The sequence below is a fragment of the Dickeya sp. Secpp 1600 genome, assembly GCF_003049805.1.
In the GTDB taxonomy this organism is placed as follows: domain Bacteria; phylum Pseudomonadota; class Gammaproteobacteria; order Enterobacterales; family Enterobacteriaceae; genus Dickeya; species Dickeya fangzhongdai.
In genome coordinates this window covers 5013645-5108113 of record NZ_CP023484.1, presented here as the reverse complement: position 1 = coordinate 5108113, position 94469 = coordinate 5013645, and the positions used below count along the sequence as shown (strand labels likewise).

General features: G+C 55.0%; 84 protein-coding genes, 1 tRNA gene and 3 rRNA genes (1 of these 88 only partly in view). 37 read left to right on the top strand and 51 right to left on the bottom strand.

Translation table 11 applies throughout. The annotated features are described in order from the left end of the window. Nucleotides 1-575: 575 nt before the first annotated feature. The 5 genes from rpmH (at nt 576) to mnmE (ending at nt 4429) form a co-directional block, all read left to right on the top strand. A complete protein-coding gene (rpmH, locus tag CPA59_RS22780; protein WP_004093983.1) occupies nt 576-716 on the top strand; it encodes a 50S ribosomal protein L34 in 141 nt (46 codons plus the stop codon). A gap of 18 nt (nt 717-734) precedes the next feature. After that, the gene (rnpA, locus tag CPA59_RS22775; protein ID WP_013320101.1) at nt 735-1094 is read left to right on the top strand and encodes a ribonuclease P protein component; all 360 of its coding nucleotides are present in this window, start codon (nt 735-737) and stop codon (nt 1092-1094) included. Next, a complete protein-coding gene (yidD, locus tag CPA59_RS22770; RefSeq protein WP_013320102.1) occupies nt 1058-1315 on the top strand; it encodes a membrane protein insertion efficiency factor YidD in 258 nt (85 codons plus the stop codon). Before rnpA ends, yidD begins: the two co-directional genes overlap by 37 nt. A gap of 2 nt (nt 1316-1317) precedes the next feature. Continuing rightward, nucleotides 1318-2949 carry a membrane protein insertase YidC gene (yidC, locus tag CPA59_RS22765; protein ID WP_038920702.1) on the top strand — a complete coding sequence of 544 codons (1632 nt, stop codon included), beginning with the start codon at nt 1318-1320 and terminating at the stop codon, nt 2947-2949. A 115-nt stretch (nt 2950-3064) separates the two neighbouring features. Further along, entirely contained in the window at nt 3065-4429 is a 1365-nt protein-coding gene (gene mnmE, locus CPA59_RS22760) for a tRNA uridine-5-carboxymethylaminomethyl(34) synthesis GTPase MnmE (RefSeq protein ID WP_039691971.1), read from the top strand. A gap of 56 nt (nt 4430-4485) precedes the next feature. Here the strand turns inward: mnmE and CPA59_RS22755 are convergent, their stop codons facing one another. The 3 genes from CPA59_RS22755 to CPA59_RS22745 all read right to left on the bottom strand — a co-directional run bounded on the left by CPA59_RS22755 (nt 4486) and on the right by CPA59_RS22745 (nt 6971). Continuing rightward, nucleotides 4486-4917: a T3SS effector HopA1 family protein gene (locus tag CPA59_RS22755; protein WP_107760744.1), complete on the bottom strand. Its 432-nt coding sequence runs from the start codon at nt 4915-4917 to the stop codon at nt 4486-4488. Nucleotides 4918-5179: 262 nt separating this feature from the next. After that, a complete protein-coding gene (locus CPA59_RS22750; RefSeq protein WP_107760937.1) occupies nt 5180-6154 on the bottom strand; it encodes a GlxA family transcriptional regulator in 975 nt (324 codons plus the stop codon). Nucleotides 6155-6197: 43 nt separating this feature from the next. Then, the gene (locus CPA59_RS22745) at nt 6198-6971 is read right to left on the bottom strand and encodes an MBL fold metallo-hydrolase (RefSeq protein WP_107760743.1); all 774 of its coding nucleotides are present in this window, start codon (nt 6969-6971) and stop codon (nt 6198-6200) included. 315 nt (nt 6972-7286) lie between these two features. Between CPA59_RS22745 and hppD the strand changes: the two genes are divergently transcribed. Next, nucleotides 7287-8372: a 4-hydroxyphenylpyruvate dioxygenase gene (gene hppD, locus CPA59_RS22740; RefSeq protein ID WP_107760742.1), complete on the top strand. Its 1086-nt coding sequence runs from the start codon at nt 7287-7289 to the stop codon at nt 8370-8372. A gap of 104 nt (nt 8373-8476) precedes the next feature. On the opposite strand, the gene CPA59_RS22735 is transcribed toward hppD, so the two are convergent. Further along, the gene (locus CPA59_RS22735) at nt 8477-8857 is read right to left on the bottom strand and encodes a helix-turn-helix domain-containing protein (RefSeq protein ID WP_107760741.1); all 381 of its coding nucleotides are present in this window, start codon (nt 8855-8857) and stop codon (nt 8477-8479) included. 141 nt (nt 8858-8998) lie between these two features. Here CPA59_RS22735 and CPA59_RS22730 point away from each other — a divergent pair, with 141 nt between their 5' ends. Then, complete coding sequence (locus CPA59_RS22730; protein WP_038920708.1) at nt 8999-9610, top strand: NAD(P)-dependent oxidoreductase; 612 nt, start codon at nt 8999-9001, stop codon at nt 9608-9610. 148 nt (nt 9611-9758) lie between these two features. On the opposite strand, the gene CPA59_RS22725 is transcribed toward CPA59_RS22730, so the two are convergent. Then, complete coding sequence (locus CPA59_RS22725) at nt 9759-10238, bottom strand: GNAT family N-acetyltransferase (RefSeq protein WP_100850370.1); 480 nt, start codon at nt 10236-10238, stop codon at nt 9759-9761. Nucleotides 10239-10319: 81 nt separating this feature from the next. Between CPA59_RS22725 and CPA59_RS22720 the strand changes: the two genes are divergently transcribed. Continuing rightward, nucleotides 10320-11270 (top strand): LysR family transcriptional regulator, encoded by a 951-nt coding sequence (locus tag CPA59_RS22720; protein ID WP_174213782.1) that lies wholly within the window; start codon nt 10320-10322, stop codon nt 11268-11270. 42 nt (nt 11271-11312) lie between these two features. On the opposite strand, the gene arnF is transcribed toward CPA59_RS22720, so the two are convergent. From arnF to CPA59_RS22670, 10 genes are all read right to left on the bottom strand, one after another. Next, entirely contained in the window at nt 11313-11711 is a 399-nt protein-coding gene (gene arnF / locus CPA59_RS22715) for a 4-amino-4-deoxy-L-arabinose-phosphoundecaprenol flippase subunit ArnF (RefSeq protein WP_038663947.1), read from the bottom strand. Further along, complete coding sequence (arnE, locus tag CPA59_RS22710) at nt 11708-12049, bottom strand: 4-amino-4-deoxy-L-arabinose-phosphoundecaprenol flippase subunit ArnE (RefSeq protein WP_038663951.1); 342 nt, start codon at nt 12047-12049, stop codon at nt 11708-11710. The genes arnF and arnE overlap by 4 nt, the downstream gene beginning before the upstream one ends. Then, nucleotides 12046-13704, bottom strand: a complete 1659-nt coding sequence (gene arnT / locus CPA59_RS22705) for a lipid IV(A) 4-amino-4-deoxy-L-arabinosyltransferase (protein ID WP_107760739.1) — start codon at nt 13702-13704, stop codon at nt 12046-12048. Before arnT ends, arnE begins: the two co-directional genes overlap by 4 nt. Beyond that, complete coding sequence (gene arnD / locus CPA59_RS22700; protein ID WP_038920714.1) at nt 13704-14603, bottom strand: 4-deoxy-4-formamido-L-arabinose-phosphoundecaprenol deformylase; 900 nt, start codon at nt 14601-14603, stop codon at nt 13704-13706. The genes arnT and arnD overlap by 1 nt, the downstream gene beginning before the upstream one ends. Next, the gene (arnA, locus tag CPA59_RS22695) at nt 14600-16591 is read right to left on the bottom strand and encodes a bifunctional UDP-4-amino-4-deoxy-L-arabinose formyltransferase/UDP-glucuronic acid oxidase ArnA (protein WP_107760738.1); all 1992 of its coding nucleotides are present in this window, start codon (nt 16589-16591) and stop codon (nt 14600-14602) included. The genes arnD and arnA overlap by 4 nt, the downstream gene beginning before the upstream one ends. Then, the gene (arnC, locus tag CPA59_RS22690) at nt 16588-17571 is read right to left on the bottom strand and encodes an undecaprenyl-phosphate 4-deoxy-4-formamido-L-arabinose transferase (protein WP_033568171.1); all 984 of its coding nucleotides are present in this window, start codon (nt 17569-17571) and stop codon (nt 16588-16590) included. The genes arnA and arnC overlap by 4 nt, the downstream gene beginning before the upstream one ends. Further along, nucleotides 17571-18713 carry a UDP-4-amino-4-deoxy-L-arabinose aminotransferase gene (gene arnB / locus CPA59_RS22685; RefSeq protein ID WP_038663965.1) on the bottom strand — a complete coding sequence of 381 codons (1143 nt, stop codon included), beginning with the start codon at nt 18711-18713 and terminating at the stop codon, nt 17571-17573. Before arnB ends, arnC begins: the two co-directional genes overlap by 1 nt. Nucleotides 18714-19662: 949 nt before the next feature. Then, nucleotides 19663-20322, bottom strand: coding sequence for a DUF799 domain-containing protein (locus tag CPA59_RS22680; protein ID WP_038920716.1), 660 nt, complete (start codon nt 20320-20322; stop codon nt 19663-19665). A gap of 3 nt (nt 20323-20325) precedes the next feature. Then, nucleotides 20326-20679, bottom strand: a complete 354-nt coding sequence (locus CPA59_RS22675; protein WP_038920717.1) for a DUF4810 domain-containing protein — start codon at nt 20677-20679, stop codon at nt 20326-20328. 18 nt (nt 20680-20697) lie between these two features. Next, nucleotides 20698-21369, bottom strand: coding sequence for a CsgG/HfaB family protein (locus CPA59_RS22670; RefSeq protein WP_038920719.1), 672 nt, complete (start codon nt 21367-21369; stop codon nt 20698-20700). Between the two features lie 606 nt (nt 21370-21975). On the opposite strand from CPA59_RS22670, the gene aegA reads away from it, so the two are divergent. Together aegA and CPA59_RS22660 are read left to right on the top strand one after the other, a co-directional pair. Next, nucleotides 21976-23979, top strand: a complete 2004-nt coding sequence (aegA, locus tag CPA59_RS22665; RefSeq protein ID WP_107760737.1) for a formate-dependent uric acid utilization protein AegA — start codon at nt 21976-21978, stop codon at nt 23977-23979. Next, nucleotides 23976-24509: a 4Fe-4S dicluster domain-containing protein gene (locus CPA59_RS22660; RefSeq protein ID WP_038920722.1), complete on the top strand. Its 534-nt coding sequence runs from the start codon at nt 23976-23978 to the stop codon at nt 24507-24509. The genes aegA and CPA59_RS22660 overlap by 4 nt, the downstream gene beginning before the upstream one ends. Nucleotides 24510-24539: 30 nt before the next feature. Here the strand turns inward: CPA59_RS22660 and CPA59_RS22960 are convergent, their stop codons facing one another. Continuing rightward, entirely contained in the window at nt 24540-24752 is a 213-nt protein-coding gene (locus CPA59_RS22960; protein ID WP_127350766.1) for a hypothetical protein, read from the bottom strand. A gap of 58 nt (nt 24753-24810) precedes the next feature. On the opposite strand from CPA59_RS22960, the gene CPA59_RS22655 reads away from it, so the two are divergent. Continuing rightward, a complete protein-coding gene (locus CPA59_RS22655) occupies nt 24811-25551 on the top strand; it encodes a 4'-phosphopantetheinyl transferase superfamily protein (protein ID WP_038663974.1) in 741 nt (246 codons plus the stop codon). Nucleotides 25552-25613: 62 nt separating this feature from the next. On the opposite strand, the gene CPA59_RS22650 is transcribed toward CPA59_RS22655, so the two are convergent. Beyond that, nucleotides 25614-26951 (bottom strand): NCS2 family permease, encoded by a 1338-nt coding sequence (locus CPA59_RS22650; protein ID WP_042861745.1) that lies wholly within the window; start codon nt 26949-26951, stop codon nt 25614-25616. A gap of 273 nt (nt 26952-27224) precedes the next feature. On the opposite strand from CPA59_RS22650, the gene yieH reads away from it, so the two are divergent. After that, the gene (gene yieH, locus CPA59_RS22645) at nt 27225-27893 is read left to right on the top strand and encodes a 6-phosphogluconate phosphatase (RefSeq protein WP_038663981.1); all 669 of its coding nucleotides are present in this window, start codon (nt 27225-27227) and stop codon (nt 27891-27893) included. 4 nt (nt 27894-27897) lie between these two features. On the opposite strand, the gene CPA59_RS22640 is transcribed toward yieH, so the two are convergent. The 8 genes from CPA59_RS22640 to pstS all read right to left on the bottom strand — a co-directional run bounded on the left by CPA59_RS22640 (nt 27898) and on the right by pstS (nt 35236). Beyond that, the gene (locus tag CPA59_RS22640) at nt 27898-28656 is read right to left on the bottom strand and encodes an amino acid ABC transporter permease (RefSeq protein ID WP_038663985.1); all 759 of its coding nucleotides are present in this window, start codon (nt 28654-28656) and stop codon (nt 27898-27900) included. Nucleotide 28657: 1 nt separating this feature from the next. After that, a complete protein-coding gene (locus tag CPA59_RS22635) occupies nt 28658-29401 on the bottom strand; it encodes an amino acid ABC transporter permease (protein ID WP_369831440.1) in 744 nt (247 codons plus the stop codon). 103 nt (nt 29402-29504) lie between these two features. Next, the gene (locus CPA59_RS22630; protein WP_038663987.1) at nt 29505-30341 is read right to left on the bottom strand and encodes an ABC transporter substrate-binding protein; all 837 of its coding nucleotides are present in this window, start codon (nt 30339-30341) and stop codon (nt 29505-29507) included. A 239-nt stretch (nt 30342-30580) separates the two neighbouring features. Further along, nucleotides 30581-31312 carry a phosphate signaling complex protein PhoU gene (phoU, locus tag CPA59_RS22625; RefSeq protein WP_033568181.1) on the bottom strand — a complete coding sequence of 244 codons (732 nt, stop codon included), beginning with the start codon at nt 31310-31312 and terminating at the stop codon, nt 30581-30583. 13 nt (nt 31313-31325) lie between these two features. Beyond that, nucleotides 31326-32102: a phosphate ABC transporter ATP-binding protein PstB gene (pstB, locus tag CPA59_RS22620; protein WP_038920726.1), complete on the bottom strand. Its 777-nt coding sequence runs from the start codon at nt 32100-32102 to the stop codon at nt 31326-31328. A gap of 94 nt (nt 32103-32196) precedes the next feature. Further along, nucleotides 32197-33084 (bottom strand): phosphate ABC transporter permease PstA, encoded by an 888-nt coding sequence (gene pstA / locus CPA59_RS22615; RefSeq protein ID WP_038663989.1) that lies wholly within the window; start codon nt 33082-33084, stop codon nt 32197-32199. Continuing rightward, complete coding sequence (pstC, locus tag CPA59_RS22610) at nt 33084-34043, bottom strand: phosphate ABC transporter permease PstC (protein ID WP_038663992.1); 960 nt, start codon at nt 34041-34043, stop codon at nt 33084-33086. Before pstC ends, pstA begins: the two co-directional genes overlap by 1 nt. 152 nt (nt 34044-34195) lie before the next feature. Further along, nucleotides 34196-35236, bottom strand: a complete 1041-nt coding sequence (gene pstS / locus CPA59_RS22605; protein ID WP_038920728.1) for a phosphate ABC transporter substrate-binding protein PstS — start codon at nt 35234-35236, stop codon at nt 34196-34198. A 506-nt stretch (nt 35237-35742) separates the two neighbouring features. Here pstS and CPA59_RS22600 point away from each other — a divergent pair. Continuing rightward, on the top strand, nt 35743-38058 hold the full coding sequence (locus CPA59_RS22600; RefSeq protein WP_038920729.1) for a diguanylate cyclase: 2316 nt from the start codon (nt 35743-35745) through the stop codon (nt 38056-38058). A gap of 134 nt (nt 38059-38192) precedes the next feature. Then, entirely contained in the window at nt 38193-38414 is a 222-nt protein-coding gene (locus tag CPA59_RS23005; protein ID WP_179948977.1) for a hypothetical protein, read from the top strand. A gap of 137 nt (nt 38415-38551) precedes the next feature. Here the strand turns inward: CPA59_RS23005 and glmS are convergent, their stop codons facing one another. Both glmS and glmU read right to left on the bottom strand, forming a co-directional pair. Further along, nucleotides 38552-40387: a glutamine--fructose-6-phosphate transaminase (isomerizing) gene (gene glmS / locus CPA59_RS22590; protein ID WP_107760735.1), complete on the bottom strand. Its 1836-nt coding sequence runs from the start codon at nt 40385-40387 to the stop codon at nt 38552-38554. Between the two features lie 233 nt (nt 40388-40620). Continuing rightward, entirely contained in the window at nt 40621-41991 is a 1371-nt protein-coding gene (gene glmU / locus CPA59_RS22585; RefSeq protein ID WP_107760734.1) for a bifunctional UDP-N-acetylglucosamine diphosphorylase/glucosamine-1-phosphate N-acetyltransferase GlmU, read from the bottom strand. 396 nt (nt 41992-42387) lie between these two features. On the opposite strand from glmU, the gene pelX reads away from it, so the two are divergent. Further along, nucleotides 42388-44592, top strand: a complete 2205-nt coding sequence (gene pelX, locus CPA59_RS22580; protein ID WP_107760733.1) for a pectate disaccharide-lyase PelX — start codon at nt 42388-42390, stop codon at nt 44590-44592. Between the two features lie 128 nt (nt 44593-44720). Here the strand turns inward: pelX and CPA59_RS22575 are convergent, their stop codons facing one another. The 15 genes from CPA59_RS22575 to ravA form a co-directional block, all read right to left on the bottom strand. Next, the gene (locus tag CPA59_RS22575) at nt 44721-45134 is read right to left on the bottom strand and encodes a F0F1 ATP synthase subunit epsilon (protein ID WP_026357867.1); all 414 of its coding nucleotides are present in this window, start codon (nt 45132-45134) and stop codon (nt 44721-44723) included. Between the two features lie 29 nt (nt 45135-45163). After that, nucleotides 45164-46546, bottom strand: coding sequence for a F0F1 ATP synthase subunit beta (gene atpD / locus CPA59_RS22570; RefSeq protein ID WP_038920735.1), 1383 nt, complete (start codon nt 46544-46546; stop codon nt 45164-45166). A 48-nt stretch (nt 46547-46594) separates the two neighbouring features. After that, nucleotides 46595-47458 (bottom strand): F0F1 ATP synthase subunit gamma, encoded by an 864-nt coding sequence (gene atpG, locus CPA59_RS22565; protein WP_038920736.1) that lies wholly within the window; start codon nt 47456-47458, stop codon nt 46595-46597. 53 nt (nt 47459-47511) lie between these two features. After that, nucleotides 47512-49053 (bottom strand): F0F1 ATP synthase subunit alpha, encoded by a 1542-nt coding sequence (atpA, locus tag CPA59_RS22560; RefSeq protein ID WP_038664078.1) that lies wholly within the window; start codon nt 49051-49053, stop codon nt 47512-47514. Between the two features lie 12 nt (nt 49054-49065). Further along, nucleotides 49066-49599 (bottom strand): F0F1 ATP synthase subunit delta, encoded by a 534-nt coding sequence (gene atpH / locus CPA59_RS22555; protein ID WP_077245537.1) that lies wholly within the window; start codon nt 49597-49599, stop codon nt 49066-49068. Between the two features lie 14 nt (nt 49600-49613). Then, nucleotides 49614-50084: a F0F1 ATP synthase subunit B gene (gene atpF, locus CPA59_RS22550; protein ID WP_013320159.1), complete on the bottom strand. Its 471-nt coding sequence runs from the start codon at nt 50082-50084 to the stop codon at nt 49614-49616. A 65-nt stretch (nt 50085-50149) separates the two neighbouring features. After that, nucleotides 50150-50389 (bottom strand): F0F1 ATP synthase subunit C, encoded by a 240-nt coding sequence (atpE, locus tag CPA59_RS22545; protein ID WP_004093904.1) that lies wholly within the window; start codon nt 50387-50389, stop codon nt 50150-50152. A gap of 48 nt (nt 50390-50437) precedes the next feature. Continuing rightward, nucleotides 50438-51229 (bottom strand): F0F1 ATP synthase subunit A, encoded by a 792-nt coding sequence (gene atpB / locus CPA59_RS22540; protein ID WP_038664082.1) that lies wholly within the window; start codon nt 51227-51229, stop codon nt 50438-50440. 22 nt (nt 51230-51251) lie between these two features. Then, nucleotides 51252-51635, bottom strand: a complete 384-nt coding sequence (gene atpI, locus CPA59_RS22535) for a F0F1 ATP synthase subunit I (RefSeq protein WP_038920737.1) — start codon at nt 51633-51635, stop codon at nt 51252-51254. A 620-nt stretch (nt 51636-52255) separates the two neighbouring features. Further along, the gene (rsmG, locus tag CPA59_RS22530) at nt 52256-52876 is read right to left on the bottom strand and encodes a 16S rRNA (guanine(527)-N(7))-methyltransferase RsmG (RefSeq protein WP_107760936.1); all 621 of its coding nucleotides are present in this window, start codon (nt 52874-52876) and stop codon (nt 52256-52258) included. A gap of 76 nt (nt 52877-52952) precedes the next feature. Beyond that, the gene (gene mnmG / locus CPA59_RS22525; RefSeq protein ID WP_107760732.1) at nt 52953-54842 is read right to left on the bottom strand and encodes a tRNA uridine-5-carboxymethylaminomethyl(34) synthesis enzyme MnmG; all 1890 of its coding nucleotides are present in this window, start codon (nt 54840-54842) and stop codon (nt 52953-52955) included. A 379-nt stretch (nt 54843-55221) separates the two neighbouring features. Then, nucleotides 55222-55665, bottom strand: a complete 444-nt coding sequence (mioC, locus tag CPA59_RS22520; protein ID WP_107760731.1) for an FMN-binding protein MioC — start codon at nt 55663-55665, stop codon at nt 55222-55224. A 91-nt stretch (nt 55666-55756) separates the two neighbouring features. Further along, the gene (asnC, locus tag CPA59_RS22515; protein ID WP_013315714.1) at nt 55757-56221 is read right to left on the bottom strand and encodes a transcriptional regulator AsnC; all 465 of its coding nucleotides are present in this window, start codon (nt 56219-56221) and stop codon (nt 55757-55759) included. 134 nt (nt 56222-56355) lie between these two features. After that, nucleotides 56356-57831 (bottom strand): ATPase RavA stimulator ViaA, encoded by a 1476-nt coding sequence (gene viaA, locus CPA59_RS22510; RefSeq protein ID WP_107760730.1) that lies wholly within the window; start codon nt 57829-57831, stop codon nt 56356-56358. 5 nt (nt 57832-57836) lie between these two features. Next, nucleotides 57837-59333: an ATPase RavA gene (ravA, locus tag CPA59_RS22505; RefSeq protein ID WP_038917330.1), complete on the bottom strand. Its 1497-nt coding sequence runs from the start codon at nt 59331-59333 to the stop codon at nt 57837-57839. 273 nt (nt 59334-59606) lie between these two features. Here ravA and kup point away from each other — a divergent pair, with 273 nt between their 5' ends. Then, nucleotides 59607-61475 (top strand): low affinity potassium transporter Kup, encoded by a 1869-nt coding sequence (kup, locus tag CPA59_RS22500; RefSeq protein WP_038664101.1) that lies wholly within the window; start codon nt 59607-59609, stop codon nt 61473-61475. Nucleotides 61476-61597: 122 nt separating this feature from the next. Here the strand turns inward: kup and qseC are convergent, their stop codons facing one another. Together qseC and qseB are read right to left on the bottom strand one after the other, a co-directional pair. Beyond that, complete coding sequence (gene qseC, locus CPA59_RS22495) at nt 61598-62968, bottom strand: quorum sensing histidine kinase QseC (RefSeq protein WP_107760729.1); 1371 nt, start codon at nt 62966-62968, stop codon at nt 61598-61600. Next, entirely contained in the window at nt 62955-63626 is a 672-nt protein-coding gene (qseB, locus tag CPA59_RS22490; protein WP_049855500.1) for a quorum sensing response regulator transcription factor QseB, read from the bottom strand. Before qseB ends, qseC begins: the two co-directional genes overlap by 14 nt. 203 nt (nt 63627-63829) lie before the next feature. Between qseB and CPA59_RS22485 the strand changes: the two genes are divergently transcribed. From CPA59_RS22485 to rrf, 11 genes are all read left to right on the top strand, one after another. Next, nucleotides 63830-64237, top strand: a complete 408-nt coding sequence (locus CPA59_RS22485) for a YgiW/YdeI family stress tolerance OB fold protein (RefSeq protein WP_038917334.1) — start codon at nt 63830-63832, stop codon at nt 64235-64237. A 205-nt stretch (nt 64238-64442) separates the two neighbouring features. Then, entirely contained in the window at nt 64443-64862 is a 420-nt protein-coding gene (gene rbsD / locus CPA59_RS22480) for a D-ribose pyranase (protein ID WP_013315718.1), read from the top strand. A 7-nt stretch (nt 64863-64869) separates the two neighbouring features. Continuing rightward, nucleotides 64870-66375: a ribose ABC transporter ATP-binding protein RbsA gene (gene rbsA, locus CPA59_RS22475; protein WP_049855436.1), complete on the top strand. Its 1506-nt coding sequence runs from the start codon at nt 64870-64872 to the stop codon at nt 66373-66375. 7 nt (nt 66376-66382) lie between these two features. Next, nucleotides 66383-67351: a ribose ABC transporter permease gene (gene rbsC, locus CPA59_RS22470; protein WP_038664119.1), complete on the top strand. Its 969-nt coding sequence runs from the start codon at nt 66383-66385 to the stop codon at nt 67349-67351. Nucleotides 67352-67377: 26 nt separating this feature from the next. Continuing rightward, the gene (rbsB, locus tag CPA59_RS22465) at nt 67378-68268 is read left to right on the top strand and encodes a ribose ABC transporter substrate-binding protein RbsB (protein ID WP_107760728.1); all 891 of its coding nucleotides are present in this window, start codon (nt 67378-67380) and stop codon (nt 68266-68268) included. A gap of 82 nt (nt 68269-68350) precedes the next feature. Next, entirely contained in the window at nt 68351-69277 is a 927-nt protein-coding gene (gene rbsK / locus CPA59_RS22460) for a ribokinase (protein ID WP_049855435.1), read from the top strand. A 3-nt stretch (nt 69278-69280) separates the two neighbouring features. Next, nucleotides 69281-70285: a ribose operon transcriptional repressor RbsR gene (gene rbsR, locus CPA59_RS22455; protein WP_195826148.1), complete on the top strand. Its 1005-nt coding sequence runs from the start codon at nt 69281-69283 to the stop codon at nt 70283-70285. A 437-nt stretch (nt 70286-70722) separates the two neighbouring features. Then, a 16S ribosomal RNA gene (locus CPA59_RS22445) occupies nt 70723-72264 on the top strand. Between the two features lie 86 nt (nt 72265-72350). Further along, nucleotides 72351-72426 (top strand) — tRNA-Glu (locus CPA59_RS22440). A 193-nt stretch (nt 72427-72619) separates the two neighbouring features. After that, nucleotides 72620-75525 (top strand): 23S ribosomal RNA (locus CPA59_RS22435). A gap of 120 nt (nt 75526-75645) precedes the next feature. Next, nucleotides 75646-75761 (top strand): 5S ribosomal RNA (gene rrf, locus CPA59_RS22430). The 16S, 23S and 5S rRNA genes sit together here with 1 tRNA gene alongside, the layout of an rRNA operon. Nucleotides 75762-75941: 180 nt before the next feature. Here rrf and mobB read toward each other — a convergent pair. Further along, nucleotides 75942-76469 carry a molybdopterin-guanine dinucleotide biosynthesis protein MobB gene (gene mobB / locus CPA59_RS22425; protein WP_038917338.1) on the bottom strand — a complete coding sequence of 176 codons (528 nt, stop codon included), beginning with the start codon at nt 76467-76469 and terminating at the stop codon, nt 75942-75944. After that, on the bottom strand, nt 76462-77037 hold the full coding sequence (mobA, locus tag CPA59_RS22420; RefSeq protein WP_038664134.1) for a molybdenum cofactor guanylyltransferase MobA: 576 nt from the start codon (nt 77035-77037) through the stop codon (nt 76462-76464). Before mobA ends, mobB begins: the two co-directional genes overlap by 8 nt. Before the next feature lie 110 nt (nt 77038-77147). Between mobA and CPA59_RS22415 the strand changes: the two genes are divergently transcribed. The 4 genes from CPA59_RS22415 to polA all read left to right on the top strand — a co-directional run bounded on the left by CPA59_RS22415 (nt 77148) and on the right by polA (nt 82479). Then, on the top strand, nt 77148-77417 hold the full coding sequence (locus CPA59_RS22415) for a YihD family protein (RefSeq protein WP_016942702.1): 270 nt from the start codon (nt 77148-77150) through the stop codon (nt 77415-77417). A 41-nt stretch (nt 77418-77458) separates the two neighbouring features. Continuing rightward, nucleotides 77459-78445: a serine/threonine protein kinase gene (locus tag CPA59_RS22410; RefSeq protein WP_049854804.1), complete on the top strand. Its 987-nt coding sequence runs from the start codon at nt 77459-77461 to the stop codon at nt 78443-78445. A 22-nt stretch (nt 78446-78467) separates the two neighbouring features. Then, nucleotides 78468-79091 (top strand): thiol:disulfide interchange protein DsbA, encoded by a 624-nt coding sequence (gene dsbA / locus CPA59_RS22405; RefSeq protein ID WP_038664140.1) that lies wholly within the window; start codon nt 78468-78470, stop codon nt 79089-79091. A gap of 382 nt (nt 79092-79473) precedes the next feature. Beyond that, entirely contained in the window at nt 79474-82479 is a 3006-nt protein-coding gene (polA, locus tag CPA59_RS22400) for a DNA polymerase I (RefSeq protein ID WP_107760727.1), read from the top strand. Between the two features lie 464 nt (nt 82480-82943). On the opposite strand, the gene yihA is transcribed toward polA, so the two are convergent. Continuing rightward, nucleotides 82944-83588: a ribosome biogenesis GTP-binding protein YihA/YsxC gene (yihA, locus tag CPA59_RS22395; protein ID WP_038917342.1), complete on the bottom strand. Its 645-nt coding sequence runs from the start codon at nt 83586-83588 to the stop codon at nt 82944-82946. Between the two features lie 224 nt (nt 83589-83812). On the opposite strand from yihA, the gene yihI reads away from it, so the two are divergent. Together yihI and hemN are read left to right on the top strand one after the other, a co-directional pair. Further along, the gene (yihI, locus tag CPA59_RS22390) at nt 83813-84346 is read left to right on the top strand and encodes a Der GTPase-activating protein YihI (protein ID WP_049854806.1); all 534 of its coding nucleotides are present in this window, start codon (nt 83813-83815) and stop codon (nt 84344-84346) included. Nucleotides 84347-84527: 181 nt separating this feature from the next. Then, nucleotides 84528-85901: an oxygen-independent coproporphyrinogen III oxidase gene (gene hemN / locus CPA59_RS22385; RefSeq protein WP_107760726.1), complete on the top strand. Its 1374-nt coding sequence runs from the start codon at nt 84528-84530 to the stop codon at nt 85899-85901. A 74-nt stretch (nt 85902-85975) separates the two neighbouring features. Here hemN and CPA59_RS22955 read toward each other — a convergent pair whose 3' ends face one another. The 4 genes from CPA59_RS22955 to glnA form a co-directional block, all read right to left on the bottom strand. Next, entirely contained in the window at nt 85976-86098 is a 123-nt protein-coding gene (locus CPA59_RS22955) for a YshB family small membrane protein (protein WP_022635449.1), read from the bottom strand. Nucleotides 86099-86369: 271 nt separating this feature from the next. Then, complete coding sequence (gene glnG, locus CPA59_RS22380; protein ID WP_013315733.1) at nt 86370-87782, bottom strand: nitrogen regulation protein NR(I); 1413 nt, start codon at nt 87780-87782, stop codon at nt 86370-86372. Between the two features lie 8 nt (nt 87783-87790). Continuing rightward, the gene (glnL, locus tag CPA59_RS22375; RefSeq protein WP_033568900.1) at nt 87791-88840 is read right to left on the bottom strand and encodes a nitrogen regulation protein NR(II); all 1050 of its coding nucleotides are present in this window, start codon (nt 88838-88840) and stop codon (nt 87791-87793) included. Between the two features lie 204 nt (nt 88841-89044). Beyond that, nucleotides 89045-90454 (bottom strand): glutamate--ammonia ligase, encoded by a 1410-nt coding sequence (glnA, locus tag CPA59_RS22370; protein ID WP_038917344.1) that lies wholly within the window; start codon nt 90452-90454, stop codon nt 89045-89047. A gap of 375 nt (nt 90455-90829) precedes the next feature. On the opposite strand from glnA, the gene typA reads away from it, so the two are divergent. From typA to fabY, 4 genes are all read left to right on the top strand, one after another. Beyond that, nucleotides 90830-92653, top strand: coding sequence for a ribosome-dependent GTPase TypA (typA, locus tag CPA59_RS22365; protein WP_038664160.1), 1824 nt, complete (start codon nt 90830-90832; stop codon nt 92651-92653). A gap of 342 nt (nt 92654-92995) precedes the next feature. Further along, the gene (yihX, locus tag CPA59_RS22360) at nt 92996-93607 is read left to right on the top strand and encodes a glucose-1-phosphatase (protein ID WP_038917345.1); all 612 of its coding nucleotides are present in this window, start codon (nt 92996-92998) and stop codon (nt 93605-93607) included. Between the two features lie 7 nt (nt 93608-93614). Further along, nucleotides 93615-94052, top strand: coding sequence for a D-aminoacyl-tRNA deacylase (dtd, locus tag CPA59_RS22355; protein WP_100850350.1), 438 nt, complete (start codon nt 93615-93617; stop codon nt 94050-94052). 33 nt (nt 94053-94085) lie between these two features. Beyond that, nucleotides 94086-94469, top strand: partial view of a fatty acid biosynthesis protein FabY gene (gene fabY, locus CPA59_RS22350; RefSeq protein WP_038917348.1) — the 5' portion only. The gene runs 558 nt beyond the window's last position; the window shows 384 of its 942 coding nt (coding positions 1-384); the start codon lies at nt 94086-94088; its stop codon lies off the right edge, out of view.

Below are 94469 nucleotides of genomic sequence, written 5' to 3'. Positions count from 1 at the left end.
CGCCGGGGTGCGCCACGCGGAAAGCGGCTTTACCGTGACGATCCCGATCCTGGGATCGCTAGCGGGACGGCGGATCATAACCTAAACCACGCCAGAGATCTCCCCTTTCCACACAGTTTTGATCCTTTTTATCCACAGGCTCTTCTTATAGTATGCGCCAACTCCGGCTTTCCATACGGGCCGTCCGTGCGGTTACCCACAACCCGCCTGTAGATCCCAAAAAGGTCTTAAGCATAAACGTAATCGGGACGATCAGCGGTGATGCGGATCATGATCCCGCCGACAGGATCGCAGGCGGATCCTTGCGCTTTGTCGCAGAGTCCGTATAATTCCCGGCCTGCGCGTAGCGCCTGTTTTCTGTGCTGAGCGGACAGTTTTTGTGCTTAGCAGACGAAAAGTCCGGGACAACCGGAAAGTTTCAGGCGGGTAAAACGCGGATGTTAATTGACTCGGGACTGTACAATTATTACAATCCCGCCTCTTTATTATGCGATAGAGGCGTCGGTCACTTTTCACGCCGAGTAGCCAAACGCGTTTACTGTGAAGTCTTAAATCAAGTTTAGGTAGAAATCGCCATGAAACGCACTTTCCAACCGTCCGTATTGAAGCGTAACCGTAGCCACGGTTTCCGTGCTCGTATGGCCACTAAAAATGGTCGTCAGGTTCTGGCCCGCCGTCGTGCGAAAGGCCGTACTCGTCTGACTGTTTCCAAGTAATAAAAGCTAACCCTTCGAGTGGTTACGCTCGCTTTTCCCAGGGAGTTACGTCTGTTAACTCCCAGCCATTTCTCTTTCGTCTTCCAGCAGCCACAACGGGCCGGTACGCCGCAGATCACCATCCTCGGTCGCCCAAATACGCTGGGGCACCCTCGTATTGGTCTTACCGTCGCAAAAAAGCACGTCAGACGGGCTCACGAACGCAACCGCATCAAGCGCCTGACGCGTGAAAGTTTTCGTTTGCACCAGCACGAACTGCCCGCGATGGACTTTGTCGTCATCGCCAAAAAAGGGGTGTCTGAACTGGATAACCGTACGCTAACGGAAGCGTTGGAAAAATTATGGCGCCGTCACTGTCGTTTGGCTCACGCCTGCTGATTGGCCTGATACGCGGGTATCAACGCTTTATCAGTCCGCTACTTGGACCGCACTGCCGCTTTCAGCCGTCGTGCTCCCAATATGGCATTGAAGCAATACGCCGGTTCGGCATGATAAAAGGCAGTTGGTTGACGCTTAAACGCGTATTAAAATGCCACCCTTTGAACCCTGGTGGTGATGATCCCGTACCGCCAAAACCCGACAATAACAGAGAACACTAACGATGGATTCGCAACGCAATCTTCTTCTCATCGCTCTGCTATTCGTAACGTTCATGATCTGGCAGCAGTGGGAAACGGACAAAAATCCACCCGCGGCGACCCAGACCACGCAACAGGCGAATGGCGCTGTAGGCGATGCAGCCAACCAGGGCGTACCTGCCAGCGGTACGGGTAAACTGATCACCGTTAAAACCGACGTGTTGTCGCTGAACATCAACACTCGCGGCGGCGACATTGAAGAAGCCGACCTGCTGGCCTACCCGGCAGAGCTGGGTTCCAACCAGCCGTTCAAACTGCTGGAAACCACCCCGGCCTTTACTTATCAGGCGCAGAGCGGCCTGACCGGCAAAAACGGCCCGGACAACCCGGCCAACGGTTCACGCCCGCTGTACACCGCGCCGGCGGATCGCTTTGAACTGGCCGACGGCCAGAATGAACTGCGGATTCCGTTGACCTACACCGACGCCAACGGCGTTAGCTTCACCAAAACTTTCGTGCTGAAACGCGGCGAATACGCGCTGAACGTGGAATACGGCGTCAATAACGCCAGCGCCCAGCCGCTGGAGCTGACCCTGTTCGGCCAGTTGAAACAGTCTATTGATTTGCCGTCGCACCGCGACACCGGCAGCAATAACTTCGCCCTTCACACCTACCGCGGCGCGGCGTTCTCTTCCAGCGACGACAAATATCGCAAATACAGTTTCAGCGATATGAAAGAGAACCTGAATATCAACACGCAGGGCGGTTGGGTCGCCATGCTGCAGCAGTACTTCGCTACCGCCTGGGTACCGGCGGCTGCGGGTAATAACACGTTCTACAGCGCCAACCTGGGCAATGGCTTAGCCGCCATCGGCTTTAAGGCCACGCCGGTTATCGTACAGCCGGGCAGCCAGCAGAGCCTGAACGCCACCCTGTGGGTCGGCCCGGAAATTCAGGATAAGATGGCGACGGTCGCGCCGCATCTGGACCTGACCGTGGATTACGGCTGGCTGTGGTTCATCTCCCAGCCGCTGTTCAAACTGCTGAAGTTCCTGCACGGCTTTATCGGCAACTGGGGCTTCTCGATCATCGCCATCACCTTTATCGTGCGCGGCATCATGTACCCGCTGACCAAAGCGCAGTACACCTCGATGGCGAAAATGCGCATGCTGCAGCCGAAACTGCAGGCGATGCGCGAGCGTATCGGCGACGATAAACAGCGCATGAGTCAGGAAATGATGGCGCTGTACAAGGCTGAGAAAGTGAATCCGCTGGGCGGCTGCTTCCCGCTGCTGATCCAGATGCCGATCTTCCTGGCGTTGTACTACATGCTGATGGGCTCGGTGGAGCTGCGTCACGCGCCGTTCGCGCTGTGGATTCATGACCTGTCGGCGCAGGACCCGTACTACGTGCTGCCGATCCTGATGGGTCTGACCATGTTCTTCATTCAGAAGATGTCGCCGACTACCGTTACCGACCCGATGCAGCAGAAGATCATGACCTACATGCCGGTGATCTTCACCGTGTTCTTCCTGTGGTTCCCGTCGGGCCTGGTGCTGTACTATATCGTCAGCAACCTGGTGACCATCGCCCAGCAGCAGCTGATTTATCGCGGGCTGGAAAAACGCGGCCTGCATAGCCGCGAGAAGAAATAACCGGTTGATTGCCCAATCAATCTCACTATAAGGCGGTCACTGACCGCCTTATTTTTTATATAAATACGATCCCATAACAGCGCCTGAAAGCAGGCGAGAATGTAGAGAGAACACCATGAGCCATACCGACACCATCGTTGCCCAAGCCACCCCGCCGGGACGCGGCGGCGTAGGTATTCTGCGCATCTCCGGCCGGCAAGCCTCGGCAGTCGCACAGGCGGTACTGGGCAAGCTGCCCAAACCGCGTTACGCCGATTATCTGCCTTTCCATGACGCCGACGGTAGCGTGCTCGACCAGGGGATTGCCCTGTGGTTTCCCGGTCCGAACTCCTTTACCGGCGAAGACGTGCTGGAGCTGCAGGGGCACGGCGGCCCGGTGATTCTCGATCTGCTGCTCAGACGAGTAGTGGCGCTGCCTGACGTGCGCATCGCCCGTCCCGGCGAATTCTCCGAACGGGCGTTTCTGAACGACAAGCTGGACTTGGCGCAGGCCGAGGCGATTGCCGACCTGATCGACGCCAGTTCCGAGCAGGCGGCCCGCTCCGCCGTCAACTCGCTGCAGGGCGTGTTTTCTACCCGTATCCACCAATTAGTGGAAGCACTCACTCACCTGCGAATCTATGTGGAAGCCGCAATTGATTTTCCCGATGAAGAAATCGACTTCCTCTCCGACGGCAAAATCGAAGCCATGCTCAACGACGTGATCGGCGATCTGGGGGCGGTACGCGCCGAAGCGCGTCAGGGCAGCCTGCTGCGCGAAGGCATGAAAGTGGTGATAGCCGGCCGGCCGAATGCCGGTAAATCCAGCCTGTTGAATGCACTGGCCGGGCGCGACGCCGCCATCGTCACCGATATCGCCGGCACCACCCGCGATGTGCTGCGCGAACATATTCACATCGACGGCATGCCGCTGCATATCATCGACACCGCCGGGCTGCGCGACGCCAGCGATGAGGTGGAACGCATCGGCATTGAGCGCGCCTGGCAGGAAATCGAACAGGCGGACCGGGTGTTGTTCATGGTGGACGGCACCACCACCGACGCGGTGGAACCGGCGGCTATCTGGCCGGAATTTATGGCGAGATTACCGAAAACATTGCCCATTACCGTGGTGCGCAACAAAGCGGATGTCACCGGCGAACCATTGGGCATTGAAGATGTGAATACTTACTCACTTATCCGCCTCTCCGCCCGCACCGGCAATGGCGTAGACCTGTTGCGCGACCATCTTAAGCAAAGCATGGGTTTTACCAGCAACACCGAAGGGGGCTTTCTGGCCCGCCGCCGCCACTTACAGGCACTGGAGCAAGCGGCGCAGCACCTGCAACAAGGGCACGAACAACTGGTCGGCGCCTACGCCGGCGAACTACTGGCCGAAGAACTGCGGCTGGCCCAGCAGGCGTTGAGCGAAATCACCGGCGAATTCACCTCCGATGACCTGCTGGGACGGATTTTTTCCAGTTTTTGTATTGGGAAATAACGCTGAGTCTGTACACGCTCCAAACCGGCGGCACCCATCGGATGCTTGCCGGTGAATCAGGCCTGACTCTGCGCTGAATTGATCATCGCCTCACCAAGATGACCATTCAGATAAAGAATGACGCTGTCGGTATCCTGTCCAAAAAAGGAGGGATGCGCGATTTTTGCCGTATGTAAGTAGTCTTTATCCCTGATCAGCGCGTGCAATATCTCCGGTAGTTTCGCCGCATTTTTCTGATGAACGCTAAGCGTGATCCTGCTGCTGGAGGGCTCCGCGTCACTGGTGTCGTTCCGCCTGAACATAATAAAATCATGCGCCGCCTGGGGGTTATTCTGTAAATACCCTTTCATCAGGTCTTTACCTATCGGCCCGGTGTGCTGTGGAAAAACACCGACGCCGCCGGTGCCGTCCAGCCTAGCTTTACTTTCGCCGGAAGACCCCATCATATTTTCTACCGCGCTGAAGAAGCCCTTGGCTTTAGTGGCCAATTCAACGTTGATTTTGGCGCCCTACGCCGCGCTAATACGGTATGTCTTACCATTCACTTCCAGAGAACCGTGATCCAGTAGCTTTCTGACATCGACCGATGACGACTGCAACTGCTGCGTACTTAAAAAAGCGTGCTCATTTTTCACCTGCACCGTTGGTTCATCTAGCCGATGAGTAGCGAAGGCTGAAAAAGAGTTCCTTTGCAGGAAGGCATATGGTGACGTTTTAGGACAACCGGAAAACGCGTTATCGTTGCTGTCGCTACGGTGAAGAGGGCGTACGGGTGTCCTGAAACGCCTTGCGCCACTCGCCGGGCGTCACGTTGAACTGGCGGCGGAAGTGCTGGCGCAAGGATGTGGCGGTACCGAAGCCGACCTGCTCCGCAATGGCGTCGATCGACAGCGTAGTGGACTCCAGCAGCGTCTGGCTTTGTTGCAGGCGCTCCGCCATCAGCCACTCGCCGACTGACATGCCGGTGGCCTTGTGAAACTGTCGGGTGAACGTGCGGCGGCTCATTAGCGTCCGACGCGCCAGTTCATCAAGGTGATGGGGCTGGTCGAGGCGGCTTCTCAGGTAGTCCAGCAGCGCGTTGATTCTGGCATCCTGCGTGGATACCGGCACCGGCCGCTCGATGAACTGCGCCTGGCCGCCTTCCCGATGCGGGGGGATCACTATTCTTCTGGCGACTTTGTTGGCGATCGCGCTGCCGTGGTACTTCCTGACCAGATGCAGGCAACAATCCAGCCCGGCTGCCGTGCCCGCCGAGGTAATCAGCCGCTCGTCCTCCACGTACAACGCATGAGTATCCAGATGGACATCGGGAAAACGCTGCTGAAAATCCTGCGCGAACTCCCAGTGCGTCGCCGCCTTGCGCTGCGTAAGCAGCCCGGCCCACGCCAGCACATAGGTGCCCAGGCACAATCCGACCAGCAGGCTGCCGCGCGCATAGGCCGCCGCCAACGCCGCCAGCAGTGCCGGGTTCGGCATCTCCTGCGGGTTACGCCAGTAGGGCACCACGACGATATCGGCCTCCGCCAGCGCGTCCAGCCCGAACGGGGTATCAACCTGCAACCCCTGTGCGGAACGCAGCACGCCCTCTTCGCCGGCGCAAATTCGCAGCCTGAACAGCGGCTGCCCCGGCAGCACATCGCCGAAAATCATGCAGGGCACCGATAAATGAAACGGGCTGAACTGATTGCAGGCCACCACCGCGACCGACGGAATACGCATGCTCACGTCTCGTTCCTCCCGCTTCGTCATCACCCGTTCCAGATACCCGTTACAGCATACAGGACTCACCATCCGCCGGGATCAACACCTGAGGCGCCACGCCGTTTTGCTGCAGAAAATCACGCAGGGCCGCACGGCTTAGCGCCGAATGATTAACCGCTTCCATGTGGCTGGCGATGAGAGTCGCATTAGGCGCGTGTTGCGCCACAGCCAGCACATCCTGCTGGTTCATGATGATCGACCCCAACCCGACGATTTGCGCATCGCCGCAATTGAGAACAATGACCTCCGGCGCATAACGACGCAGGTTTTCAGCCACATCCGCATTCCAGACCGTATCGCCTGCCAGATACAGCGTTTTTTCCTGCGGGTGACGGAACACCACGCCGCACACGTCACCCAGCCTGTCGTGCAACGCGTCCATAATCGCGTCGCTGCCATGCTGGCCCGGCGTTTTGCTCAGCGTGATATCGCCAAATGCGCTCTGTTCGGTCAACAGGCGAACATCGCCGAACCCGGCGGCCCGGATCATTTCCCGGTCTTGCGCGTGCTGGACAAATATCGGTAATGATTTGGGCAGGTGGATTTTAGCCGCATCATCCCAGTGATCGAGATGGGTGTGGGTGACAATCACCGCATCCACACCGGCAAACAGGTTCTCCAGCGTGACCGGCAGGTCCACCAACGGGTTACGCAAGTGGCTGTTCAGCGTGCCTTCGAAACCGGGATAGGCGCCTTTTTCGGCCAGCATCGGGTCGATGAGAAAAATTTTACCGGCAAAGCTGATTTTCAGCGTGGCGTTTCTGATCTGGGTAATATTCATGATGATGTTCCCTGGTCTTAAGCATATTGCGGATGGCCGTCATTGTGCTCGGAAAACCATACGCCCGGCAGCGGCCCGAAGGTCATTTATCGATACATTCGGGCCAAATTGCGCCTTCAACGAACCGCAGTTCGCCGGCGACCAGCCAATATCGCCATCAATAAATATTAATAAACGGAATTACTTTATATTTATCTATTAAATTTATAATAAGAAAAACTTGTTATCCTAAAATGAACGATCACGCTATATTCATTATTGGAAACCCGCCATCGGTTTATTTTATTCATCTCCTTTAAGGACAAAGGAACTAATATGAATGAGTTATTAACCAACCCGCTAGAATTGAATGGATTCGCTTTTATCGAATTTGTTACCGACGCTCCGGAAACACTCTCGGCGTTATTTATTTCTTTAGGATTTACACGTGTCGCGCACCATCGCCACCGCGATATTTCACTCTTTCGACAGAACGACATCAATTTTCTTCTTAATAATACCGCTACCGGTTTTCCGCAAACTTTTCTGCAGGAACACGGCGCAGGCGCCTGCGGTATCGGGTTTTACGTCAGGGATGCCGCTCAGGCTTATGAGCAGGCAATCCTGTCCGGCGCCAGACCGGCAGACTTGCCCGCCAGTCCGGGGGAAATCATGGTGCCGGCGATCGAAGGTATTGGCGGTTCGAAAATCTACTTCATCGAGAAATATCACACGGACATAGATATTTTCGATATCGATTTTACGTTTATTCACGGCGTGGAAAGAAAGCCGAAAGGATTCGGGCTGCATACCCTTGATCACCTAACCAATAATGTCTATCAGGGCAGAATGAATTACTGGTCTGAATTCTATAGCCGAATATTTAATTTTCAGCAAATTCGTTATTTTGACATTGCCGGCGAATATACCGGATTGCACTCCAAAGCCATGATGGCGCCGGACGGTAAAATCCGTATTCCGCTGAACGAAGAGGCGGAAGGCAGCAACGGACAGATTCAGGAATTCCTGCGCCGCTTTAATGGCGAAGGGATCCAGCATATTGCGATGCAAACCGACGATATTCTGACCACGCTCGATCGGTTGCGTCAGGCGGGTTTACCGCTGATGACCGCACCGTCCGATACCTACTACCAGATGGTGGAAGAGCGCCTGCCCGGCCACGGCCGTGATATCGCCGCCCTGCAAACGCGCGGCATTCTGATCGACGGCAATACCCGTAACGGGCAGAAAAAACTGCTGCTGCAAATTTTCTCGGAAACCCTGATCGGTCCGCTGTTTTTTGAATTTATCGAACGAGATGGCGACGACGGTTTTGGCGAAGGCAACTTCAAGGCGCTGTTTGAATCCATGGAGCGCGATCAGCTGGCGCGCGGGGAAATCAAGGCCACAGGGGCTGCATAGCGCTTATCGGCACGGCCTTGTGTGGGATAACAAGGCCGTTTCATCGATTGAATACAGGCGACATTACCGAGGCTGACACCTAGTCATGAGTTAACTTCAGGTGATTACCCATTTTTTTGCTCATAGGTTTTGCGCGCCTCGCAAATGGTACGGTGATGCGCATCCGCCCACAGCACCAGCGTCTTCATCGGCTGCAGAAAAGAGCGCCCAAGCTCGGTGAGCTGGTATTCCACCCGCGGCGGCACCTCGGCATAAAGCGTACGCCGGACAAATCCGTCCTGCTCCAGTAATTTCAATGTTTTGGAGAGCATTTGCTTGGAAATATCGCCAATACGACGCATCAGTTCATTAAAACGCAACGTGCCATCACTCAGGGTTTCCAGCACCAACAGGCTCCACTGATCGCCAATGCGATCCAGCACATCGCGTATCGGACAAGCCTGTTCAAAAACAAAAACATCTTTTTCAGCAACGGTTTTCGGCATCGCACACTCCACAATGGTCAGCTTGCAGTGACCAGATAACAAACGGGTGACTTCTTGCGCGGCGATCGGGCTTTGCGCATAATCCTTCCAATGGTCTACATATTAGACCTTTCCCTTAATGAAGACTATAAGGAATGGAACATGGCTCATATTGCACTTATCGGCGCGTCCGGCAACGCGGGTTCACAGATTCTAAAAGAGCTGTCTGAACGCGGTCATCAGATAACCGCGATTGCCCGTCATCCGGAAAAAATCGCCGCGCTGCCCGGCGTCACCGCCAGACAAGGGGATGTGTTTGATGCGTCAGGACTGACGGCGCTGCTGGCAGGCCACGATGCGGTCATCAGCTCCGTTCATTTTACCAGCAGCGATCCGCAGATTCTGATCGACGCCGTGCGCGCCGCGGGTGTGAAACGCTATCTGGTGGTCGGCGGGGCGGGCAGCCTGTTAGTCGCGCCGGGCCAGCGTCTGGTGGATCAGCCGGGCTTCCCGGAGGCTTACAAGGCAGAAGCCACCAAGGGCGCCGATTTTCTCGACCTGCTGAAAACCGTCACCGATCTGGACTGGACCTTCCTGTCGCCGTCCATGATGTTCGTTCCCGGTGAACGTACCGGCACATTCCGCCTCGGCCAAGACGATCTGCTGACCAATGAGCAAGGCAGCAGTATCTCGTTTGCGGATTACGCCATTGCGCTGGTGGATGAAGTAGAAAAACCGCAGCACATTCGCCAGCGTTTCACCGTTGGCTACTGAGTCACACCCGATGTGACGGGGATTGGTTTCCTGTGTCCAGGTTCTATCCCTTTTCCCTCTGCAGGCTGCGGGTTTTCCGCAGCCTGTCTTTTATCGCAACGTGTTCTTTTACCGCCACCTGTTTTTCTACCGCCACAAATAACCCGGTCTATTCCTGCGCCGCCTGTCGCAGGCTATCGCCTTCCAGTCGGTAACGGATCCACTCGTTTTGAGGCGCGGCGCCCAGGCTGTCGTAGAAATCGATAGCAGGCTGGTTCCAGTCCAGCACGCTCCACTCCAGCCTTCCGCAACCGCGTTCAACCGCCAGACGAGCGATGTATTTCAGCAGCGCCTTACCGGCGCCCTGACCGCGATAATGCGGCGATACGTACAGATCTTCCAGATAAATGCCGTCGCGTCCCAGCCAGGTGGAGTAGCTGGTGAAGAACACCGCAAACCCGATCGGCTCGCCGTTCCATTCGCAAATCAGCGCTTCGGTGGATGCGCCTTCGCCGAAAAGCGTTTGCTCGATTTCCTGCTGGTTGGTCTTCACCTCGTGCAACGCTTTCTCGTACTCAGCCAGTTCACGAATAAAATTCAGGATGGTGGCGGAATCCTGCCGCGTCGCCCAACGGATATGTAAGGTCATAAGAAGATCTCTGTGATTGATTCGTCAGGCTGCCAGCTTAATCGCCAGGTTATAATGCATGAAGTGCAATATTATCAATTCATGGTGAATATTATGCATCCTCAGTTACGGCGCCTCGACCTCAATCTGTTGCTGGTTTTTGACGCCATCTTCCGGCATCAGTCGGTCACCCGCGCCGCCGCTGAGCTCGCCATGAGCAACTCGGCGTTAAGCCATGCACTGAGCCGGCTACGCAAGACGCTGAATGACGAACTGTTTTACCGTTCCGGTCAGGAAATGCGGCCGACGGTCTTCGCGCAAAAGCTGGCCGCCACCATTGGCGACGGGCTGCGTTTGCTGGAACAGGGATTCAGCCTGCGCCCCGGTTTTGACCCTGCCAGCAGCCATGAATCCTTTACTTTTTCGGTCACCGACTTTACGGCGTTTTGCGTTTTTCCAGCATTAACCGCCGCGCTCCAGTCGCTGGCGCCCCACCTGCAATTTCAATTGATTCACAGCGATCAGAAAGTCGCCTTTGAGGAACTGCTGGCCGGCCGCGTCGATTTCGCCCTCGGTTTTACCGAATTCGCTGACCACATGCATGAAGACATTCATGACATTGACTGGATGGAGGATGATTACGTGGCGATCACGGCAACCCGGTTTAGAGACAATCTGACGCCGCTATCGCTGGAAGAGTACCTGAACGCCCGTCATCTGGTGATTACGCCCTGGAATGAAATGCGCGGCGCCATCGACTACGAACTGGATAAACTGGGCAAACAGCGCACCATCGCGCTGCGGATGCCGTCGTTGCTGGCTGCGCCTGCTATTATCGGGCAAAGCAATCTGCTGATGACGCTGCCGCGCTTTGCCGCCGGCCACCTTGCCGCGCTCACCGACTGCGCGCTCCATGAACTACCGTTCCCGGTGCCGCCTTACCGCGTCAAAATCTATTACCACCAGCGCCATCAGCGGCGAGCGGCCGATCGCTGGCTGGCGGCGCAGATTCAGCAGTTGGCGCCGCTTTCCCGGCCAGCCGCGTCGGCGTAATTTGCAGGTAACGTGCGCGCCACAAGAAGGGCGACGCGAATATCAGGACTCTTCGTCCAGATGCGAAGCCTGTCGGCTGCACACCAGCCATACGCCGGCAATAATCAGCGCGATCGCCAGCAGTTTGCCGGTGCTGAAGGTATCGGGAAAAATCGGCAGCGCCACCGCCAACCCCCACACCAGCACGTAACTGAGGCTCAGTAGTGGGTAAGCCCGGCTTAACGGCAAAAAACGCAGGGCGTTAAACCAGCTCAGCATTGAGAAAGCATACGCCGCCAGCCCCACCAGTACCGCGGCGGCGGCGACCGGCAACACCAGCATGGCGAACATAAACGGCAGCGGTTCCGTCAGCGAGGGCAGTTGGGACATCCCCCATTTCATCGACAATTGTGCTGCGCTGACCAGCAACACACTCAGCAGCGCCCATCCATAGCCTTTCACGCGATCCCTCCCATCAAGATTACACCGACAACAATCAGCACAATACCCACCGACTGACGCAGACTAATGGCCTCCCGCCACAGCCAGCGCGCCGCCAGCGCCACCAGAATAAAATTCAGGCTCAGCATCGGATACGCCACGCTCACCGCCACCCGCTGCAACACCGCCAGCCATAGCACCATCGCCAGCCCCAGCAACAACAGGCTTATTCCCATCCACAACAGAATATGGGCGCGATGTGAACGGCCGCCGCTCTGCCAGCTGGCGGCCTGTTTCTGACTAAGCTGACCGGCGCAGGTCAACAAACTGACCAGCAGAATCAGCAGATAATTGGTCATTGCTGACGATACCACAATAAGGCGACTCGCCCTCGCCGGTCAGTGTAATCCGCCGGCGGTACGCCGGTGATCGGATCAGTCGCCGAAGAGAATATCAGCACCAGCGAGACATTGCCTTCACGGCGATGCGCCGCCAGCCAGTCGGCAAACTCGCTGGCAGGTACTATGCGATTGACGCTGTCCGGGTACGACAAGCCGTACTCCAGCTCACCCTGATTATCGTACATCAGAATATCGCCGCGTTTTTGTTCCCAGGCAACCGCAGAAGCTACGCCAACGCTGTTCGCCAGAATGTAACGGCTCTGCGACAGGTGGGATTCAACCTCGGTCGTGCGCAGGAACCACTGCGGATGCTTGCTCTCCATCACCCGTTGCGGAATCGCCATGCCAATCAACAGGGCGATGCCCAGCGGACAGACCGCCGCCCAGTGCCAGCGAGCCGCCGAATGACGCAACGTCCACCATCCGACCAGTCCCCAGAACAGGAACGCCACGACGCCCAGCGCCACTTTGACGGTTTCCTGCGGCTGATAGAGCGGACGATGCGACAGCCCCCACGGCGCCAGCACCAACACCACGATCAGCGCGCACAGCAGGCCAAACGCCAGGTTGATCCAGCCGTTGACGGTTAGCAGACGCGGACTCAGCAAGGTAGTGGCGCGTCTGGCCATCAGGATCGCCAACGGCGCGAAACAGGGCAGAATGTAAGTCGGCAACTTGCCTTTGGCGATGCTGAAAAACAGGAACGGCATCACCACCCAGCCCAGCAGGTAGAACGCGCCGTTCTCCTGACGTCGCTCACGCCAGCTCTGTAGCAGTGACGACGGCAGCAGCGCCAGCCACGGCAGCACCCCGGCGATCAGCACCGGCAGGTAGTACCAGAACGGCGCTTTGTGCTGAGCATTCGCGGAATCGGCGAAGCGTTGAATATGTTCGACCCAGAAGAAATAGTGCCAGAAATCCGGCTCCTGACGCGCCACCGCCAGCGCCCACGGCAGCGACACCGCCACCGCGCTGACAATCGCCAGCAGGCCGTACAGCAGCACCTCTTTCCAGCGCCGCTCCAGCGTGACCCACGGCAGCACCGCAATCACCGGCACCGCCAGCGCCAGAAAGCCCTTGGTCATGAAGCCCATGCCGCACACCACGCCCAGCAGCAAATAACCACCGATTTTACTGCTGCGGGTGGTGGCCTGCGCCGCTCCCCAGAAGCTGCACATCGCCGCCGCCAGCCACAGGGTGACGATAGGATCGAGCACCGCATAGGTGCCGATACCGTACACCAGCAGGCAACTCAGATAGATGGCCGCCGCCAGCAGCGAAGTACGCCGTTGTTGCCACAACCGCTGCGTCAGCCAGTAAATCAGCGCCGCCGTCAGCAAAATGGAGAACACCGAGCCGGCGCGCACGCCGGCGTTGTTGTCGCCCAGCAGCCACTGGCCGATGTTATTCACCCAGTAACCGGCGATCGGCTTTTCAAAATAGCGAATCCCCAGAAAATGCGGGGTAATCCAGTTGCCGCCCGCCAGCATTTCCCGGCTGATTTCCGCGTAGCGGGTTTCGTCCGGTTGCCATAACAGGCGACCATTGAGGGGAATAAAATAGTAGAGTAGCAACAACACCAGCCACAGCGTTGTCTGACGTGCGTATTTCATCAGGCCGCCTCCACGGTCTGCTGACATCCCAACCAGCCATCGCGTCCGGCGAGGGAACCCCGCACCACGCGCCCGACCGGCAATGTATCCGGATCGTCCGGCAGCAATTCGCTCAGCGGACAAAAGCGAATGCCTTCCTGCTCCGCCAGCGCCAGTAGTTCGCCGAACTGATCGCTCATCACAATGCCTTCCACTTCGGCATGAATGGTATAGACCGGCGTACCCTGATCCTGACGGATTTTATCCAAAATATAGCGATTGAAATCGGCGGCGCTGGTTTCCCGGCCGACCGCTTCATCCCAGGTGGGCAGCGTGACCGGGATCTGTACTGTACCGGTGCTGCCGTCGTTGAGCAGCGGGCGGAACGGCGCGGTGCCGCGGCAGTCGCTGTTATAGCGAAAGCCAAACTGCTGTTTGGCTTCCACCGCGGTTTGATCCGCGCGCCAGCCCGCTACCGCCGAACACGCTACCGGCTCGCCGGTAATCGACTGCAACGCCTCGTAGGCCAGCCGGATCTGCTGTTCCATTTTGGCCTGATCCCACACCCCGGCCCAGGTTTGCCAGGCGAAGTGATCCCAGGCGTGCAGCCCGACTTCGTGCTGCCGGGACGCCGCGCGGATCGGCTCCGGCAAGCCGCGGCCGATCACCCGGCCCGGCCAGGCGGTGCCCGCCAGCAGGATGTCCCAGCCATACAGCGATGCTGCGCGCGAGCGCAGCATCTTCCACAAAAACACCGGTCGAATCAGGCGCCACAAATGGCGCCCCATGTTGTCGGGCCCGACGCTGAAGAAAAAGCTGGCCCGGACGCCATAGACGTCCAGCAACTCCAGCAGGCGGGGCACCCCCACCCGCGTGCCGCGCCAGGTATCAACGTCGATCCGTAACCCTACTTTTCTCATTCGCTGTCCTGACTGAATCGGCCGGTTTCAACGGTCTGGAGGAAGAAGTCCAGCGTTTCCGCCACGGTTTTTTCCATCTCGATGGTCGGCTGCCAGTGCAACAGGCGTTTGGCGTTGCGGATGCTGGGCTTGCGGTGCTCCACATCCTGATAGCCTTTGCCGTAGTAGCTGCTGCTTTCCACTTCGCGGAAACCGGCGAACGGCGGGAACTGATTACGCAGCGGATGCTTCTCAAAGCTCTCCAGCAGCTGTTCCGCCAGTTGACGAATGCTGGCTTCGTTGTCCGGGTTGCCGATGTTGATGATCTGGCCGTCGCACACGCCGTCTTTATTCTCGATGATGCGGAACAGCGCTTCGATACCGTCTTTGATGTCGGTAAAGCAACGTTTCTGACGACCGCCGTCAACCAGCTTGATCGGCGAGCCTTCCACCAGGTTCAGAATCAGCTGGGTGATGGCGCGGGAGCTGCCGATACGCGCGGCGTTCAGGTTATCCAGACGCGGCCCCATCCAGTTGAACGGACGGAACAGGGTGAAACGCAGCCCTTCTTTTTCGCCGTAAGCCCAGATCACGCGGTCCAGCAGCTGTTTGGATACCGAGTAAATCCAGCGCTGTTTGTTTATCGGCCCAACGATCAGGTTGGAGTTGTCTTCGTCGAACACCGGGTCGGTACACATGCCGTACACCTCGGAGGTGGACGGGAAAATGATGCGTTTTTTGTACTTCACGCAGTCGCGGATGGTTTTCAGGTTTTCTTCGAAATCCAGCTCGAATACGCGCAGCGGGTTACGGGTGTACTCGATCGGGGTGGCGATCGCCACCAGCGGCAGCACCACGTCGCATTTCTTGATGTGGTACTCGATCCACTCGGAATGAATACTGATGTCCCCTTCCACGAAGTGGAAACGCGGGTTGCCGAGGAAACGTTCGATAGCATCGGAACTGATGTCCAGACCGAACACTTCGTAGTTGTCTTCCTGCAGCAGGCGCTCAGTCAGGTGGTTACCGATAAAACCGTTCACCCCGAGGATCAGCACGCGGGTGCGGCGTTTGACGTTCACCACCGGCGAGTTGTTGAGGATGGCGCCGGTCACCAAGCCAAGGCTTTGAGCCAGTTGCGCACCCTGCAGATAAATACCGTTGTCGCCCTGACCGGTGACGATTTCCAGCGCGTCGCTGCCGCAGGCAACCACCAGCGGCGAGGTGCTCAGCACGGTGCCCGGTCTGGCGGCGGCGAAATCAGTACGCACCTTCGCCTGCCAGATAATGAACTTCGTCGTGCCGACGAAGCTGAACGCGCCCGGCCACGGCTCGGTCACCGCACGCACCAGGTTATACAGGGTACGCGCCGGCTTCTGCCATTCGATACGCCCGTCTTCCGGGGTACGACGACCCACGTAAGTGGCCTGGCTCTCATCCTGCGGAATATCATTCGCTTTACCGGCAGCGATGGCGGGCAGGTTGTCTTTCAGCAACAGCTCGGCGATATCACGCAGCTTGCGGTGCAGACTCAGCGCGGTATCGCTCTCGTCGATCGCCACACGCTGCTGCGCCACGATGTTGCCGGCATCGGCGCGCGCCACCATGCGGTGCAGGGTCACGCCGGTTTCGGTTTCGCCGTTGACCAGCGCCCAGTTCAGCGGCGCCCGGCCGCGATAGCGCGGCAGCAGCGAACCATGCAGGTTGTAGGCGCCGTGCGCCGCGCTCTGCAGAATGGCGTCGCTCAGCAGGTGACGGTAGTAGAAGGAGAAAATGACGTCCGGCGACATAGCGGCGATGCGTTCCACCCACAGCGGGTGGTTAACGTCTTCCGGCGCGAATACCGGGATGCCCAGCTCCGCCGCGGTGCGGGCTACCGATCCAAAGAACTGATTTTCCGCCGGGTTATCCGCGTGGGTAAACACCGCTTCCACGGTATAGCCCGCTGCCACCAACGCGCGGAGTCCCACGCAACCGAAATCATGATAGGCAAAAACAACAGCTTTCATTCTTCATTGTCCTGTTCAGAAAATCGTGGATCATTGCCAACAATACGTTGAATAAAATAACGGGGACGGGCGCGGACATCGTTGTAGATTCGTCCGATATATTCCCCCAATAGCCCCATACCGACGAACTGGGCGCCGATAAAAGAGAACAACACGGCGAACAGCGTAAACACCCCGTCCGCCGCCCAGGCCGCGCCGAAAAACAGACGCAGCAGGATCAGCAACAGCGCCAGCGTGAAACCGGAGAGCGCAATCACGCTGCCCACCACGCTCAGCAAACGCAGCGGCGTAGTGGTCAGGCAGGTCACCAGGTCGTACATCAGGTTAATAAGCTTCATGAAGCTGTATTTGGAATCGCCAAATTCGCGCTCGGAGTGGCGCACCATAATTTCGGTGGTGCGGCGGGCAAACGTATTGGCGAGGATCGGGATAAAAGTGCTGCGCTCGTGGCAGTGCAGCATGGCGTCGATGATATGGCGGCGATAGGCGCGCAGCATACAGCCGTAATCGTTCATAGCCTTGCCGGTGGTGCGCTGAATCAGGTGGTTGATCATGCGCGAAGCGGTTTTACGAAACACACTGTCCTGACGATTTTCGCGGATGGTGCCCACCACGTCATACCCTTGATCCGCCGTGTCCACCAGCCGGGGAATTTCTTCCGGCGGGTTTTGCAGGTCGGCATCCAGCGTGATGATCAGATCGCCGGACACATGGCTGAACCCGGCCATGATCGCCGAATGCTGCCCGTAGTTGCGGTTAAGAATCACCGCTACCACATGGCTGCCCGGCGCCTGCGCCGCCTCGGTCAGCAACGCGGCCGAGTTGTCGCTGCTGCCGTCGTCCACCAGCAGAATTTCATAATCACGGTTCATTTGATCACAGGCGGCGGTGGTACGACGAATCAGCTCCGGCAGGCTCTCCTGCTCGTTGAAAACCGGAATCACCACCGAGACTTTATTGATTGCTTCCATGTCCGACATCAGCGTTTCCCCGCCAGCTCAGTTAACGCATCCACCACTCTGTCCACATCCTCGTCGCGCATATCCGGGAACAACGGCAGAGAGCAGATTCGGGCCGAGTTCCAGTCGGTATTCGGCAGGTGCAGGTTGGTGAAACGTTCACGATAGTATTTCTGGGTATGGGCGGCGCGGAAATGCAGACCGGTGCCGATGTTGCGTTCTTTTAACGCCTGCATCAGACCGTCGCGATCGATGCCGCAACGCGCTTCATCCACCCGGATGATAAACAGGTGCCAGGCGTGCTGGTGCGGCCATGACGGCAGCGTCAGCGGCTGGAACGGCAAAGCGGCCAGTTTTTGCAGATAACGCTGCGCCAGCGCTTCGCGGCGCGCATTGTTGGCGGCCAGTTTTTCCAGTTGCACCAGCGCAATGGCGGCGCTAATGTCCGGCAGGTTGTACTTGAAGCCCGGCGAAACCACTTCCGCCTGCGGCGCGCGCCCCTGCACCATGCGGTCGAACGCGTCTACCGCCAGACCGTGGAATTTCAGACTGCGAATGCGGTTGGCCAGCTCGTCGTCGTCCGTCACCACCAGACCGCCTTCAGCGCAGGTCATGTTTTTGATGGCGTGGAAGGAGAAAATCGCCGTGCCCTCGCCGCCGACGTGGCGACCGCGGTAGTAGGTGCCAGCGGCGTGAGCGGCATCCTCAATCACTGGAATGCCGTGACGGCGGCCGATGTCACGAATAGCGTCGATATCTGCCGGCGCGCCGGCGTAGTGAACCGGAATAATGGCTTTGGTACGGGGAGTAATGGCCGCTTCAATCGCTTCCGGCGTCACCATCAGATTATCGCGGTCCACATCCACCATCACGGGCTCGGCGCCCAGCAGCACAATCATATTCAGGGTGGAAACCCAGGTGAGCGACGGCGTGATCACTTCATCGCCTGCGCCAATTCCCAGCGCCATCAGGGTGACGTGCATACCACCGGTCGCAGAGCTGACCGCAATGGCGTGCTTCGCGCCCGTCAGCACGGCAAACTGTTGCTCCAGTTCATGATTTTTGGGGCCAGTGGTAATCCATCCGGAACGAAGAACCTGCCCGACCGCGGCAAGTTCTTCCTCACCTAACGCGGGGCGTGAGAAAGGTAGAAAATCAGCCATGTAAAAATTCACTCTCAGGTTAAATCGATGATTATTGGTGTGGCGAGATAAATCTTCATACCCGTCATCCTTCAAGTCGCAGGTGCGTTGGCTTCATTACGCAGCCCATCATGGGCCTCGCCCAGCGGAGCCGCGGTAAACCGCGCTCAACTCTGCTCCCGGCAGCGTTGCCACTCGCACCAGTCACTTACTCATGTAAGCTCCTGAAGATTCATCCGGTTGCCGCCTCGCTGCAACTCGAATTATTTTGGGTATATACACTCTGGTAACATCGCCGTCCCGCCATCGGAATCGGATCTGGGGATAAGTACGTCAGGGAAAACCGCTCCTTAGTCCTTGCGAAGGATAAGTAGAAAAGCAATTAATGACAGTAATATGACCATCAATAATGTTGTTCATCCGACCATTGGCAGACGAGCATAACGAAGATTTCTTAGCTGAATATTAAGACGCTTCTTTTTAGCTGATGTTCAATCCGCGAGAAGAGTAGCAAGCTATGTTTAAACCCATCATCAATAAAATGGTGTTCAACTGCAAACATTCATCCATCCTCAACCGTATATAAACACACGAAAAATAAGATATTTTTCGTGACGAGAATCACACTGACATCAAAACAACAAAAGAATTACGATTTCTTGCAATGTTATTAAAAATTATCAATGCGGAAATAAATCTTATTCATAAAAACTACTTATCTTGCTATGAAATAGTGCGCGGATATAACAGCGCTTTTTCGTCCACCGCTGGCTCGCCGTCCATCCCACTTTTCTCTCATATTCTTTAATTATCATCAACAAAGCATAGTAAGGTTTTCTGATATGGCAACAGGGTTGCCGGCCATTTAGGGGTACAATTAAGAGAGGAAACGTTATGCATAAAAAGTAAAAAAACCGCCCATGCTGCCATGGACGGTTTTCTCAGTTATCAGTTCGGGAAAATAATATAATTACTTAGCTTCTTTCCCGTACATCGGTGAACGCGGGCCATATAGCAGGGAAGAAGGACCACCGGCCGTCAACAGACGTACACTGGTGATACCCGCAATATCATGGCCTTTATCGGTAATGGTATTGGCAATCTGTGCAACGGCAGCCTGAACCAGCAGACCGACAATGCCGTTGTTAGAATTCGACTGCTGTTCACTGGTGGAGGCGGTCGCACTGCCTTTCCATAGCTCCTTACCATTGCGCAAATCCACCAAGCGCGCACTAGCTGTAACACGGGTTTCACTATTTATGACCATGTATTTTGAGCCATAGTCAGTAATATCAAGATACAGAGCCGCATCTGCTCCGAAAATCTGGTGCAGCTTCGCTACGCTAACTGCATGAATATCCTGAGCAGTTGTCAGACCATTCTGTTTAAAGGTTTCGTCAGTCACGGCAACAGGCAACACGTAGTACCCTGATTCTGCTAACGGGTACGTCACCTGGCTAAGAAAGCTGGTCCCAGCTTTCACATCCGGAGAGTGGTTCAGCGGCGGCAATACCAGAATAGTTCTCGGTTTGCTTTGCTTGAAAGCAGTATAATCATAAGGTTGCGGCTTGGCACAGCCAGTAAGAACCAGCACACCCATCAGACTGATTAATGCTAAAAAACGGTTCATTGCTTATTTTCCTTTGTTCTTGCTCAACAGAAAGTCCATGAAAGGGGCGGATTCGGGGAATAATGATTTTTCCGTCTCGAACTGCTGACGGGCATCCACACCGCGGCCTGTTTTGGCATACAGCAGACCTAATTGAGCATGCAATCCTGGGGGCACCGGTTTGTTTTGTGATTTAGCAACTTCTACTGACTTCTGCAAAGAAGCAATCTGCTCTTCAGGGCTGTTTTTATCCTGCTGATAATATTGATAAAGTGTAGTCTGATAATTATCCCAGCTATAGATGGTCTTAGGTGCTGAAGCACACCCTGCCAGTAAAGTTGCGGCCAACAACAGTGCTGTCTTTTTATTGAATAACATTATTATTTTCCCATTCCTTTAATTCGATGGACGCCATGCGCCGCTTTCAATGCCTGCAACCAGGTTGTTAACCGCTTCACGAATCGCCAAATCCAGTACTTTGCCATTCAGCGTCGAATCATAACTGGCGGTGCCACCGAACCCGACAATCTCACGATTTGATAGCGCATATTCACCGGCACCCTGAACGGAATACACCACCTCGGATGTCTGAACATTCACGATATTCAGTGTGGTCTTGGCATAGGCGATCTGTGATTTGCCTCTACCCAGAATGCCCCACAGTTGCTGATCGCCGACTTCCTTGCGACCAAACTCAGTTACATCCCCTGTCACAACGTAATTGGCGCCTTTTAATGTCTGCGCCTGGCCTTTAATACCAGCTTCCGTTTTCAGCTCGTCCATGTTGGTGCGATCCAACACATTAAAGCGGCCGGTTTGTTGTAAATGGCTGACAAGAATGGTTTTAGCCTGATTCCCCAGACGGTCTACGCCATCGGAGAAAATGCCGTTCATATAGTTGGAGCGGTTTTCAAATTTCCCAACCGAAATAGGGCTGCGGACGCCTTGATAAGGCGTGCTGTAGGACACAACTTTAGGAGTTTCCACGGTACGTGAAGATTCTGTGGCACATCCGCCCAGCAGGGTGGCGGTAATGACCATAGAACAAAAAACGACCTTTTTATTCATAGACCAATCCCTTATTCAATTTATTGTTATACCGGTCAGCGTTTCCCATGAATGAGGTAGATGCCTGATAACGCCAGCATCCAGCCAACGGCGGGAACCATTATGCTTAACGTTAAGATAAGTAACCACATATTTCACATCCAAAACTAAATTAAATATCCTGAAAAAACATAAAGATTCTCACGATCCTTTTTCGATTAATAAAATTTTCACCATGTATTGCTATATCTGGCTGCATTTTTATCTTTTTTGATAACTGCATGAAAAATTTTGGTTATTTTTACCCCACATTATCTGTTCTATATCAAGATTCATGCCGACCCGAGTCGCTAGGATAAACCCCAATAACTGAGGGGATCGTTATTTTTTCTCCTGACGAGACAGGTACCAGGCCCCTTCCAGAATCACTTTCTAAGTGACCCGCTCAGGCTGGTTTCGTCACCTTTCGCCTGCCCGGCCGGCAGCTCCGGCGTAACGCAGCCTGTAATCGCAACAGACATCCCGCATTGATTAAGTGAGCACACACTTACTTAATTTGATGAAGGCATGCCTGAAAATGACCGGCGGGTCATACGCACACCCATGCTGTACATGTCGGGAGAGGATATGAATCAGTTTGTTATCGCAAATGCGAAGGATTGTATCGGCTGTAATGCCTGCGAGATTGCCTGCGTGATTTCCCATAATCACGGGCGTTATCCGGAAAACAGGGACGATTTTCACCCCCGGATCAGGGTGTTTCATCAGGGAGAACAACATACCGCGGTGACCTGCCGCCATTGTGAAGATTCTCCTTGCGCGAAAGTGTGCCCCACGCAGGCGCTGATCAGAAAGCAGGATGGCATTCAACTGGTTGCCGAAAAGTGCATCGGTTGTAAAACCTGCGTGCTGGCGTGCCCGTTCGGCGCCATTACTGTCGAAAGCCAGCCACAGGGTGCTACCGCCCATAAATGCGACCTTTGCATTGGGCGTCCGCAAGGACAGGCCTGTGTGGAAGCCTGCCCCACTCAGGCGCTTCACCTGGTAAGTGAACGCTCACTAGAAGAACAGCGCCGCACGAAGCAACTGCGGATGGCGCAAACCGCCATTCCCGGCACGCCGCGCGCGGTTCCTACCTTTACCGAGATAGCGTGTAGCCCGCTGGACAAGCGTAAAAACTGGCCGCGCCGGGATGCGGTAAAAAAACCGCTGGAAGAACGGGTAAGCACGTTTAACGAGATTTATCACGGCTTCAACGCCGAACAAACCCTCGATCAGGCCAGCCGTTGCCTGCACTGCGGCCAGCACGCCGTCTGCGAATGGACCTGCCCGCTGCACAATAATATTCCCGAGCTGCTGCAACTGGTGCAGAAAGGGCGCATTCTCGACGCCGTCGAACTGTCGCACCGCACCAGCAGCCTGCCGGAAATTTGCGGCCGGGTCTGCCCACAGGATCGGTTATGCGAAGGCGCCTGCACGCTGGGTAGAGGTTACGGCGCCGTAACCGTGGGCAACATTGAGCGCTATATCACCGATACCGCGATGAGCATGGGCTGGCAGCCCGACCTGAGCCGGGTCAAACCCACCGGCAAGCGGTCGGCCATCATCGGCGCCGGACCGGCCGGGCTGGCCTGCGCCGATGTGCTGGCGCGGCACGGCGTACAGGCGGTGGTGTTTGACAGGCATCCTGAAATCGGCGGGCTGCTGACATTCGGCATTCCGGCCTTCAAGCTGGACAAGTCAGTGCTGACCCGGCGTCGGGAAATATTCAGCGCCATGGGGATCGAGTTTCGGCTTAATACCGAAGTGGGAACCGATATCAGCATGACGCAGTTGCTGGCGGAGTTTGACACCGTATTCCTCGGCGTCGGCACCTACCGTTCAATGAAAGCCGGGCTGGAAAATGAAGACGCTCCCGGCGTGTACGACGCGCTGCCGTTCCTGATCGCCAATACCAAGCGGGTAATGGGATTACCTGAACTGCCCGACGAACCTTACGTGTCGATGCAGGGTAAGCGGGTGCTGGTGCTGGGCGGCGGCGATACCGCCATGGACTGCCTGCGTACCTCGATTCGTCAGGGCGCCGCGTCGGTCACCTGCGCCTATCGTCGTGATGAAGCCAACATGCCGGGCTCGCGTAAGGAAGTGAAAAACTCCCGTGAAGAAGGCGTGGAATTTCTGTTCAACGTTCAGCCGCTCAAGATCTGTCTGAATGATGACGGGGAAGTGTGCGGGATCAGCCTGATACGTACCGAAATGGGTGAACCGGACGCCAGCGGCCGCCGCCGGCCGAAACCGGTGCCCGGCTCCGAGTTCGTTCAGCCGGCGGACGCAGTGATCACCGCGTTCGGTTTCCAGACGCACAGCATGCCGTGGCTGCAGGACGCCCATATCGAGCAGGATCGCTGGGGCCACATTACGACCACGCAATCCGGTAACCGACACCCCTGCCAGACCAACCATCCTCAGGTATTCGCCGGTGGGGATGTGGTGCGCGGCGCCGATCTGGTGGTCACCGCCATCGCCGATGGCCGCAAGGCCGCACAAGGCATGCTGCGGGTGATGGGGCTGGAGAGTCAGAACATGTCGCTACCGGTCGACACGGTAGTTCAGCAGGAGAATCGGCCATGAATCAGTTTGTGATTGCGGACGCCGCCAAATGCATTGGTTGCCGCACCTGTGAAATCGCCTGTGCCGTCGCCCACGCGGGCGGGAACCAACAAAAATTGCATAAATCGCATTTTTTTCCGCGCCTTAAAGTAATTAAAAATGCTAACGTGAGCACGCCCGTGCTGTGCCATCAGTGTGAAAACGCACCGTGCGCCAGCGTCTGCCCGCACGATGCGCTGGTGCAGCATCAAGACAGCATTCAGGTCATCTCGTCGCGGTGTATTGGCTGCAAAAGTTGCGTCATCGCCTGCCCGTTCGGCGCCATCAATGTGGTGTCGCGATCAGCCGATGACGAGACGCCTGCCCCATCGCTATCAGGCAGTGAAGTCCATAAATGCGATCTTTGCATCGGCGTCGCCGACAGCCCGTCCTGTGTGCGCGTGTGCCCAACGTCGGCGCTGACGCTGGTAACGACGCAGGCGCTGGCCGAACGGGTTCTTGAAAAACAGCAACGTTCCGCCTGGCATCACGCGGATATCCATTTGCGCTGATGCCTTTTTGCCCGTGATGCCAGGATGCGTTCACGGGCAAGCGGCGCAGGCCGTGTCGCCGCGCCCTATTGACATGATGTGATGTAAGCCCGATTTTGGTTTCAAATAAAATAAAATCAGTTTTAATAAAATGTGCTTTTTGACGTATTCTGCTCGGACATAGATAATTATCGCCGATTTATCCGCCAGTTTCTCTTTGGCACAGATATTTGTCTGACCATTTGCGTCGGAAATGAACTTCACAGAGCAGTCATTCTACTAAAAATTATCAGGTTTTTTTCGTTGGCATCATGGAGTGAATATGACCTGTCATTTCGTCAGGTGGGCAAGCACGGAAGCGTTACCCGATCTGCAGCGGTTATCGGATGACCTGATTTCATCCACGCACAGCTTTTCAGTGAAGCGCCGCGAGCGCTATCTGAAAAGCCGCGCGCTGCTGGCAGAGATGATGTTTTATTTCTTCGGTTATCCGGTTCTTCCGCCACTAATGGTTTCGCCGAATGGCAGACCTTGTTTTGTTGATCCGCATCTGCCTGATTTCAGCCTCGGCTACGCAGGAAACACCATCGCAATCCTGCTCAGCGAGGAAGGGAAAGTGGGCATGGACGTGGAAATTGTCCGCGTCTGGAGTCGTGAAACGCCGTCGCATCTGCAAACGCAGACCCACGCGGAAAAAGCCTGGATCGACGCCCAGCTTGATCCGCTGGAAGCCGCCACCCAGTTATGCACTATTCGTCAGTCGGTACTGAAAATTCCCGGTTTCAATACCGGCGGTCCGGAATCGCTGAAATTGCATCCGGCCTCAGGTCGCCTGCGGTCGCGGCATATTCCGGATGTGGAAGTGATCAGTGATATTGATGACTATCTGGCCTGGGCCTGCGCCCATACGCCTCGCCTCGACCGGTTGGTGATGTGGAACTACACCTCGGCCTACGGCATGCGGAAATCCGGCGAAATCGTCCAGCAGCAGCGTCAGTCGCGGCGCTATATCAAACTGAGCAGCCACGCGACGGAAAACGCCCCGCCGCAGTACGCGATGTAGCCGGCAGGAGAACGGAAAAGGACGCCAACAAGCGAGCCGGGGTAATCCCGGCTCGCCAGTGATTAATGGGCGTCGATAAACACGATTTTCAGCAGGAACAGCACCGCCACGGCGATGACGCACGGGCTGATGTCGCGCCAGCGGCCGGTCGCGGCTTTCATTACCGCATAGGAAATGAAGCCCAACGCGATGCCTTCGGTAATAGAGAAGGTGAACGGCATCATCACGGCGGTCACGAACGCCGGTACGGATTCGGTCAGGTCATCCCAGTTAACGCGCGCCAGGCTGGCGGTCATCAGCACGCCGACATAAATCAGCGCACCCGCCGCCGCATACGCCGGCACCATGCCCGCCAGCGGAGACAGAAACATCACCAGCAGGAACAGAATCCCCACGACCACCGCCGTCAAACCGGTACGACCGCCGATGGATACGCCGGAAGAGCTTTCGATATAGGCGGTCACGGACGACGTGCCGATGAACGAGCCAGCCACCGAGCTGATGCTGTCCACATACAGCGCCTGCTTCATCTGCGGGAATTTGCCGCGGGCATCCACCAGACCGGCCTTGTCGGTCACGCCAATCAGGGTGCCGGAGGAATCAAACAGGTTCACCAGCATGAAAGAGAAAATCACCCCGGACAGGCCCAGATTCAGCGACCCGGCCAGATCCACCTGACCGACCACATTGCTGACGCTCGGCGGCATGGAGAACACGCCGGAGAATTTCACATCGCCCAGCAGGGCGCCCAGCAGCGTGGTCACCGCGATGGAAATCAGCACCGCCGCATGGATGTTGCGGGACGCCAGCACCACGATAATGAAAAAGCCCAGCGCGCCCAGCAGCACGCTATGCGAGGTCAGCTTGCCGACCGACACCAGCGTTTCCGGATTCGGCACGATAATCCCGGCGTTTTTCAGCCCGATCATGGCAATAAACAGGCCGATGCCGCTGGCGATGCCCAACCGCAAACTGAGCGGAATATTGGCGATCATCCAGTAGCGAACCTGAAATATCGTCAACAGCAGGAAACCCACCGAGCCCCAGAAGATAGCGCCCATCGCGACCTGCCACGGCAGACCCATCGTGCCGACCACGACAAAGGCGAAAAAGGCGTTCAGGCCCATCGCCGGCGCCAGAGCCACCGGCAGGTTAGCCAGCAGACCCATGAAAATACTACCAAAGGCGGCGATCAGACAGGTGGTGACAAACACCGCTTTGGTGTCCATCCCGGCGGCACCCAGAATCTGCGGGTTGACGAAAACGATATACACCATCGTCAGGAAGGTGGTGAACCCGGCAATGGTCTCGGTACGAGCGGTGGTGCCGTGCTGCTTCAGTTTGAACACGCGATCCAGCAGCCCCTGCTCAGCAGCGGAACCAGACTGAGATTTATCCATGATAAATGACCCAAAGAGAAGAAAGGAAAGATAATCGCCCGGTATCCTATACCAAAATGCGGAGCAGTTAACGCGCCGGCGGGCTTTTTTTTCCCGACGATAACAATTTTCTATATCTCCAGCCTGTTCGCAGCGGTTTCGCCTCACTTCCCGACGGGAAAACGTTTGTCCGCTACAGAGATAAGCGTCAGCAAGTCCCGTATTTCCACAAACATCGCATTATCCTGTCAGTCAGGTAAAGTGGGGATTTTCGTCCTTCAACAAGGAATGCCCATGTCCCGGATTGAATGCGTATTTTTCGACTGCGACGGCACACTGGTGGACAGCGAAGTCATTTGCTGCCAGGCCTACATCAATATCTTTATTCCTTACGGCGTGCAGTTGCCGCTGGATGAAGTGATCAAAACCTTCAAAGGCATGAAGCTCTACGACATTATCGATCGCATCAGCGAGCGTTTCGGCCTGACGGTTTCAACCGAGCAGATGGAACGCCATTTCCGCCAGGAAGTCGCGCGACTGTTCGATCTCTCGCTGCAGCCGATTGCGGGAGTGCGGGACGTACTGGCGGCGCTGCAAACGCCCACCGCGGTGGTGTCCAACGGCCCGGTCAGCAAAATGCAGCATTCGCTGGGGCTGACCGGCCTGCTGCCGTTCTTTGGCGAGCATCTGTACAGCGGCTACGACATCGGCAAATGGAAACCGGACCCGGCGTTGCTGCATCACGCCGCGCAGCAGATGGGGGTGACGGTGGAAAACTGCATTCTGGTGGAAGATTCGGTCTCCGGCACGCAGGCCGGCATTGCCGCCGGCATACCGGTGTTCTACTACTGCGCCGACGAACATAACGCGCCGATCCATCACCCATTGGTGACGATGTTCCACGACATGGCGCAGTTACCGGCGCTGTGGCAGGCACGCGGCTGGACGCTGACCGCCGCCTGACGGCTCAGGCGGATTCGTGCAACAGCGATTCCGGCGTGCTTGCCGGTTTGCGTCCGCCGAATAGCCGGCGCCGGGCGGGTTTCGGCCCGGCGCGAAAACGCCTGCTGACGCCCTGCGCCAGCAGGTCCAGCAACAGGCAAAAGATAAAATAGACCAACGCGATAAACAGGAACACTTCGGTCGGGTAGACCATACTGCGGTTGTTGACCTGAGTCGCCAGAAAAGTCAGCTCGCCAACGCCGACAATGTAAGCCAGCGAGGTGTCTTTAATCAGGGAGATCCACTGGTTGATGAACGACGGCACCATCATGCGCAGCGCTTGCGGCAACACGATGTGCCACAGCGTCTGCCAACGTCCCAGCCCCAGCGACATCCCCGCCTGCCACTGGCCGCGCCCTATCGCTACGATGCCGGCTTTCACGCCGTGCGCCAGGTAGGCGGAAGCGATTAACGCCAGCGCACACACCACGGTGGTGATTTCGGGGATATCGACGCCAAACAGGATCGGCAGCAGGAAGTAGGTCCAGAAAATCAGCATGATTACCGGAATCGCGCGGAAAAAGCCCAGTACCATCGCCAGCAGCCCGCCAGCCCAGCCGCGACACATCGCCAGCGCCACCCCCAGCCCCGTGCCCAACACCGCCGATGCGATCCCGGCCATCAAACTGAGCGCCAGCGTCAGCGCCGCGCCGCCCAGCGGACCGTCCGGAAAGGTGCCCCACATCAGGTAGCTAAAATTGTCGCGGATGATCGCAAAATCCATCTCAGTGCCCCTTTAGCGGTTGCCGGTGCTGACGCCACTGTCCCCAGCCTTCCAGCAGGGCGATCACCGCGATATAAAAGACCGTCGCCACCCCGAACGCCTGAAACGTACGCAGGGTTTCGGTTTCCACCTGGCGGGAAGCATAAGACAGCTCCGCCACACCGATCGCCATCGTCAGCGATGAGTTTTTAATTACGTTCATGTACTGGCCGAGCAACGGCGGCAGCGCGATGCGCAGCGCCTGCGGCAATACGACATAGCGCATCGCCTGCCAGCCGGTCAGCCCCAGCGCGCAGGCGGCGTATTTCTGGCCGTGCGCCACGCCGGCGATGCCGGCGCGAATCTCTTCAGCGATAAAGGCGGCGGAATAGAGCGTCAGGCCAAACAACCCGGCCAGAAACTCAAACGACGGCCCGTTTAGCCCGAGTAGCGGAATCACGTGCGGGTTGTTGAGCCACTGCATCAGCCCGGCAGGCAGCAACTGCGCCGCGCCGAAGTACCAGAAGAACAACTGCACCAGCAGCGGGGTGTTGCGAAACAGGGAGCAATAGGCGATCGCCAGCCAGCGCAGCAGCGGCGTACGGCTATCACGGCCGGCCGCCAGCACCAGCCCCAGCGCGGTCGCCAACACCACGGTGGCGGCGGCTATACCGAGCGTGACCTGAAAGCCTTGCCATAGCCATTGCAGATACTGCGGCGCCAGCAGCCAGTCGGTCAGCCATTGTCGGGTAGATTCATCAGTCATCATAAACAAGAAGGCCCCCGGGATGGATCCGGGGGCAAATCACAACCATCAAGTAAGAAACTACGGTAACAACTATCGGATGGAGAATGCTATAGCAACGTACTCAAGCCTTGGGTTGCTGATCCAGCGGCGCGATTTTGAAATCGCCGCGCGGCTGGGCAGACGGCGTTTCCGGCCCAAACCAGCGGTTATAAATCTTCACCGCCTCACCCTGTTTTTCCAGATTCAGCAGGATGTCATTCACTTTCTGCGTCAGGCGATCTTCACCCTTCGGAATACCGATGCCCTGATACTCTTTGGTGATGCTGAACGGAGAAATTTCAAAGTCGGCTTTCTGCGCCGCCGGCAGGTTGCCCAGCAGCCCGACCAGCTTGGCGTCGTCCTGCGTGATGGCCTGCACGTTGCCGTTACGCAGCGCGGTGAACGCCAGCGGGGTATCGTCGTAGGAAATCACTTTGGCGGTCGGGTAGTGTTCCCGCAGGGTGATTTCCTGCACGGTGCCCTTGTCGGCGCCGATACGCAGATTTTTGATATCGTCCGGCGTTTTCAGCACGCCTTTGCGGGCGATGAACTTCTGGCCGGTGGCGAAATAGGGCACGCTGAAATTGACCTGTTTGGCGCGCTCGTCGGTAATGGTGAAGTTGGCTGAAATCAGATCCACTTTTTTCGAGCTCAGCAGCGGAATGCGGTTGGCCGGGTTGGTGGCGCGCAGTTCTACTTTGACGCCCAGCGCCTTGCCGATGGCTTCAGCTACATCCACATCGTAGCCCACCAACTTTTTGCTTTGCGGATCGACATAACCAAACGGCGGATTGCTGTCGAACACCGCCACTTTCACCACGCCCGCTTTCTGGATGTCATCCAGCTTGTCGGCCTGCGCGTTGCCAGAGAGAGAAACCAGTCCTGCCAGGAGAGAAAATGCCAAAAGAGATTTTTTCATCTTATTATCCGCCTATAAGCCGCTGTTCATAAACGATTGTTAACTCAATGAATGCAGGCTAACAGCGGCTCTGACGCACCGGAAATAACATAAACACCCATAATATGAACTTATGTTATATCCGGTTGGTGGCAACCACGGGTGACAGGGCGACGATGCAGTGATACAGATGCGACGTTACCAATGACAACGCCCCGCACTGGCGGGGCGTTGAGAGCATCATCGGCAGCAAGCCAGACTTATTCCGGTTTTTCGGCGTCTTTCTGCGCCAACATTTTCTCCAGCGCGTCGCCGCCCAGATGACGGAAGTCCTGGCCTTTGACGAAGTAGAAAATAAACTCGCAGATGTTCTGGCAACGGTCACCGATACGTTCGATGGAACGGGCGCAGAACAGCGCGGTCAGCACGCTGGGAATGGTGCGGGAGTCTTCCATCATGTGGGTCATCAACTGACGCACAATGCCTTCGTACTCTTTATCCACCTTCTTGTCTTCCATGTAGATGCGCTTGGCTTCGTCCAGGTCCATACGGGCGAACGCGTCCAGCACATCGTGCAGCATCTGTACGGTGTGGTTGCCCAGCGACTCCAGGCTAACCAGCAACGGCTGATGCTGATGGGAGAATTTCTCCAGCGCGGTGCGGCAGATTTTGTCCGCCACATCGCCGATACGCTCCAGCTCGGAAATGGTCTTGATGATCGCCATCACCAGACGCAGGTCGCTGGCGGTAGGCTGGCGCTTGGCGATGATGCGCACGCACGCCTCGTCAATGCTCACTTCCATCATGTTTACTTTAGCGTCGCCTTCGATCACGCGCTGCGCCAGTTCCGCGTCCTGGTTATGCATGGCGGTGATGGCGTCGGTCAGTTGCTGTTCCACCAGCCCGCCCATGGTCATCACCTGGGTGCGGATGCTTTCCAGCTCGGCATTAAACTGACCGGAAATATGTTTGTTCAGATTGAGATTTTCCATGATACTCCCGTAATCAACCGTAACGACCGGTGATGTAATCTTCGGTCTGTTTCTGCCGTGGCGCGGTAAACAGGGTATCGGTATCGCTGAACTCAATCAGCTCGCCCAGATACATAAACGCCGTATGGTCGGAACAACGCGCCGCCTGTTGCATGTTATGCGTCACGATCACCACGGTATAGTCTTTCTTCAGTTCGGAAATCAGCTCTTCGATACGGCCGGTGGAAATCGGGTCCAGCGCCGAGCAGGGTTCGTCCAGCAGCAGCACGTCCGGACGAATGGCGATACCGCGGGCAATGCACAAACGCTGCTGCTGACCGCCGGACAGGCTGTAACCGCTCTGGTGCAGCTTGTCCTTGGTTTCCTGCCACAGCGCCGCCTTGGTCAGCGCCCACTGTACGCGCTCGTCCATCTCCGCACGCGACAGTTTCTCGAACAGGCGCACGCCGAAAGCGATGTTGTCGTAAATCGACATCGGAAACGGCGTCGGCTTCTGGAACACCATGCCCACTTTGGCGCGCAGCAGCGCGATATCCTGGTTATCGGTCAGGATATTGTTGCCATCCAGCAGGATATCGCCTTCGGCGCGTTGCTCCGGATAGAGCTGATACATTTTATTCAGGGTGCGCAGCAAGGTGGACTTGCCGCACCCTGACGGACCGATAAACGCCGTCACCTGGTTTTGGGCGATATCCAGCGTGATGTTTTTCAGCGCATGAAATTTTCCGTAATAGAAGTTCAGGTTGCGCACCTGGATTTTGCTGGCGGATGTCTCTGTGACCATACTCATCAAGACTTCTCTCTTCTGGCGAATCTGGCGAACGCCGCCTGCGCGACGCCCGGATATTCATTAATGTTGCTGGTAATTTTTTTAATGTTGCTGACTAATGCGTCTTCTTGGCAAACAGCACGCGCGCCACAATGTTCAGCAGCAGCACGCATAGGGTGATCAGCAGTACCCCTGCCCACGCCAGCCCCTGCCACTCTTTGAACGGACTCATGGCAAACTTGAAGATGGTGACCGGCAGGTTGGCGATCGGATGCATCAGGTCCGTGCTCCAGAACTGGTTCGACAGCGAGGTAAAAAGCAGCGGCGCCGTCTCCCCGGCGATACGCGCCACCGCCAGCAACACCCCGGTGATGATGCCGGAAACCGACGCCTTCAGGGTGATGGCCGAAATCATCTTCCATTTCGGCGTCCCCAGCGCGTAGGCCGCTTCACGCAGGCTGTCCGGCACCAGTTTCAGCATGTTCTCGGTGGTGCGAATTACGATCGGCACCTGCAACAGCGCCAGCGCAATCACCCCCGCCCAGCCGGAAAAGTGCTCCATTTTAGCCACCACCAGCGTGTAAACGAACAGCCCCACCACAATCGACGGCGCCGACAGCAGAATGTCGTTAATAAAGCGAATCACTTCGGCGATCAGCGACTTACGGCCGTATTCCGCCAGATAGACGCCGGCCAGGATCCCCAGCGGCGTGCCAAACAGCGTCGCCCACAGGATCAGCAGGCCGCTGCCGACGATGGCGTTGGCCAGACCGCCGCCAGCGGTATTGGGCGGCGGCGTCATTTCGGTAAACAGCGACAGCGACATGCCGTCGATGCCCTTGGTCACGGTGGACATCAGAATCCATACCAGCCAGAACAGACCGAACGCCATCGTCAGCATCGACATACACAGCGCGATGCGGTTTTTCTGACGGCGCCAGGCCTGCATCTTGCGACGGGTTTCCAGCGAGTCAGAACGGTTTTCAATGCCAATGCTCGCCATCAGCGCGCTCCTTCGTTTTTAGCCAGACGCATGATCATCAGCTTCGAACAGGCCAGCACGATAAAGGTAATCACAAACAGGATCAGGCCCAGCTCCATCAGCGCGGCGGTATGCAGCCCGGTGTCGGCTTCGGCGAATTCGTTAGCCAGCGCGGAGGTGATGCTGTTGCCCGGCATATAGAGCGAGACGCTATCGAGCTGGTAGGTGTTGCCGATGATAAACGTCACCGCCATCGTCTCGCCCAGCGCACGTCCCAGCCCCAGCATAACGCCGCCAATCACGCCGTTTTTGGTGAACGGCAGCACGATGTGCCAGATAACTTCCCAGGTGGTGCAGCCGATACCGTAGGCCGATTCTTTCATCATCACCGGCGTCTGTTCGAACACATCGCGCATTACCGCGGCGATGTAGGGGATGATCATGATGGCCAGAATCACGCCGGCCGCCAGAATACCGATGCCGAACGCCGGCCCGGAGAACAGGGTGCCGACCAATGGGATGCTGGAAAGCACGTTGCCTACCGGTTGTTGGAAATACTTGGCGAACAACGGGGCGAACACAAACAGCCCCCACATGCCATAGACGATACTCGGGATCGCGGCCAGCAGCTCAATCGCCACGCCCAGCGGACGTTTCAGCCAGCTCGGCGCCAGTTCCGTCAGGAACAGCGCGATACCGAAACTAATCGGAATGGCGATGATCAGCGCGATCAGCGAGGTCACGATGGTGCCGTAAATCGGTACCAGCGCGCCGAATTGCCCGGCGGGCGCATCCCATTCTTTGGTCCACAGGAAGGAGAAACCAAACGTTTTGATACTCGGCCAGGAGGCGAAAATCAGGGAAACGATAATTCCGCCCAGCAACAGCAACGTCAATAGGGCCGCCAGTCTGACCAGCGCCCCGAAGAGAATGTCGCCCTGTTTTCCCGGAGGTGTAATGGTTGGCTTGTGTTCAGCCATACGTCTCTCTTCTTTCAGATAACTGCGTTTTTCAGATAACTGCGTCTTTAATCAGGTCATTGGAGGAAACCCCAATGAATGTCAGAGGTGGATACCCCGTTTCCGGTTTATCCACCTCTCGGTACTCACACAACCGATCCTGCTAACCGCAATCAATACAGCGCTTTACCGCTGCTGTCTTTGATCTGGGTTTTCCATGCTGCGCGTACCTGAGCAATCACTTCTTTCGGCAGGGTAGAATAATCCAGCGCTTTGGCCTGATCGCCGCCTTTGGTGTAAGCCCAGTCAAAGAACTTCAGCACTTCTTTGCCCTGCTCAGGCTTGCTCTGTTCTTTGTGAATCAGAATGAAAGTGGTAGAGGTGATCGGCCATACATCGGCGCCTTTCTGGTTGGTCAGGTCCTGTGCGAAGGACTTGCTCCAGTCAACGCCTTTGGCGGCATTGCTGAAAGACCCTTCCGTCGGGCTGACTGCTTTGCCGTCGGCAGAAATCAGCTTGGTGTAAACCAGGTTATTCTGCTTGGCGTACGCGTATTCAACGTAACCGATCGACCCCGGCAGACGCTGCACGAACGCCGCGATGCCGTCGTTGCCTTTACCGCCCAGACCGGTCGGCCAGTTTACGGTGTTGCCCGCGCCAATCTTCTCTTTCCACTCGCTGTTCACTTTAGCCAGGTAGCTGGTGAACACGTAGGAGGTGCCGGAACCGTCGGCACGACGCACCACAGCGATGTCCTGATCCGGCAGTTTCACGCCCGGGTTCAGTTTGGCGATGGCTTCGTCGTTCCATTTCTTGATTTTGCCCAAGTAGATATCACCCAGCGTTTTGCCGTCCAGCGTCAGCTCGCCGGCTTTCACGCCCGGCACGTTGACAGCCAGCACGATACCGCCGATCACGGTCGGGAACTGGAACAGACCATCCTGAGCCAGTTTGTCATCCGCCAGCGGCGCATCAGACGCACCAAAATCTACGGTCTTGGCGGTAATCTGTTTCACGCCGCCCGAAGAACCGATGCCCTGATAGTTAACTTTGTTGCCGGTTTCTTTTTCGTAAGAATCAGCCCACTTTGCATAAACCGGAGCGGGGAACGTCGCACCTGCGCCAGTGAGGTTTGCCGCGGCAAAAGCAGAAACCGCCGTCAGAGAAAAACTTGCAGCAACGATACTGGCAACAGTGGTACGCATGAGTTTCATAATCCCTCCTGTGGGATACTTAGACGTGTAGACCCGGAGCTATTGTTTAATCAGAGTGTAGTTTGCTGGTGGAGAAAATAGGTCAATTCGGTGACAGTAAAATGTACGCAATATGACAGTTGTGTGACAGTCGAGTCAGATTCGCTCGTTCGTCATAGTCTGACTACTGCCAGATACCGGCCCGTATCACGTGAAAAAATAGCAATAATGCCCAAAGCGGCATGTGCTTAACGAGCCAGAACGCCACGCCCGCCATCCCTTTTTAACGCCGCGATTTAATATGTCTTTTATTTTTACCGCTGTTCACTCCCCTTGCCGCCCAGCGATAAAAAAACCTGTTCTATACTCAGATATGTCGCTGAAAAAACAGCGCTCTCACGTCAGGACCCAACTCCCCTACAGGATGTTTCCACTTTTTATAACCGAGCCTAGCAGACGCATTTTTCTGTTTTGTTACCAGGAGCGCAATACACTGATTTTATTTGTTTTTTAAGGGAAAAATGACAATGAAAAAACATAATACCGATGAGCAGCGCGTCGCAAAAATCAATGAATATCATTTGCTCGACTTACACTTACAGCAATCCTTTCAAAACCAGGTCAGATTATTTGCACGGATACTGAATTTTCCGGCGGCGTTTATCTCGATTATCGATCTGGACAAGCAATGGCTGATTTTCAGCGAAGGTATCGATATTGAATGTACTACCCGGGAACTGGCATTTTGCAATTCGGTGATTGCCACCGAGACGACCTTATCGATTCCCGATACGCTGACAGACAGTCAGTTTTGCGAGCACCCGCTGGTTACCGGCGCTCCGCATATCCGTAGTTACTTTGGCATACCTTTGGTGCTCGACAAGATCGTGGTCGGCACCCTGGCCGCCATCGACTATCAACCGCGGGCACTGGATGACACGACGCGAGAAACCGCCGCCTTCGTCGCCAGCACTACCGAAGCCCTGTTCAAATTGCACAGTGACCAGTTGCATCGGGAACAGGAAATCCGGCTGCTGAATAACTCCTCCGTGGTGCTGATCAACTGGCAGCAAGACAACATGCTGCACATTTCCTACATGTCCCCTAATGCGCATCATGTTCTGGGCATTACCGAAGAAGACATCAGACATAACACTGCGGCGATAGAAAACTATATCCATCCGGACGACTACGAGAACCTGCTGTTTGCACTGGATAACCATAAAAAAGGCGTGGCGAATCTGGAATGCGAATACCGCTTTTTGTCGCCCAGAGGAAAAACGCTGTGGATTCGCCAGCTTTCCATCGCCAATTACCATCACAACGGCAGACTCAGCCACGTGCAGGCGCTGCTGATCGATAACTCCCACCAGAAATACCTGCAAAAACTGCTGGTGGATACCAACAACCAAATGCGGCTGGTACTGGAGTCGTCCAGTCTCGGCACCTGGGACTGGGATCTGGGGCGGCATAACATTCGCGTCAATAAACAGTGGTGCGAAATGATGGGCGTCACGCAGGACCAATTCGACTCCTCAATGGATTACTGGCAACAGCTGATGCACCCGCTGGATCGGGAAAGAATGGTGCAGGCGGCGGAATCCTGCATCACCGGTCAGGCAACCTTGATCAACGAGCAATACCGGATGCGCCACAATAAAGGCCACTGGGTGTGGATTGAAACCTACGGCAAGGTGGTGGAATACAACGAAAAAGGCAAACCCATTCGGGTCGCCGGCACCCATCGGGATATTACCGAGAAGAAAAACAAGGAATTACAGGAAGAAGCGGATAAACGCCTGCTGGAGCTGATTAACCGGGCCCAAAAGATCTTTCTGGAAAAAACCGACATCCAGGAAGCCTGCATGTCCATCTTTGACGACCTGCTTTCCATCTCTGAATCGGAGTTCGGTTTTATCGGTCAGGTCAGAGAACACGATGGGAAGAAAGTGCTGCACATCGTCGCCATTTCCAACGTCAGCTGGAACGGCGACAGCAAGAACTCTTACGATACTTTTCTGCAAAACAAACTGCAGTTCACCAGCCTGGACAACCTGTTCGGGCATGTGGTGATCACCGGCAAACCGGTCATCACCAACTCGCCGCGTTCCCACTCCGCCTCGCGCGGCGTGCCGTCAGGCCACCCAATCCTGCGACAATTCATGGGGTTGCCCATCTATTTCCGTAACGAGGTGGTGGGGATGATCGGACTCGGTAACCGCTTCGACGGCTACAACGAGCGGCAGTTGCGCTTTCTCAACCCGTTCGTCGACACGTTAGGCTCGCTGTTCTACGCGCTGGAAACCCAGCGAGCCCGAGAAGAGCTGGAAGAAAAACTGCTGGAAATGGCCAATACCGACGCCCTGACCGGCATCCATAACCGGCGCGCCTATATTCTGGAAACGGAAAAGTGCTACCGCAACCATGAGAAAAACACCGCACTGGCGATCATCGATATCGACTTCTTCAAAAAGGTTAACGACCAGTACGGCCATCACGTCGGCGACGTGGCGATTTGTCGTCTGGCGGAGATCATTACCGGCAAACTGCGTACCGACGACTTCGTCGCCCGCCTGGGCGGCGAAGAGTTCGGTTTGATCGTCCACAACGCCAATCTCGATAATGTCGATGCCATCATGAACGGGATTCGCACCGAAGTGGAAAACACCCTGTTCACGGTTGACGGCTATTCCTTCCATTTTACCGTCAGCATCGGCGCAACGTTTATCAAACACCGTAATGTTCAGAATCTGAAAGACAGCTTCGAGAGCGATATGAAGCGGGCCGACGACGCGCTGTACGAAGCCAAAAACGCCGGCCGTAATCGGGTGGTATGGAAGTAACAATAGAGACAGATTTCTCTGATTAGCTAAGTGTTAATTACAGGTATAAAGTGAAACAGAGCTAATACCCAAAGGAGTTACATGCATGCAGCAAAAAAATACTCATAGTCGATCTGTTTTTATCCACATCGTTTATGGTCAGTGCTATTGATCTTGAAACTTCAGATAGAGACTATCAATACATAGTGGTGACTGATACGTTCGGTAGGGATATTTATCGCTCAGAAATTCAAATCCGTGATTTCAATGAATTACAGAAAAAAATAGAAAAGCTGGAAGATCAGAATGAGAAATTGACCAGAGAAGTCGAAGATATAAAAAAGAAACTCAATGAACTGTCGAATAAAATAAAATGATATTTATTACCTAATCGTCCTGTCATTCTTAGATAGGGTGACCAAAAAGCCCTGAGATAAACCCCAGGGCTTTTATTACTCGTTTTTCAGGTTGATATTGAAAAATATCGATTTCGTCGTTTAGACGGAAAACCTTCTTACTCCACCGTCACCGATTTCGCCAGGTTACGCGGCTGGTCCACGTCGGTGCCTTTGATCAGCGCCACATGGTAAGACAGCAGTTGCAACGGCACGGTGTAGAAGATTGGCGCAATCACCTCTTCCACGTGCGGCAACTGAATGATCTTCATCATGTCGCTGTCGGAGGTGAAACCGGCCTGTTCGTCGGCAAACACGTAGAGTTCGCCGCCGCGGGCGCGGACTTCTTCGATGTTGGATTTCAGTTTTTCCAGCAGGTCGTTGTTAGGTGCGACCACCACCACCGGCATATCCGCGTCGATCAGCGCCAGCGGGCCGTGCTTCAGTTCACCCGCCGCATAGGCTTCCGCATGGATATAGGAGATCTCCTTGAGTTTGAGCGCCCCTTCCATCGCAATCGGGTACTGGTCGCCGCGCCCCAGGAACAAGGCGTGATGCTTGTCGGAGAAACCTTCCGCCAGCGATTCGATCAGCTTGTCCTGCGACAACATCTGTTCGATACGCGCCGGCAACGCCTGCAGAGCATGCACGATATCGTGTTCGATACGGGCATCCATACCGCGCAGACGACCGATACGCGCCACCAGCATCAGCAACACCGTCAACTGAGTAGTGAACGCCTTGGTGGACGCTACGCCGATTTCAGTGCCGGCACGGGTCATCAACGCCAGATCCGACTCGCGCACCAGCGATGAACCCGCTACGTTGCAAATCGCCAACGAGCCCAGATATCCCAGCTCTTTCGACAAACGTAATGCCGCCAGCGTGTCGGCGGTTTCGCCGGACTGGGACAGGGTAATCATCAGGCTGTTGGCGCGCACCGCCGGTTTGCGGTAACGGAATTCAGACGCGATTTCCACGTCGCACGGAATCCCCGCCAGCGACTCGAACCAGTAGCGCGACACCATGCCGGAGTTGTAAGACGTGCCGCAGGCGATAATCTGGATATGCTGGACTTGTGCCAGCAGCGCATCGGCTTGCGGGCCAAGCTCGGACAGGTTGATTTCGCCGTGGCTAAAACGCCCTTCCAGGGTGTTTTTGATCGCCATCGGCTGTTCGTAGATCTCTTTCTGCATGTAGTGACGGTACGCGCCTTTGTCGCCAGCGTCGTACTGTACTTTTGATTCAATCTCTTCGCGATTAACGTCCTGCCCCTGACGGTTAACGATACGTACCGTACGACGAGTGACTTCAGCGATATCGCCTTCTTCCAGAAAGATGAAACGGCGGGTTACCGGCAGCAGCGCCAGCTGGTCGGAGGCAATGAAGTTTTCGCCCACGCCGCGGCCAATCACCAGCGGGCTACCGGAGCGCGCGGCAACCAGCACGTTGGGGTCGCGGCTATCCAGCAGCACCATGCCGTACGCGCCGCGCAGCTGCGGGATAACGCGCTGCACGATGTCCAGCAGCGAACCGCCGCTCTGCTGCTGTTCCCAGTGCACCAGATGCGCCACTACTTCGGTATCGGTTTCGGAGACAAAACGATAACCACGGGATACCAGCAGCTCGCGCAGCGGCTCATGGTTTTCGATAATCCCGTTGTGCACCACGATAATGTGCTCCGACACATGCGGGTGAGCATTTTGTTCGGACGGCTCGCCGTGAGTCGCCCAGCGGGTGTGAGCGATACCGGTTCCGCCGACCAGCGGCTGCTCTTCCGCCGCCTGCGCCAGCACCTGCACCTTACCCAGACGGCGCAGGCGGGACACCTGTCCTTCGCCATTCACCACCGCCAGACCGGCAGAGTCATAACCACGGTACTCGAGGCGGCGTAGCCCCTCCAGCAGGATCTCAGCAATATCTCGTTGCGCAACAGCGCCTACAATTCCACACATCGGTTGTATTCCTGTAAAAGTGACATATTGTGTCACCACGATGTCTTTAGACCTGATTGTTCCGGTTTATTCCGGGTTCCCCGAGCCTTGTAGAGAATGGGGAATTATTATGTTTTGGCCTGCGCTCGCCAGCGCAACGCAGGCCAAAACCGTCTTATCTCAAGACGCATTCCGCCCTCGGATCCTTTTTCTTCCACGCGTCAGCGGGGATCGCAGCATCCGAGGGGGTAAGACTATTTTTTCTTCACCGGACGTTTCCAGCCCGTGATATGGGTCTGTTTGACGCGGCTGATGACCAGTTCATTTTCACCCACATTACGGGTTACCGTAGTGCCCGCAGCGATGGTTGCGCCGTTGGCCACCTTGACCGGCGCGATCAACTGGCTATCCGAACCGACGAACACGTCGTCGCCGATAACCGTCTGGTGCTTGTTGGCGCCATCGTAGTTACAGGTAATGACGCCCGCGCCGATGTTCACGCCCGCGCCGATATCAGCGTCGCCGAGGTAGGTCAGATGACCGGCCTTCGACCCTTTGCCGAGACGCGCTTTCTTCAATTCGACGAAGTTACCTACGTGCGCGTCCTCTTCCAGCACCGCGCCGGGGCGCAGGCGGGCGAACGGGCCGATAGTACAACGCGCTTCCAGCACCGCGTTTTCCACCACGGTGTAAGGGCTGAGTTCGCAATCGTCGCCGATCACGCTATTTTTGATCACGCAGCCCGCGCCGATTTTAACCCGATTACCCAACGTCACCCGGCCTTCCAGAATGACATTGGCATCGATCATCACATCACGCCCGTGCTCCAGTTCGCCACGCAGATCAAAACGGGCCGGATCCAGCAGCATGACGCCCGCCAGCAATAACTGCTCGGCTTGCTCGCGCTGATAAGTGCGCTCCAGCGTCGCCAGTTGCAGCCGGTTGTTGATGCCTTCCACTTCGCTCAACCGCGATGGCTGCACCGCCACCACGCGCTGGCCTTCCTGCGCCGCCATGGCGATGATATCGGTGAGATAATATTCGCCCTGCACATTGTGATTATTGAGCTGGCTTAACCAACGCTTCAAATCACGGCCGCCCGCCACCAGAATGCCGGTATTGATTTCATTGATCGCACGCTGCTGCTCGGTGGCGTCTTTGTGCTCAACGATCCCCACCACTTCGCCGTTGTCCCGCACAATGCGGCCGTAACCGCTGGGGTCGGCCAGATTAACGGTCAGCAGGCCAATCCCGCCTTGCGGTTTGGCAGCCACCAGACGTTGCAGCGTTTCAGGGGAGATAAGCGGCACATCGCCGTACAGAATCAGGATGTCTTCGTTATCGTCAAAACCGTCGGCCGCCTGCTGCACCGCATGACCGGTTCCCAGTTGCTCGGCCTGCAATACCCAGTTCAGCGACGTTTCCGTCAGCGTTTCCCGGATCAGATCCGCGCCATGCCCGTAAACCAGGTGAATGCGCCGGGCGCCAACGTCCATCGCGGCATCAATTACATGCTGAACAATGGGTTTACCCGCCAGAGGGTGGAGGACTTTGGGAAGATCGGAATACATGCGGGTTCCCTTGCCGGCGGCGAGGATAACCACACTCATTGCACTGTTTGACATAGGCATCCTGACTAAAAACTGAATGGTGTCCCGCTGAAGGCGGACGAACGAAAGTAAACCCGTTATCGCGCCGGATTACTACATATTTTTCAGCGAAAAATACGTCTCAGAGCCAATCCGGGGCTGAAAAAATACAGTCATCAGAGTTTACCCAACCCAGCAGGATTTGGGTAATGCGAAACGCGCTCGCCGCCGGTTTTCTCCGACCGTGCTCAGACATAAAACACGCGAGGAATACAAACCGCTGTTTCATAAAATCGAGACCGGGATAACAAAATGAAACTAATTGTTTCATCAGGTGAATTCTGCCGTTCAGTTTGTGAAGCAGCCAAAAGAAACAGTGTTTCATTTTTTGACATAATGCGCCGATCAATAACAAATAATGATGGGGAAAACATGAAATACGCTGCTTCGGGGCTTCTCTCTGTCGCCCTAAATTCTTTTTTGCTTCTGGGTTCCAATACCGCCTTTGCCGCCACTCAGGATACCGCGCCAGTCTGGCATAGCATCGCGTTCGGCCAGTCCACGGATGTGAATTTCGCGACCAACGTCCTGCCGGACAAAGTGGGCGTCAACGACGTCACCATCAACGGCAAAAAGCTGACAGTAAATGACAAGGTCGACCTCTCCGCGCCGATCACTATCGAAAGCCGGGGAGGAAAAATCGCCAATACGCATGACGGCTTGACCTTCTTCTACACGCAGTTGCCCGCCAACGTGAATTTCACGCTGCAATCCGATGTGACGGTCGATCAGTTCGGCCCGGAAAGCGACGCCAAACCCAACGCTCAGGAAGGCGCCGGCCTGCTGGTGCGCGATATTCTCGGCGTACCGCGTCAGGAGCCGTTGAAAGAGGGATACGAAGAGTTTCCTGCGGCATCGAACATGGTGATGAACGCCATCATGACGCAGGATAAAAAATCGAAAACCGAAGTGAAGATGCAGCTCATCAGCCGCGATGGCGTTACGCAGCCCTGGGGTAATACCAACGCGCAAATCACCCGTGCCAGCTATCAGGAAAAAATCAATCTGGAACAAACGCCAACGTTCCGCCTGAAACTGGAACGCACGGATGACGGCTTTATCACCTCTTATGCGCCCAAGGGCAGCGACCAGTGGGTCAGCAAGACGGTAAAAGGCGCGGATTTAGTCACTCATCAGGACAAGAATCACTACTATGTGGGGTTCTTCGCCTCCCGTAACGCGAAGATCACCATCAGCAATGCCAGTCTGACCACCAGCCCGGCCAACACCAAACCTTCCGCCCCATTCAAAGCAGAAGTCAATGCGCCGTTGTTGCAGGTTGCATCTTCCCCGCTCTCCGCCAGCGAGACCTACCCGGTACAGGCGCGGGTCAATTACAACGGCACTATTGAAGTGTTCCAGAACGGCAAATCGCTCGGCAAACCGCAAAAAATTCGCGCCGGCGATTATTTCTCTCTTACCGCGAAGCTGACGCAGCCTAAATCCGATTTCAAACTGGTTTACCTGCCGGGTGAAGGCGAAGACAAAACGGCGAAAGAAACCTCGTTCAGCGTGGAAAAAATCAAGCTGGCCGATGCCAAAAATCTGTATGTTTCTCCGGAAGGCAAAGCCGACAACAACGGCAGCAAGAACGCGCCGCTGGATATCAAAACGGCCATTAACGCCCTGCAGGCCGGCGGCACGCTGTGGTTGATGGACGGCGATTACAGCGCCACCGTGATTCCGGTCAGCGCCAGCGGCAACGCCAACGGAATTAAAACGTTGATGCCGGCCGGCAAAAAAGCGGTATTCCACGGGCTACAGCTCAACGCCAGCTACTGGAAAGTCAAAGGCGTTGAAATCACGGAAAAAAGCTTCCGTATTGAGGGCAGCTACAACCAGATTGAACGCGTGCTGGCGCACCACTGCGACAACACCGGTATTCAGGTTTCCTCCAGCGACAGCGTGGGTCGTCCGCTGTGGGCCAGCCATAACCTGATTCTGAACTCGGAATCGCACAGCAATCAGGATCCCAGCAAAAAAGATGCGGACGGCTTCGCCGTGAAAATGCGCGTCGGCGAGGGTAACGTGATTCGCGGCGCATTCTCCCATGACAATGTTGATGACGGCTTCGACCTGTTCAACAAAATTGAAGACGGCCCGAACGGGGTTGTGGTGATCGAGAATTCCATTTCGGTCAACAACACCAGCAACGGCTTTAAACTGGGGGGCGAAGGCCAGCCAGTGGCTCATCAGGTGAAAAATAGCATCGCTATCGGCAACCACATGGACGGGTTCAGCGACAACTTCAACCCAGGCGCGCTGCAAGTCACCAACAACATCGCGCTGGATAACGTTCGCTTCAACTTTATCTTCCGCCCAAGCCCTTACTATGGCCCGGAAAAACAAGGTATTTTCAAAAACAACGTTTCGCTGCGTACTCAACCCGGTAAGTATGACGATGCGGTGGTGGGCCGAGTGGATGCCAGCAACTATTTCATCAAGAATAACCGTGCGCTCAACAGTCAGGGCAAGGAGATCACCACGGCGAATTACAAATCCGTCGCGGTGCCGGCGGTCTTCAGTCGCGATGAAAAAGGCAATCTGCAATTGGGTGATTTTCTGAAGAAGAAATAACCGGCATAAATCTGAGGGCGCCAAAAGCGGTGCCCGTCAACACCAGCCCGACGGCGCGTCGGGCATAAAAAAAGCCAGCTGATTCAGCTGGCTTTTTTACATCTGCATGATGGTTACATCTGCATCTGTTACATCGCTTTTTTGGTCAGCTCAATGACGCGCAGTTTGGCAATGGCTTTTGCCAGATCGGCAGAAGCCTGAGCATAATCCACATCACCGTGTGAATTGCGGATATGCTCTTCCGCTCTGCGTTTCGCTTCCAGCGCACGCGCTTCATCAAGATCCTGCCCACGAATGGCGGTATCGGACAGCACGGTCACCATGTTCGGCTGTACCTCAAGGATACCGCCGGACAGGTAGATATACTCTTCTTCGCCGTGCTGTTTAACAATGCGCACCATACCAGGCTTAATGGCCGTGAGCAGGGGGGCGTGGCCAGGATAGATTCCCAGTTCGCCTTCGCTACCGGTCACCTGGATCTTCTGCACCAGACCGGAAAACATTGCCTGTTCCGCACTAACGACATCCAGATGGTAAGTCATAGCAGCCATATCACCCTCCTATCAAGGCGTTACAGTTTCTTGGCTTTTTCCACTACTTCGTCAATGGAACCAACCATGTAGAACGCCTGTTCCGGCAGGTGGTCGTATTCGCCTTCCATAATGCCTTTGAAACCACGGATGGTGTCTTTCAGCGTCACGTATTTACCCGGAGAACCGGTGAAGACTTCAGCTACGAAGAACGGCTGGGACAGGAAGCGCTGGATCTTACGCGCACGGGATACCACCAGCTTGTCTTCTTCAGACAGCTCGTCCATACCCAGAATCGCGATGATGTCCTTCAGTTCCTGGTAACGCTGCAGAATGGACTGCACGCCACGCGCCACATCGTAGTGCTCCTGACCCACAACCAGCGGATCCAGCTGACGGCTGGTGGAATCCAGCGGGTCAACGGCCGGGTAGATACCCAGAGATGCGATCTGACGGCTCAGCGTTACAGTTGAGTCCAGATGCGCAAAGGTAGTTGCCGGAGACGGGTCAGTCAGGTCGTCCGCAGGCACGTAAACGGCCTGGATGGAGGTGATTGAACCTGTCTTGGTGGAGGTAATACGCTCCTGCAGCACACCCATCTCTTCCGCCAGCGTCGGCTGATAGCCTACTGCAGACGGCATACGACCCAGCAGCGCGGATACTTCGGTCCCCGCCAGGGTGTAACGGTAGATGTTGTCGACGAACAACAGAACGTCACGGCCTTCGTCACGGAATTTCTCCGCCATAGTCAGACCGGTCAGCGCCACGCGCAGACGGCTTCCAGGCGGCTCGTTCATCTGGCCATACACCAGCGATACTTTGTCGATAACGTTGGAGTCGGTCATTTCGTGGTAGAAGTCGTTACCTTCACGGGTACGCTCGCCCACGCCTGCAAACACGGAGTAACCGGAGTGCTCGATCGCGATGTTACGGATCAGCTCCATCATGTTTACGGTTTTACCTACACCCGCACCACCGAACAGACCGACTTTACCGCCCTTCGCAAACGGACAGATCAGGTCGATAACCTTGATGCCGGTTTCCAGCAGTTCCTGAGAGTTGGACAGTTCTTCATACGTCGGTGCCGCGCGGTGAATCGCCCAGCGCTCTTCTTCGCCAATCGGCCCTTTCATGTCGACCGGTTCACCCAGTACGTTCATGATACGACCCAGCGTAGCCTTACCAACCGGTACTTCGATCGGATGCGCCAGGTTGGTGACTTTCAGACCACGACGCAGACCGTCCGAAGAACCCATTGCAATACAACGAACCAGACCGCCGCCCAGCTGCTGCTGCACTTCCAGCACCAGCTTCTCAGCCTCTTTCTCTACCTCAAGGGCGTCGTACACATTCGGTACGGCATCCTGAGGGAACTCGACGTCCACCACGGCGCCGATTACCTGGATAATCTTTCCAGTAGCCATCTTGAATCCTCTACGTAATTCGACAATACGTAATTCGTAAAACCTGATTTAAACCGCGGAGGCTCCCGATACGATTTCGGTGAGTTCCTGAGTGATGCTTGCCTGACGAGCCTTGTTGTAAACCAACTGCAGCTCTTTGATCAGGTTGCCGCCGTTATCCGTTGCGGCCTTCATCGCTACCATTCGCGCGGCCTGTTCACTGGCCAGGTTTTCTACGACGCCCTGATAAACCTGAGACTCCACATAGCGGCGCAACAGGGTATCCAGTAGCGACTTAGGATCGGGTTCATACAGGTAATCCCAGGATTTTTTCGTCAGCTCGCCCTCTTCCGCCGGAGGCAGCGGCAGCAGCTGAACAACTTGTGGAACCTGAGACATGGTATTGATGAACTTGTTGCTCACCACGTACAGTTTGTCCAGACGACCTTCGTCGTAGGCCTGCAGCATGACTTTCACCGGCCCGATCAATTCGGACAGCGAAGGGTTATCCCCCATGCCGGTAACCTGAGCAACAATGTTTGCGCCTACTGAACCGAAGAAAGAGACGCCTTTGGAACCAATCATCGCCAAATCGATCTCGGCGCCTTTTTCATTCCAGGCTTTCATTTCGCCCAGCAGCTTCTTGAACAGGTTGATGTTCAGGCCGCCACACAGGCCACGGTCGGTAGACACCACCAGATACCCGACGCGCTTGACGTCACGCTCTTCCAGGTACGGGTGTTTATATTCCAGATTCCCTAACGCAAGGTGACCAATCACTTTGCGTATGGTTTCCGCATAAGGACGGCTGGCCGCCATACGATCCTGCGATTTACGCATTTTGGAAGCGGCGACCATTTCCATCGCTTTGGTGATCTTCTGCGTGTTCTGGACGCTTCCGATCTTACTACGTATCTCTTTTGCGCCGGCCATCTTAGCTTCTCCTCAATGCCTAGCGGCCTGCCGTTAAGGCAGGCCACGGGGCGTTACCAGGACTGGGTTGCCTTAAAGGTATCGAGGATGCTTTTGAATTTACCCTCGATCTCATCGTTATAAGCGCCAGTCTGGTCGATCTGCTGCAGAAGCTCGCCGTGCTCACGGCTGGCATAGGCCAGCAGCGCGGCTTCGAAACTGCCGACTTTCGCCAGTTCAACGTCTTCCAGATAACCGCGTTCAGCTGCGAACAGCACCAGAGACTGCTGCGCAACGGACATCGGCGCATACTGTTTCTGTTTCAGCAACTCGGTCACTTTCTGACCGTGGCTCAGCTGTTTACGGGTCGCGTCGTCCAGATCGGAAGCAAACTGGGAGAAAGCCGCCAGTTCGCGGTACTGCGCCAGCGCGGTACGAATACCACCGGACAGTTTCTTCATGATCTTGGTCTGCGCGGCGCCGCCCACACGGGATACGGAGATCCCGGGGTTAACCGCCGGACGGATACCGGAGTTGAACAGGTTGGATTCCAGGAAGATCTGACCGTCGGTAATCGAGATAACGTTGGTCGGAACGAACGCGGAAACGTCGCCAGCCTGCGTTTCGATGATCGGCAGCGCGGTCAGAGAACCGGTTTTCCCTTTCACTTCCCCTTTGGTAAAGGCTTCCACGTACTCGGCGTTAACACGCGCGGCACGCTCCAGCAGACGGGAGTGCAGGTAGAAAACGTCGCCCGGATAAGCTTCACGACCCGGCGGACGACGCAGCAGCAGGGAAATCTGACGATAAGCGACAGCCTGCTTGGACAGATCATCATAAATGATCAGCGCGTCTTCACCGCGATCGCGGAAGTATTCGCCCATAGCGCAACCGGCATACGGCGCCAGGTATTGCAGCGCAGCAGACTCGGAGGCTGTTGCCACCACCACGATGGTGTTGGACAGCGCGCCGTGCTCTTCCAGTTTACGCACCACGTTGGAAATCGTGGAGGCTTTCTGGCCGATAGCGACGTAAATACATTTAATGCCGGAATCGCGCTGGTTGATGATGGCGTCAATCGCCAGTGCGGTTTTACCGGTCTGACGGTCGCCGATGACCAGTTCACGCTGACCACGGCCGATCGGAATCATGGCGTCAACGGACTTGTAACCGGTTTGAACCGGCTGATCAACGGACTGACGGTCGATAACGCCCGGCGCGATGGTTTCTACAGGAGAAAATCCGTCGTGTTCCAGCGGACCTTTACCGTCGATCGGCGCACCCAGCGTGTTCACTACGCGACCCAGCAGGCCACGGCCAACCGGCACTTCCAGAATACGGCCGGTGCATTTTACTTTCATGCCTTCGGCCAGATCCGCGTACGGACCCATAACTACCGCACCGACGGAGTCGCGCTCCAGGTTCAGTGCGATCGCGTAACGGTTGCCCGGCAGGGAAATCATTTCACCCTGCATAACATCGGCCAGGCCGTGTACGCGAATGATCCCGTCACTGACGGAAACAATCGTACCTTCGTTGTGAGCTTCGCTCACGACGTTGAACTGAGCAATCCGCTGCTTGATCAGTTCACTGATTTCGGTGGAATTCAGTTGCATGCTCCAGTCCCCTTAAGACTGCAAGACGTCTGCCAGACGTTCCAGACGACCGCGAATACTGCCGTCTATCACCATATCGCCCGCGCGGATCACCACGCCGGCCATAACAGACTTATCAATTTTGCAATTCAGCTTCACTTTACGTGACAGACGTTGTTCCATCGCAGCGGTTATCCCGGATAACTGCTGCTCGCTCAACGTGGCGGCGGAAATCACCTCGACATCCACGGTCGATTCCAGCTCCGCGCGCAATTGAACAAACTGTTCCAGCACTTCAGGCAGCACCGGCAAACGTCCGTTTTCAGCCATAACCCGGATCAGGTTCTGGCCCGCTTCATCCAGTTGATCACCACACACGGTAATGAACGTTTGCGCCATGGTCTGGGGAGCGATGGCCCCGGCAAGCATCCCGGCAATATGTTCATTACGCGCAACCTCGGCGGCAAATGCCAGCATCTGCTGCCAGCGATCAAGCGACTGGTTCTCAACGGCAAAGTCAAAAGCTGCTTTGGCGTAGGGGCGAGCTACCGTGACAAATTCAGACATCGGCCCCTCCCTCCTTACAGTTCAGCGACCAGTTTATCAACGATGTCGCTGTTGGCAGCTTCATCCACGGAACGTTCAATAATTTTCTCGGCACCGGCAATCGCCAGAATGGCAACCTGCTTACGCAACTCTTCACGGGCACGTTTGCGTTCGGCTTCGATTTCAGCCTGCGCCTGCGCCACGATTTTGTTGCGTTCCGCTTCCGCTTCCGCTTTGGCTTCGTCCAGAATCTGAGCACGCTGTTTGCTTGCCTGCTCGATGATCACCTGAGCTTCCGCTTTGGCTTTCTTCAGTTGGTCGGTCGCATTGGCCTGCGCTAAGTTCAGATCTTTTTTGGCACGTTCGGCAGAAGCAAGACCGTCAGCAATTTCTTTCTGACGCTTTTCAATGGCAGCCATAATCGGCGGCCATACATACTTCATGCAGAACCAGACAAACAGGACGAACGCAATGGCCTGGCCGAGGATTGTTGCGTTAAGATTCACAGCACAATGCCTCTTTCATGAGTTAAATGAGTCGATGTCTTTTTACCTGGTAAGCTCACGCTTACTTAGGCCACTGCGAACATCACGTACAGACCCAGACCTACCGCGATCATCGGGATAGCATCCACCAGACCCATAACGATAAAGAACTGTGTACGCAGCAGCGGGATCAGGTCAGGCTGGCGGGCAGCACCTTCCAAAAATTTACCACCCAGAATGCCGATACCGATTGCAGCACCGATTGCCGCCAGACCCATCATCACAGCGGCAGCCATGTACAGCAGATCCATACTCAGGTTTTCCATGACAGTCTCCAGTTTGTTTCAGTTAAAACGTTGTAGTGTTGTGAAAAATCAATGCTCTTCAGATGCCATCGAAAGATAAACAACTGTCAGAACCATGAAGATAAAAGCCTGCAGCGTAATAATCAGAATGTGGAAAATGGCCCAAGGCACATTCAGAATCCACTGTGACCACCACGGCAACAGACCGGCAATCAGGATGAAGATCAACTCACCCGCATACATGTTGCCAAACAGTCGCAAGCCGAGAGAAACCGGTTTGGACAGCAGGCTGACCCCTTCAAGAATCAAGTTGATGGGAATAAAAACAGGATGATTGAACGGTTGCATGGTCAGTTCTTTGACGAACCCGCCCACGCCTTTCATCTTTATGCTGTAGAACAGAATCAGGATGAATACGCCCAGCGCCATAGACAGCGTGACGTTCACGTCGGCGGAAGGCACCACACGCAGGTAAGCATGCGCAGGATCATGACCAAGAGCGCTATAGATATGCGCCCAGATTTGCGGCAGCAAGTCGATAGGCAACAGATCCATCAGGTTCATCATGAAAACCCAGACGAAAACGGTCAGCGCCAGCGGTGCGATCAGCTTGCTTTTTCCATGGAACATGTCGCGCACGCTGCCATCGACAAATCCCACCACCAGTTCGACCGCCGTTTGCAGTTTACCCGGAACGCCGCTGGTCGCGGTCTTGGCAACCTTGCGGAAGATCGCCAGAAAGAGTACGCCGAGCACCACGGAGAAAAACATCGAGTCGACGTTAATCGCCCAAAATCCCGTGCCCACCTGCAAATGGGTCAGGTGGTGACCGATATACTCTTGCGGAGTAGATGCAGACATGATGTCTCTTACCCTTTTGTTGTTAACTACGGTAACGGTTAATTACAGCCGGTGCCACGATCTGCGTGATCAGCACCACTAAGTACGTCAGGCCAAGCGGAAAAAATGCCGCATGAAACACACCCAACGCCACCACCAACAGCACGATGGTGAAGAGCATTTTCAGCGCTTCCCCAACGGCAAACGACCAGGCTACCCGACCTTCCGGTGGCTTGTCCGTCTGATGCCGCACGGCAAACAGTATGAACACCATGTTTGGCAGCCAGGCTGCCAACCCCCCAGCCAGTGCGGAAACGCCCGCCTTAACGCCGCCAACGCAAAACGCCGCGCTGACAACGAGAATCACCGTTAGCTGCAACAACAGTGACAATCGGGCGATTTTCCCACTGTAAAGGGATACAGACATGACGATTCTCCGTACCTTTTCAGAGGTATGCTGAATGACCGTATAAAACTGCCTTTGCAGTACCGAGTCAAGCAGCGAAAAACGAGCAAATTATACGGGTCATCCATGCGAATTCAATCGATAAGTAGCAAAAAGGTGAACGATTATTTAAATTTATTTCCGAAGCCTTATTTTCACCAACTATCCCCGAAGTCCATTTTGGAGACCCGGCGCATCCAACGCCGACAATATGTGATATTTCTCACATAAAATTGAACTAGTGCTTTTATATCTGAATTGATTTTTTTTTGTCTTTAGCAAAAAAAGCCATTTATCTTTTTTAATTTCAATAATTTAAAAAAGAACATTCACAAAACAGCACGAATACAGCCTCAAAACCATCTATTGACAAGCAGGATATTTTTTTCTCATGTTTTTAACACAGTTTTGCCATTAAATCCCTTTAGAAACATGAAAGCATTCTGCCGCCAGATCGATTTTCTTTCCCCGCGATAGAAGGTTATACAGCAGAGTTGTAAAATTTCAGTGAATGCGGAAGATTACTCAGGTCATTATTTCATTTTTAGCTATCAGCCTGAGAATCTTACAACTATTCATGATTTTTTTGATAAATGACAAAATCAGTTGGGCTTAAGCACCACCAGATGCCGTTCCCCTTCCAGTTCGGGAACCGACAGAGGAAACACGTTCTCGACCGTCACGCCCTGCGGCAGCAATCCCATCTCTTCATGCGGAACAATGCCTTTCAGAGCATAAAAACGCCCCTGCGGGCGCGACAGCAAATGATGACACCAATTCACCATATCCTGCAGCGACGCGAAGGCCCGGCTAATAACGCCGTCAAACGGCGGTTCTGCCGGAAAATCCTCCACCCGGCTCTGCACGGGCTCGATATTGCCCAGATTCAGCTCATGCTGAACCTGACGCAGGAAACGAACCCGTTTTCCCAGGCTATCCAGCAGGACAAAATGCGCATCCGGGCGGGCGATAGCCAGCGGCACGCCGGGCAGGCCGGGGCCGGTGCCGACATCAATGAAACGGTTTCCGACCAGATGCGGCTCAACCACCAGGCTGTCCATGATATGGCGGATCAGCATCTGCTCCGGTTCACGTACCGATGTCAGGTTATAGGCCTTGTTCCATTTGTGGAGTAACGCCACATACTGAAGCAACTGATCTTTCTGCCGATCGGTCAGCGCCATTCCGGCGCGCTGCAGCAGGCTGTTGAGTGTATCGAGCACGAATGAATCCTGATTGTCGGTTAATGCAACATGGCCGCGAAAAGCGGCCATGCGTCAACGTAAGCGGTAGCGTTTCTCAGGCGCTGCGGCGCAGCATACCCTGTTTTTTCAGCCAGACCAGCAGAATCGAGATGGCGGCGGGCGTGACGCCGGAAATACGCGATGCCTGACCAATCGATCCCGGTTTGTGATCGTTAAGTTTGGCGATCACCTCGTTTGACAAGCCGGTCACCTGACGATAATCCAGATCTGCCGGCAGCAAGGTGTTTTCGTTGCGCAGCTGCTTTTCGATCTCATCCTGCTGGCGGGCGATATAGCCTTCGTATTTGACCTGAATCTCCACCTGCTCGGCCGCCTCGGCATCACACAACGCCGGCGCGAACATCGGTAACCCGGTCAGTTGCGCGTAATCCATTTCCGGGCGTCTTAACAGCTCTTCGCCATTGGCCTCGCGCGATAACGGCGATTTCAGCAGGCTGTTGATCTGCTCTACGCCTTCAGACTGCGGGTGGACCAGCACATCGCGCAGACGCTGGCGTTCTTTCTCGATATTTTCCAGCTTCTCATTGAAACGCGCCCAGCGTTCGTCATCCACCATGCCCAGCTCGCGGCCCATCGCGGTCAGGCGCAGATCGGCATTATCTTCGCGCAGCATCAGGCGGTACTCGGCGCGGGAGGTAAACATGCGATAAGGCTCTTTCGTCCCCAGTGTACAGAGATCATCCACCAGTACACCGATGTAGGCCTGATCGCGGCGCGGCGTCCAGCCTTCCTGATCAAACGCCAGGCGAGCGGCGTTCAACCCCGCCAGCATCCCCTGCGCCGCGGCTTCTTCGTAGCCGGTAGTGCCGTTGATCTGCCCGGCGAAAAACAGATTGTGGATAAATTTGCTTTCCAGCGTCGGTTTCAGGTCACGCGGGTCAAAATAATCATACTCAATGGCGTAACCCGGTCGAACGATACGCGCGTTCTTCATGCCGTCCATAGAACGAACGATTTGCCACTGCACATCGAACGGCAGGCTGGTGGAGATGCCGTTCGGGTAAATTTCATTACTGGTCAGCCCTTCCGGCTCCAGGAAAATCTGGTGCGCGTTACGATCGGCAAACCGCATTACCTTGTCTTCGATCGACGGGCAATAGCGAGGGCCGATCCCTTCGATCACCCCGGCATACATCGGACTGCGATCCAGATTGCTGCGGATCACGTCGTGGGTGCGTTCATTGGTGTGGGTGATGTAGCACGGCATCTGCGCCGGATGTTCGCTGGCTTTGCCCAGGAAGGAGAAGACCGGCATCGGATCGTCGCCATGCTGCGGCGTCAGAACGCTGAAATCGATGGTACGGGCGTCGATACGCGGCGGCGTACCGGTTTTCAAACGGCCGACGCGTAACGGCAACTCGCGCAGACGGTGCGACAGAGAAATGGAAGGCGGATCGCCGGCGCGCCCGCCGCTGTAGTTGTCCAGGCCAATATGGATCTTGCCGTCCAGGAAGGTGCCAACCGTCAGCACCACGGCTTTGGCGCGGAATTTAAGCCCCATTTGGGTAACCGCGCCGACGACACGATCGTTTTCCACAATCAGATCTTCCACCGCCTGCTGGAAGAGCGTCAGGTTAGGTTGGTTCTCCAGCGCGGTGCGTACCGCCTGACGGTACAATACCCGGTCTGCCTGAGCGCGGGTGGCGCGTACCGCCGGGCCTTTGCTGGAGTTTAGTATCCTAAACTGAATACCGGCGCGATCGATCGCGCGCGCCATTAGGCCGCCCATGGCATCGATCTCTTTTACCAGATGGCCTTTCCCGATACCGCCGATCGCCGGGTTGCAGGACATCTGGCCCAGCGTATCTATGTTGTGCGTCAGTAAAAGGGTTTGACGTCCCATTCGGGCTGAGGCCATAGCGGCTTCAGTGCCCGCATGACCGCCACCGATCACGATGACGTCAAAAGGATCCGGATAAAACATGGTGCTACACCTCGCGTGGTTGCGAACGATCGTTACTTGCCCTGGGGTGGGGGATTCTACTTAAGTTTGTGCCGTCGACCAAGTGTGTTGGATCGTCGGGTAGTTAAAGAAAGATCTTTTTTATTTAAAGATGTCTTTATTAGATCTCTTATTAGGATCCCGGTTGGTTGTGGATAAGGCGGGATCCAAAAAGAAGATCAATGGGTTATTGCCGATCACTAGCTGTGAATGATCGGTGATCCCAGTCTGTATTAGCTGGGATCTGAAAGGGTAATTATGCACAGCTCAAAAAAGCATCTGACGTTGTTATCTGGATAACTACGGGTTTTCCCCGGCATTTAAAGTTATTTATCCACAGATGCAGATCTAAAAAATAAGATTATTTGAGTAAATTTACCCATGATCTCAGCCAGGCTTCCGCGGGATCTTCCGGAATGTCGTGTTGGGTAATGTCGATCTTCAGCATTTCGCCGATCCGACGAGCGCCCAGCTCCTGCAGCAATTGATCCACTTTGACGATCGCGCCGCAGAAAGTGTCGTACTCGCTGCTGCCGATCCCGATCGCGCCATAGCGGACCGCGGACAAATCGGGGCGTTTCGTTTGCAGATCGTCATAAAACGGCTGCAGGTTGTCCGGCAGATCGCCTGCGCCGTGAGTGGATGTCACCACCAGCCACAGATTTTCAGGCGTGACCTCATCCAGTTCCGGACCATGCAGCAGCGTGGTTGTGAAATCGTTTTGTTGCAGCAGCGATTCCAGGTGCTCGGAAACGTACTCGGCGCTGCCGAGGGTGCTGCCGCTGATGAGGGTAATGTCTGCCATACTCGATCCCGCCTGATTGAACGACGGCACATTGTACGCTGTGATCTTGGTGGGATCTACCTGTGGATAATAGGGGGATAGTAAAAAAGCCTTAAGGCACGATGGTACGCATGATCGGGTTTTGCAGGGAGATCAGGGTTTCAGTGGACTGAATTTCATCAATTGTCTGAATCTTGTTGATAAGTACATGTTGCAGCGCATCAATGGAACGGCACATCACCTTGATGAAGATGCTGTAATGCCCGGTGGTGTAATACGCCTCCACCACTTCTTCCAGATTACTGAGCTTCTCCACCGCGGACGGATAGTCCTTGGCGCTTTTCAGAATGATGCCGATGAAGCAACAGACGTCATATCCCAGCTGTTTGGGATTCACGTCCAGCCGCGTTCCCACGATGATGCCGGCCTGTTTCATCTTTTCCACCCGGACATGGATGGTGCCTGGGCTGACGGAGAACTGTTTGGCCAGTTCGGCGTAAGGCGTGCGGGCATTCTCCATCAGCGCATTGAGGATGCCGCGATCGAGTTCGTCCATTGTGTAGGTGTCTGCTGCCATGGTGCTGCTCCGTGAAGAACTATCTGAAGCGTTTTACTGATTATTGCCGAATGAATCAACGACCAAACCGGCGGGGTATTCGGGAAAGCTATATATAAAAAGCGCTATATAAGAAGAATAGATGGTTTGGGTTATCAGACTTTTTCGTGTTGAAAGCGACGCAGCAGACGGCTTTTCAGCCCGGTGTCAAAGCGCCAGATATGATCGAAGATGCGCAGAATGCCGGGCTTGCCGTGCGCTGACATGGCGACCGCATGGAAACGGTGTTGCAGCCGATGCTGGCGGCGTTTGACTTCATTGACCAGATCGTCCGGCAGACGCTGGGCGATAAAGTCCGAAATAATCACGGCATCGGCATCCTGCCAGGACTGACTGTCCATTTTTTCCAGCAATGCTGACAGGCAACTGGCCAGGTCAGTGCCGCCCCGAAAGGTCTGACTGAGAAAACGAATCGCTTCCTCCAGCCCGCCTTCCGACGTCAGGTCGTAACTGACGATGCCGGTGGAAAACAGCATGATGTAACAGCGGCGGTTGTCCGCCAGCGCAATTCGCATCAGCGCCAGGCAAAAGGCTTTGGCGCAGCGTTCGTTAAACCCGCCCATCGAGCCGGAGGTATCCACACAAACGATAAACGGCCCGCGCGGCTGCTGCTCGTTATGCTGATGGACGACCGGCCGCTCCAGCGTTTTTTCCCGCCAGTTCTCCCCCTGCAATCGGTAAGTCAGTAACCGATGTTCCGACAGACGACGGTAGAACTCGAACTCCAGCTCACTGATGCCGAGGGTGGAAAGCTCGGTAGGCAGCAGGCGCAGAATATCGTCGCTCTGGTGGATGCCGCTGACCTGCTCCGGCGCAAAAGCCGGTTCACGCACCATGATCTGAAAGGCTTCTTTTGGGGCATCCTGGCTGAGGACCGATTTAGTCTCCCGACTACGGCCGAGACGTTCCGCCAGACGTTGCAGTTCCGGCTGTTGCCGCAGAAAGGCGCCAACTTCCAGCAACGCATTAAATGGCTGCTTCATACGTTTGCTGGCGCTGAGATCCCACAGTCTCCCGGCGGCGGTATCGTTGTCGGCCAGAACGGGCTCAAGCGCGCCGCTGATGGTCAGACGTTTTTGGATCTCGTCCAGCAATTGATCCCGTTCCTGCTCCATGATTTGCTGGTGCAGATTCAGGGTCTGCAGCGTCAGGCTGATGCGCCAGCGCTGCATAAACAGGCTGTGCTGGCTGCTGCTGATTCGGAGTTCCGACGCATGCGACGCGGAATTAACCAGCTTTTCTGCCTGACTCAGGAAGGGGGAATCAACATGATGCAAGGTGGACATGATGTCCGGTAGGCTGGACTGAAAGGTGTTATCGCTGACCAGTTGGGTCTGTTGATAGCAGGTGAACTCTTTCTCCAGTTCGGGCGGCGCCTGGGTATTACGCAGCCGTTGCCGGAGATTTTCTTTCCACTCCGGCAAATCACGCATGACGGCGTTTTTCAGACGCGGGTATTTGTCGAAGAACATCACCAGCTGAGGCGTTGCCATCAGGGTGATAATCACGTCATCCAGCAGATCGTTTTCATCGATGGACAACAGCATCTCCAGGGATTCCAGCGTCAGCATGATCGTTACTCCCGTTGTGACTGCTCTATTTGTTCATCGACCTGCTGCAGGCTTTCTTCAATCCTGGCAAGCCATTCTTTAGGCACAAACAGACAAGGCTGATGACGTTCAAACAATCGGCGTTGCTCACGTAACTGAATTTTCAGCGTTTCATATTCCTGAAGCATCTCTTCCGGCAGTTCGCCTTTTATTACGCCCGGCAAAGACAATGCGGCGCTTTGCAAACTGATATCGCGGATGATCAGATGCTGGCGCTCATCCACTTCCATATCCAGACGCTGGCTAAAACCAACGCCGTTGAGCTTGCCGCGTATTTCGCCGCCTTTTTGCAGCCAGCCCGCCAGCGCTTCCCGGTCGATCACCACGTGGGTTACGGTGTAATCGTTGAGCAGCAGCGGTTTTTGCAGCATCAGCGTCAGTTCGGCGGATGTCAGGCTTTCCGGCAGTGTGTGATGCGGTTTGCGGCCGAAAAAGTTGACCTGACGTTCAACCCGGAAGGCTTGCTGCTCACTCTGCTGTTGCTGGTATTGCTGACGTTTCACATTCAGTTGCTGCAACCGGTACAGCAATGTCCGTTGCTGATAGGCCTGCTCGCTCATCAACTGCTGTAATTGCTGCTCCACCAGATCGTGGGTGCCAAGGTCATGCCACAGGCAATCCTTGAGCAGGATCAGGTCAACCGGGGTAATGGTTTCCCGCCCGCTGAAGAAAGCGCAGGCCTGCAACAGGCGGATGGCTTTTTTCCAGCGGCGGTCGGAAACGTATGGCGAACCGTCCTGCGAGTCCAGACGCTGGCGCAACTGATAAATCAGTTCGAAGCAATTTTCCGGCAACGGTATATGATCGATATGAGACTGCCACTGTTGGTATTCTTCGTCGCTGACGCTCAACGCCGGGCTGACCAGATTGTCCTGTTCGCCGGGCGAGGCGGTGAGCATGGCGCGAAAATTGTGTTTGTCCTGCACCCGGTCCAGCCAGATGCGGATCAGCATACGGTCGTATAAGGCTTCCAGACTGCTGTCGGCTTCCGGCAGTTCGTTGGACGCGGTGACCAGCAGCCGCATCGGGATCGGTTCTTCACTGTTGCCGTTGCGAAAACGTCGCTCGTTAATGGCGGTCAACAGGGTGTTGAGGATGGCGGGGCCGGCTTTCCAGATTTCATCCAGAAATACGATTTCTGCTTCCGGCAGGTAGCCGGTCGTCAGGCGCTGATAACGCCCTTCGTCTTTCAGCGCCTGAATGGATAACGGACCGAATACTTCTTCCGGCGTTGAAAAGCGCGTCATCAGGTATTCAAAGGCGCGTGCATGTCGGAAGGCGTATTTCAGGCGACGGGCAATCAGGCTTTTGGCTATCCCCGGCGGACCAAGCAGAAAGACGCTCTCACCGCTAAGCGCCGCCAGCAGGCAGAGTCGGATGGCGTGTTGCCGTTCGTAAAGACCGTGTTCGAGAGCATGGCTCAGACGAGAGATACGGTCGGCCAGCGCAGTGGGTTGTATCATAATAGATCCGTCATTGCTGTGAATCGCCGTCGGGAAGCGTGAAAAAACAGTTATCCAGGAACGTTGGGAAGATTACGTTTTCTTCATTAGCCATACATTAATTATTGTCACCATTACCGGTGTTAATCAACCAAGGCACCTGTCCTGAATCAGAACGAAGGTAATATTAAAAATGGGCTTTTAACGTGATTTGTGCATACTGTGCGTTTTCGGGCTAGTCCAACCAGAATAAGGCCCGATTTGTTAATGAATTGATAACAGAAGACAGGGTTTATGAATTCAGAACATAAACGTTCACTTCCGGCGATCACGCTGGCTGCCATCGGGGTGGTGTATGGCGATATCGGCACCAGCCCGCTTTATACGCTCAGGGAGTGTCTTTCCGGACAGTTTGGTTTTGGGGTTGAGCCCGATTCCGTTTTTGGCTTTCTCTCCCTGATATTCTGGCTGCTGGTGCTGGTGGTATCCCTTAAGTATCTGAGCTACGTTATGCGCGCCGATAACGCCGGCGAAGGCGGCATTCTGACGCTGATGTCGCTGGCCGGGCGCAACACCTCCGATAAGGTGACCGCCATGGTGGTGATCATGGGGCTCATCGGCGGCAGCTTTTTCTATGGCGAGGTGGTGATCACCCCGGCGATCTCGGTGATGTCGGCGATTGAAGGGCTGGATATCGTCGCGCCGTCGCTGGATACCTACATCGTCCCGATTTCGATTGTGGTGCTGACGCTGCTGTTCATGATTCAGAAGCACGGCACCGGCCGGGTGGGCAGCCTGTTTGCACCGATCATGATGCTGTGGTTTCTGTCGCTCGGGGTGCTGGGCGCGCGCAGTATCATCGCCAATCCTGAGGTGCTGCAGGCGCTGAATCCCAAATGGGCCATCAACTTCTTTATTCAGTACAAAGCGGTATCCTTCTTTGCGCTGGGGGCGGTGGTGCTGGCGATCACCGGGGTGGAAGCGCTGTACGCCGACATGGGGCATTTCGGCAAACTGCCTATTCGTATCGCCTGGTTTTCCGCGGTGTTACCGTCGCTGGTGCTCAACTACTTCGGTCAGGGCGCGCTGCTGCTGAAAAATCCGGAGGCGATTAAAAACCCGTTCTTTCTGCTGGCGCCTGACTGGGCGCTGATTCCGCTGCTGGTGCTGGCGACGCTGGCTACCATCATCGCCTCTCAGGCGGTGATTTCCGGCGTGTTTTCACTGACCCGACAGGCAGTGCGTCTGGGGTATCTGCCGCCGATGCGCATCGTGCATACGTCGGATATGGAATCCGGGCAGATTTATATTCCGTTTATCAACTGGCTGCTGTACGTGGCGGTCGTGATCGTTATTGTCAGCTTTGAACACTCCAGCAATCTGGCCGCCGCCTACGGTATTGCGGTGACCGGCACCATGGTGCTGACCAGTATCCTGTCCTGTACGGTGGCGCTGAAAAACTGGCACTGGTATCGCTATCTGGTCTGGTTACTGCTGGTGGCGCTGCTGGCTATCGACCTGCCGATGTTCCTGGCTAACGTGGTGAAGATTATTTCCGGCGGCTGGTTGCCGCTGGCGCTGGGGATGGTGATGTTTATCATCATGACCACCTGGAAAAGCGAACGCTTCCGGCTGCTGCGCCGTATCCACGAGCATGGCAATTCGCTGGATGCGATGATTGCTTCGCTGGAAAAGAACCCGCCGGTGCGAGTGACCGGTACTGCGGTTTATCTTTCGCGCGCCACCCACGTGATTCCGTTTGCGCTGCTGCACAATCTCAAGCACAACAAGGTATTGCATGAGCGCGTGGTGCTGCTGACCATGAGAACGGAAGACGCGCCTTATGTGCATAATGCCCGGCGTGTTTCGGTGGAACAGCTTTCCCCGACCTTCTGGCGCGTTGTCGCCAGCTATGGCTGGCGTGAAACCCCCAATGTGGAAGAGGTTTTCCACCGTTGCTGGCAGGATGGCTTAACCTGTCAGATGATGGAGACTACCTTCTTCCTGTCGAACGAATCGCTGATGATGGGGAATCGACCCTGGTATCTGCGAGTTCGCGGCAAACTGTTCATGATGTTGAGTCGCAATGCGCTGCGTGCGGCGGACCAGTTCGAAATCCCACCGAACCGGCTGATCGAACTCGGCATTCAGGTAGAAATCTGACGCCTGACTTCGCGGCAGGTTAAGCGGGTGAGATTCGGTAAGAACTCACCCGCTTTCGCGTTCGTCACCGCAGTCTCGTCGTCTGCACCAGTCTCTGTTTCCCTTTCACCGGATGAGTTTCTTCACCAGGTCAGCGTCGCAACAAAACCGCCTCCCGGCCGGTTGGCAAAGCGGGTGCGCATGCCATGTAAACGGGCGATATTATTGACTATCGACAAGCCCAGCCCGCTGCCGGACTTTTCCTGGCCGGGAGGACGGAAAAATCGCTCGCCAAGGCGTTCCCGTATCGTTTCATCCACGCCCGGCCCATCGTCGGCGATCTGAAGGCCGGAGGCGGTTAGCGTCAGCGTGATGGCGCTGCCTGTCTGACTGTAGCGAATGGCGTTATCCAGTAAATTGCGCACCAGCAGGGTCAGCAGCAATGGATTACCCAGACTGATGACCGGGGAATCCGGCGCTTCCAGCCGAATCTCCACCTGAGCGGCTTGGGCGGCGGGGTAGTGTTCGATTACCAGTTGCTGCAGCAATGGCTGCCAGTGCACGGGAGGCGGTTCGCCGGCGGCGGAGGCAGCGTCCAGACGTGAGAGGGTCAGCAATTGATCCACCAGACGGGAGGCGCGATCGATGCCGGCGCCCAGATTTGTCAGCGCGTGCTGGCGTACCGCGACATCGTCTTGCGCCAGCTGTGCCACTTCAGCCTGCACTTTCAGCGCCGCCAGCGGACTGCGTAATTCGTGGGCGGCGTCCGAGGTGAAGCGACGTTCGCGCAATAGGGTGTCCTGATGACGAACGAACAGCTGGTTGAGCGCGCTAACCAGCGGCTGAACTTCCGGCGGCACCTGGGCTATGTCGAGCGGCGTTCCGTCATCCGGATTACGCTGATGCAACCGGGCGGCGATTCGCTTCAGTGGCGCCAGTTCATAACTGAGTAACCAGAACAGCAACACCAACATAATCGGAAGCACCGCCAGCCAGGGAATCAGGTTGGTCTTCACGATATCCAGCGTCATATCCTGACGGTAATCCCACTCTTGACCCACGACCACCACATAGCGGTTATCCTTGGTAGCCAGCCACATCAGTCGCCATTTGTCGTCATCATCCCGCAAACGGGAATCGGTAAAACCATTCTGTTGATAGTGAAAGACAAAGTCTCTGCCGTTTTCGCCATCGTTCAAAACCATTTGCCCGTCCCGGGTAAAAATGGCGAACGCCAGCGCGTCGTCGTCCAGTTCGCCGCGCTGGTGGCGCCCCAGTTTGGGCGATTTGGGCAAGGGCTGGGGGCTTTGCCGCCAGTTTTGCGGATCGATACGCCAATTTTGCGGATCGATAGTAGCCAGCCGTCTGGCAAACAGCATTTGCTGGGTATCAAACAGCTCATTGATGTTATGACGGGTTTGCGTCCATGACAGTATGGCGGCAGCCCCACCGACCAGCAGCATCAGCAGCGTAAAGCCCAGCAACAGGCGTAGCCGCAGGTTAAGCGTCAGCATCGGCGGCTCCCAGTACGTACCCTACGCCATGCACGGTACGGATGAAATGGCTGCCGAGTTTCCGGCGCAGATGATGGATGTGCACTTCTACCGCGTTGCTTGAGACCTCGTCGTCCCAACTATAGAGTTTTTCTTCCAGTTGGTTACGGGTCAGGATGTGGCCGGGGTTCATCAGAAACAGTTCCAGCAGCGCCAGCTCACGGGATTTCAGCGTAAGCGGCTCCCCATTGAGCGTCACGTGGCGGGAACCGGGGTCCAGCGTGACGGCGCCATGCGCCAGCACCGGCTGTAACTGCCCATAACGCCTGCGGATCAATGCCTGCAGACGAGCGGCAACCTCGGTCAGTTCAAAGGGTTTGCAAAGGTAATCGTCCGCTCCCTGCTGTAGCCCCTGAACGCGTTGTTCAATCGCATCGCGCGCGGTCAGTATCAGCACGGGTACGTCGTGTCCACGCTGGCGCCATTGCCGCAGTATTTCCAGCCCGTCGATTTTCGGCAGGCTGAGGTCCAGTACCACCGCATCGTAAGGTGCGGCGGGTAGCGCAGCCAGTCCATCGTCTCCCTGGGTGAACCAGTCCACGTTAAAACCGAGCTTGATAAGCCCGGCCTTGATGCCGTCGCCAATCAAACGATCGTCCTCGATTAACAGTATACGCATCGTCCCTCCTGCTTTTTCCGTGTGTTTATACGTTATTTCCTTTGCTACAGAATAGGATGACAGCGCCACGACGCGAGGCGGCCCGCAATCCGGATAAATACCGCTGCAACGCCGTGGGCTTTAAGATCCTGTTAAGAACTTTTTGGTTTAGTAGCCGCAGTTAGTCATTCGGCTTAATCCATCAAGATCTCAGGAGAGAATTCATGAAGAAACGCATTGTACTGGTTGCTGTTGCGGCGTTGTGTTCCGCCTCGTTATCCGCCGCTCAAACCGGAGGATTTCTCGGCCCCAGCGAATCGGCGCCGACGCCGCCTTCTTCTGCGACTGGCGGTTTTTCCGGTCCGGATGGCAGCCTGACCACGGTGGCGCAGGCTAAAGACATGCGTGACGACAGCTGGGTAAGATTGCAGGGCAATATCATTCAGCGTGTTGGCAAAGATGACTATCAGTTTCGCGACGCCACCGGCACCATCCTGGTGGACATTGATGACAGACGGTGGGAAGGCCAGACCATTACCCCGGAAGATCGGGTCGAGTTGAAAGGCGAATTGGACAAAGACTTTAGTTCGGTTCAACTGGATGTGAAACAGATACGGAAAATCCAGAAATAGCCTGCCTTGTCAGGCGGGCTGCGGTCCGCCTGTTGCTCCCGGCAGGGCATTTTTATTGGTTTTAATAACGTAAAATCTTCCTTTTATTACGCCAACGAAACGTTTCGATAACGATCACATTTTCATAAGATAATCGTTGCCTTCTCCTGTTCTTTTTCTACACTTGTCATACAAGCGAAACGTTTCGCTATCAGGGTAAATAAAAATGAAGAAAGGTGCGTTACTTAATTCCGATATTTCATCGGTGATTTCCCGGCTGGGGCATACCGACCAAATTGTCATAGCAGATGCCGGTTTGCCGATTCCGGAGACCACAACCCGTATCGATTTGGCCTTGACCCATAATGTGCCCGGTTTTTTGCAGGTGCTGAATGTGGTAACGGCGGAAATGCAGGTTGAAGCCGCGATTCTGGCGCAGGAAATCATCGAGAAGAATACGCAACTCCATGACGCATTATTGAAACAGTTAGCACAACTTGAACAACACCAGGGAAATACTATTTCACTGCATTACGTCAGCCATGAGGATTTCAAAAAGCAAAGTGGCCAAAGCCGGGCCATTATTCGCACTGGAGAATGTTCTCCGTATGCGAATGTGATCCTTTGTGCCGGCGTCACCTTCTGAGGTACCGATGCAACCTTTACTGCAATTGCAAGGCATCACCAAAACCTTTCCCGGCGTTAAGGCGCTTTCCGGCGCGGCATTGAATGTCTATCCGGGGAAGGTCATGGCGCTGGTGGGTGAGAACGGTGCCGGCAAATCCACCATGATGAAGGTACTGACGGGGATTTATCGCAAAGATGCCGGCAGTATCCATTTTCTGGGTAAGGACGTGGCTTTCAGCGGCCCCAAAGCCTCTCAGGAAGCAGGGATCGGTATTATCCATCAGGAACTGAACCTGATTCCTCAACTGACCATTGCGGAAAATATTTTCCTTGGCCGCGAATTTACCAACCGCTTGGGGCGTATCGACTGGAAACGGATGTACGCCGAGGCGGACAAACTGCTTAAGCGTTTGAATCTGCGTTATGACAGTCGTCGTTTGGTGGGCGAATTGTCGATTGGCGACCAGCAGATGGTCGAAATCGCCAAGGTGCTCAGCTTTGAATCCCGGGTCATCATCATGGATGAACCCACCGATGCGTTGACCGATACCGAAACCGCGTCGCTGTTCAGCGTGATTAAAGAACTGCAGTCTCATGGCTGCGGCATCGTCTATATCTCCCATCGACTGAAAGAAATCTTTGAAATCTGTGATGACGTGACGGTCTTTCGCGACGGTCAGTTCATCGGCGAGCGCCCGGTGAGTGAATTGCAGGAAGACTCGCTGATTGAAATGATGGTGGGGCGTAAGCTGGAAGATCAGTATCCCCGCCTGAATCAGGCGCCCGGCGAGGTGCGTTTGCAGGTCAGCGAATTGTCCGGGCCGGGGGTGGAAAACGTGAGTTTCACGCTGCGCAAGGGTGAGATTCTTGGTGTCGCCGGGTTAATGGGCGCCGGTCGTACCGAATTGATGAAAGTGCTTTACGGCGCGCTGCCGCGTACCCACGGCAACGTTCATCTGGACGGTAAGGATGTGGTGACCCGCAGTCCGCAGGACGGGCTTGCCAGCGGCATCGTCTATATTTCCGAAGACCGCAAGCACGACGGGCTGGTGCTCGGCATGTCGGTGAAGGAAAACATGTCCCTGACCGCGCTGCGCTATTTCAGCAATGCCGCGGGGTCGCTGCGGCACGGCGATGAACAGCAGGCGGTGAGCGATTTCATCCGCATGTTCAATATCCGCACGCCGTCCATGTCCCAGACGATTGGGCTGCTGTCTGGCGGCAATCAGCAGAAAGTGGCCATTGCTCGCGGCTTGATGACTCGTCCCAAAGTGTTGATTTTGGATGAGCCGACCCGCGGTGTGGATGTGGGTGCAAAAAAAGAAATCTATCAGTTAATCAACCAGTTCAAGCAGGAAGGGTTAAGCATCATTCTGGTGTCGTCGGAAATGCCTGAAGTGCTTGGGATGAGCGATCGCATCATCGTGATGCACGAAGGGCGTCTGAGCGGCGAGTTCCCGATTGAACAGGCGACACAGGAAACGCTGATGGCTGCGGCCGTTGGTAAGCAATACGGCGTAAAGCAGGAGTAAGTCAGACATGAGTTCCCAAACTATCACAGCAAAGCGCTGGCTCAGCAAAGAGTGGCTGATGGAGCAAAAATCATTGATCGCCCTGCTGATTTTGATCGCTGTGGTGTCTTCAATGAGCCCCAACTTTTTTACCCTGAACAACCTGTTCAACATCCTGCAGCAGACCTCGGTGAACGCCATCATGGCGGTGGGAATGACGCTGGTGATCCTCACGTCCGGCATTGATTTATCCGTGGGGTCGCTGCTGGCGCTGACCGGCGCGGTAGCGGCTTCCATCGTCGGGCTTGAGATCAATGCGCTGGTGGCGGTGTTCGCCGCGCTGGCGCTGGGCGCGGTCATCGGCGCCGGCACCGGCATCGTGATTGCCAAGGGGCGGGTGCAGGCCTTTATCGCCACGCTGGTGATGATGCTGCTGCTGCGCGGCGTGACCATGGTGTATACCAACGGCAGCCCGATCAATACCGGTTTTTCCGATGCGGCGGATGCGCTAGGCTGGTTCGGCATCGGACGTCCTCTGGGCATACCCACGCCAATCTGGATTATGGCGGTGGTATTCCTGGCAACCTGGTACATGCTGCACCATACCCGCATCGGCCGCTATATCTATGCGCTGGGCGGAAATGAAGCGGCAACCCGCCTTTCCGGGATCAGCGTTGATAGAGTGAAAGTGGTCGTTTATTCGTTGTGTGGTTTGCTGTCGGCGCTGGCGGGCATTATCGAAGTAGCTCGCCTGTCATCGGCGCAACCAACGGCAGGGACGGGTTATGAATTGGATGCCATTGCGGCGGTGGTGCTGGGTGGCACAAGTCTGTCAGGTGGTAAAGGACGCGTGGTGGGAACGTTAATCGGCGCTCTGATTCTGGGGTTCCTGAATAACGGACTTAACCTGTTAGGTGTTTCTTCTTACTACCAGATGATCGTCAAGGCGGTGGTTATTTTGCTGGCGGTTTTGGTAGATAACAAAGGCAGTAAATAACTTTTCATTCACACAGGAATTGAAATATGAATTTGAAGAAGATTGCTACTCTGGTTTCCGCTGTCGCGCTGAGTGCCACCGTCAGTGCCAATGCGCTGGCGAAGGATACCATTGCTCTTGTTGTTTCCACGCTCAATAACCCGTTCTTCGTGTCTCTGAAAGATGGCGCGCAGAAAGAAGCTGACAAACTTGGCTACAATCTGGTGATTCTGGATTCTCAGAACAACCCGGCCAAAGAACTTTCCAATGTGCAGGATCTGACCGTTCGCGGCGCCAAGCTGCTGCTGATCAACCCGACCGATTCTAACGCGGTAGGTAATGCGGTGAAGCTGGCTAACCAGGCCAAAATCCCGGTCATCACGCTGGACCGTGTTGCAGCCAGCGGCGAAGTGGTTAGCCATGTGGCTTCCGACAACGCCTTCGGCGGTAAAGTCGCCGGTGATTTCATCGCCAAAAAGCTGGGTGAAGGCGCCAAGGTGATTCAACTGGAAGGTCTGGCGGGAACGTCTGCTGCCCGTGAACGCGGCGCCGGCTTCATGAAATCTGCCGAGAAAAACAAATTCACCATGCTGGCGAGCCAGCCTGCTGACTTTGATCGCACCAAGGGTCTGAACGTCATGCAGAACCTGCTGACCGCTCATCCGGACGTTAAAGCTGTGTTCGCCCAGAACGACGAAATGGCGCTGGGCGCCCTGCGTGCTTTGCAGACGGCAGGTCGTGACGATGTGCTGGTCGTCGGTTTTGACGGCACCGCCGATGGCGTGAAAGCCGTAGAAGGCGGCAAACTGGCGGCTACCGTGGCGCAGCGTCCTGAGCAAATCGGCATCATCGGCGTGGAAACCGCCGACAAGGTTCTGAAAGGCGAAAAAGTACAGCCGATCATTCCTGTTGACCTGAAACTGGTTACCAAACAATAACAGAATCAAAGCGTAATACCGCACGTGCAGTACTGCGCCACCCCTGACGGGTGGCGCGTAATCAACATCGGGGTTCATGGTAATGAAATCAGGCAAGCTGGTAGTCTTGGGAAGTATCAATGCGGACCATATTTTGAATCTGGCGCAGTTTCCCCGCCCGGGCGAAACGGTGATCGGTAAACAGTATGGCGTGGCATTTGGCGGCAAAGGCGCCAACCAGGCGGTGGCTGCCGGGCGCAGCGGCGCTGATATCGAATTTATTGCCTGTGTCGGGGCGGACGATATCGGTGAGCGTATTCGCCAGCAACTGATCAACGACCGAGTCGATGTCTCCGCCGTTGAGGCGATTTCCGGCCAGACTACCGGGGTGGCGCTGATTTTCGTCAATGGCGAAGCTGAAAACATGATCGGTATTCATGCGGGAGCCAACGCGGCGGTAACGCCTGATTACCTGAATCGCTATCAGCAGAAAATTATTGATGCCTCCGCGCTGTTGATGCAGTTGGAATCACCGCTGGAAACGGTGACGGCCGCCGCTCGTCTGGCCCATGACAATGGCACCAAAGTGATCCTCAATCCGGCGCCGGCCTGCTCGTTGCCTGATGAATTGCTGTCGCTGGTGGACATGATTACGCCGAATGAAACCGAAGCGCAGATCCTGACCGGCGTCACGGTCGAAACGGAAGACGACGCGCAACGTGCCGCACAGGTATTGCATGATAAAGGCATTGCGACCGTACTGATTACGTTGGGGAGCCGCGGCGTCTGGTTAAGTGAACAGGGTAAAGGGCAACGTATTCCCGGTTTTCGCGTAACAGCGGTCGATACCATCGCTGCCGGCGATACGTTCAATGGCGCGCTGGTGACGGCTCTGCTGGAGTCACGCCCGATGGACGCTGCGGTTAAATTCGCTCATGCGGCGGCGGCTATCGCGGTTACTCGTTATGGCGCCCAGCCTTCGGTTCCCTGGCGTGAAGAGATTGATGCTTTCCTGAATGCACAGGAGTGATCCTTGGCAACGATGAAAGACGTGGCCCGTCTGGCCGGGGTATCCACATCAACGGTTTCTCATGTTATCAACAATAACCGCTATGTCAGCGATATCATTCGCGACCGGGTGATGAAAGCGGTTGAGCAATTGAATTATGCGCCGTCAGCGCTGGCGCGTAGCCTCAAAATCAATCAGACCCGAACCATCGGCATGCTGCTGACTGCCAGCAGCAACCCGTTCTACGCAGAAGTGGTGCGAGGTGTGGAACGTTGTTGCTACGAACGGGGTTACAGCCTGATTCTGTGCAATACGGAAGGCGATCACCATCGTCTGAGCCGCAGTCTGGAAACACTATTGCAGAAACGGGTCGATGGGTTGTTGCTGATGTGTACTGAAAGCCACATGCCGTCACCCGATATTATTCGCCGTTATCCTTCTATTCCTGTCGTGATGATGGATTGGGCGCCTTTTGAAGGCAGCAGCGATGTCATCAAGGACAACTCGCTGCAAGGCGGCGAAATGGCTACCCATTACCTGATTTCTCAGGGATATCGCCACATCGCCTGTATTGCTGGTCCGCAGGATAAAACCACCGCGCATAATCGCCTGGAAGGCTATCGTAAAGCGATGCATCAGGCGGGGTTGTCGATCCTTCCCGGTTATGAGGTGGTTGGGGACTTCGAATTCGAAACCGGCTTTCGCGCCATGCAACAATTGCTGGCATTGCCGCAGCGGCCCGAAGCCGTCTTTACCAGTAATGATGCTATGGCGGTGGGAGTCTATCGTGCTTTGCACGACGCTGGTTTGTCTATCCCGGACGATATGGCCGTTGTTGGTTATGACGATATCGAACTGGCGCGCTATCTGTCTCCACCGTTGACGACGATTCATCAACCTAAAGATGAACTGGGCGAACTGGCGATTGATACGCTGCTTCACCGGCTGGAACACCCGGATGAGGAACACAATGTACTGGTGTTGACGCCGGAGCTGATCATTCGGGATTCGGTCGGCAAAAGAAGTTAGTGGCTGATTGTTTTCCTTAATTCTGACGTTTTATACCGCTGAAAAGCGGCATATTGATGTATTCCTGCCCGTTTTGCCTGAAAACCATCCAGTTGATGATTTTTTTGCATTTATCGCTTGTCAGGCCAGAAGAACTCCCTATAATGCGCCTCCACTGACACGGCAACGGCGATAAGCCGGCGCGGTGTGAGGCGGAGAAAACGAGAAAAAAGTCGTTGACTCTGAATGAGGAAAGCGTAGTATACGCCACCTCGCGACAGCAGGCTGTAAGCCGGTCGCACTGCTCTTTAACAATCAATCAGACAATCTGTGTGGGCACTCGCAGGACGCTTCACTAAAATATTTGTGAAAAGTCTTGAAGAGTGACAACAGTTAATTCATACGAACTAACAGTAAATTCTTTGAGCACGTTTTCTTCGGAAAACACATCAAACTTTAAATTGAAGAGTTTGATCATGGCTCAGATTGAACGCTGGCGGCAGGCCTAACACATGCAAGTCGAGCGGCAGCGGGGGGAAGCTTGCTTCCCCGCCGGCGAGCGGCGGACGGGTGAGTAATGTCTGGGGATCTGCCTGATGGAGGGGGATAACTACTGGAAACGGTAGCTAATACCGCATAACGTCGCAAGACCAAAGTGGGGGACCTTCGGGCCTCACGCCATCGGATGAACCCAGATGGGATTAGCTAGTAGGTGGGGTAACGGCTCACCTAGGCGACGATCCCTAGCTGGTCTGAGAGGATGACCAGCCACACTGGAACTGAGACACGGTCCAGACTCCTACGGGAGGCAGCAGTGGGGAATATTGCACAATGGGGGAAACCCTGATGCAGCCATGCCGCGTGTGTGAAGAAGGCCTTCGGGTTGTAAAGCACTTTCAGCGGGGAGGAAGGCGACAAGGTTAATAACCTTGTCGATTGACGTTACCCGCAGAAGAAGCACCGGCTAACTCCGTGCCAGCAGCCGCGGTAATACGGAGGGTGCAAGCGTTAATCGGAATGACTGGGCGTAAAGCGCACGCAGGCGGTCTGTTAAGTTGGATGTGAAATCCCCGGGCTTAACCTGGGAACTGCATTCAAAACTGACAGGCTAGAGTCTCGTAGAGGGGGGTAGAATTCCAGGTGTAGCGGTGAAATGCGTAGAGATCTGGAGGAATACCGGTGGCGAAGGCGGCCCCCTGGACGAAGACTGACGCTCAGGTGCGAAAGCGTGGGGAGCAAACAGGATTAGATACCCTGGTAGTCCACGCTGTAAACGATGTCGATTTGGAGGTTGTGCCCTTGAGGCGTGGCTTCCGGAGCTAACGCGTTAAATCGACCGCCTGGGGAGTACGGCCGCAAGGTTAAAACTCAAATGAATTGACGGGGGCCCGCACAAGCGGTGGAGCATGTGGTTTAATTCGATGCAACGCGAAGAACCTTACCTACTCTTGACATCCAGCGAAGACTGCAGAGATGCGGTCGTGCCTTCGGGAACGCTGAGACAGGTGCTGCATGGCTGTCGTCAGCTCGTGTTGTGAAATGTTGGGTTAAGTCCCGCAACGAGCGCAACCCTTATCCTCTGTTGCCAGCACTACGGGTGGGAACTCAGGGGAGACTGCCGGTGATAAACCGGAGGAAGGTGGGGATGACGTCAAGTCATCATGGCCCTTACGAGTAGGGCTACACACGTGCTACAATGGCGTATACAAAGAGAAGCGACCTCGCGAGAGCAAGCGGACCTCATAAAGTACGTCGTAGTCCGGATTGGAGTCTGCAACTCGACTCCATGAAGTCGGAATCGCTAGTAATCGTAGATCAGAATGCTACGGTGAATACGTTCCCGGGCCTTGTACACACCGCCCGTCACACCATGGGAGTGGGTTGCAAAAGAAGTAGGTAGCTTAACCTTCGGGAGGGCGCTTACCACTTTGTGATTCATGACTGGGGTGAAGTCGTAACAAGGTAACCGTAGGGGAACCTGCGGTTGGATCACCTCCTTACCGAGCTGAAGTGCCTGCGTGGTGTCCACACAGATTGTCTGATGATAAGAAAGAGTCAAAAGCGTCTTGCGAAGCTGACAAGTGATGTCCCCTTCGTCTAGAGGCCCAGGACACCGCCCTTTCACGGCGGTAACAGGGGTTCGAATCCCCTAGGGGACGCCAATATGACTGACAGTGGGTGAAAGGCACGGTCAACGCTAACCTAAAACTGATTAGTGATAGTCAGGTTTATGTTATCTGCTCTTTAACAATCCGGAACAAGCTGAAAATTTGAAACGACGGCATATGAGTGTGAATTCATGTGTTGTTCGAGTCTCTCAATATACCCGCATCCCGAGACACTTTCGGGTTGTGAGGTTAAGCGACTAAGCGTACACGGTGGATGCCTAGGCAGTCAGAGGCGATGAAGGGCGTGCTAATCTGCGAAAAGCGTCGGCAAGGTGATATGAACCGTTATACCCGACGATACCCGAATGGGGAAACCCAGTGTGACTCGTCACACTATCATTAACTGAATCCATAGGTTAATGAGGCGAACCGGGGGAACTGAAACATCTCAGTACCCCGAGGAAAAGAAATCAACCGAGATTCCCCCAGTAGCGGCGAGCGAACGGGGAGCAGCCCAGAACCTGAATCGGCTTGTGTGTCAGTGGAAGCGTCTGGAAAGTCGCACGATACAGGGTGAAAGTCCCGTACACGAAGATGCACAGGCCGTGAGTTCGATGAGTAGGGCGGGACACGTGGTATCCTGTCTGAACATGGGGGGACCATCCTCCAAGGCTAAATACTCCTGACTGACCGATAGTGAACCAGTACCGTGAGGGAAAGGCGAAAAGAACCCCGGCGAGGGGAGTGAAATAGAACCTGAAACCGTGTACGTACAAGCAGTGGGAGCACCTTTTGGGTGTGACTGCGTACCTTTTGTATAATGGGTCAGCGACTTATATTCTGTAGCAAGGTTAACCGTATAGGGGAGCCGCAGGGAAACCGAGTCTTAACTGGGCGTTAAGTTGCAGGGTATAGACCCGAAACCCGGTGATCTAGCCATGGGCAGGTTGAAGGTTGGGTAACACTAACTGGAGGACCGAACCGACTAATGTTGAAAAATTAGCGGATGACTTGTGGCTGGGGGTGAAAGGCCAATCAAACCGGGAGATAGCTGGTTCTCCCCGAAAGCTATTTAGGTAGCGCCTCGTGAATTCATCTCCGGGGGTAGAGCACTGTTTCGGCTAGGGGGCCATCCCGGCTTACCAACCCGATGCAAACTGCGAATACCGGAGAATGTTATCACGGGAGACACACGGCGGGTGCTAACGTCCGTCGTGAAGAGGGAAACAACCCAGACCGCCAGCTAAGGTCCCAAAGTCATGGTTAAGTGGGAAACGATGTGGGAAGGCCCAGACAGCCAGGATGTTGGCTTAGAAGCAGCCATCATTTAAAGAAAGCGTAATAGCTCACTGGTCGAGTCGGCCTGCGCGGAAGATGTAACGGGGCTAAAACCATGCACCGAAGCTGCGGCAGCGACGCTTAGGCGTTGTTGGGTAGGGGAGCGTTCTGTAAGCCGTTGAAGGTGGACTGTGAGGTCTGCTGGAGGTATCAGAAGTGCGAATGCTGACATAAGTAACGATAATGCGGGTGAAAAACCCGCACGCCGGAAGACCAAGGGTTCCTGTCCAACGTTAATCGGGGCAGGGTGAGTCGACCCCTAAGGCGAGGCTGAAAAGCGTAGTCGATGGGAAACAGGTTAATATTCCTGTACTTGGTGTTACTGCGAAGGGGGGACGGAGAAGGCTATGTCATCCGGGCGACGGTTGTCCCGGTTTAAGCGTGCAGGTGGGTGGACCAGGCAAATCCGGTCTGCCGTAACACTGAGGCGTGATGACGAGGTACTACGGTACTGAAGTGACAGATGCCCTGCTTCCAGGAAAAGCCTCTAAGCATCAGGTAACATTGAATCGTACCCCAAACCGACACAGGTGGTCAGGTAGAGAATACTCAGGCGCTTGAGAGAACTCGGGTGAAGGAACTAGGCAAAATGGTGCCGTAACTTCGGGAGAAGGCACGCTGGGCATGGTGAAGTCCCTTGCGGATGGAGCTGAGCCCAGTCGCAGATACCAGCTGGCTGCAACTGTTTAATAAAAACACAGCACTGTGCAAACACGAAAGTGGACGTATACGGTGTGACGCCTGCCCGGTGCCGGAAGGTTAATTGATGGGGTTATCCGTAAGGAGAAGCTCTTGATCGAAGCCCCGGTAAACGGCGGCCGTAACTATAACGGTCCTAAGGTAGCGAAATTCCTTGTCGGGTAAGTTCCGACCTGCACGAATGGCGTAATGATGGCCAGGCTGTCTCCACCCGAGACTCAGTGAAATTGAACTCGCTGTGAAGATGCAGTGTACCCGCGGCAAGACGGAAAGACCCCGTGAACCTTTACTATAGCTTGACACTGAACCTTGAGCCTTGATGTGTAGGATAGGTGGGAGGCTTTGAAGTGTGGACGCCAGTCTGCATGGAGCCAACCTTGAAATACCACCCTTTAATGTTTGATGTTCTAACGTGGACCCGTGAACCGGGTTGCGGACAGTGTCTGGTGGGTAGTTTGACTGGGGCGGTCTCCTCCCAAAGAGTAACGGAGGAGCACGAAGGTTAGCTAATCCTGGTCGGACATCAGGAGGTTAGTGCAAAGGCATAAGCTAGCTTGACTGCGAGAGTGACGGCTCGAGCAGGTGCGAAAGCAGGTCTTAGTGATCCGGTGGTTCTGAATGGAAGGGCCATCGCTCAACGGATAAAAGGTACTCCGGGGATAACAGGCTGATACCGCCCAAGAGTTCATATCGACGGCGGTGTTTGGCACCTCGATGTCGGCTCATCACATCCTGGGGCTGAAGTAGGTCCCAAGGGTATGGCTGTTCGCCATTTAAAGTGGTACGCGAGCTGGGTTTAGAACGTCGTGAGACAGTTCGGTCCCTATCTGCCGTGGGCGCTGGAAGATTGAGGGGGGTTGCTCCTAGTACGAGAGGACCGGAGTGAACGCACCACTGGTGTTCGGGTTGTGATGCCAATTGCATTGCCCGGTAGCTAAGTGCGGAAGAGATAACCGCTGAAAGCATCTAAGCGGGAAACTTGCCCCGAGATGAGTCTTCCCTGGGAACTTGATTCCCCTGAAGGGACGTTCGAGACGAGGACGTTGATAGGCTGGGTGTGTAAGCGTAGCGATACGTTGAGCTAACCAGTACTAATGACCCGGGAGGCTTAACCTTACAACACCGAAGGTGTTTTGGTGAGAGAGACGAGAAAGAATTTGGCTTGTTCGACGGATGGATTCTGATGGTTGTGCGGCGCGGTAGCGTGGGCATGACGGTTGGAATGAAAAGAATTTGCCTGGCGGCGAGAGCGCGGTGGTCCCACCTGACCCCATGCCGAACTCAGAAGTGAAACGCCGTAGCGCCGATGGTAGTGTGGGGTCTCCCCATGCGAGAGTAGGGAACTGCCAGGCATCACATAAGGAACCCCGGTTATGCCGGGGGTTTTTTGCTTTGGGGGGTGCGGTGGCAGAACCGAGTGCCAGGGCGGAGATGACCGGCGGCCCGGTCTCCCGGCGTTACGCGATGCTTCCTCGGTGTACCCTGTCCCTTTTTGTGCCTGCCGGCGGATAAAATACTTCCTCAACACGTACTCAGTCTCCGGTTGTCCCGATTCGCCTTCGCAGCCAGTCACGGATAAACGCGGCGATCTGTACCGGCTGGTTGAGATCCAGACACGGCAGGGCAAGCGTTAATGCGGAATCACTGGCCACGGCCAGCGTGTCGGCATCGATCAGCGTGGCGATATCACGCCCAGATTCGTGACGGTAAAGCAGGATCTTATCGATCGGTTCGTGTTTGAAGCCTTCTACCAGAATCAAATCCAGCTTTGAGCTGTCCATTCTGCTGGCCAGGAAGTGCAGATTGGGTTCCTGCTGCTCCGGTGTTTCAGTCATCAATGCCCAGCGAGTATTGCTGGCAACCAGCGTCTGGTCAGCACCGGCCTTGCGCAGTTCATAGCTGTCCTTACCCGGTTTATCGACGTCCATATCGTGGTGCGTGTGTTTGATGATACCCACCCGAATCTTCATCGCATTCAGCAATGGAATGAGCTGCTTTAGTAAGGTGGTTTTGCCTGTACCACTGTGAGCAGCAATAGCCAGAAGCGGTATATCAGTCATGGAGCGGCTCCTGCCAGCGAGCCAGATCCTCTGGCGTATTGAGATTACGAAATGATAACGGTTGATCCGCAAAAGAGACGGCTTCTGCCTCTATCTGCTGCAGAAAAAGCATCAATTTTCGATCGCCGTTACTCAGATAAGCCTTCAGTTTATCGACCTGCGAAGTGTGGATCGCCAATAATGTCGGATGCTCGCGAGACCCATCCGTGGCATAAGCGGCAAGGTGATGATTACTGAACCGCAGCAACCGGGAAACCAGGTCAAGAGGCAACGCGGGAACATCGCAGGGAACAAACACGACCCAGTCTGTTTTGGCGATGCTTAACCCGGTGAAAATACCAGCCAGCGGACCAGAAAAGTTACGGTTAATATCACCGATCACCGGATAACCGCTTTGCTGATAACGCTCCTGATGACGATTGGCGTTGATAAGCAGGGTATCGACCTGCGGCTTCAGACGCTCAAGAACGTGCTGATAGAGCGGCTTGCCCTCCAGTTCAATTAACCCCTTATCGTTTCCTCCCATGCGGGATGACTGGCCGCCAGCCAGAATCACACCTGTTATCATCGTATTGGCATCCATAATGATTTGATGCGTTATTGTCGGAAAAGTATGGCGCAAGGCCAAGCCCTTTCCCCATACTAGATAAACAGTCATTAATATTTGAGGTAGTGATAATGAAATGCCATCGTGTAAATGAATTGATTGAGCTGCTGCATCCGGCCTGGCAAAAAGAGCCGGATTTGAATTTGGTGCAATTTTTACAAAAACTTGCACAGGAAGCCGGGTTCGAGGGGGCGCTTAGTGATTTGACTGATGATATCCTTATTTATCATTTAAAATTGCGTGACGCAGATAGCGCACAGCCGATTCCTGGCTTGCAGAAAGATTATGAAGAAGATTTCAAAACCGCATTACTGCGTGCCCGTGGCGTTATCAAGGATTAGCGGCTTCACTCATAGCCCGATGCGATGGAGCTGTGCCCGTCATGCATGATTCCGTATTCAATTTTCATACTCTGTCGCCGGATGTCATCATGGATGCACTCTGGTCTGTGGATATCCGTGTCGATTCCGGCCTGACAGCGCTTAATAGTTATGAAAATCGGGTTTATCAGTTTAGTGATGAAGACCGTAAACGTTATGTGGTGAAGTTTTATCGACCACAGCGCTGGAATGCTGCTCAGATTAGCGAAGAGCATCATTTTGCGGCCGAGTTGTTCGCTGATGAAGTGCCGGTGGTGGCGCCGCTGGCCTTACAGGGCAACACGTTGCATGAGCATGATGGTTTCTGGTTTGCCGTGTTTCCAAGCGTTGGCGGGCGTCAGTATGAAATGGACAATGACGACCAACTGGAAGAGGTTGGGCGTTATTTGGGTAGAATTCATCAGACCGGTAGCCGAAATCTGTTTTCAACTCGCCCTACTGTCGGGTTGCAGGAATACCTTGATGACCCGCTGGTCACGTTAACTGACAGTCCCCTGATTTCTGACGTGCAAAAAGCGTCGTTTCTAACGGCGACAGCCCGGCTGATTGATGAAGTGAAACTGCGCTGGAATACGAACTGGCAAGCCAGGCGCCTGCACGGCGACTGTCACCCCGGTAATATTCTCTGGCGTGACGGCCCATTGTTTGTCGATCTGGACGATGCGCGTAATGGCCCAGCAGTGCAGGATCTCTGGATGCTGTTGCATGGAGATCGTCAGGAGCAGCGCATCCAGCTGGATATTTTGCTGGATGCCTACAGTGAGTTCGCCTCTTTTGATGAAGCGGAACTGGCATTGATTGAACCGCTACGCGCCATGCGTATGGTTCACTATCTGGCCTGGGTAGCCCGCCGTTGGCATGACCCTGCTTTTCCTCGTAGTTTTCCATGGATGCAGGAAGCTGATTTCTGGGCAAAGCAGGCCACTATTTTTACTGAACAGGTAAGGCTGTTGCAGGAACCACCGCTGCAGCTGACACCGATGTACTGACACTTATGGAGATAACGTTGATATGAAGAAAATATGGCTTGCGCTGGCTGGCATGGTGTTGGCGTTCAGTGCGTCAGCAGCTGATTTTTCCGATGGCAAACAGTATGCCACGCTGGATAAACCGGTTCCTCAATCCCCTCAGGTGCTGGAATTCTTTTCATTCTATTGCCCGCATTGTTACCAGTTCGCTCAGGTTTACCACATTCCTGACGCCATTCAGAAAGCGCTGCCGGCCGATGCCAAGTTAACCAAATATCATGTCGATTTCCTGGGGCCGTTGGGCAAAGATCTGACCCAGGCCTGGGCGGTGGCGATCGCTCTGGGTGTGGAAGATAAAGTCAGCCCGTTGATGTTTGATGCTGTTCAGAAGACCCAGACCGTGAAACAACCGCAAGACATTCGTCAGGTCTTTGTGGCTGCGGGCGTAAAAGCTGAAGATTATGACAGCGCCCTGAATAGCTTTGTGGTGAAGTCGCTGGTTGCGCAGCAGGAGAAAGCTGCTGCCGATCTGCAGCTGCGGGGTGTTCCGGCCGTGTTCGTGAACGGCAAGTACATGATAAAAAGCGATGGGCTTGATACCAGCTCTATGGACAACTACGTCAAACAATATGCTGATGTAGTGAAATTCCTGCTCTCTCAGAAATAAGCTTTCTGCTTTTTCTATGCGCCACACGCCTTACCGCGTGTGGCGTTTGTTTTTGTTGCGGCGCTAATGGTAATGTCTGGACAATTCTGCTTACCGGCAAACATTTTGATTTCATATATATCCACATCAATAACAACGCCTTGATATAACTGCAATGTCAATGTTTTTCTTCTAACGCAATGATTAACAATGAATTACATATACATTCCACTTCTATCGGTATCTCTGTTAATTATCTTTCAATTTCTATGCACAAAGTTATCCACAGGTTTTTTGCGAGGCATTGTGCAAAAAGCGTAATGAGCGAGCGTTAATATTCGTCTCTGACTGCCAGCTATGGCATCCTTAACTTCATGTCAGAAAACAACGATCGCGAAATATCATGGTTCAAATAGCAGATAATCCCCTCATTCTGGTTGACGGTTCATCGTACCTTTACCGCGCCTATCATGCCTTCCCCCCACTGACCAACGGTGCCGGCGAACCGACCGGCGCGATGTATGGTGTGCTCAACATGTTGCGCAGTTTGCTGCAGCAATACCATCCCAGTCATGTCGCGGTGGTGTTTGACGCGAAGGGTAAGACGTTTCGTGATGATTTGTTTGAGCACTACAAATCTCATCGGCCGCCGATGCCGGATGATCTGCGCGCTCAGATTGAACCGTTGCACCGCATGGTAAAAGCGATGGGATTGCCGTTGCTCTCCATTTCCGGCGTAGAAGCGGATGATGTGATTGGAACGTTGGCGCAGCAGGCGGAACGTGCGGGTAAACCTGTTCTGATCAGCACCGGCGATAAGGATATGGCGCAGTTGGTGACGCCGAATATCACGCTGATCAACACCATGAACAACACTATTTTGGGGCCGGATGAGGTATGCGCCAAATACGGTATTCCGCCGTCGCTGATCATTGATTTTCTGGCTCTGATGGGGGATTCCTCCGACAATATTCCTGGTGTGCCGGGCGTGGGTGAAAAAACCGCACAGGCATTACTGCAGGGGCTGGGGGGGCTGGATACCCTGTATGCCGATCTGGATAAAATTGCCGGCCTGACCTTCAGGGGCGCCAAAACCATGGCTGCCAAGCTGGAACAGAATAAAGAGGTGGCTTACCTTTCCTACCAGTTGGCTACGATCAAAACGGATGTTGAACTGGAGCAGGGGTGTGAACAACTGACGGTGAATGAGCCGGATGTGGCGGAACTGCGCGAACTGTTCACCCGTTATGAGTTCAAACGCTGGCTGGTGGATGTGGAAGCCGGGCAGTGGTTGCAAGGCGGCAACAAAAAGAATCCACCGGCCGTGCCATTCGTCAAGGCGACGGTGGAGGACGAACCGAAAGAAGCGGCCAGCGTGCTGTCTCAGGACGGTTATGTCACCATTCTGGATGAACAGACATTTCAGGACTGGATTACACGAATCAAAGCCGCTGGTCTGTTCTCATTCGATACTGAAACCGATGGTCTTGATACCCTTACAGCTAATCTGGTTGGGATTTCACTGGCGATCAAGCCGGGTGAGGCGGCTTACCTGCCATTAGGTCATGATGATTTGAATGGTGAGTACGCAAAAGAAGCCCCCCCGAGCGGAATTGCACAGAGGGTATACTCCTGCAACGTCTATAACAGTACTGTATCGCCAGCGATGAGTGCACCGAGTACGCAGACGGAGGAGACACTTCCGAACGGAATTGCACAGAGAATATACTCCTGCAACGTTTACAACAGTACTGTATCGCCTGCGATGAGCGCACCGAACACATGCGCTGAAAATGTACCTGAACAACTGGACCTCGATTGGGTGCTGGCGCAACTGAAACCGCTGCTGGAAGATGACAGCATTCGCAAGATTGGGCAAAACCTGAAATTCGATAAAGGCGTGATGGCTCGTTACGGCATCGATCTGCGCGGCATTGCTTTCGATACCATGCTGGAGTCCTATGTGATTGACAGTGTGGCTGGTCGCCATGACATGGACAGCCTGTCGGAGCGTTATTTGCAGCATAAGACCATTACGTTCGAAGAGATTGCCGGTAAGGGCAAAAAACAGCTGACGTTCAATCAGATTCCACTGGAGCAGGCATCTGTCTACGCGGCTGAAGATGCCGATGTGACGCTGCGTTTGCATGAGACGTTATGGGCGAAACTGGAGCCGCAGCAGGAACTGCGCAAGGTGTTCCTGAATATCGATATGCCGCTGGTGCCGGTGTTGTCGCGCATGGAGCGCACTGGGGTGCTGATCGATACCGCTATTCTGGCGGAGCATTCGCGGGAGCTGACACAACGTCTGGCGGAGTTGGAAGTGCAGGCGCATGAACTGGCGGGGGAAGCCTTCAATTTGTCTTCCACCAAACAGTTAGGGACCATTCTGTACGAAAAACAGCAGTTGCCGGTTATCAAGAAAACCCCGAAGGGCGCGCCTTCCACCAATGAAGAAGTGCTGGCCGAACTGGCGCTGAATTATCCGCTGCCGAAGTTGATTCTGGAGTATCGCGGACTGGCGAAACTGAAATCCACTTACACGGATAAATTGCCGCAGATGATCAATCCGCTGACCAAGCGGGTGCACACCTCTTACCATCAGGCGGTAACGGCAACCGGGCGTCTTTCCTCCAGCGACCCCAATCTGCAGAACATTCCGGTGCGTAATGAAGAAGGGCGGCGTATCCGTCAGGCGTTTATTGCACAAGAGGGATACTGCATTCTGGCGGCGGACTACTCGCAGATTGAATTACGCATCATGGCGCATCTGTCACGGGACGCCGGATTGTTGAGGGCGTTTTCTCAAGGTCTGGATATTCACCGCGCCACGGCTGCCGAAGTATTCGGTCTGCCGCTCGACAGAGTGACCACTGAACAGCGCCGTAGCGCCAAAGCCATCAACTTTGGTTTGATTTACGGCATGAGCGCATTTGGTTTGTCCCGCCAGTTGGCTATTCCGCGTAACGAAGCTCAAAAATATATGAACCTCTATTTTGAGCGTTACCCGGGCGTGCAGGAGTACATGGAGCGCACTCGCCAGCAGGCGGCGGATCAAGGATATGTCTCCACGCTGGATGGCCGTCGTCTCTATTTGCCGGATATTCATTCCCGCAACGCCAATAGCCGCAAGGCGGCGGAGCGGGCGGCTATTAACGCGCCGATGCAGGGCACAGCGGCGGATATCATCAAGAAAGCGATGATCGCCATTGATGCCTGGCTGCAACAGGAAAAACCGTTGGTGACGATGCTGATGCAGGTACACGATGAACTGGTGTTTGAAGTGCACCACTCCGTATTGGACGAAGCCAGCGCGAAAATACGCAATCTGATGGAAGGCTGCATGCAGCTGGACGTGCCTTTACAGGTGGATATCGGCACCGGCAGCAACTGGGATCAGGCCCATTAAGCTGTCTGGCGAAAGAAGCGGGTCTGAATGATTCTGGGTGTTATGCGGATTTTTGCCATGAATGCCATAAGAAATATCGCCTTTCTTTTTTCTGTTGGTTTTTTCAGCTGAATCCTAAGCAATCCTGTAATTAAACTACAGGATTGTGTGACCCGGTTTGAGTTTGTTTAATTCATCACCGATTTTTATGAAATTAAACAACAAAAAAACCTTTTTTCCAGAAAGGAAATGGGGTAGAGTTAAACGCGTAGGGTACAGAGGTAAGATGTTCTATCTTTCAGACCTTTTACTTCACGTAATCGGATTTGGCTGAATGTTAGCCGCCCCGGTCAGGTTTCTGACCGGGGCGTTTTTTATTGTCTGAATGGCGGATGAGCCGGATAACAAAAACCTATGTTACCGGCGGAACACTCAGCCGGTAGTCATCGGGATAGCGATTCTGTTGGGAAGGATTGGTCGGTGTATTACTGGTCGGATTCTGGCTGAGATTGCAACTCTGCTGATGGTAACGTACTAAACCAGCTATCTAATTTCTGACGTAATTTATCTACACCGGTTTTTTTCAGCGAAGAAAACGCTTCAACCTGAATATCCCCCATGAACGGCAACACTGCTTCCCGCACCATGTTCAACTGGGATTTGCGGGCACCCTGAGCCAGCTTGTCGGCTTTGGTCAGCAGTACCAGTACCGGTAAGCCGACATTAACGGCCCACTCCAGCATCTGCTGGTCCAGGTCCTTAAGCGGGTGACGGATATCCATCAGTACCACCAGCCCTTTCAGGCAGTTACGTTTTTGCAGGTATTCGCCAAGCGCACGCTGCCATTTGCGTTTCATCTCTTCCGGCACTTCGGCGTAACCATAACCAGGCAAGTCGACCAGACGCACGCCATCGGCTACTTCAAACAGGTTGATAAGCTGGGTCCGACCCGGTGTCTTACTGGTGCGGGCCAGACTTTTCTGGTTGGTCAGCGTATTGAGCGCGCTGGATTTGCCCGCGTTAGAGCGGCCGGCAAAAGCGACTTCAATACCGCTATCGGCAGGAAGATGACGAATGTCCGGCGCGCTGGTGACGAAATGGGTCACATGGTAGTTGTATTGTTGGGTCACAGTTTGCGTCTCTGTCTGGATCACGGTTTTATGTGGCTGATTATACCTGCAACCGATAAGAAAGGCGGCGTTTATCTGTTTTTGTCGCGGTGTTACCGTCTTAACAGACTGAAAAAAATAAAACCAGCACACAGCTCTTGGAGCACTTTTTTATTGGTATGCTTTCTGCTAGATTCCGCCGCAATTCTCCTTATATCCGCTCATCTGAACCCGAGATTGACGCTATGAAACAACCATCAAAAGGGGCGGGACGCAAAGCTCCCGCACCGAAGATCAAAAGAAAAAGCCGTGAGCAGTTGGATCTGGAAGCTCGCGAACGCAAACGTCAGAAAAAGCACCGTGGTCATGTTGCGGGAAGCCGTACCCAGCCGTCCGGCGACCGCCAGCAAAACTCCGCTTCCGACAAGCTGAAAGACCCGCGCATTGGCAGCAAAAAACCGGTGTCGTTGCTGCCGGAAGGTGCGGTCGTAGCGGTGAAAGCGCCGGTGGCGGCGAAAGAGAAACCCGCTCGCCTGTCGCCGCAGGAAGAGCTGGAAATGCTGGAAAATGATCCGCGCCTTGATGAATTGCTGGACAGACTGGAGAAAGGCGAAACGCTGCCGGCCAAAGAACAGTCCTGGCTGGATGAGACGTTGGATCGTATCGATATTCTGATGGAGCAATTGGGCATCAGTCTGGACGATGACGAGGAAGACGAAGAGCAGGAAGAGGATATGCTGCAACTGCTCCGTCGCAATAATCCGAAAGACGGCTATTGATGCTGAAAGCGCTGTTTCTGCTCATAACCTTACTGGTTCTGTGTTTTTTGGGCGGTCTGTTGGTTAAACTGTGGTGCCTGTCGAAACGGAAAGACAGATTACAGCGTGCCGTATTGTCGGGGCAGCGTCGGCTGCCCCCGCGCCGTGCGGCGAGGACCGGTTACCGGAAGGAGTGAGCAGCATGCCCGAACAAACCATAGACTGGGATTTATCCCTGATCCAGAAATACAATTATTCGGGACCGCGCTACACCTCCTATCCTACCGCACTGGAATTCAGCGACAGTTACAACAACGCCGCGTTTGTTCAGGCGGTAGCTCGTTACCCTAACCGGCCGCTGTCGCTGTACCTGCATATCCCGTTCTGCCACCGTTTGTGCTACTTCTGCGGCTGCAATAAGCTGGTGACTCGTCAGTTGCACAAGGCGGATGAGTATCTTGACCGGCTGGCGCTGGAAATCCGTCAGCGCGCGCCCTTGTTTGCCGGCCGCGTTGTCACTCAGATGCATTGGGGCGGCGGAACACCGACCTTTCTGAACAAAACACAGATTAGCCGCCTGATGGGGCTGCTGCGCCAGCATTTCCGCTTTGCCGAACAGGCCGAGATGTCGCTGGAAGTGGACCCGCGGGAAATCGAACTGGATGTGCTCGATCATTTGCGCGCCGAAGGGTTCAATCGCCTCAGTATGGGGGTGCAGGACTTCAATAAAGAGGTGCAGCGCCTGGTCAATCGCGAGCAGGATGAAGCCTTTATTTTTGCGCTGATCGAGCGGGCCAAAGCGCTGGGGTTCGCCTCCACCAACATCGACCTGATCTACGGTTTGCCAAAACAGACGCCGGACAGCTTTGCCTTTACCCTGCAGCGGGTGGCGGAGCTGCGGCCGGACCGCCTTAGCGTATTCAACTATGCGCATTTACCCAGTCTGTTTGCCGCCCAGCGCAAGATCAAAGAGGCCGATCTGCCGGATGCGGAGCAAAAACTGGCGATCTTGCAGCAGACCATTCAAAGCCTGACTGCGGCGGGCTATCAGTTCATCGGGATGGATCATTTCGCCCGGCCGGATGACGAGCTGGCGGTGGCGCAACGCGAAGGAAAACTGCATCGCAATTTCCAGGGGTACACCACCCAGGGCGATACCGATTTATTGGGGCTGGGGGTATCCGCCATCAGCATGATTGGCGACAGCTACGCCCAGAACCAGAAAGAACTGAAGCTGTACTACGCTGACGTCGAACAGCATGGTCACGCATTGTGGCGCGGTTTAGCCCTGACCCGTGATGATTGTCTGCGCCGTGACGTAATCAAGGCGCTGATTTGTCATTTTCAACTGGAGTTCACCGCGATTGAGCGGGCGTATGATCTGTCGTTTGGCGAATATTTCCGCGAGGACCTGGCGTTGCTGGCGCCGATGGCGCAGGACGGGCTGGTGGATATTCTGCCGGATCGTATTCAGGTGACGCCCAAAGGGCGTCTGTTGATTCGCAATATCTGCATGTGTTTTGACGTGTATCTGCGCAGCAAGATGCGTGAACGTCAGTTCTCTCGGGTTATCTGAGCCGATCTGGAATGATAAAAGAAAACAGCCAGTCGATATGACTGGCTGTTTTCCTGTTTCTTGTCAGCAATAATTTAGCTGAAGAAATTGATCAGTGCCGCGCACAACACGGCTGCAATCGCAGTTTGCGATGAGTGACCCACCGCACTGCTGATTTCAGCGCCGTGCGTCACGGCAGAAAAAATGGATTCCAGCATGGTTACCCTCTCCAGTCAGCGACACGATCATACTGCTGGCGCGGCGCAAGTAAAGTACAAAATATACTCGTTATTCTTCAAGTTGCAGGTGCGTTGGCTTTCTTACCCGGCCCATTGATGGGCCTTATTCCTGCGGGGCCGCAGCGCGCTGTGTTCAGCGCGTGAGCGTGTTGAATTATTTTGGGTATAGTGGCGAATTTGTACGTCATATTGTACTTTTTATCGCCACTATCAGGCGATGACCGGCGACGGATAAAACGGCAAATCGCCGTTACTCCATGCCCAGTTCCTTGAGTTTGCGCGTCAGGGTATTTCTCCCCCAGCCGAGCAGCCTTGCCGCTTCCTGTTTGTGCCCCTGCGTGTGGCGCAATGCCGTTGTCAGCAGCGTGCGTTCCATTTCCGGTTGCGCCTCGGCCAGCAGGTTTTGATGACCGGAACGCAGCGCCCGATCGGCCCATTGCGCCAGCAGCGTAGCCCAGCTGTCGGGCATGACATGCACGGTGGCGTCCGGCGCGGTGGTTTCAAACAGTTCCGGCGGCAGATCCTGAATCAGAACTTCCTGTCCGGCGGCCATTACGGTCAGCCAGCGGCAGGTATTTTCCAACTGACGCACGTTGCCCGGCCAGGGCAGACGGGTGAGCGCCGCTTCGGTTTCCGGATGCAGATTTTTCGGCTCCACACCCAGCTCCCTGGCGGTCGCCTGCAGGAAGTAGCGCGCCAGACGCGGAATATCTTCCCGGCGCTCGCGCAGCGGCGGCAAATGGACGCGAATTACGTTCAGACGGTGGAACAGGTCTTCGCGGAATTTGCCTTCCTGAACCCGTAATTCCAGATTCTGATGGGTGGCGGCGATGATACGCACGTCCACCTTCACTGCCGCATAGCCGCCGACGCGATAGAACTGACCATCGGCCAGCACGCGCAGCAGGCGGGTTTGCACATCCAGCGGCATATCGCCGATTTCATCGAGAAACAGCGTGCCGCCGTCAGCCTGTTCGAAACGGCCTTGCCGAATCTGATTGGCGCCGGTAAATGCGCCTTTCTCATGGCCGAACAATTCCGATTCGATCAGATCCTTGGGAATGGCCGCCATGTTCAGCGCGATAAACGGCGCTTTGGCGCGTGGGCTATGGCGGTGTAGCGCATGGGCGACCAGTTCTTTACCTGTGCCGGATTCGCCATTGATCAGCACGCTGATCGACGAACGGGAAAGCCGGCCGATAATCCTGAACACGTCCTGCATGGCCGGCGCTTCGCCGATGATGTCGGTGGTCGGCCCGCTAATCGGCTGACTGCGCACCGGTTGTTGCTGTTCCATGTAATGGCTGATGGCGCGCTCAACCAGCGCCACCGCTTCGTCGATATCAAACGGCTTGGGCAGATAATCGAACGCCCCTTGTTGATAGGCGCTGACCGCTGCGTCCAAATCGGAATGGGCAGTCATGATGATGACCGGCAGCATCGGGTGGCGCTGTTTAATCTGTTGCAGCAACGCCAATCCGTCCATGCCGGGCATGCGGATATCCGACAGCAGTACATCCGGTGTTTGGGTGGTCAGCGCATTTAACGCCTGAGTGCCGTTGTCAAAGGTTGCGCAGGTTAAGCCCGCCCCGGTAAGCGCACGTTCAAGCACCCAACGGATGGAGCTATCGTCATCGACAATCCAGACTATCCCTCGTTGCATCGTGAACCTCACTGGCGAATGGGCAGATAAACCGAGAATTCGGTATGACCTGGCCAACTGTTAAATTCAATTTTTCCGGAATGTTGATCGATAAGGTTGCGGGCAATCGACAAGCCCAGCCCAGTGCCGCCTTCGCGGCCGCTCACCATGGGATAGAACAGCGTATCCTGCAGATGAGCAGGCACGCCGGGACCATCGTCTTCAATATCGATACGGGCGACCAGACGGTAACGCACGCCATGCAGCGTCAACTGAAACGCGGTGCGGGTGCGGATGGTGATGGTGCCGCCTTCTTCCCCCAGCGCCTGCATGGCATTGCGGGTAATGTTCAGCAGTACCTGTTCTATCTGGTCCGGGTCGTGCATCAGTTCCGGCAAGCTGGGGTCGTAGTCACGCACCAGCGTCACGTTGTCCGCTTTTTCCATCGATACCAACTGGAATACCCGTTCGGCCACCTGATGAATGCTTTGCGTGACGTGCAGGCCGGGCTGTTGCGGGCCAAGTAGACGGTCAACCAGATTACGCAGGCGATCGGCCTGTTCGATAATGACCTTGGTGTATTCCATCAGCGCCGGGTCCGGCAGCGCTTTGGACAGTAACTGCGCCGCGCCGCGCAAGCCGCCGAGCGGGTTCTTGATTTCATGCGCCAGACCGCGCACCAGATCGCGCGCCGCCTGTTGTTGGGCGTGTTGCAGTTGTTCCTGGCTGAGACGGCGCTGGTTGTCCATCGGCGCCATTTCCAGCAGGATAAAATCGTGCTGAATGCGCTGAGCCGTCAGCGACATGATATGCGCCCGGCCATCCACCACGATGGTGACTTCGTTATCGGTAAAGCCTTGCCCCGAGTCGAGACTTTCCCGCATCAGGTCGAGATTCAACGAAAAGTAACCGAGCAGCTCCGGCAGTGGCGTTCCAGACAGTTTGCGTGAGCTTTGGGCCAGAAGTTGTTGCGCCGCTGGGTTGGAGTAGTGAATAGCCAGATCTTTATCAAGCAATAAGATGCTGTTTATTAAAGAATTGAGGATCTGCCCAGCATCGGGCAGCGTGCCTGTTGCCATAACGCAGACTCCCGCACCATTTTAGTGCACACTATTCTGGATTGTAGTTTAAGTAGCAACTGTAAGATTTCTTGTGGAGAAAAAAGCCCATCCGAAGATGGGCTGAAAAGTTTCCACGGCAACAAAAATAAACATAAACAGAAAACGGTTATCGGACGGCAATGTGAACATCATTTTCTTCGTCCTGCCGTCCAAGCGCAGGTATTACACGCTGTAGTACAGTTCGAACTCAACCGGGTGCGGCGTCATGCGAACACGGTCGTTTTCAGCGATACGCAGTTCGATGTAAGCATCGATCGCGTCGTCGGTGAATACGCCGCCACGGGTCAGGAACTCGCGGTCTGCATTCAGGGCATTCAGCGCTTCTTCCAGAGAGCCGGCTACGGTCGGGATCTCTTTCGCTTCTTCCGGCGGCAGATCGTACAGGTTCTTGTCCATGGCATCGCCCGGGTGAATCTTGTTGATGATGCCGTCCAGGCCGGCCATCAGCAGTGCGGCGAAGCACAGGTACGGGTTGGCGGCTGGGTCCGGGAAGCGCACTTCGATACGGCGTGCTTTCGGGCTGGACACCACCGGGATACGGATAGACGCCGAGCGGTTACGGGCAGAGTAGGCCAGCATAACCGGCGCTTCGTAACCCGGAACCAGACGCTTGTAGGAGTTGGTGGTCGGGTTGGACAGCGCGTTGATGGCTTTAGCGTGTTTGATCACACCGCCGATGTAGTACAGCGCGGTTTCGGACAGACCGCCGTATTTGTCGCCGGAGAACAGGTTGGCGCCGTCTTTGGCCAGAGACATGTGGCAGTGCATACCGGAACCGTTATCGCCGAACATCGGTTTCGGCATGAAGGTTGCGGTTTTGCCGAAGGCGTGCGCCACGTTGTGCACGACATATTTGTAGATCTGGATTTCGTCGGCTTTCTTGGTCATGGTGTTGAAGCGGGTTGCCACTTCGTTCTGACCAGCGGTCGCTACTTCGTGGTGGTGAGCTTCAACCACCAGACCCATCTGCTCCATGGTCAGACACATGGCGGAGCGCAGATCCTGCGCAGAATCTACCGGCGGAACCGGGAAGTAACCGCCTTTTACTGCCGGACGGTGGCCTTTGTTGCCGCCTTCGTATTTGGTGCTGGAGTTCCAGGCGCCTTCGATGTCGTCGATAGCAACATGAGAACCGGAGATGCTGCTGCCGAAACGAACGTCGTCAAACAGGAAGAATTCCGGCTCAGGCCCGAACAGTACGGTGTCGGCGATGCCGGAAGAACGCAGGAAGTCTTCTGCGCGCTTGGCGATGGAGCGTGGGTCGCGGTCATAGCCCTGCATGGTGCCCGGTTCCAGAATGTCACAACGGATGATCAGGGTCGGTTCTTCGAAGAACGGATCCAGAACCGCAGTAGTCGCGTCCGGCATTAACACCATGTCGGATTCGTTGATGCCTTTCCAGCCGCCAATCGAGGAACCATCAAACATTTTGCCGTCTTCGAAGAAGTCAGCATCAACCTGGTGGGCCGGAATGGTGACGTGCTGTTCTTTACCTTTGGTGTCCGTGAAGCGAAGGTCAACAAACTTCACCTCATGTTCATTCAGCATCGTCAAAACGTGTTCTACTGACATACTTGGTTCTCCCGATTGTGTCATTTATCGTCGTGGAACGAATATCGTTGTGGAATGATGTTGTTACCGTACAGAGGTTATAGCTAAAACTGTGCCAACTTTTATGAATAGTTCTAACAGGCATTCCTGCTGGTTTTTTGTGTCCTCCTCCACTGCACCAAGATAGTTAACCGCACCAATATAGTGCACCATATTGGTGTGATTGCACCTAATTGGTGCTCTCTCGTTTAAGGAGTGCTGCTTTATTGCACCGTGAAAGGGATCACAGACCCGGCATCAGCAGGTTGTTTGTGGAAGATGATTGTGATCTTGTTCAGTCGCTCGATTAATACGTGTACAATAGCGCGCTATTTCTAAAATGCCTGAGGCAAAGCTGTGATCGAAAATTTGCGTAACATCGCTATTATTGCGCACGTTGACCATGGAAAAACCACCCTGGTTGACAAGCTGCTGCAACAGTCCGGTACGTTGGGTGAGCGTAACGAAGCCACCGAACGTGTTATGGACTCCAATGATTTGGAAAAAGAGCGCGGAATTACCATCCTCGCCAAAAACACCGCCATCAACTGGAACGACTACCGCATCAATATCGTGGATACCCCGGGACACGCCGACTTCGGCGGCGAGGTAGAACGAGTGATGTCCATGGTGGACTCTGTACTGCTGCTGGTAGACGCGATGGACGGTCCGATGCCGCAGACGCGTTTCGTGACCCAAAAAGCTTTTGCCTATGGCCTGAAGCCGATCGTTGTCATTAATAAGGTTGACCGCCCCGGCGCGCGTCCTGACTGGGTTGTCGATCAGGTCTTCGACCTGTTTGTGAACCTGGGCGCCACCGATGAGCAACTGGACTTCCCGATCGTTTATGCGTCCGCGCTGAACGGCATCGCCGGTCTGGATCATAACGACATGGCGGAAGACATGACTCCGCTGTTCGAAGCCATCGTGAAGCACGTTGAAGCGCCAAACGTTGACCTTAACGGTCCGTTCCAGATGCAGATCTCCCAGCTGGACTACAACAACTATGTTGGCGTTATCGGCATCGGCCGCATCAAACGCGGCGTGGTGAAACCGAACCAGCAGGTCAGCATCATCGACAGCGAAGGCAAAGTACGTAACGGTAAAGTAAACCAGGTGCTGGGCCACTTGGGCCTGCAGCGTATTGAAAGTACACTGGCTGAAGCTGGCGACATCATCGCGATCACCGGCCTGGGCGAGCTGAACATTTCCGACACCATCTGCGACACTTCCTGCGTGGAAGCGTTGCCGGCGCTGTCGGTGGATGAGCCGACCGTTACCATGTATTTCTGCGTTAACACCTCGCCGTTCTGCGGCAAGGAAGGCAAATACGTAACGTCCCGCCAGATTCTGGACCGCCTGCGCAAAGAGCTGGTGCACAACGTGGCGCTGCGTGTAGAAGAAACGGAAGACCCGGACGCGTTCCGCGTATCCGGTCGTGGTGAACTGCACCTGTCCGTTCTGATCGAGAACATGCGCCGTGAAGGTTTCGAACTGGCGGTATCTCGTCCGAAAGTTATCTTCCGCACCATTGACGGCCGCCGTCAGGAGCCGTTCGAGCAGGTGACCGTGGATATCGAAGAGCAGCATCAAGGCTCGGTGATGGAAGCGTTGGGTCTGCGCAAAGGCGAAATGCGTGACATGATTCCGGACGGCAAAGGTCGCGTTCGTCTGGATTACGTGATTCCAAGCCGTGGTCTGATCGGCTTCCGTACCGAATTCATGACCATGACCTCCGGTACCGGTCTGCTGTACTCCACGTTCAGCCACTACGATGACATTCGTCCGGGTGAAATCGGCCAGCGTCAGAACGGCGTACTGATCTCCAACGGTCAGGGTAAAGCTGTCGCCTATGCGCTGTTCAGTCTGCAGGAGCGCGGCAAGCTGTTCCTGGGCCACGGCGCTGAAGTGTATGAAGGCCAGATCATCGGTATTCATACCCGTTCCAACGACCTGACGGTTAACTGCCTGACCGGTAAGAAGCTGACCAACATGCGCGCTTCCGGTACTGACGAAGCTACCGTACTGGTGCCGCCGGTGAAAATGTCGCTGGAGCAGGCTCTGGAGTTCATCGATGACGACGAACTGGTTGAAGTTACGCCGACCTCTATCCGTCTGCGTAAACGTCACCTGACGGAAAACGATCGTCGCCGCGCCAGCCGCAGCGCCAAGGAAGAATAATTCACTGTTTTTCGGTGATATATACCCAAACAATTTGAGTTGCAGGACGGCGGCAAGTGAGTGAATCCCGATGAGCTTACTCAGGTAAGTGATTCAGGTGAACGAGCGTAGCCAACGCACCTGCAACTTGAGACGGGTATATAAGGTGGAATACGGTATTTGACCGTGCTGCCTTGCGATAAGGCCCCATTTTGGGGCCTTTATTTTTTTCTGCGCGTCCGGTATTCGCTCCGGACCGAATCTGCACCATTTTTGACCTTATTATGATCCTGCTTATCCTCCCTATTCAGCACGGATTTTTCTCGCTACAGTGAAAACCCTGGTGGCCAATCTGGAGGACGCATGCTGTATATCTTTGATTTGGGTAATGTGGTTATAGATATTGATTTCAATCGTGTTTTGGGGGTGTGGAGCAATCTGAGCGGCGCGCCGCTGGCGACCCTGCGTGAACGTTTTGTTCTGGGACATACCTTTGAACAACATGAGCGCGGTGAAATCAGCGATGAGGAATTTGCGTCGCGCTTGAGTCATGAGCTGGGAATGACGCTCAGTTTTGAGCAGTTCTCGACCGGTTGGCAGGCAATTTTCATAGGTGTACGCAAAGATGTGATCGATATCATGCATCGTTTGCGGCAGGAAGGGCATCGCGTGGTAATACTCTCCAATACCAATCGCTTGCACTGTCAATTCTGGCCGGACGAATACCCGGAGGTTCAGCAAGCCGTGGACCGGCTTTATCTGTCGCAGGATATCGGCCAGCGTAAACCGGAGGCGACGATTTACCACCATGTTCTGCGTGAAGAAGGCGTTGACGCCCATGACGCGCTCTTTTTTGACGACAATGCCGCCAATGTGGACGCGGCGAATGCATTAGGCATCCGCTCCATTCTGGTTAGCGATCGGCAGGTCGTGCCGGATTTTTTTGCCAGCCAGGTTTTTAAGCAGGAGTCGTAAGGTCGTTATGATCGCATTAATTCAGCGGGTATCCGGCGCGAGTGTGACGGTAGAGGGCGCGGTAATCGGGGAAATCGATCATGGACTGCTGGTATTGCTGGGCGTAGAGCAAGGCGATGACGAGCAGAAAGCGGCTCGTTTATGCGAAAAGGTGATCGGCTATCGGATTTTCAGCGATGACAACGGCAAGATGAATCTGAACGTTCAGCAAGCCGGCGGCAGTTTGCTGGTGGTGTCGCAGTTTACGCTGGCGGCGGATACGCAAAAGGGCATGCGCCCCAGCTTTTCCCGCGGCGCGGCGCCCGCCGAAGCCGACCGGTTGTACCAGTATTTTGTCGGCCAGTGCCGTGAGCGCGGGCTAACGACTGAAACCGGTCGTTTTGCCGCGGACATGAAAGTATCTCTGGTAAATGATGGGCCTGTAACTTTCTGGTTGCAGGTCTAAGCTGCAATTAAGCATGCGTTGAGAGGGGCGGTTATGTATTACCTGAGAGTGCCTGAAAGCGCCGAAGAGCTGGATGCTTATTACCAGTTCCGCTGGGAAATGTTGCGTAAACCGCTGCATCAGCCGCTCGGTTCCGAACGGGATGCCTATGATGCGCTGGCGCACCATCAAACCATTGTCGATGGGCACGGCAAGCTGGTCGCGGTGGGTCGTCTCTCTATTAATGCTGATAATGAAGCCTCGATCCGCTTTCTGGCGGTGCATCCCGACGTACAGCGCAAGGGTCTGGGAACGCTAATGGCGATGGCGCTGGAGTCGGTCGCGCGCCAGGAAGGGGTGAAACGAGTGGTGTGCAGCGCTCGCGAGGATGCAATGGCGTTCTTTTCCCGCCTTGGCTTTGTCAATCAGGGGGAAATC

Excerpts from the sequence above, each read along its gene's own strand:
- rpmH (WP_004093983.1), top strand. The coding sequence starts at position 576 with ATGAAACGCACTTTCCAACCGTCCGTATTGAAGCGTAACCGTAGCCAC.
- yidD (WP_013320102.1), top strand. The coding sequence starts at position 1,058 with ATGGCGCCGTCACTGTCGTTTGGCTCACGCCTGCTGATTGGCCTGATA.
- yidC (WP_038920702.1), top strand. The coding sequence starts at position 1,318 with ATGGATTCGCAACGCAATCTTCTTCTCATCGCTCTGCTATTCGTAACG.
- mnmE (WP_039691971.1), top strand. The coding sequence starts at position 3,065 with ATGAGCCATACCGACACCATCGTTGCCCAAGCCACCCCGCCGGGACGC.
- CPA59_RS22745 (WP_107760743.1), bottom strand. The coding sequence starts at position 6,971 with ATGAATATTACCCAGATCAGAAACGCCACGCTGAAAATCAGCTTTGCC.
- hppD (WP_107760742.1), top strand. The coding sequence starts at position 7,287 with ATGAATGAGTTATTAACCAACCCGCTAGAATTGAATGGATTCGCTTTT.
- CPA59_RS22735 (WP_107760741.1), bottom strand. The coding sequence starts at position 8,857 with ATGCCGAAAACCGTTGCTGAAAAAGATGTTTTTGTTTTTGAACAGGCT.
- CPA59_RS22730 (WP_038920708.1), top strand. The coding sequence starts at position 8,999 with ATGGCTCATATTGCACTTATCGGCGCGTCCGGCAACGCGGGTTCACAG.
- CPA59_RS22725 (WP_100850370.1), bottom strand. The coding sequence starts at position 10,238 with ATGACCTTACATATCCGTTGGGCGACGCGGCAGGATTCCGCCACCATC.
- CPA59_RS22720 (WP_174213782.1), top strand. The coding sequence starts at position 10,320 with ATGGTGAATATTATGCATCCTCAGTTACGGCGCCTCGACCTCAATCTG.
- arnE (WP_038663951.1), bottom strand. The coding sequence starts at position 12,049 with ATGACCAATTATCTGCTGATTCTGCTGGTCAGTTTGTTGACCTGCGCC.
- arnT (WP_107760739.1), bottom strand. The coding sequence starts at position 13,704 with ATGAAATACGCACGTCAGACAACGCTGTGGCTGGTGTTGTTGCTACTC.
- arnD (WP_038920714.1), bottom strand. The coding sequence starts at position 14,603 with ATGAGAAAAGTAGGGTTACGGATCGACGTTGATACCTGGCGCGGCACG.
- arnA (WP_107760738.1), bottom strand. The coding sequence starts at position 16,591 with ATGAAAGCTGTTGTTTTTGCCTATCATGATTTCGGTTGCGTGGGACTC.
- arnC (WP_033568171.1), bottom strand. The coding sequence starts at position 17,571 with ATGTCGGACATGGAAGCAATCAATAAAGTCTCGGTGGTGATTCCGGTT.
- arnB (WP_038663965.1), bottom strand. The coding sequence starts at position 18,713 with ATGGCTGATTTTCTACCTTTCTCACGCCCCGCGTTAGGTGAGGAAGAA.
- CPA59_RS22680 (WP_038920716.1), bottom strand. The coding sequence starts at position 20,322 with ATGAACCGTTTTTTAGCATTAATCAGTCTGATGGGTGTGCTGGTTCTT.
- CPA59_RS22675 (WP_038920717.1), bottom strand. The coding sequence starts at position 20,679 with ATGTTATTCAATAAAAAGACAGCACTGTTGTTGGCCGCAACTTTACTG.
- CPA59_RS22670 (WP_038920719.1), bottom strand. The coding sequence starts at position 21,369 with ATGAATAAAAAGGTCGTTTTTTGTTCTATGGTCATTACCGCCACCCTG.
- aegA (WP_107760737.1), top strand. The coding sequence starts at position 21,976 with ATGAATCAGTTTGTTATCGCAAATGCGAAGGATTGTATCGGCTGTAAT.
- CPA59_RS22660 (WP_038920722.1), top strand. The coding sequence starts at position 23,976 with ATGAATCAGTTTGTGATTGCGGACGCCGCCAAATGCATTGGTTGCCGC.
- CPA59_RS22655 (WP_038663974.1), top strand. The coding sequence starts at position 24,811 with ATGACCTGTCATTTCGTCAGGTGGGCAAGCACGGAAGCGTTACCCGAT.
- CPA59_RS22650 (WP_042861745.1), bottom strand. The coding sequence starts at position 26,951 with ATGGATAAATCTCAGTCTGGTTCCGCTGCTGAGCAGGGGCTGCTGGAT.
- yieH (WP_038663981.1), top strand. The coding sequence starts at position 27,225 with ATGTCCCGGATTGAATGCGTATTTTTCGACTGCGACGGCACACTGGTG.
- CPA59_RS22640 (WP_038663985.1), bottom strand. The coding sequence starts at position 28,656 with ATGGATTTTGCGATCATCCGCGACAATTTTAGCTACCTGATGTGGGGC.
- CPA59_RS22635 (WP_369831440.1), bottom strand. The coding sequence starts at position 29,401 with ATGACTGATGAATCTACCCGACAATGGCTGACCGACTGGCTGCTGGCG.
- CPA59_RS22630 (WP_038663987.1), bottom strand. The coding sequence starts at position 30,341 with ATGAAAAAATCTCTTTTGGCATTTTCTCTCCTGGCAGGACTGGTTTCT.
- phoU (WP_033568181.1), bottom strand. The coding sequence starts at position 31,312 with ATGGAAAATCTCAATCTGAACAAACATATTTCCGGTCAGTTTAATGCC.
- pstB (WP_038920726.1), bottom strand. The coding sequence starts at position 32,102 with ATGAGTATGGTCACAGAGACATCCGCCAGCAAAATCCAGGTGCGCAAC.
- pstA (WP_038663989.1), bottom strand. The coding sequence starts at position 33,084 with ATGGCGAGCATTGGCATTGAAAACCGTTCTGACTCGCTGGAAACCCGT.
- pstC (WP_038663992.1), bottom strand. The coding sequence starts at position 34,043 with ATGGCTGAACACAAGCCAACCATTACACCTCCGGGAAAACAGGGCGAC.
- pstS (WP_038920728.1), bottom strand. The coding sequence starts at position 35,236 with ATGAAACTCATGCGTACCACTGTTGCCAGTATCGTTGCTGCAAGTTTT.
- CPA59_RS22600 (WP_038920729.1), top strand. The coding sequence starts at position 35,743 with ATGAAAAAACATAATACCGATGAGCAGCGCGTCGCAAAAATCAATGAA.
- CPA59_RS23005 (WP_179948977.1), top strand. The coding sequence starts at position 38,193 with ATGGTCAGTGCTATTGATCTTGAAACTTCAGATAGAGACTATCAATAC.
- glmS (WP_107760735.1), bottom strand. The coding sequence starts at position 40,387 with ATGTGTGGAATTGTAGGCGCTGTTGCGCAACGAGATATTGCTGAGATC.
- glmU (WP_107760734.1), bottom strand. The coding sequence starts at position 41,991 with ATGTCAAACAGTGCAATGAGTGTGGTTATCCTCGCCGCCGGCAAGGGA.
- pelX (WP_107760733.1), top strand. The coding sequence starts at position 42,388 with ATGAAATACGCTGCTTCGGGGCTTCTCTCTGTCGCCCTAAATTCTTTT.
- CPA59_RS22575 (WP_026357867.1), bottom strand. The coding sequence starts at position 45,134 with ATGACTTACCATCTGGATGTCGTTAGTGCGGAACAGGCAATGTTTTCC.
- atpD (WP_038920735.1), bottom strand. The coding sequence starts at position 46,546 with ATGGCTACTGGAAAGATTATCCAGGTAATCGGCGCCGTGGTGGACGTC.
- atpG (WP_038920736.1), bottom strand. The coding sequence starts at position 47,458 with ATGGCCGGCGCAAAAGAGATACGTAGTAAGATCGGAAGCGTCCAGAAC.
- atpA (WP_038664078.1), bottom strand. The coding sequence starts at position 49,053 with ATGCAACTGAATTCCACCGAAATCAGTGAACTGATCAAGCAGCGGATT.
- atpH (WP_077245537.1), bottom strand. The coding sequence starts at position 49,599 with ATGTCTGAATTTGTCACGGTAGCTCGCCCCTACGCCAAAGCAGCTTTT.
- atpE (WP_004093904.1), bottom strand. The coding sequence starts at position 50,389 with ATGGAAAACCTGAGTATGGATCTGCTGTACATGGCTGCCGCTGTGATG.
- atpB (WP_038664082.1), bottom strand. The coding sequence starts at position 51,229 with ATGTCTGCATCTACTCCGCAAGAGTATATCGGTCACCACCTGACCCAT.
- atpI (WP_038920737.1), bottom strand. The coding sequence starts at position 51,635 with ATGTCTGTATCCCTTTACAGTGGGAAAATCGCCCGATTGTCACTGTTG.
- mnmG (WP_107760732.1), bottom strand. The coding sequence starts at position 54,842 with ATGTTTTATCCGGATCCTTTTGACGTCATCGTGATCGGTGGCGGTCAT.
- mioC (WP_107760731.1), bottom strand. The coding sequence starts at position 55,665 with ATGGCAGACATTACCCTCATCAGCGGCAGCACCCTCGGCAGCGCCGAG.
- asnC (WP_013315714.1), bottom strand. The coding sequence starts at position 56,221 with ATGGCAGCAGACACCTACACAATGGACGAACTCGATCGCGGCATCCTC.
- viaA (WP_107760730.1), bottom strand. The coding sequence starts at position 57,831 with ATGCTGACGCTGGAATCCCTGGAGATGCTGTTGTCCATCGATGAAAAC.
- ravA (WP_038917330.1), bottom strand. The coding sequence starts at position 59,333 with ATGATACAACCCACTGCGCTGGCCGACCGTATCTCTCGTCTGAGCCAT.
- kup (WP_038664101.1), top strand. The coding sequence starts at position 59,607 with ATGAATTCAGAACATAAACGTTCACTTCCGGCGATCACGCTGGCTGCC.
- qseC (WP_107760729.1), bottom strand. The coding sequence starts at position 62,968 with ATGCTGACGCTTAACCTGCGGCTACGCCTGTTGCTGGGCTTTACGCTG.
- qseB (WP_049855500.1), bottom strand. The coding sequence starts at position 63,626 with ATGCGTATACTGTTAATCGAGGACGATCGTTTGATTGGCGACGGCATC.
- CPA59_RS22485 (WP_038917334.1), top strand. The coding sequence starts at position 63,830 with ATGAAGAAACGCATTGTACTGGTTGCTGTTGCGGCGTTGTGTTCCGCC.
- rbsD (WP_013315718.1), top strand. The coding sequence starts at position 64,443 with ATGAAGAAAGGTGCGTTACTTAATTCCGATATTTCATCGGTGATTTCC.
- rbsA (WP_049855436.1), top strand. The coding sequence starts at position 64,870 with ATGCAACCTTTACTGCAATTGCAAGGCATCACCAAAACCTTTCCCGGC.
- rbsC (WP_038664119.1), top strand. The coding sequence starts at position 66,383 with ATGAGTTCCCAAACTATCACAGCAAAGCGCTGGCTCAGCAAAGAGTGG.
- rbsB (WP_107760728.1), top strand. The coding sequence starts at position 67,378 with ATGAATTTGAAGAAGATTGCTACTCTGGTTTCCGCTGTCGCGCTGAGT.
- rbsK (WP_049855435.1), top strand. The coding sequence starts at position 68,351 with ATGAAATCAGGCAAGCTGGTAGTCTTGGGAAGTATCAATGCGGACCAT.
- mobB (WP_038917338.1), bottom strand. The coding sequence starts at position 76,469 with ATGACTGATATACCGCTTCTGGCTATTGCTGCTCACAGTGGTACAGGC.
- mobA (WP_038664134.1), bottom strand. The coding sequence starts at position 77,037 with ATGATAACAGGTGTGATTCTGGCTGGCGGCCAGTCATCCCGCATGGGA.
- CPA59_RS22415 (WP_016942702.1), top strand. The coding sequence starts at position 77,148 with ATGAAATGCCATCGTGTAAATGAATTGATTGAGCTGCTGCATCCGGCC.
- CPA59_RS22410 (WP_049854804.1), top strand. The coding sequence starts at position 77,459 with ATGCATGATTCCGTATTCAATTTTCATACTCTGTCGCCGGATGTCATC.
- dsbA (WP_038664140.1), top strand. The coding sequence starts at position 78,468 with ATGAAGAAAATATGGCTTGCGCTGGCTGGCATGGTGTTGGCGTTCAGT.
- polA (WP_107760727.1), top strand. The coding sequence starts at position 79,474 with ATGGTTCAAATAGCAGATAATCCCCTCATTCTGGTTGACGGTTCATCG.
- yihI (WP_049854806.1), top strand. The coding sequence starts at position 83,813 with ATGAAACAACCATCAAAAGGGGCGGGACGCAAAGCTCCCGCACCGAAG.
- hemN (WP_107760726.1), top strand. The coding sequence starts at position 84,528 with ATGCCCGAACAAACCATAGACTGGGATTTATCCCTGATCCAGAAATAC.
- CPA59_RS22955 (WP_022635449.1), bottom strand. The coding sequence starts at position 86,098 with ATGCTGGAATCCATTTTTTCTGCCGTGACGCACGGCGCTGAAATCAGC.
- glnG (WP_013315733.1), bottom strand. The coding sequence starts at position 87,782 with ATGCAACGAGGGATAGTCTGGATTGTCGATGACGATAGCTCCATCCGT.
- glnL (WP_033568900.1), bottom strand. The coding sequence starts at position 88,840 with ATGGCAACAGGCACGCTGCCCGATGCTGGGCAGATCCTCAATTCTTTA.
- glnA (WP_038917344.1), bottom strand. The coding sequence starts at position 90,454 with ATGTCAGTAGAACACGTTTTGACGATGCTGAATGAACATGAGGTGAAG.
- yihX (WP_038917345.1), top strand. The coding sequence starts at position 92,996 with ATGCTGTATATCTTTGATTTGGGTAATGTGGTTATAGATATTGATTTC.
- dtd (WP_100850350.1), top strand. The coding sequence starts at position 93,615 with ATGATCGCATTAATTCAGCGGGTATCCGGCGCGAGTGTGACGGTAGAG.